Source organism: Pseudoponticoccus marisrubri (genome assembly GCF_001482405.1).
Lineage (GTDB): Bacteria > Pseudomonadota > Alphaproteobacteria > Rhodobacterales > Rhodobacteraceae > Pseudoponticoccus > Pseudoponticoccus marisrubri.
On record NZ_LPXO01000006.1, the window covers coordinates 55,288 to 165,366 of the forward strand.

The 110,079-nt window shown below is 69.4% G+C and carries 106 protein-coding genes, 1 tRNA gene and 1 riboswitch (2 of these 108 cut by a window edge); of the genes, 51 read left to right on the plus strand and 56 right to left on the minus strand.

The annotated features are described in order from the left end of the window. The 3 genes from gltB to AVJ23_RS11375 all read right to left on the minus strand — a co-directional run. Window positions 1-231: the start of a glutamate synthase large subunit gene (gene gltB, locus AVJ23_RS11365; RefSeq protein WP_058862317.1), read on the minus strand. The gene continues 4,305 nt to the left of window position 1, outside the view; the window shows 231 of its 4,536 coding nt (coding positions 1-231); the start codon lies at window positions 229-231; its stop codon lies off the left edge, out of view. Between the two features lie 130 nt (window positions 232-361). Then, window positions 362-829, minus strand: coding sequence for a GFA family protein (locus AVJ23_RS11370; RefSeq protein WP_240484623.1), 468 nt, complete (start codon window positions 827-829; stop codon window positions 362-364). 145 nt (window positions 830-974) lie between these two features. Further along, the gene (locus AVJ23_RS11375; RefSeq protein ID WP_058862319.1) at window positions 975-2,414 is read right to left on the minus strand and encodes an NAD(P)-dependent oxidoreductase; all 1,440 of its coding nucleotides are present in this window, start codon (window positions 2,412-2,414) and stop codon (window positions 975-977) included. A 228-nt stretch (window positions 2,415-2,642) separates the two neighbouring features. On the opposite strand from AVJ23_RS11375, the gene AVJ23_RS11380 reads away from it, so the two are divergent. After that, a complete protein-coding gene (locus AVJ23_RS11380) occupies window positions 2,643-3,446 on the plus strand; it encodes an undecaprenyl-diphosphate phosphatase (RefSeq protein WP_058862320.1) in 804 nt (267 codons plus the stop codon). Window positions 3,447-3,451: 5 nt separating this feature from the next. Here the strand turns inward: AVJ23_RS11380 and rlmH are convergent, their stop codons facing one another. The 5 genes from rlmH to deoC form a co-directional block, all read right to left on the minus strand. After that, entirely contained in the window at window positions 3,452-3,922 is a 471-nt protein-coding gene (gene rlmH, locus AVJ23_RS11385; protein ID WP_058862321.1) for a 23S rRNA (pseudouridine(1915)-N(3))-methyltransferase RlmH, read from the minus strand. Between the two features lie 7 nt (window positions 3,923-3,929). Beyond that, entirely contained in the window at window positions 3,930-4,298 is a 369-nt protein-coding gene (gene rsfS / locus AVJ23_RS11390) for a ribosome silencing factor (RefSeq protein ID WP_084794513.1), read from the minus strand. A 225-nt stretch (window positions 4,299-4,523) separates the two neighbouring features. Beyond that, entirely contained in the window at window positions 4,524-6,854 is a 2,331-nt protein-coding gene (locus AVJ23_RS11395; RefSeq protein WP_058862322.1) for an aldehyde dehydrogenase family protein, read from the minus strand. Next, complete coding sequence (locus AVJ23_RS11400; RefSeq protein WP_157772668.1) at window positions 6,851-7,141, minus strand: hypothetical protein; 291 nt, start codon at window positions 7,139-7,141, stop codon at window positions 6,851-6,853. The genes AVJ23_RS11395 and AVJ23_RS11400 overlap by 4 nt, the downstream gene beginning before the upstream one ends. 51 nt (window positions 7,142-7,192) lie before the next feature. After that, window positions 7,193-8,191 (minus strand): deoxyribose-phosphate aldolase, encoded by a 999-nt coding sequence (deoC, locus tag AVJ23_RS11405; RefSeq protein ID WP_437176753.1) that lies wholly within the window; start codon window positions 8,189-8,191, stop codon window positions 7,193-7,195. 261 nt (window positions 8,192-8,452) lie between these two features. Between deoC and AVJ23_RS11410 the strand changes: the two genes are divergently transcribed. The 5 genes from AVJ23_RS11410 (at window position 8,453) to AVJ23_RS11430 (ending at window position 15,334) form a co-directional block, all read left to right on the plus strand. Then, the gene (locus AVJ23_RS11410; RefSeq protein WP_058862533.1) at window positions 8,453-9,409 is read left to right on the plus strand and encodes a metal ABC transporter solute-binding protein, Zn/Mn family; all 957 of its coding nucleotides are present in this window, start codon (window positions 8,453-8,455) and stop codon (window positions 9,407-9,409) included. 1 nt (window position 9,410) lies between these two features. Next, entirely contained in the window at window positions 9,411-10,205 is a 795-nt protein-coding gene (locus tag AVJ23_RS11415; protein ID WP_058862324.1) for a metal ABC transporter ATP-binding protein, read from the plus strand. A gap of 1 nt (window position 10,206) precedes the next feature. Further along, on the plus strand, window positions 10,207-11,406 hold the full coding sequence (locus tag AVJ23_RS11420) for a metal ABC transporter permease (protein WP_058862534.1): 1,200 nt from the start codon (window positions 10,207-10,209) through the stop codon (window positions 11,404-11,406). Next, window positions 11,406-12,311 carry a metal ABC transporter permease gene (locus AVJ23_RS11425; RefSeq protein ID WP_058862325.1) on the plus strand — a complete coding sequence of 302 codons (906 nt, stop codon included), beginning with the start codon at window positions 11,406-11,408 and terminating at the stop codon, window positions 12,309-12,311. Before AVJ23_RS11420 ends, AVJ23_RS11425 begins: the two co-directional genes overlap by 1 nt. 83 nt (window positions 12,312-12,394) lie before the next feature. Beyond that, a complete protein-coding gene (locus tag AVJ23_RS11430) occupies window positions 12,395-15,334 on the plus strand; it encodes an error-prone DNA polymerase (protein WP_058862326.1) in 2,940 nt (979 codons plus the stop codon). A 218-nt stretch (window positions 15,335-15,552) separates the two neighbouring features. On the opposite strand, the gene AVJ23_RS11435 is transcribed toward AVJ23_RS11430, so the two are convergent. From AVJ23_RS11435 to AVJ23_RS11450, 4 genes are all read right to left on the minus strand, one after another. Further along, window positions 15,553-16,755, minus strand: a complete 1,203-nt coding sequence (locus AVJ23_RS11435; protein ID WP_058862327.1) for a winged helix-turn-helix domain-containing protein — start codon at window positions 16,753-16,755, stop codon at window positions 15,553-15,555. A gap of 4 nt (window positions 16,756-16,759) precedes the next feature. Continuing rightward, entirely contained in the window at window positions 16,760-17,785 is a 1,026-nt protein-coding gene (locus AVJ23_RS11440) for a LacI family DNA-binding transcriptional regulator (protein WP_058862328.1), read from the minus strand. A 203-nt stretch (window positions 17,786-17,988) separates the two neighbouring features. Next, window positions 17,989-18,693, minus strand: a complete 705-nt coding sequence (locus AVJ23_RS11445; protein WP_058862329.1) for a winged helix-turn-helix domain-containing protein — start codon at window positions 18,691-18,693, stop codon at window positions 17,989-17,991. After that, complete coding sequence (locus AVJ23_RS11450) at window positions 18,665-18,955, minus strand: hypothetical protein (protein WP_058862330.1); 291 nt, start codon at window positions 18,953-18,955, stop codon at window positions 18,665-18,667. Before AVJ23_RS11450 ends, AVJ23_RS11445 begins: the two co-directional genes overlap by 29 nt. A gap of 231 nt (window positions 18,956-19,186) precedes the next feature. Between AVJ23_RS11450 and AVJ23_RS11455 the strand changes: the two genes are divergently transcribed. From AVJ23_RS11455 to AVJ23_RS11490, 8 genes are all read left to right on the plus strand, one after another. Then, window positions 19,187-19,624 (plus strand): hypothetical protein, encoded by a 438-nt coding sequence (locus AVJ23_RS11455; protein WP_058862331.1) that lies wholly within the window; start codon window positions 19,187-19,189, stop codon window positions 19,622-19,624. Between the two features lie 154 nt (window positions 19,625-19,778). Next, window positions 19,779-20,255, plus strand: a complete 477-nt coding sequence (gene smpB / locus AVJ23_RS11460; protein ID WP_058862332.1) for an SsrA-binding protein SmpB — start codon at window positions 19,779-19,781, stop codon at window positions 20,253-20,255. 100 nt (window positions 20,256-20,355) lie between these two features. Continuing rightward, entirely contained in the window at window positions 20,356-20,622 is a 267-nt protein-coding gene (locus tag AVJ23_RS11465) for a hypothetical protein (protein WP_058862333.1), read from the plus strand. A gap of 110 nt (window positions 20,623-20,732) precedes the next feature. Continuing rightward, window positions 20,733-21,590 carry a 3-mercaptopyruvate sulfurtransferase gene (sseA, locus tag AVJ23_RS11470; protein ID WP_058862535.1) on the plus strand — a complete coding sequence of 286 codons (858 nt, stop codon included), beginning with the start codon at window positions 20,733-20,735 and terminating at the stop codon, window positions 21,588-21,590. Further along, on the plus strand, window positions 21,590-22,774 hold the full coding sequence (locus AVJ23_RS11475; RefSeq protein ID WP_058862334.1) for an amino acid aminotransferase: 1,185 nt from the start codon (window positions 21,590-21,592) through the stop codon (window positions 22,772-22,774). Before sseA ends, AVJ23_RS11475 begins: the two co-directional genes overlap by 1 nt. A gap of 149 nt (window positions 22,775-22,923) precedes the next feature. Next, on the plus strand, window positions 22,924-23,613 hold the full coding sequence (locus AVJ23_RS11480) for a DUF1045 domain-containing protein (protein WP_058862335.1): 690 nt from the start codon (window positions 22,924-22,926) through the stop codon (window positions 23,611-23,613). A gap of 81 nt (window positions 23,614-23,694) precedes the next feature. Next, a complete protein-coding gene (locus AVJ23_RS11485) occupies window positions 23,695-24,870 on the plus strand; it encodes an alpha-D-ribose 1-methylphosphonate 5-triphosphate diphosphatase (RefSeq protein ID WP_058862336.1) in 1,176 nt (391 codons plus the stop codon). A 298-nt stretch (window positions 24,871-25,168) separates the two neighbouring features. Further along, window positions 25,169-25,384, plus strand: a complete 216-nt coding sequence (locus AVJ23_RS11490) for a hypothetical protein (RefSeq protein ID WP_058862337.1) — start codon at window positions 25,169-25,171, stop codon at window positions 25,382-25,384. Between the two features lie 156 nt (window positions 25,385-25,540). Here AVJ23_RS11490 and rpsD read toward each other — a convergent pair whose 3' ends face one another. Beyond that, entirely contained in the window at window positions 25,541-26,161 is a 621-nt protein-coding gene (gene rpsD / locus AVJ23_RS11495; RefSeq protein ID WP_058862338.1) for a 30S ribosomal protein S4, read from the minus strand. 236 nt (window positions 26,162-26,397) lie between these two features. Here rpsD and AVJ23_RS11500 point away from each other — a divergent pair, with 236 nt between their 5' ends. The 6 genes from AVJ23_RS11500 to gcvA all read left to right on the plus strand — a co-directional run bounded on the left by AVJ23_RS11500 (window position 26,398) and on the right by gcvA (window position 32,607). Then, a complete protein-coding gene (locus tag AVJ23_RS11500) occupies window positions 26,398-27,237 on the plus strand; it encodes an EAL domain-containing protein (protein ID WP_058862339.1) in 840 nt (279 codons plus the stop codon). 157 nt (window positions 27,238-27,394) lie between these two features. After that, window positions 27,395-28,570, plus strand: a complete 1,176-nt coding sequence (locus AVJ23_RS11505) for an acetyl-CoA C-acetyltransferase (protein WP_058862340.1) — start codon at window positions 27,395-27,397, stop codon at window positions 28,568-28,570. A gap of 39 nt (window positions 28,571-28,609) precedes the next feature. Beyond that, window positions 28,610-29,437 carry a patatin-like phospholipase family protein gene (locus AVJ23_RS11510; protein WP_058862341.1) on the plus strand — a complete coding sequence of 276 codons (828 nt, stop codon included), beginning with the start codon at window positions 28,610-28,612 and terminating at the stop codon, window positions 29,435-29,437. Between the two features lie 72 nt (window positions 29,438-29,509). Further along, a complete protein-coding gene (phbB, locus tag AVJ23_RS11515) occupies window positions 29,510-30,235 on the plus strand; it encodes an acetoacetyl-CoA reductase (RefSeq protein ID WP_058862342.1) in 726 nt (241 codons plus the stop codon). Between the two features lie 161 nt (window positions 30,236-30,396). Continuing rightward, a complete protein-coding gene (locus AVJ23_RS11520) occupies window positions 30,397-31,329 on the plus strand; it encodes a VOC family protein (RefSeq protein ID WP_058862343.1) in 933 nt (310 codons plus the stop codon). Window positions 31,330-31,650: 321 nt separating this feature from the next. After that, the gene (gene gcvA, locus AVJ23_RS11525) at window positions 31,651-32,607 is read left to right on the plus strand and encodes a transcriptional regulator GcvA (RefSeq protein ID WP_058862344.1); all 957 of its coding nucleotides are present in this window, start codon (window positions 31,651-31,653) and stop codon (window positions 32,605-32,607) included. Window positions 32,608-32,634: 27 nt separating this feature from the next. On the opposite strand, the gene AVJ23_RS22260 is transcribed toward gcvA, so the two are convergent. The 3 genes from AVJ23_RS22260 to AVJ23_RS11535 form a co-directional block, all read right to left on the minus strand. Next, the gene (locus AVJ23_RS22260; protein WP_084794516.1) at window positions 32,635-32,811 is read right to left on the minus strand and encodes a YdcH family protein; all 177 of its coding nucleotides are present in this window, start codon (window positions 32,809-32,811) and stop codon (window positions 32,635-32,637) included. A 116-nt stretch (window positions 32,812-32,927) separates the two neighbouring features. Continuing rightward, window positions 32,928-33,701: a tRNA1(Val) (adenine(37)-N6)-methyltransferase gene (locus AVJ23_RS11530; RefSeq protein ID WP_240484625.1), complete on the minus strand. Its 774-nt coding sequence runs from the start codon at window positions 33,699-33,701 to the stop codon at window positions 32,928-32,930. Beyond that, window positions 33,691-33,906 (minus strand): putative signal transducing protein, encoded by a 216-nt coding sequence (locus AVJ23_RS11535; RefSeq protein WP_058862346.1) that lies wholly within the window; start codon window positions 33,904-33,906, stop codon window positions 33,691-33,693. The genes AVJ23_RS11530 and AVJ23_RS11535 overlap by 11 nt, the downstream gene beginning before the upstream one ends. A 54-nt stretch (window positions 33,907-33,960) precedes the next feature. On the opposite strand from AVJ23_RS11535, the gene AVJ23_RS11540 reads away from it, so the two are divergent. Beyond that, a complete protein-coding gene (locus AVJ23_RS11540; protein ID WP_058862347.1) occupies window positions 33,961-34,959 on the plus strand; it encodes a polyprenyl synthetase family protein in 999 nt (332 codons plus the stop codon). 8 nt (window positions 34,960-34,967) lie between these two features. Here the strand turns inward: AVJ23_RS11540 and AVJ23_RS11545 are convergent, their stop codons facing one another. The 6 genes from AVJ23_RS11545 to leuB all read right to left on the minus strand — a co-directional run bounded on the left by AVJ23_RS11545 (window position 34,968) and on the right by leuB (window position 42,251). After that, window positions 34,968-35,429, minus strand: coding sequence for a thiol-disulfide oxidoreductase DCC family protein (locus tag AVJ23_RS11545; protein WP_058862348.1), 462 nt, complete (start codon window positions 35,427-35,429; stop codon window positions 34,968-34,970). A gap of 218 nt (window positions 35,430-35,647) precedes the next feature. Then, the gene (locus AVJ23_RS11550) at window positions 35,648-37,318 is read right to left on the minus strand and encodes a thiamine pyrophosphate-dependent enzyme (protein WP_058862349.1); all 1,671 of its coding nucleotides are present in this window, start codon (window positions 37,316-37,318) and stop codon (window positions 35,648-35,650) included. A 97-nt stretch (window positions 37,319-37,415) separates the two neighbouring features. After that, window positions 37,416-39,737 carry a Tex family protein gene (locus tag AVJ23_RS11555; protein ID WP_058862350.1) on the minus strand — a complete coding sequence of 774 codons (2,322 nt, stop codon included), beginning with the start codon at window positions 39,735-39,737 and terminating at the stop codon, window positions 37,416-37,418. A gap of 227 nt (window positions 39,738-39,964) precedes the next feature. After that, window positions 39,965-40,041, minus strand: a tRNA-Pro gene (locus tag AVJ23_RS11560). A 44-nt stretch (window positions 40,042-40,085) separates the two neighbouring features. Then, the gene (locus tag AVJ23_RS11565) at window positions 40,086-41,051 is read right to left on the minus strand and encodes a DMT family transporter (RefSeq protein WP_058862351.1); all 966 of its coding nucleotides are present in this window, start codon (window positions 41,049-41,051) and stop codon (window positions 40,086-40,088) included. 96 nt (window positions 41,052-41,147) lie between these two features. Further along, a complete protein-coding gene (leuB, locus tag AVJ23_RS11570; RefSeq protein ID WP_058862352.1) occupies window positions 41,148-42,251 on the minus strand; it encodes a 3-isopropylmalate dehydrogenase in 1,104 nt (367 codons plus the stop codon). 92 nt (window positions 42,252-42,343) lie between these two features. Here leuB and AVJ23_RS11575 point away from each other — a divergent pair, with 92 nt between their 5' ends. After that, window positions 42,344-42,928, plus strand: a complete 585-nt coding sequence (locus AVJ23_RS11575; protein WP_084794518.1) for a peroxiredoxin-like family protein — start codon at window positions 42,344-42,346, stop codon at window positions 42,926-42,928. Window positions 42,929-43,314: 386 nt separating this feature from the next. Here the strand turns inward: AVJ23_RS11575 and AVJ23_RS11580 are convergent, their stop codons facing one another. From AVJ23_RS11580 to leuD, 3 genes are all read right to left on the minus strand, one after another. After that, on the minus strand, window positions 43,315-44,277 hold the full coding sequence (locus tag AVJ23_RS11580) for an endonuclease/exonuclease/phosphatase family protein (protein WP_205626854.1): 963 nt from the start codon (window positions 44,275-44,277) through the stop codon (window positions 43,315-43,317). 29 nt (window positions 44,278-44,306) lie between these two features. After that, a complete protein-coding gene (locus AVJ23_RS11585; protein ID WP_058862353.1) occupies window positions 44,307-45,137 on the minus strand; it encodes a hypothetical protein in 831 nt (276 codons plus the stop codon). A 330-nt stretch (window positions 45,138-45,467) separates the two neighbouring features. Continuing rightward, window positions 45,468-46,073, minus strand: coding sequence for a 3-isopropylmalate dehydratase small subunit (gene leuD, locus AVJ23_RS11590; protein ID WP_058862354.1), 606 nt, complete (start codon window positions 46,071-46,073; stop codon window positions 45,468-45,470). Window positions 46,074-46,213: 140 nt separating this feature from the next. Between leuD and AVJ23_RS11595 the strand changes: the two genes are divergently transcribed. Then, window positions 46,214-46,489, plus strand: a complete 276-nt coding sequence (locus tag AVJ23_RS11595; RefSeq protein WP_058862355.1) for a hypothetical protein — start codon at window positions 46,214-46,216, stop codon at window positions 46,487-46,489. A 65-nt stretch (window positions 46,490-46,554) separates the two neighbouring features. Here the strand turns inward: AVJ23_RS11595 and AVJ23_RS11600 are convergent, their stop codons facing one another. The 4 genes from AVJ23_RS11600 to AVJ23_RS11615 form a co-directional block, all read right to left on the minus strand. Then, entirely contained in the window at window positions 46,555-47,082 is a 528-nt protein-coding gene (locus AVJ23_RS11600) for an HdeD family acid-resistance protein (RefSeq protein ID WP_084794519.1), read from the minus strand. A 66-nt stretch (window positions 47,083-47,148) separates the two neighbouring features. Continuing rightward, window positions 47,149-48,555 (minus strand): 3-isopropylmalate dehydratase large subunit, encoded by a 1,407-nt coding sequence (gene leuC, locus AVJ23_RS11605; protein ID WP_058862357.1) that lies wholly within the window; start codon window positions 48,553-48,555, stop codon window positions 47,149-47,151. Window positions 48,556-49,018: 463 nt separating this feature from the next. Further along, window positions 49,019-49,975 carry a PLP-dependent cysteine synthase family protein gene (locus tag AVJ23_RS11610; protein WP_058862358.1) on the minus strand — a complete coding sequence of 319 codons (957 nt, stop codon included), beginning with the start codon at window positions 49,973-49,975 and terminating at the stop codon, window positions 49,019-49,021. A gap of 45 nt (window positions 49,976-50,020) precedes the next feature. After that, window positions 50,021-50,329: an EthD family reductase gene (locus tag AVJ23_RS11615; RefSeq protein ID WP_058862359.1), complete on the minus strand. Its 309-nt coding sequence runs from the start codon at window positions 50,327-50,329 to the stop codon at window positions 50,021-50,023. A 147-nt stretch (window positions 50,330-50,476) separates the two neighbouring features. Here AVJ23_RS11615 and AVJ23_RS11620 point away from each other — a divergent pair, with 147 nt between their 5' ends. Further along, a complete protein-coding gene (locus AVJ23_RS11620) occupies window positions 50,477-51,655 on the plus strand; it encodes an acetyl-CoA C-acyltransferase family protein (RefSeq protein ID WP_058862360.1) in 1,179 nt (392 codons plus the stop codon). Between the two features lie 135 nt (window positions 51,656-51,790). Here the strand turns inward: AVJ23_RS11620 and pbpC are convergent, their stop codons facing one another. The 3 genes from pbpC to AVJ23_RS11635 are packed head-to-tail and all read right to left on the minus strand — an operon-like array spanning window position 51,791 to window position 59,798. Beyond that, window positions 51,791-53,806 carry a penicillin-binding protein 1C gene (gene pbpC, locus AVJ23_RS11625; protein WP_058862361.1) on the minus strand — a complete coding sequence of 672 codons (2,016 nt, stop codon included), beginning with the start codon at window positions 53,804-53,806 and terminating at the stop codon, window positions 51,791-51,793. Further along, window positions 53,803-54,360, minus strand: coding sequence for a putative glycolipid-binding domain-containing protein (locus AVJ23_RS23340; RefSeq protein ID WP_058862362.1), 558 nt, complete (start codon window positions 54,358-54,360; stop codon window positions 53,803-53,805). The genes pbpC and AVJ23_RS23340 overlap by 4 nt, the downstream gene beginning before the upstream one ends. Then, the gene (locus tag AVJ23_RS11635; protein ID WP_058862363.1) at window positions 54,357-59,798 is read right to left on the minus strand and encodes an alpha-2-macroglobulin family protein; all 5,442 of its coding nucleotides are present in this window, start codon (window positions 59,796-59,798) and stop codon (window positions 54,357-54,359) included. Before AVJ23_RS11635 ends, AVJ23_RS23340 begins: the two co-directional genes overlap by 4 nt. Before the next feature lie 126 nt (window positions 59,799-59,924). On the opposite strand from AVJ23_RS11635, the gene AVJ23_RS11640 reads away from it, so the two are divergent. Beyond that, window positions 59,925-62,453 carry a hybrid sensor histidine kinase/response regulator gene (locus AVJ23_RS11640; RefSeq protein ID WP_058862364.1) on the plus strand — a complete coding sequence of 843 codons (2,529 nt, stop codon included), beginning with the start codon at window positions 59,925-59,927 and terminating at the stop codon, window positions 62,451-62,453. On the opposite strand, the gene yaaA is transcribed toward AVJ23_RS11640, so the two are convergent. The 3 genes from yaaA to AVJ23_RS11655 form a co-directional block, all read right to left on the minus strand. Beyond that, window positions 62,448-63,227, minus strand: a complete 780-nt coding sequence (gene yaaA, locus AVJ23_RS11645; RefSeq protein ID WP_058862365.1) for a peroxide stress protein YaaA — start codon at window positions 63,225-63,227, stop codon at window positions 62,448-62,450. The two genes, AVJ23_RS11640 and yaaA, sit on opposite strands and share 6 nt — an antisense overlap. Before the next feature lie 70 nt (window positions 63,228-63,297). Continuing rightward, window positions 63,298-65,352, minus strand: coding sequence for a DNA helicase RecQ (gene recQ / locus AVJ23_RS11650; RefSeq protein ID WP_058862366.1), 2,055 nt, complete (start codon window positions 65,350-65,352; stop codon window positions 63,298-63,300). A gap of 133 nt (window positions 65,353-65,485) precedes the next feature. Next, window positions 65,486-65,773, minus strand: a complete 288-nt coding sequence (locus AVJ23_RS11655) for a YggT family protein (RefSeq protein WP_058862367.1) — start codon at window positions 65,771-65,773, stop codon at window positions 65,486-65,488. 131 nt (window positions 65,774-65,904) lie between these two features. Here AVJ23_RS11655 and AVJ23_RS11660 point away from each other — a divergent pair, with 131 nt between their 5' ends. From AVJ23_RS11660 to arfB, 6 genes are all read left to right on the plus strand, one after another. Beyond that, window positions 65,905-66,450: an acyl-CoA thioesterase gene (locus AVJ23_RS11660; protein ID WP_058862368.1), complete on the plus strand. Its 546-nt coding sequence runs from the start codon at window positions 65,905-65,907 to the stop codon at window positions 66,448-66,450. Window positions 66,451-66,531: 81 nt separating this feature from the next. Continuing rightward, window positions 66,532-67,899: an MFS transporter gene (locus AVJ23_RS11665; protein ID WP_058862369.1), complete on the plus strand. Its 1,368-nt coding sequence runs from the start codon at window positions 66,532-66,534 to the stop codon at window positions 67,897-67,899. Then, window positions 67,899-68,828, plus strand: coding sequence for a penicillin-insensitive murein endopeptidase (mepA, locus tag AVJ23_RS11670; RefSeq protein WP_058862370.1), 930 nt, complete (start codon window positions 67,899-67,901; stop codon window positions 68,826-68,828). Before AVJ23_RS11665 ends, mepA begins: the two co-directional genes overlap by 1 nt. Window positions 68,829-68,846: 18 nt before the next feature. Then, window positions 68,847-69,734, plus strand: coding sequence for an esterase-like activity of phytase family protein (locus tag AVJ23_RS11675; protein ID WP_240484633.1), 888 nt, complete (start codon window positions 68,847-68,849; stop codon window positions 69,732-69,734). A 91-nt stretch (window positions 69,735-69,825) separates the two neighbouring features. Further along, window positions 69,826-70,467, plus strand: coding sequence for a queuosine precursor transporter (locus tag AVJ23_RS11680; RefSeq protein ID WP_058862371.1), 642 nt, complete (start codon window positions 69,826-69,828; stop codon window positions 70,465-70,467). A 242-nt stretch (window positions 70,468-70,709) separates the two neighbouring features. Next, window positions 70,710-71,132 carry an alternative ribosome rescue aminoacyl-tRNA hydrolase ArfB gene (arfB, locus tag AVJ23_RS11685; protein WP_058862372.1) on the plus strand — a complete coding sequence of 141 codons (423 nt, stop codon included), beginning with the start codon at window positions 70,710-70,712 and terminating at the stop codon, window positions 71,130-71,132. 163 nt (window positions 71,133-71,295) lie between these two features. Here the strand turns inward: arfB and AVJ23_RS11690 are convergent, their stop codons facing one another. From AVJ23_RS11690 to argH, 5 genes are all read right to left on the minus strand, one after another. Next, on the minus strand, window positions 71,296-73,866 hold the full coding sequence (locus AVJ23_RS11690; RefSeq protein WP_058862373.1) for a TIGR02302 family protein: 2,571 nt from the start codon (window positions 73,864-73,866) through the stop codon (window positions 71,296-71,298). Window positions 73,867-73,904: 38 nt separating this feature from the next. Beyond that, on the minus strand, window positions 73,905-75,170 hold the full coding sequence (gene lysA / locus AVJ23_RS11695; protein ID WP_058862374.1) for a diaminopimelate decarboxylase: 1,266 nt from the start codon (window positions 75,168-75,170) through the stop codon (window positions 73,905-73,907). A 159-nt stretch (window positions 75,171-75,329) separates the two neighbouring features. Continuing rightward, window positions 75,330-75,641: a DUF2834 domain-containing protein gene (locus tag AVJ23_RS11700; protein WP_058862375.1), complete on the minus strand. Its 312-nt coding sequence runs from the start codon at window positions 75,639-75,641 to the stop codon at window positions 75,330-75,332. Beyond that, window positions 75,638-75,763 (minus strand): hypothetical protein, encoded by a 126-nt coding sequence (locus tag AVJ23_RS23485; RefSeq protein ID WP_276203213.1) that lies wholly within the window; start codon window positions 75,761-75,763, stop codon window positions 75,638-75,640. Before AVJ23_RS23485 ends, AVJ23_RS11700 begins: the two co-directional genes overlap by 4 nt. After that, window positions 75,760-77,151 (minus strand): argininosuccinate lyase, encoded by a 1,392-nt coding sequence (argH, locus tag AVJ23_RS11705; protein WP_058862376.1) that lies wholly within the window; start codon window positions 77,149-77,151, stop codon window positions 75,760-75,762. Before argH ends, AVJ23_RS23485 begins: the two co-directional genes overlap by 4 nt. Window positions 77,152-77,173: 22 nt before the next feature. On the opposite strand from argH, the gene AVJ23_RS11710 reads away from it, so the two are divergent. From AVJ23_RS11710 to AVJ23_RS11725, 4 genes are all read left to right on the plus strand, one after another. Further along, on the plus strand, window positions 77,174-77,734 hold the full coding sequence (locus tag AVJ23_RS11710; protein ID WP_058862538.1) for a TlpA disulfide reductase family protein: 561 nt from the start codon (window positions 77,174-77,176) through the stop codon (window positions 77,732-77,734). Window positions 77,735-77,821: 87 nt separating this feature from the next. Beyond that, window positions 77,822-78,238, plus strand: coding sequence for a VOC family protein (locus tag AVJ23_RS11715; RefSeq protein ID WP_058862377.1), 417 nt, complete (start codon window positions 77,822-77,824; stop codon window positions 78,236-78,238). A 172-nt stretch (window positions 78,239-78,410) separates the two neighbouring features. After that, window positions 78,411-79,157 carry an OB-fold-containig protein gene (locus AVJ23_RS11720; RefSeq protein WP_058862378.1) on the plus strand — a complete coding sequence of 249 codons (747 nt, stop codon included), beginning with the start codon at window positions 78,411-78,413 and terminating at the stop codon, window positions 79,155-79,157. A gap of 27 nt (window positions 79,158-79,184) precedes the next feature. Beyond that, on the plus strand, window positions 79,185-80,849 hold the full coding sequence (locus AVJ23_RS11725) for a flotillin family protein (protein WP_058862379.1): 1,665 nt from the start codon (window positions 79,185-79,187) through the stop codon (window positions 80,847-80,849). 49 nt (window positions 80,850-80,898) lie between these two features. Here AVJ23_RS11725 and AVJ23_RS11730 read toward each other — a convergent pair whose 3' ends face one another. The 3 genes from AVJ23_RS11730 to AVJ23_RS11740 form a co-directional block, all read right to left on the minus strand. Further along, the gene (locus tag AVJ23_RS11730) at window positions 80,899-81,288 is read right to left on the minus strand and encodes a metallopeptidase family protein (protein WP_058862380.1); all 390 of its coding nucleotides are present in this window, start codon (window positions 81,286-81,288) and stop codon (window positions 80,899-80,901) included. A 168-nt stretch (window positions 81,289-81,456) separates the two neighbouring features. Further along, complete coding sequence (gene thpR / locus AVJ23_RS11735; RefSeq protein ID WP_058862381.1) at window positions 81,457-81,981, minus strand: RNA 2',3'-cyclic phosphodiesterase; 525 nt, start codon at window positions 81,979-81,981, stop codon at window positions 81,457-81,459. 6 nt (window positions 81,982-81,987) lie between these two features. Then, window positions 81,988-82,941 carry a 1-phosphofructokinase family hexose kinase gene (locus AVJ23_RS11740; RefSeq protein WP_058862382.1) on the minus strand — a complete coding sequence of 318 codons (954 nt, stop codon included), beginning with the start codon at window positions 82,939-82,941 and terminating at the stop codon, window positions 81,988-81,990. 112 nt (window positions 82,942-83,053) lie between these two features. Here AVJ23_RS11740 and gltX point away from each other — a divergent pair, with 112 nt between their 5' ends. Next, a complete protein-coding gene (gltX, locus tag AVJ23_RS11745; protein WP_058862383.1) occupies window positions 83,054-84,391 on the plus strand; it encodes a glutamate--tRNA ligase in 1,338 nt (445 codons plus the stop codon). A gap of 19 nt (window positions 84,392-84,410) precedes the next feature. Here gltX and AVJ23_RS11750 read toward each other — a convergent pair whose 3' ends face one another. Next, entirely contained in the window at window positions 84,411-84,971 is a 561-nt protein-coding gene (locus AVJ23_RS11750) for a gamma-glutamylcyclotransferase family protein (protein ID WP_058862384.1), read from the minus strand. 94 nt (window positions 84,972-85,065) lie between these two features. Here AVJ23_RS11750 and AVJ23_RS11755 point away from each other — a divergent pair, with 94 nt between their 5' ends. From AVJ23_RS11755 to gcvP, 4 genes are all read left to right on the plus strand, one after another. After that, complete coding sequence (locus tag AVJ23_RS11755; protein WP_058862385.1) at window positions 85,066-85,557, plus strand: RrF2 family transcriptional regulator; 492 nt, start codon at window positions 85,066-85,068, stop codon at window positions 85,555-85,557. A gap of 6 nt (window positions 85,558-85,563) precedes the next feature. Beyond that, window positions 85,564-85,650: riboswitch (glycine riboswitch) on the plus strand. A gap of 145 nt (window positions 85,651-85,795) precedes the next feature. Continuing rightward, on the plus strand, window positions 85,796-86,935 hold the full coding sequence (gene gcvT / locus AVJ23_RS11760; protein ID WP_058862386.1) for a glycine cleavage system aminomethyltransferase GcvT: 1,140 nt from the start codon (window positions 85,796-85,798) through the stop codon (window positions 86,933-86,935). A 16-nt stretch (window positions 86,936-86,951) separates the two neighbouring features. Next, the gene (gcvH, locus tag AVJ23_RS11765) at window positions 86,952-87,311 is read left to right on the plus strand and encodes a glycine cleavage system protein GcvH (RefSeq protein WP_058862387.1); all 360 of its coding nucleotides are present in this window, start codon (window positions 86,952-86,954) and stop codon (window positions 87,309-87,311) included. A 101-nt stretch (window positions 87,312-87,412) separates the two neighbouring features. Beyond that, the gene (gene gcvP / locus AVJ23_RS11770) at window positions 87,413-90,259 is read left to right on the plus strand and encodes an aminomethyl-transferring glycine dehydrogenase (protein WP_058862388.1); all 2,847 of its coding nucleotides are present in this window, start codon (window positions 87,413-87,415) and stop codon (window positions 90,257-90,259) included. Between the two features lie 118 nt (window positions 90,260-90,377). On the opposite strand, the gene AVJ23_RS11775 is transcribed toward gcvP, so the two are convergent. The 3 genes from AVJ23_RS11775 to AVJ23_RS11785 form a co-directional block, all read right to left on the minus strand. Then, window positions 90,378-91,247, minus strand: a complete 870-nt coding sequence (locus tag AVJ23_RS11775) for an inositol monophosphatase family protein (protein ID WP_058862389.1) — start codon at window positions 91,245-91,247, stop codon at window positions 90,378-90,380. Window positions 91,248-91,314: 67 nt separating this feature from the next. After that, entirely contained in the window at window positions 91,315-93,831 is a 2,517-nt protein-coding gene (locus tag AVJ23_RS11780; protein ID WP_058862390.1) for an ABC transporter permease, read from the minus strand. Then, window positions 93,828-94,520, minus strand: coding sequence for an ABC transporter ATP-binding protein (locus tag AVJ23_RS11785; protein WP_058862391.1), 693 nt, complete (start codon window positions 94,518-94,520; stop codon window positions 93,828-93,830). The genes AVJ23_RS11780 and AVJ23_RS11785 overlap by 4 nt, the downstream gene beginning before the upstream one ends. Window positions 94,521-94,535: 15 nt before the next feature. On the opposite strand from AVJ23_RS11785, the gene AVJ23_RS11790 reads away from it, so the two are divergent. Then, entirely contained in the window at window positions 94,536-95,213 is a 678-nt protein-coding gene (locus tag AVJ23_RS11790; protein ID WP_058862392.1) for an arylesterase, read from the plus strand. Window positions 95,214-95,217: 4 nt separating this feature from the next. Here AVJ23_RS11790 and AVJ23_RS11795 read toward each other — a convergent pair whose 3' ends face one another. The 3 genes from AVJ23_RS11795 to AVJ23_RS11805 form a co-directional block, all read right to left on the minus strand. Beyond that, window positions 95,218-95,406: a hypothetical protein gene (locus AVJ23_RS11795; protein WP_157772669.1), complete on the minus strand. Its 189-nt coding sequence runs from the start codon at window positions 95,404-95,406 to the stop codon at window positions 95,218-95,220. Window positions 95,407-95,515: 109 nt separating this feature from the next. Then, window positions 95,516-96,682 (minus strand): geranylgeranyl reductase family protein, encoded by a 1,167-nt coding sequence (locus tag AVJ23_RS11800; protein WP_099045502.1) that lies wholly within the window; start codon window positions 96,680-96,682, stop codon window positions 95,516-95,518. Next, window positions 96,679-97,236 (minus strand): L,D-transpeptidase, encoded by a 558-nt coding sequence (locus AVJ23_RS11805; RefSeq protein WP_058862394.1) that lies wholly within the window; start codon window positions 97,234-97,236, stop codon window positions 96,679-96,681. The genes AVJ23_RS11800 and AVJ23_RS11805 overlap by 4 nt, the downstream gene beginning before the upstream one ends. A 140-nt stretch (window positions 97,237-97,376) precedes the next feature. On the opposite strand from AVJ23_RS11805, the gene trxC reads away from it, so the two are divergent. Then, complete coding sequence (trxC, locus tag AVJ23_RS11810; RefSeq protein WP_099045503.1) at window positions 97,377-97,817, plus strand: thioredoxin TrxC; 441 nt, start codon at window positions 97,377-97,379, stop codon at window positions 97,815-97,817. Between the two features lie 6 nt (window positions 97,818-97,823). On the opposite strand, the gene AVJ23_RS11815 is transcribed toward trxC, so the two are convergent. Genes AVJ23_RS11815 through AVJ23_RS11825 form a run of 3 tightly spaced genes read right to left on the minus strand, consistent with a single transcriptional unit; the run spans window position 97,824 to window position 99,353 of the window. Beyond that, window positions 97,824-98,465, minus strand: a complete 642-nt coding sequence (locus tag AVJ23_RS11815) for a MotE family protein (protein ID WP_058862396.1) — start codon at window positions 98,463-98,465, stop codon at window positions 97,824-97,826. A 9-nt stretch (window positions 98,466-98,474) separates the two neighbouring features. Next, a complete protein-coding gene (locus AVJ23_RS11820; RefSeq protein WP_058862397.1) occupies window positions 98,475-98,837 on the minus strand; it encodes a hypothetical protein in 363 nt (120 codons plus the stop codon). Window positions 98,838-98,849: 12 nt separating this feature from the next. After that, window positions 98,850-99,353 carry a flagellar basal body-associated FliL family protein gene (locus AVJ23_RS11825; protein ID WP_058862398.1) on the minus strand — a complete coding sequence of 168 codons (504 nt, stop codon included), beginning with the start codon at window positions 99,351-99,353 and terminating at the stop codon, window positions 98,850-98,852. Between the two features lie 114 nt (window positions 99,354-99,467). On the opposite strand from AVJ23_RS11825, the gene fliF reads away from it, so the two are divergent. From fliF to fliP, 4 genes are read left to right on the plus strand one after another with little or no spacing between them, the layout of a single operon-like run. Then, window positions 99,468-101,081, plus strand: a complete 1,614-nt coding sequence (gene fliF / locus AVJ23_RS11830; RefSeq protein ID WP_058862399.1) for a flagellar basal-body MS-ring/collar protein FliF — start codon at window positions 99,468-99,470, stop codon at window positions 101,079-101,081. Beyond that, the gene (locus AVJ23_RS11835) at window positions 101,078-101,686 is read left to right on the plus strand and encodes a FliH/SctL family protein (RefSeq protein WP_058862400.1); all 609 of its coding nucleotides are present in this window, start codon (window positions 101,078-101,080) and stop codon (window positions 101,684-101,686) included. Before fliF ends, AVJ23_RS11835 begins: the two co-directional genes overlap by 4 nt. Then, window positions 101,679-101,966, plus strand: coding sequence for a FliM/FliN family flagellar motor switch protein (locus AVJ23_RS11840; RefSeq protein ID WP_058862401.1), 288 nt, complete (start codon window positions 101,679-101,681; stop codon window positions 101,964-101,966). Before AVJ23_RS11835 ends, AVJ23_RS11840 begins: the two co-directional genes overlap by 8 nt. A gap of 2 nt (window positions 101,967-101,968) precedes the next feature. After that, a complete protein-coding gene (gene fliP, locus AVJ23_RS11845; protein WP_058862402.1) occupies window positions 101,969-102,730 on the plus strand; it encodes a flagellar type III secretion system pore protein FliP in 762 nt (253 codons plus the stop codon). Between the two features lie 16 nt (window positions 102,731-102,746). Here fliP and AVJ23_RS11850 read toward each other — a convergent pair whose 3' ends face one another. Beyond that, window positions 102,747-103,703, minus strand: coding sequence for an aldose epimerase family protein (locus AVJ23_RS11850; RefSeq protein ID WP_058862403.1), 957 nt, complete (start codon window positions 103,701-103,703; stop codon window positions 102,747-102,749). Between the two features lie 53 nt (window positions 103,704-103,756). Beyond that, window positions 103,757-104,698, minus strand: a complete 942-nt coding sequence (trhO, locus tag AVJ23_RS11855; protein WP_058862404.1) for an oxygen-dependent tRNA uridine(34) hydroxylase TrhO — start codon at window positions 104,696-104,698, stop codon at window positions 103,757-103,759. A gap of 114 nt (window positions 104,699-104,812) precedes the next feature. Between trhO and pncA the strand changes: the two genes are divergently transcribed. From pncA to AVJ23_RS11880, 5 genes are all read left to right on the plus strand, one after another. Next, on the plus strand, window positions 104,813-105,406 hold the full coding sequence (pncA, locus tag AVJ23_RS11860) for a bifunctional nicotinamidase/pyrazinamidase (RefSeq protein WP_058862405.1): 594 nt from the start codon (window positions 104,813-104,815) through the stop codon (window positions 105,404-105,406). A 105-nt stretch (window positions 105,407-105,511) separates the two neighbouring features. Next, on the plus strand, window positions 105,512-106,804 hold the full coding sequence (gene pncB, locus AVJ23_RS11865; protein ID WP_058862406.1) for a nicotinate phosphoribosyltransferase: 1,293 nt from the start codon (window positions 105,512-105,514) through the stop codon (window positions 106,802-106,804). A 234-nt stretch (window positions 106,805-107,038) separates the two neighbouring features. Continuing rightward, entirely contained in the window at window positions 107,039-108,124 is a 1,086-nt protein-coding gene (hisC, locus tag AVJ23_RS11870; protein ID WP_058862407.1) for a histidinol-phosphate transaminase, read from the plus strand. Next, entirely contained in the window at window positions 108,121-109,047 is a 927-nt protein-coding gene (locus tag AVJ23_RS11875; RefSeq protein WP_058862408.1) for a prephenate/arogenate dehydrogenase family protein, read from the plus strand. Before hisC ends, AVJ23_RS11875 begins: the two co-directional genes overlap by 4 nt. An 11-nt stretch (window positions 109,048-109,058) precedes the next feature. Then, entirely contained in the window at window positions 109,059-109,721 is a 663-nt protein-coding gene (locus AVJ23_RS11880) for an extensin-like domain-containing protein (RefSeq protein ID WP_367576928.1), read from the plus strand. A gap of 104 nt (window positions 109,722-109,825) precedes the next feature. On the opposite strand, the gene AVJ23_RS11885 is transcribed toward AVJ23_RS11880, so the two are convergent. Then, a protein-coding gene (locus AVJ23_RS11885) for a hypothetical protein (protein WP_157772670.1) crosses the window boundary here: on the minus strand, window positions 109,826-110,079 show its 3' portion. It continues 412 nt past the right edge of the window; only the last 254 of its 666 coding nucleotides appear in the window; its start codon lies off the right edge, out of view; its stop codon occupies window positions 109,826-109,828.

The following is a 110,079-nucleotide window of genomic DNA, read 5'->3' on the forward strand; positions in this document are numbered from 1 at the left end:
CGCGCCGTCGCCGGTCATGCCGTCCGCATCCACCGCGCCGCGGTGCCAGATCGCCTTGAGCGCGGTGATCCCCGCCTCCACGACGCTGCGCGACGGCTTGCCGTCCAGGCTGACGGTCAGGCCCACCCCGCAGGAGGAATGCTCCTCGCTTTCATGGTAGAGGCCGTTTTCCGACATCCACTTGCGCTTGGTTTCCTCGGCGCGCGCCCAATCGGTGTCAAACTTCGTCATCGCGGAAACTCCCTTCCTCAGCGACCGTCGCGCCTCTGCGCGGCCCGGCCCGTGTTGCACCGCGCCGCAAGCAGATCCCGCGCCGCGCCTGTGTTGTTCGTCTCATCTAGCCCGTGCATCGCCGCTGCCCTCATCCCACCGGGGCGTCCTCGTCGAGCACAGAAAATTTCGCCACGCACTCGGCCCGGGTCAGCAGCGTGTGCGTCTCCTGACCGGAATAGGCAAAGCTGTCGGGCTTGTGGTCGATAAAGATCTGGTGGGCGATCTCGAACCCGTTCGGATCGTCGAAGACGCCGATGGGCAGTTCGGTGCTGCCGAACCACTCGCCCTCCATCGTCACGCGAAAGAACAGCCCCGTGCCGCAGCGCGTGCAGAAGCCGCGTTCGGCCCAGTGGCTGGAGGCGAAGCGGCCAAGATAGGTCTCGTCCTCCCAGGTCACGTTCTCGGTGGGCACGGACACTTCGATCAGTGCCGAGCCGGTCCAGCGGCGGCACATCTCGCAATGGCAGACGCCGCAGGTGGCCGGCACGTCGCGCGCGGTGAAACGCACCGCGCCGCACATGCAGCCTCCGCTCCGGTCCCGTGTGGTGTCAGACATCCTTAACGCTTCGCTCCCTGCGGGTCAGTGCCGCTGACCCTTCCCGTGCCGCCCGCCTTGGCGGGCGATGGCGGCATGGCCTGCGTGACCGTTTCGTACGAACCGGCAGACTTGCTGCCCGAACCGTACGAAACGGACGGTTCCCTCACTCGGCCGCCACCGCGCTGCCGCGAGTCGCCAGATCACTCAGAACGGCCTCGGCGCAATCGCGCCCGTCGCGGATCGCCCAGACCACGAGGCTCGCGCCGCGCACGATGTCGCCGATCGCATAGACCCCCTCCATGGCGGTGCGGCCCGAGGTGAACTCGGCCTTGATCGTGCCCCAGCGGGTCACTTCCAGCTCGGGCTGGCCCCAGAGCGTCGGCAGCTCCTCGGGCTCGAAGCCCAGCGCCTTGATGACAAGGTCGGCCGGCTCTTCGTAGTCGGAGCCTTCAATGATTTCAGGCGTCTGGCGGCCCGTCGCGTCCGGCGCGCCCAGCCGCATCTTCTGCACGACCACGGCATTGACCGGCTCGCCCTTGAAGCCCTTGGGCGCGGTCAGCCACTCGAAGACGACGCCCTCCTCCTCGGCGTTCTGCACCTCGCGCTGGCTGCCCGGCATGTTGGCGCGGTCGCGGCGATAAAGGCACTTGACGCTCTTCGCGCCCTGCCGGATCGCCGTGCGCACGCAGTCCATCGCCGTATCGCCGCCCCCGATCACCACGACATTCTTGCCCTTGGCGTTCAGCGTGCCGCTTTCGAAGGCCTCGACCGTGTCGCCGAAATTCGACGCCCGGTTCGACGCGGTCAGGTAGTCCAGCGCCTTGACGATACCGTCGGCGCCCGCACCCGGCCCGCCCAGGTCACGCGACTTGTAGACGCCGGTCGCGATGATGACCGCATCATGTTGTGCCCGGATCTCGTCGAAGGACAGGTCCTCGCCCACGTTGCAGTTCAGGCGGAAGCGCACGCCGCCGGCCTCGAGCTGCTCGTTGCGGCGCATGACGATGGGCTTTTCCAGCTTGAAGCCGGGGATGCCGTAGGTCAGCAGCCCGCCCGCGCGGTCATAGCGGTCATAGACCGTGACCTGCACGCCGGCGCGGCGCAGCATGTCGGCCGCCGCCAGCCCGCCCGGGCCGGCACCGATGATGCCCACGCTCTCGCGGCGCTCCTCGACCGGGGCGATGGGCTTGACCCAGCCTTCCTCCCAGGCGGTGTCGGTGATGTATTTCTCGACCGCGCCGATGGTGACCGTGCCGTGGCCCGACTGCTCGATGACGCAATTGCCCTCGCACAGGCGGTCCTGCGGGCAGATCCGGCCACAGATCTCGGGGAAGGTGTTGGTCGCCTGGCTGACCTCGTAGGCTTCCTGAAGCCGCCCCGTCGCGGTCAGGCGCAGCCAGTCGGGGATGTTGTTGTGCAGCGGGCAGTGGCTCTGGCAATAGGGCACGCCGCACTGGCTGCAGCGGGCGGACTGCTCCTTGGCCTTCTGGTCGGCGTACTCTGCGTAAATCTCGCCGAAATCCTTGTTGCGCACGTTGGCGTCGCGCTTCTCGGGCATCTCGCGGTCGACGGACACGAATTTCAGCATCGGCTGTTTGGCCATGGTCACGGTGCCTTTCGGGGAAGTGAGCGTATCGGCGCCTGCTTTACACAAGCCCGCACGCGAATAAAAGTCAGACGTGCTGACCTAAATGCGAGTTTTCGACACTCGGGCGGGATTATTTGCCCGGCTCGCGTCAAATTTTATGGCCAGATCGGACCCAAATCGGGGGCTTTCCTCGTTTCGTCAAATCCGTATACCCGGCGCGACCCCAGCCGCCGGACACGTGACATGCCCCTGACCCAGCTTCTGATCCTCGCGCTGATCCAGGGCGTGACCGAGTTTCTCCCGATTTCCTCCTCCGGTCACCTGATTCTTTTGCCAAGCCTCACGGGGATGGAGGATCAGGGGCAGGTGATCGACGTTGCCGTGCATGTGGGCACACTTTTCGCCGTGATCCTGTTTTTCCGGCAGGACGTGAAGATCGCCGCGGCCGGCCTGCCCCGGCTTCTGCGCGGCAAACGCGACACCCCGGGCGCAAACCTTGCCTTCCTGCTGGTCATCGCCACGATCCCCGTGATCCTGGCGGGGCTCGTGCTCAAGCTGACGGGGCTGGACGATGCGCTGCGCTCGACCGCCGTGATCGGCTGGGCGATGCTGGTCTTCGGGCTGGTGCTCTACTGGGCCGACCGGACCGGCGGGCAGGACAAGACCGACCGCGACTGGACCCTGCGCGACGCCATCGTCATGGGGCTGTGGCAGGCGGTGGCGCTGATCCCGGGCACGTCACGATCGGGCATCACCATCACCGCGGCGCGGCAGCTGGGCTATGCCCGCGCCGACGGCGCCAAGCTGGCCATGCTGATGTCGATCCCCACGATCCTCGCCTCGGGCACGCTTCTGGGGCTGGAAGTGGCAGGCAGCGCCGATGCGCAGGCCGCCCGCGACGGCGCCATCGCCGCCGGGTTCGCCTTTGTCGCCGCGCTGGGGGCGCTCTGGCTGATGATGCGGCTGCTCCGCTCGGTCAGCTTCACGCCCTACGTGCTGTACCGCGTGGTGCTGGGCGGGGTGCTGCTCTGGATCGCCTATAGCTGAGCCGGTCAGACCCGATGATATGGCGCGCCAGCCAGGATCGAGGCCGCGCGATAAAGCTGTTCGGCCAGCATGACCCGCACCAGCATGTGCGGCCAGACCATCGGCCCGAAAGACAGCAGCAGGTCGGCCTCGGCCCGCAGCGCGGGCAGAACCCCGTCCGCCCCGCCGATCACGAAAGCGGCGCGCGGCATTCCCCTGTCACGCCAGGCGGCAAGCTGTGTGGCAAATTCCGGCGAGGGCATCTGGCGGCCGCGCTCGTCCAGGATGCACAGGGCGGCGCCGTCCGGTAGGGCGCGCCGGATCAGCGCGGCCTCGCCCTCCATGCCGCCGCCCTTGCGCTCGTCGATCTCGACAAGGTCCAGCGGACCCAGCCCAAGCCCCCGCCCGGTCCGGTCGAACCGGGTGAGGTAATCATCGACCAGCGCCTTCTCGGGCCCCTTGCGCAGGCGCCCCACGGCGCAGAGCGTCACGCGCATGGCGGGCCTATTGGGGCGTGGCCGCGGTCTCGGCAGGCAGCCACATCTTCTCGAGCTGGTAGAACTCGCGCACTTCCGGGCGGAACACGTGCACGACCACGTCGCCCGCGTCGATCAGAACCCAGTCGCCGGTCTCCTTGCCCTCGGTCTTGCAGGACAGGCCCATCTGCGCCTTGAGTTCCTCGGACACGCGGTCCGAGATCGCGGCCACCTGCCGCGACGACCGCCCCGAGCAGATCACCATGTGATCGCAGACCGAGGACTTGCCGCGCAGATCGACCTGCACGACATCTTCGGCCTTGTTGTCGGAGAGGAGTTCCAGAACGGCCGCGAGGATCGCATCGCTCGTCGGGCCGGATCGGGTCATGGCCGTCATGGCCGGACCCCGCTCAGCGGCTGGCGCCGCACTCGCCATCGAAGACAGGACATCGTCCTCCTTTTCACGTCACGCCGCACAGGCCCCGGCGCAGGGCATGTCTCAAGATAGCATCGGCCCTGTGAAATCTCAATGTCACCAAGGTCGCGACCCGCCATCCTCCGCCGACGCGCCGCTTTGCGCGGCAGCTCCGGCGCAGGAGGACGCGGGCGCATTGGGCCCGCGTCAGGCGCCGTAGGGGATCCAGACCGTCTTGACCTCGGTCGCGGCGTCCAGGAAAGCGCGGCCCGGCGCGGCATGCCAGTCGCGCGCCCGGCCGTCATTGACCCAGCTGCGCTTGAGATTGCCGGCCGCTTCGCGCTCGATCACGCCCGACAGATCGGCCGAGGAGAAGGACCAGACCGCCTCCACGTCCATATGCGCGGCCAGCACCGGGGCCAGCTCGGCATGCGACCCGGTCAGGATGTTGACCACCCCGCCCGGCACGTCCGAGGTCTCGAGCACCTGGTAGAAATCCGTCGCCGCCAGCGGGTGCGGCTCGGAGGCGACCAGCACCACGCGGTTGCCCATGGCGATGGCCGGCGCCATGACCGACACGAAGCCCAGCAGCGGCGCCTCTTCGGGGCAGAGCGCGCCGATCACGCCGCAGGGCGCGCGCATGGCCAGTGCCACGCCGCGCAGCGGGACCGAGCGGACCTGCCCGTCGAACTTGTCCGCCCAGGCGGCATAGGTGAACAGCCGGTCCACCGCCGCATCCACCTCGGCCGCGCCGGTCGCCTCGCCCGACATCCGGTCGAGCCGGGCGGCAAATTCCTCGCGCCGCGCGGCCAGGTTCTCGCCCACGTAATACAGCACCTGCGCGCGCAGATGCGCCGTGGCCGCCGACCAGCCGGCCGCCCCGCGCGCCGCCTCGACGGCGTTGCGCACGTCCTTGCGATTGGCGATGGGTGCCTGCCCCACCAGCCGGCCCTGCGCGTCATGAACGTTGCGGGCATAGCCGCCATCGGGGCGCACCTGCTTGCCACCGATATAGAGCTTGGCGGTCCGGTCCACCGCCTGCGGCTCCACCGCGTCGCCCTGCGGCGCGGCGCGGGGCACCAGCGGCGCGGACGTCTCGGCCGGGCGGGTATAGGCCATCAGCCCCTCCCAGCCGCCCTCGCGGCCGAAACCGCTCTCGCGCAGCCCGCCGAACCCGGCGGCGGCATCGAACATGTTGGTGCCGTTGACCCAGATCACGCCCGCTTCCAGCTTGGGCGCCACGTCCAGCGCGGTGTTGATGTTCTCGGACCACACGCTGGCGGCCAGCCCGTAGCGCGTGTCATTGGCCAGCGCGATCGCCTCGGCGGGCGTGCGGAAGGTCGAGGCCACCAGCACCGGGCCGAAGATCTCCTCCTGCATCAGCGGATCGGCCGGCGACAGGCCCGAGATCAGCGTGGGCGGGTAGAAACAGCCCTCGGGCACCGGGCAATCGGCGCGGTACACCTCGCCGCCCGCGCCCTCGACCAGCGCCGCGATCCGGTCCTTCTGCACCGGGTCCACGATGGCGCCCACGTCGATGCACTTGTCCAGCGGATCACCCAGCCGCAACTTGTCCATCCGCGCGCGCAGGCGGGCCAGGAAACTCTCCGAGATCCCCTCCTGCACCAGCAGGCGCGAGCCGGCGCAGCAGACCTGCCCCTGGTTGAACCAGATCGCGTCCACCAACCCCTCGACCGCGCTGTCCAGGTCGGCATCCTCGAAGACCACGTAAGGCGACTTGCCGCCCAGCTCGAGCGTCAGCGCGATGCCGCGCCCGGCCGTGGCGGTCCGGATCCGCCGGCCCACCTCGGTCGAGCCGGTAAAGGCGATCTTGTCGACCTCGGCCGCCACGATCCGCTCGCCCACCGCGCCGTCCCCGGTGACGATGTTGACCACGCCCGCCGGCAGCCCGGCCTGGCGGCAGAGATCGGCAAAGCACAGCGCGGTCAGCGAGGTCCACTCGGCCGGTTTCAGCACCACCGTGTTGCCCATCGCCAGCGCCGGCGCGATCTTCCAGGCCAGCATCAGCAGCGGAAAGTTCCACGGCACGATCTGGCCGCAGACGCCATGCGCCACGCGGCCGGGCAGCTCTTCCTCCATCAGCTGCGCCATGCCGGCGTGATAGTAGAAATGCCGCTGGGCCAGCGGGATGTCGATGTCGCGGCTCTCGCGGATGGGCTTGCCGTTGTCCAGCGTCTCCAGAACGGCCAGCAGCCGGGCATGTTTCTGCATCAGCCGGGCCAGCGCATAGAGATAGCGCGCCCGTCCCGGCCCGCCCAGCGCCGCCCAGCCCGGCTGCGCCCGGCGCGCCGCGGCCACCGCGCTGTCCACATCGGCCTGGCTCGCCTGCGTCAACTCGGCCAGCACCTCGCCGGTGGCGGGGTTGCGGCTCTCGAACCCCTCGCTCGGCGCGGTGAAGGCGCCGTCGATGAAATGGCCGAAGCGCGCGCCCTGGTCGGTGATCCAGGCCAGCGCATCGCCCGCGCTCTCCGGCGCCGGTCCGTATTCCATGGTCTCGAAGATCTCCTTGACGCTCATGGCGCGGTGCCTCCCGACAGCAGGACGAGAACATAGGCCAGCCACAGCAGGGCCAGCCCCCAGCAAACATGCTGGATGCGTTTGGTGCGCCGGTGCAGCGCCGCGAAGGCCTGCAGGTCCCCGGTCGCCGCCCCGGCGGGCGGCTCGAATTCCGGCTCCGGGCCCAGCTGCCGCCGCGCCGGGGTGGACAGGTCGCGCACCGCGCGGCGCAGGCGCGACCGCCGCCAATGGCTCGACAGGATGACGATCAGCACCGCCACGCCGAACAGCACGTATTCGGGGCTCATCTGCATGGGCGCATCCCGGGCTTCTTCTCTTTCCAAATACTCATGACCCGCTCACCCCATGGCGTGACGCCAGGACGCGGAATAGGCCCCGGTCACGTGGTGCTCCAGCTGCCGCTCGATATCGCCCAGCAGGCTCGAGGCGCCGAAGCGGAACAGGTCCGGGCGCAGCCAGCGGTCGCCCAGCTCCTCCTTGACCAGCGCCAGGTAGGTCACCGCGTCCTTGGCCTTGGAGATGCCGCCCGCCGGCTTGTAGCCCACATGGATGCCGGTACGCTCGTGGTAGTCGCGGATCGCGCGCAGCATCACCAGGCTGACGGGCAGCGTGGCGTTGACGCTTTCCTTGCCGGTCGAGGTCTTGATGAAATCCGCCCCCGCCATCATGCAGACCAGCGAGGCGCGTGCCACGTTCTGCAGCGTGCCCAGCTCGCCCGTGGCAAGGATCGCCTTCACATGCGCCTCGCCGCAGGCGGCGCGGAAGGCGCGCATCTCGTCGTAAAGCCCCTGCCAGTCGCCGGTCAGCACCTTGCGGCGCGAGATCACGATGTCGATCTCGGCGGCGCCCGCCTGCACGCTCTCGCCGATCTCGGCCAGGCGCAGGTGGAAGGGCGACAGCCCGGCCGGGAACCCGGTCGAGACCGCCGCCACGGGGATTCCGGTGCCCTGCAGCGCCGCGACCGCCGGGGCGATCATGTCATGGTAGACGCAGACCGCGCCGACGGTCAGCCCGGGCAGGCCGATCGCGTCCAGCAGGTCGGCGCGCACCGGCTGGCGGGCCTTGGCGCAAAGCCGCGCGACCCGGCCCGGCGTGTCGTCGCCGGCCAGCGTGGTCAGGTCGATGCACGAGATGGCGCGCGCCAGCCAGGCCGCCTGGTGCGCCTTCTTCACGCTGCGCCGCCCGGGCAGCGTCGCGGCCCGGCGTTCGATGGCCGAGCGGTTGGCCCGGGCCGCGCGGACCCAGCCCATGTCGAGCTCCATGCCCGGATTGCGCGGCAGCTCGGTCTGCGGCACCGGCTGCAACCCGGTGGAGCCCTGGGACGTGGTGAGGGTCAAGGCAGTCTCCTCCTGACGCCGGAATTGCGGCGAGCCTGCCCTGCACGCGCCCCGAGTGCAAGACGGACGTCCCGGCAGCCCCTGCCCGGGTCGCCCTGAACCGGCCGCAGCGGCTGCCCGGAAAAGCGGCAGGGCGCGTGACATCGGGGCGCCCCGGGCTGTCTTTATTGCGATCAAGTCGCAACTGCATTGACTTCATGCGAATGACTCTCATATTCATCTGCAATGCACCGACGACCGTAACCAATGCGAGCCGACATGATGCTGACCCGACGACAGACCCTGGCCACCCTGGCCGCCCTGCCCCTGACCGGCACTCGTGCCCTGGCCGACACGCGGCTCGACCTCGTGGCCACGACCGGCATGGTGGCCGATGCCGCCCGCCGCGTGGGCGGTGACGCGGTCGAGGTGCAGGCGCTGATGGGCCCCGGGGTCGATCCGCACAGCTATCGCCAGACCCGCTCGGACATCGTGGCCATGACCCGCGCCGACATGGTGCTGTGGAACGGCCATTACCTCGAGGCGCAGCTCGAGGAGTTCCTGCTGAAGCTCGGCGAGCGCAACGCGGTCCATGCCGTGGCCGAGGCCACCCCGCAGGAGCTCCTCTTGCGCCATGCCGATTATGACGGGCGTGCCGATCCGCACCTGTGGATGGTGCCGGAGCTCTGGCGCCACGCGGTCGAGGGGATCCGGGACGCGCTTATCGAGGCACGCCCCGAGGCGGCGGCCAGCTTTACCGACAATGCCGAGAGCTACCTCGCCGAGATGGCCGAGATCGGCGCCTATGGGCGCCGCGTGCTGGACACCGTGCCGCAACAGGCCCGCGTGCTGGTCACCGCGCATGATGCCTTCGGTTATTTCGGCCGCGAATACGGCTACGAGGTGATGGGAATCCAGGGCATCTCGACCGAATCCGAGGCCGGGCTGCAGCGCATCGGCGCGCTGGTCGATACGCTGGTCTCGCGCGGGATCGGTGCGGTCTTCGTCGAAAGCTCGGTGTCCGACCGCAACGTGCGCGCCCTGATCGAGGGCGCGGCGGCGCAGGGCCACGAGGTGAAGATCGGCGGCGAGCTTTTCTCGGACGCGATGGGCCAGCCCGGCACCTATGAGGGCACCTATCTGGGCATGATCGACCACAACGTGACCACCATCGCGCGCGCGCTGGGGGGCGAGGCCCCGGCGGACGGCATGGTCGGCAAGCTTTCGGCGGGCAGCTGAGATGAGCCCCCTGGACCTTGTCACCGATCACGGCCAGCCGGTCCGCGAGGACCTGGGCCACCTGCCGCTGGCCCTGCGCGGCGTCACCGTCTCCTACGGGGCCGAGCCGGTGGTCTTCTCGGTCGACATGAGCGTCGCCCCCGGCGCCATGACCGCGATCATCGGGCCGAACGGCGCGGGCAAGTCGACGCTGCTCAAGGCGGCGCTGGGCGTGGTCAAGCCGCTGGCCGGCCGCGTCACCGCCTGGGGCGCGCCGCTGGCAAGCCAGCGGGCCCGCATCGCCTATGTGCCCCAGCGCGCCAGCGTCGACTGGGACTTCCCCACGCAGGTGCGCGACGTGGTGCTGATGGGGCTCTACCGCGAGCTGGGACTGCTGCGCCGCGTGCGGGCGCGCCATATGGACAAGGTCATGGCCTGTCTCGACCGCGTCGGCATGGCCGAGTTCGCCGATCGCCAGATCGGCCAGCTGTCGGGCGGCCAGCAGCAGCGCGTCTTCCTCGCACGGGCTTTGGCGCAGGAAGCCGATCTCTACCTGCTGGACGAACCCTTTGCCGGCGTGGACGCGGCGACCGAGGCGGCGATCATCGCCGTGCTGAAATCGCTGCGCGACGAGGGCAAGACCGTGGTCGCCGTGCATCACGACCTGTCCACGGTCGAGGCCTATTTCGACCGTGTCTTCCTGATCAACCGCCGCCGCATGGCCGAGGGCCCGGTGGCCGAGGCCTTCACCGACGAGACGCTGCGCGCCACCTATGGCGGGCGGCTGGGCGACGGGCTGGTGGCCCGCGCGGGCTGAGATGCTGCTCGACGCGCTGACCCTGCAACTGGGCTACAACGCCACGCTGGTTGCCATCGGCGCCACCATGCTGGGCGTGGCCGCCGGGGCGGTCGGCGCCTTCCTCTATCTTCGCAAGCGCGCGCTGGTCTCGGACGCGGTCAGCCACGCCACCCTGCCGGGGCTGGCGCTGGCCTTCCTCGTGCTGGTGGCGCTGGGTGGCGACGGGCGCCTGCTGCCTGTGCTGATGCTGGGCTCGGCGCTGTCCTCCTGGGTGGGGCTGTGGCTGGTCAGCTGGATGGGCCGTGCCACGCGGCTGAGCGAGGACGCGGCAATCGGCGCGGTCCTGTCGGTCTTCTTCGGCTTCGGCATCGTGCTGCTGACGGTGATCCAGACGCTTTCCGCCGGCCGGCAGGCCGGGTTGGAGGGGTTCCTTCTGGGCTCCACCGCCGGGATGCTGAGGGGCGACGCGCTGCTGATCGCGGCGGGCGGTGCGCTGGTGCTGGCCGCCACCTTCGTGCTGCGCCGGCCGCTGCTGATGATCGCCTTCGACGAGGGCCATGCCGAGGTGCAGGGGCTGAACGTGCGCGCGCTGGACCTGATGCTGATGACGCTGGTCATGGCGGTGACCGTGGTCGGGCTCAAGATCGTCGGGCTGATCCTGATCGTCGCGCTGCTGATCATCCCGCCCGTGGCCGCGCGTTTCTGGACCGAGGACGCCACCACGGTGGCGCTGCTCTCGGGGCTGTTCGGCGGCCTGTCCGGCTATGCCGGCGCAGCGCTGTCGGCCACGGCGCCGGACCTGCCCACCGGACCGATCATCGTGCTGATGGCTTTCGCGCTCTTCGCGGCCTCGCTCTTCTTCGCGCCCTCGCGCGGCATCCTGGCGGCCGCGCTGCGGCATCGTCGCCTGCAACACCGCGTCCACCTGCGTCAGGGCCTGCTGGCGCTGGCCCATGGCCAGCCAGTCTATGAAAGGCTGACGCAGCGCATGCTGCGCGATCACGGGCTGGTGCGCGCCGATGGCGTGGCCACCGAGGCCGGTCGCCGGGCCGCGGCCGCCGCCCTGCGCGACGAGGCCCGCTGGCAGGAGCTGCGCCGCGCCGACACCCTGTCCGAACTGGCACCGCGCGATGACGGGCTGACCCGGATCGAAGAGGTGCTGACCCGCGACCAGCTGGCCGAGCTGGACGCGCGCCTGACCCCGCGGGAGGCGCTGTGATGGGGGCGGAATTCGTCACGCTGTCGCTGACGCCGATCCTGATCGGCTGTTTCGCCGCCATGGCCTGTGCCCTGCCGGGGAATTTCCTGCTGTTGCGGCGCCAGTCGCTGATCGGCGACGCGATCAGCCACGTGGTGCTGCCGGGGATCGTGGTCGCCTTCCTCGTCACCGGGACGATCGCGGCGCTGCCGATGATGGCGGGCGCGGCGGGGGCGGCGCTGGTGTCGGTCCTGCTGATCGAGGCGATCCGCCGCTTCGGCAAGGTCGAATCGGGCGCCGCCATGGGCGTGGTCTTCACCGCCATGTTCGCCGGCGGCGTGCTGCTGCTGGAACAGACCGACACCTCGGGCGTGCATATCGACGTGGAACACGCGCTCTACGGCAATCTCGAAAGCCTGATCTGGCTGGACGCCACGGGCTGGGGCTCGCTGCTGGATCCGCTGGCGCTGGCCGGGCTGCCGCCCGAGGCGCTGCGCATGGCCGCGACCTTTGCCGTGGTGGCGGTGCTGACATGGCTGTTCTGGCGGCCGCTGAAACTGGCCACCTTCGACGAGGGCTTTGCCCGCGCGCTGGGCCTGCCCACCGACCTGATCGGGCTGGGAATCGTGGTCATGGCGGCGCTGGCCGCGGTGGCCGCCTTCGACGCGGTGGGCTCGATCATCGTCATCGCCATGTTCATCTGCCCGCCCGCTGCGGCGCGGCTGATGACCAACCGGCTGGAGGCGCAGATCGGGTGGTCCATGCTGTTCGCGCTGCTCTCGGCCATCCTGGGCTACGTGCTGGCCGGCTACGGCCCGCTCTGGCTGGGCGCCACGGCCTCGGTTTCGGCCGCGGGCATGATCGCCACGGTCTCGGGCGTGATCCTCGGCCTCGCCGCGCTCTTCGCCCCGCATCGCCGCGCCTGAGGCCCGGCACCGCCGCCAGATGTGATCGCGGCACGTGGCGGCAGGACTCGAAAAAGAACAAAACATGAACTATCCTGCGACCCATGTTCGCCGAGCTCTGCATCACCTCGAATTTCACCTTCCTCACCGGGGCCTCGCATCCCGAGGAATACATGGAGCGCGCCGCGCTGTCGGGCCTGTCGGCGATCGCCATCGCCGATGTGAACTCGGTCGCGGGAATCGTGCGGGCGCATACCCATGCGCGCGAGATCGCCCGGCAGGTGGCCGAGATCGACGCGCAGATCGCGCGCGAGGGGATCATCGGCCCGCCCTGCCCCGAGGGCCTGTCCGCCCCCGGCCTGCCGACGCGCAATGTGCCGCGGCTGATTCCCGCCACGCGGCTGGTCTTTGCCGAGGGGCTCGAGATGACCGCGCTGGCCGCCACCCGCACCGGCTGGGCGCGGCTCTGCCGGCTGATCTCGGCCGGGCGGCTCAGGACGCGGAAAGGGTCGTGCGAGCTGCACCTCTCCGACCTGCCGGACGACATGGGCGGGCTGCAGCTGATCCTGCACGCCCCGCCACATCCCGTGTCGGATCCGGACGCCTCGGATGGCTGGCTGCAACATGCCGAACGGCTGTCGCGCCGCCTCGCCGGGCAGATGCACCTGGCGCTCAGCCCGGTCTATGACGGGCAGGACCGCGCGCGGTTCGAGCGGCTGACCGCGCTGGCCTGCCACCTGACCCTGCCCACGGTGGCCAGCGCCGCGCCGATCCTGCATCACGGCCGCCGCCGCCGGCTGGCCGACGTGCTGACCGCGATCCGCACCCATCGCACCGTGCCCGAGCTGGGCCGCGACGCGCTGGCCAATGGCGAGCAGCGCCTGCGTTCCGAGGCCGAGATGCGCCGCCTGCTGGGCCCGCACGGGGCGGCGGTGGACCGGGCCGCCGCGCTGGCCGACAAGTGCCGCTTCGACATCGCCACGCTGCGCTACGAGTACCCGTCCGAGATCACCGACCGCGAGACCCCCACCGAACGGCTGGCCCGGCTGGCGCAAGAGGGGCTGGACTGGCGCTATCCGCAGGGCGCCCCCGACAAGGTGCGCGCGATGATGCAGCACGAGCTGACCTTGATCGCCAAGCTGAACTACGAGCCCTATTTCCTGACCGTGCGCGACATCGTGGCCTTTGCCCGGTCGCGCGGCATCCTGTGCCAGGGGCGCGGCTCGGCGGCGAACTCGGTGGTCTGCTACTGCCTCGGCGTGACCTCGGTCAGCCCCGAGATCGGCACCATGGTGTTCGAGCGCTTCGTCTCGGAGGCGCGCGACGAGCCGCCCGATATCGACGTGGATTTCGAGCACGAGCGCCGCGAGGAGGTGATCCAGCACATCTACGAGCGCTACGGCCGCCACCGTGCCGGGCTTTGTGCCACGGTGATTCATTACCGCGGCAAGCGCGCCATCCGCGAGGTCGGCGCCGCCATGGGCCTGTCCCAGGACACGATCGGCGCGCTGTCCAGCCAGCTCTGGGGGTTCTTCTCGACCAACGGGATGGAGACGCAGCGCCTGGCCGAGATCGGGCTCGACCCGGCCGACCGGCGGCTGCGCCAGACCATGGAGCTGATCCACGAGATCATCGGCTTCCCCCGCCACCTGTCCCAGCACGTGGGCGGTTTCGTCATCACCGAGGGCCGGCTGGACGAGCTGGTGCCGGTCGAGAACGCCACCATGGAGGGGCGCACGGTGATCTGCTGGGACAAGGACGATATCGACGCGCTGGGCATCCTCAAGGTCGACGTGCTCAGCCTCGGCATGCTGACCTGCATCCGCAAGGCCTTCGACCTGATCGCGCTGCATGGCGGGCCGCGCCACAGCCTGGCCACGCTGCCGCCCGAGGATCCCAAGGTCTATGACATGCTGTGCCGGGCCGACAGCATCGGCGTCTTCCAGGTGGAGAGCCGGGCGCAGATGAACTTCCTGCCGCGGATGCGGCCGCGCTGTTTCTACGACCTGGTGATCGAGGTGGCGATCATCCGCCCCGGCCCGATCCAGGGCGACATGGTGCACCCCTATATCCGCCGCCGCAACGGCGAGGAGAAGGTCAGCTTCCCCTCGGACGCGCTGGGCGAGGTTCTGGGCAAGACGCTGGGCGTGCCGCTGTTCCAGGAACAGGCGATGCAGATCGCCATCGTCGGCGCGGGCTTCACCCCGGAACAGGCCGACCGGCTGCGCCGCGCGCTGGCCACCTTCAAGAAACACGGCAATGTCAGCGAGTTCCGCACGCTGTTCCTGCGCGGCATGGCACAGAACGGCTATGACGCGGACTTCGCTGAGCGCTGCTTCAGCCAGATCGAGGGGTTCGGCTCCTACGGGTTTCCCGAAAGCCACGCGGCCAGCTTCGCGCTGCTGGTCTATGCCTCGGCCTGGATCAAGCACCACCATCCCGGCATCTTCGCCTGCGCGCTGCTCAATTCGCAGCCCATGGGGTTCTACGCCCCGGCGCAGATCGTGCGCGACGCGCGCGAGCACGGGGTGCGGGTCAAGCCGATCTGTATCAATCACAGCTACTGGGATAACGCGATGGAGCCGGACGAGACCGGCGGGCTGGCGCTGCGGCTGGGGTTCCGCCAGATCAAGGGGCTCTCCGAAGAGGACGCCACCTGGATCGCCAGCGCGCGCGGCAACGGCTATCGCTCGGTGCGCGACGTGTGGCGCCGCGCCGGGTTGGCGCCCGCGGTGCTGGCGCGGCTGGCCGAGGCGGATGTCTTTGCCGAGCTGGGCCTCGCCCGGCGCGAGGCGCTGTGGGAGGCCAAGGCCCTGACCAAGGGGCCCGACCTGCCGCTCTTCGCGCAGGATATCGACGGCGAGGCGATCCACGAGGCCGCCGCACAGCTGCCGCAGATGACCGAAGGCGAGGAGGTGGTCGAGGATTTCGTGGCCATGCGCCTGACCCTGCGCCGCCACCCCGTCGCCCTGCTGCGCCCGCTGCTGACCCCGGGCGCGGCCAGCCCCGACCCGGCGCCCGACGCGGGGCCGCCCGCCGGCTAACACGCGGGCCGGTCCAGGGCAGAGAGGACATCTGTTCCTTATGGCGCGGGCGTCAGCCCGGGCCGCGCCCGACCCTCCCCCCGGGAGGGCGCATTGGCGAAGTCGTATCCCGCACGCCCGACATGTGCGCTTTCGAGCACAGCGCCCCGACCGACCCCCGCAAAGCGCCCACCCAGGCTCGGGCGCGTCCCTTCGCGCCTGCCTCTCCCGTCAGCGCCTCACGGCAGGCGCAGCCAGCCCGGTGCCCAGCGGACCTCTTCCAGCCCGGCAAAGCGCGCCACGCGGGCCAGTTCCGCCTCCAGCCGCGCCTGCCGCCCCTCGCCCCAGCGCACGCCCCGTTCGGGCCAGAGCGCGGTGACATCCAGCGCGCCATCCGCGCGGTTGGCCACCATGTCGATACGCCCGACCAGCCGGTCGCCCTCCAGCAGCGGGAAGACGTAGTAGCCGTAGCGCCGCTTCTCGGCCGGGGTGAAGATCTCGATCCGGTAGTGAAAGCCGAACAGCCGCTCGGCCCGTGCGCGATCGCGCAAGACGGGATCGAAGGGGCTGAGCACGCGCATCCGGCCCGGCGGGCGCGGCGCCGCCTCGGCCCGCTCGCGCAGGAAGGGGAAGGCAAAGGCCCGGCGCAGGCTGCCATCGACCAGTTCGATCTCGACCGGCTCGATGCGCCCCGCCGCCTGCGCCCTCTCGCACCACGCGCGCACCTCGGCCGGGCGCAGCGTGTCCCAGAAGGCCGCGATCTCGCCATGCGTGGCAAAGCCCAGCCGCTCCAGCGCCGCGCGACACAGCCAGTCCACCGCCTCGCCATCCGAGGGACGCTGCGCGCGCAGCGGCTCGGGGATCACCCGCTCGCTCAGGTCATAGACCTTGCGGAACGCCTCGCGCCGGCTGACGGCCAGCCGCCCGGTGCGCCACAGGTATTCCAGCGCGGTCTTGGAGGGGTGCCAGTCCCACCAGCCGCCCGAGCGGCGCTCCTCGCCCTCGCCCACCTCGGCCGAGGAACAGGGCCCCTCGGTCTCGATCTGTGCCAGCACCGCGTCGATCTTCTCGGCAAAGCCCTCGCGGCGCCACTTCTCCCAGCGCGGCTGCAGCCGCGCGCGGTCCCGGTCGAAGCGCAGGTGCCAGTAGGGGTAGAATCCCATCGGGATCACCGCCGCGTCATGGGTCCAGTGCTCGAACAGCGCGCGGTCACGCTCGACCAGCGGGCGCAGGTTGGCGGGGCGGTAACTCTGCCGCCGGGCAAAGAGGATCATGTGATGCGCGCGCTCGACCGTGCGCACGCTGTCCACCTGAACGAAGCCCAGCCGCCCGATCAGCGCCGCCAGCGCATCGCCCCTGGCCGGCCCGGCGGGCGGCTCGCCCAGGGCATGGACGTGCAGGAACAGCCGGCGGGCAAGCGCATTGTCCAGCCGGACCGTCACCCGGTCAGCGGCGCTTGAGCGTGTCGCCGTAGGAAATGCGCGGGGCCAGTTCGATCACGCGCTCGACCTCGGCCTCGGGATCCTCGACCCGGGCCGAGATGATCTGCGCCGCCTTGGTGCCGATCTCGGTCCGGCAGGCATCCATCGTCGCCAGCTGCCGCGGCAGCCCCTGCAGCAGCTCGACCCCGTTGAACCCGGCCAGACCCACCTGCCCGGGGATGTCGACCCCGGCATCCATCAGGTGCAGCAGCCCGCCCGCGGCGATCATGTCATTGGAGTAGTAGAGAAAATCCAGCTCGGGCTCGCGCTCGAGGATCGTCTTGGTCATCTCGCGCCCCTTGGCCAGCGCCGAGCCGCCCGAGTAGAATTCCTGGTCCATCACCTCGACGCCCTCCTTGGCCAGCGCCTCGGTGAACCCCTCGAACCGTTTCCGCGCGCGGTGATCCAGCGGCATCTTGGTGCCCAGGAAGCCGATGTTCTGATACCCCTGCTTGAGGATCGCGCGCGCCATCTCGCGCCCGGCGCGGCGATGGCTGATGCCGACCGCGCAATCCACCGGCGTGCCGTCGGTGTCCATGATCTCGACCACCGGGATGCCGCTGGCCTTCATCATCGCCTTCGAGGCATCCGTGTGCTCCAGCCCCGCGATGATCACCCCCGAGGGCCGCCAGGACAGCATCTCGTAGAGCACGCGCTCTTCCTTCTCGGGCATGTAATCGGTCACGCCCACCACCGGTTGAAGGTCGGTCTCCTCCAGCACGGCCGAGATGCCCGACATGACCTCGGGGAACACCATGTTGCGCAGGCTGGGGATGATCACCGCCACGAGGTTCACCCGCTGGCTGGCCAGCGCGCCCGCGATCTTGTTGGGCACGTAGCCCAGCGCCTTGGCCGCCTCCATGACCTTCTCGCGCGTCGCCTGACTGACATCGCCACGGTTGCGCAGCACGCGGCTGACAGTCATTTCCGAGACGCCAGACGCCTCGGAGACATCGCGAAGGGTCAGCGGGCGGGGATCGTCGGAAGACACGGCGGGCAGCTCCTTTTCGGAAAGTCCCTGCAAGATAGGCGGCTTGCCCCCCGATGCGCAAGGCCACGCAGGCGATGGCGGCCATGTCTTCGGGGCGGGGTGGGGACTGGCTGGCAATTGAGCGTCGCGGGAGGCACCGACAGGTAACACCCATGCGCGCGGTCATTCGAGGCCCGCCGACGCGGGATGGCCAGGCGCCGCCCTCACACCACCTCGATCACCGACTTGTCGATGGCCAGCACGTAGCCGCGGCGGGCGATGTTCTTGACGAGCAGTTCGCTGACGATCTGGTTGCCCAGGCCGTCGCGCAGGCGCTTGATGCGGGTGGCGCCGGCGGCCTCGTCGCAATCGGCCTCGGCGCGGCCCGAGATCACCGCCTCGATCTGGCTGCCCGAGAGCATCTCGTCATCCAGGCGCGCCTCGGCCAGCACCGACAGCGTCTCCATCATCGCGTCGGTCAGCTTGAACCCCATCGTGTTGAGGTAGACCGTGTTCTCGTCGCGCGAGATGATGAGCGAGTTCACCTCGATGCCCGAGCGCTCGATCTGGGCCATGCGGCGGTTCAGCGCCACCAGCATCACCAGGAAGACCAGCGCCGCCACCAGCATCGCGGCCGAGAAGACCAGCAGCACGAAGATCACCATCCGGTAGCCCGACAGCACGTCGGCAAAGGCCGTGCCCGACTGGGCGAGGATCTCGAGCAGCTTGATCTCGGCCTGGCTGGTCAGGCTGGCATTCTCGACGAAGATCCGCTCGACCCGCGCGTTGAACGCGTTGGCATCGGGCAGGGTCAGCATCAGCAGCGCGCCGGCGAGCACCAGGATCGCCACGATGGCGGCGATGCCCAGCGCGACGATGCGGGTGCCGGAGCGGCGGCTTTCAGAAGCGGAGATAGTAGGGACCGGCATTGGCAATCATCTGGCTGGAGGGGGGCGTGGTGGACAGGCCGGTCACCGTCAGAAGCGTCCACCCCCCGGCGGCCACGCGGTCGGCGGCGATCTGCTGCGCGGCATTGGCCGAGGGGCAGCTGCCCCCGATCGCGAGGATGCCGTAATGCAGCCGCAGGGGGCTGTCCTGCTTGGCCTTGTACTCGACATAGCAGTCAGCCGCGGCCGCACCGGGCTGAGCCAGCGCCAGCGCGAGGAGGAGGGAGAAGAGGATCTGTTTCATGCGGCCAATCTGGTGGGGTCTTTCCGGAAAGACAATAACGGCAGGCAGTTGCGCGGCTGTTATCGGATAGCGGCACGACAGGCCGGGTCGCTATCCGATGACCTCGGGCGGATATTGCCCGATTCCGCGCCCGGCGGACAGTCTGGTTTCACCGACCCCGGGACGGCCCCGAAGACAGGCCCGGCCCGCGACCCGACCGCACGCCCACCCGCGTCCGAAAGGAGACCGATCATGTTGCGACACCCGCTCGCCCGCCTGCTGGCCGCCACGACCGTGGCCGCCACGCTCGCCGCCGCCCCGGCCCGCGCCGAAGACGACACGCTGAGGACGCTGGCCGGCGTCGCGGCCACCGCGCTCGTGCTGGGGGCGATCCTCGATCATGTGCAGGACGGCACGGTCGAGGCGCATCACACCGGCCGCAAGCACCACCATTACGGCGCCCGGAAGGGGTGGCACCGGCCCGCCCTGCCCCGCCATTGCATCCGCGCCGTGGGCCGGCACAAGACATGGCACGTGCTGGGCGGGCGCTGCCTGAAGCGGCACTACCCTGCCGCGCACCTGCTGCCCAAACGTTGCGCCCTGCGCGCCTGGCACAAGGGCCGGCACCGCACGGTCTACCGGATCGGCTGCCTGCGCCATAGCGGCTTTGTCCTGACCCGCCGGCACTGAGCCCCCTTCGCCTTCGAGCAGTCCGGCGGTCAACGCCGGCCCGGGGGATGCCCCGCCCCCGACCGCAGGGGTCCCGGCAACGGGGCCCCTGCGCGCCGTCCGAATGGCCCGGGGGCATGGACAGGCGGCCCCGGCGTGACTATCTACAGCGGCCATGGCCAAGACACCCAAGACAAACCCGAACTACAAGGTGATCGCCGAGAACCGGCGCGCGCGCTTCGATTACGCGATCGAAGACGATCTGGAATGCGGGATCGTGCTGGAAGGGTCCGAGGTGAAGTCGCTGCGCCAGAACACCTCGAACATCGCCGAGAGCTATGCCGCGGTCGAGAATGGCGAGCTGTGGCTGGTCAATGCCTATATCGCGCCTTACGAGCAGGCCATGTTCGGCCATGACGACCGGCGGCGGCGCAAGCTGCTCTGCTCCAAGCGCGAGCTGGCCCGGCTGTGGAACGAGACCCAGCGCAAGGGCATGACGCTTGTCCCGCTGGTGCTCTATTTCAACCACAAGGGCATCGCCAAGATCAAGATCGGCATCGCCAAGGGCAAGAAGACGGTGGACAAGCGCGCCACCGAGGCCAAGCGCGACTGGAACCGCCAGAAACAGCGCCTGCTGAAAGAGCGCGGCTGAGGGGAAACCGCCGCGCGGCTTCCCGTTACGTGGCCCGGCCAAGCCCGCTATCCCTGACCGCGTGCCGGCACGGACCGGCGCGTCATGCGGGGGACGCGGTTTGGACATTCTGCCCTTGATCATCCAGTTCATCGCGGGGCTGCTGGCCGGCGGGCTGGCCAGCCGGCATGTGGACCCCGTGGGCGGCGATCTGCTGCTGGGCGCGGCCTTCGGTGCGGCGGGTGGCGTCTGCGCCGGTGTCCTTCCCGGGCTGGGCGGGGGCGCGGTGTCGCTGCTCGGCGCGGTTGCCACGGTGCTCTGGGCCGGGCTGGGCGGCGCGCTGCTGGGTGCCGCGGGCGCGCGGCTGCGGATCCTCGTGACCCGCTAGCCGCGGGCGATCAAGGCCCGTTTGCGGCCGCCAGGATGCGCCTTGGCTTGCAAGCCGCCGTCCCGGCGCATAAGCACATGGCATCCATGAGCGACGACCGGGGTGAGAGCATGGCCGCAGACGATCCGAAAACGCTGGTTTCGACCGGGTGGCTGGCGCAGCATCTCAAGGACCCCGACCTGCGCATCCTCGATGCCAGCTGGTACCTGCCCGAGGCCGCGCGCGACCCCAAGGCCGAATACGCGGCGGCGCATATCCCCGGGGCCCGGTTCTTCGACATCGACGAGATCGCCGATCTGCGCTCGGACCTGCCGCACATGGCGCCGCCGGTCGAGAAGTTCATGTCGCGCATGCGCGCCATGGGCGTGGGCGACGGCCACCAGGTCGTGGTCTATGACGGGGCCGGGCTGATGTCGGCGGCGCGCGTCTGGTGGACCTTCAAGCTGATGGGCCATGACGACGTGGCGGTGCTGGATGGCGGCTTTCCCAAGTGGCAGGCCGAGGGCCGCCCGGTCGAGGACATGGCCCCCATGGTGCGCGACCGCCACATGACGGTGCGCCGGCAGAACCACCTGGTCCGGGATGTCACGCAGGTCTCGGCCGCCGCCAAGCTGCGCGATGTCGAGATCCTCGATGCCCGCAGTGCCCCGCGCTTCCGCGGCGAGGCGCCCGAGCCGCGCGAGGGGTTGCGCAGCGGGCACATTCCCGGCTCGCGCAACGTGCCCTTCCGCACCCTGCTGGAGGAGGACGGCACGATGAAGACGGCCGAGGATCTGCGCGCCGCCTTTGCCGCCGCCGGGGTCGATCTGGACCGGCCCGCGATCACCACCTGCGGCTCGGGCGTGACCGCCGCGATCCTGAACCTCGCGCTCGAACGGCTCGGCAAGACGGATCATTCCCTTTATGACGGGTCCTGGGCGGAATGGGGCGCCTTCCCGACCCTGCCCATCGCAACCGGAGACGACTGATGTTCGAACATCTCAAGGAACAGCCCGCCGACAAGATCCTCGCGCTGATGGAGGCCTTCAAGGCCGACCCGCGTGACAACAAGATCGACCTCGGCGTCGGCGTCTACAAGGATGCCGACGGCAACACGCCGATCATGGCCGCCATCAAGCAGGCCGAAAAGCAGCTCTGGGAGGCCGAGACCACCAAGTCCTATACCGGGCTGGCCGGCGATCCCGGCTTTGCCGACGCCATGGTGTCGCTGATCCTGGGCGAGGCGGTGCCGCGCGACACGGTGGCCGCGGCCGCGACGCCCGGCGGCACGGGCGCGGTGCGGCAGGCCTTCGACCTGGTGCGCATGGCCAACCCCAAGGCGCGCATCTTCGTCAGCGACCCGACCTGGCCCAACCACCTGTCGATCCTCAAGCACATGGGCATCGAGACCGTGGCCTACCGCTATTTCGACAACGAGACGCGGGCGGTGGATTTCGACGGCATGATGGCCGATCTGGCGCAGGTGACCGGCGATGACGTGGTGCTGCTGCATGGCTGCTGCCACAACCCCACCGGCGCGAACCTGAACCTGTCGCAATGGCGCGAGGTCGTGGCGCTGCTGAACGACAAGGGCGCGCTGCCCATGATCGACATCGCGTACCAGGGCTTCGGCGACGGGCTGGAAGAGGATGCGGCCGGCGTGCGGCTGGTCGCCTCGGAGACGCCGGAATGCCTGATCGCGGCCTCCTGCTCGAAGAATTTCGGCATCTACCGCGAACGCACCGGGCTGCTGATGGCGGTGGCGCGAGACGCGGACGGGCGCAAGCTCAACCAGGGCACGCTGAACTATCTCAACCGGCAGAACTATTCCTTCCCGCCCGATCACGGCGCGCGGCTGGTGACCATGGTGCTGAGCGATGCCGAGCTGCGCGCCAGCTGGCAAGCCGAGCTGGAAGAGATGCGCACCGGCATGCTGGCCCTGCGCGAGCAGCTGGCCACCGAGCTGCAGCGCCTGTCGGGATCGGACCGGTTCGGTTTCCTCGCCCAGCATCGCGGCATGTTCTCGCGGCTGGGGGCAACGCCCGAGCAGGTGGCGCGGATGCGTGAGGATCACGGCGTGTACATGGTGGGCGATTCCCGGCTGAACATCGCCGGTCTGAACCGCAACTCGGTCCCGATCCTGGCCGAGGCGATCGTGAAGACCGGGATCTGATCCAAAGGGGCGGGCCGTGCCGGCCCGCTCTGCTTGCCTCGTCCTCGGCCCTGCGGCCTCGGCCTCGCGCCCGTGGGACCGTGACGCACCGGATGCGCGGCGGGGCCGGTGGCACGGGTCGGATCCGCCAATGTCCGGAGCGCCGTGCCATGCGCGATTTCACCCGCTACGCCATCTACTACACCTTCCCGCCCGGCCCTCTGGCAGAGTTCGGCGCGGCCTGGCTGGGCTGGGACGCGGCACGCGGGCAGGAAGTGACCCCGCCCGAGATCGGCCCGCTGCCGCGGCCCGTCACGGAGCTGACCGCGACCCCGCGCAAATACGGGCTGCACGGCACGATCAAGCCGCCCTTTCAACTGGCCGAGGGCGCGCGGGCGGCCGATCTGCAGGCGGCCTTCCGGGCTTTCTGCGATACCCGTGCGCCCGTGATGCTGGACGGGCTGCGCCTGGCACGGATGGGCAGCTTCCTCGCGCTGATGCCCGAGGGTGAGACCGGGCCGCTGTCCGATCTCGCCGCGGCGGTCGTGGCCGGGCTGGACGCCTTTCGTTCGCCGCTGACCCCGGACGCGCTGGCCCGCCGGCGCCAAGCCCGGCTGACCGAGCGGCAGGAGGCGCTCTTGCTGCGCTGGGGCTACCCCCACGTGATGGAGGCGTTCCGCTTTCACGTCACGCTGACCGGCCGGCTGTCCCGCGCCGAGGCCGAGCAGACCCGCACCACCCTTGAGCCCGTCCTCGCCCCGCTGCTGCCCCGCCCCTTTGCCGTGGAGGCGCTGACCCTTTGCGGCGAGGATGGGACCGGCCGCTTTCACGAGATCGACCGGCGCAGTCTGGCCGGCTGATCCCCCCGCCCTGTCATTGGCGCGATACATTCCTTGGCTAGAGGGGACGGACCCGAAGCCTTCACGATGTCGAGCAGTCCAATGGCAAGCGCCCCCGCCTCCCTGCGCCTGACCGGCGCGACCGTCCTGCGGGACGGCGCGCTGCAGAAGCGCTCTGTCGCGATCGAGGACGGGCGCATCAGCAAGGGTCCCCTGCCCGAGGTCGACCTGCGCGGCTATTTCGTGATGCCGGGGCTGATCGACCTGCAGGGCACCGGGTTCGAACGGCATCTGCGCCTTGTGCCCGGCACGCCCCCCGGGCTGCGCCACGCCCTGCGCGCCACCGATCGCGAGGCTGCCGCCCATGGCATCACCACCGGCTGGCTGGCCCATCGCTGGAGCTGGGAGGACGGGCTGCACGGGCCGGTGCGGGCCGAGGCCTTTGCCCGCGCGCTGGACAGCTATCGGGGTGAGGCGCTGACCGATCTGCGCCTGCATATCCGCTGCGAGACGCACACCACCGCGACGGCCGACCGGCTGCTGGCCCTGGTGCGGCGCCACCCGGTGGGCTTTGTCACCTTCACCGACACGCTGCGCCGGGTCCGCGACCTGCTGCATGGCGATGCCGCGCCGCTGGCGCTGCTTGCGGCCGAGGCCGGCTGCGAGGTGACCGCCTATCGCGATGCCGCCCGCGAAGCGCTGCGGCAGAGACCCGAGGTGCCGCGCTATCTTTGCCGGCTGGCCGAGGCCTTCGACCTGCTGGGCGTCGCCTATGGCAGCCATGACGACGCCGATGGGGAGACGCGCGAGATGTACGCGATGATCGGTGCCAAGATCTGCGCCCTGCCCGCCCACCGATCGGCCGCCGCGCTGGCCCGCGCCGTGGGCGATCCGATCGTGCTGGGCGCGCCGGGCGTGGTCCACCCGCCGCTGGGCGCACCCTCGCCGCTGGACCTGGTCGAATCGCGGCTGGGCGATGCGCTGGTCTCGGCCCAGTCCTACCCGTCGCTGCCGCAGGCGGTCTTCGCGCTGGTCGATGCCGGGGTGCTGGACCTTGTGCGCGGCTGGCAGATGGTCTCCTCCACCCCGGCTGAGATCCTGCGCCTGTCCGATCGCGGGGTGATCGATTACGGCCGCCGCGCCGACCTGGCCATCGTGAATGCCCGAACCCGGTCGATCGAGGCGACAATCTGCGGCGGGCGGATCACGCATCTCGTGGGCGAGGCGGCGCAGCGTTTCCTCGGGGCCCGCGAAGCGGTGCGCCTTGCCGCGGAATGACCACAGGGTTTTTACGCCGGCTTAACACCGCTGTTACGAAACCCTTCTATGCATGCATTGTGAGTGTGACCGCACCCCGCGCCAGCCCAATTCATGGCCGGGACATATTCTTCGGTAGTTTCACGAGGCATTTCAGCACCAAACCGGGCGGTCTTCGGACCGCCCTTTTTCGTTTCCCGCCCTGAACCGCCATGCACCGCACGCGACGCGGCTATGCAGGATGCGGCCTTTTCGCCTCGTTCGGGCAGGCCTAATTTTGGGTCAGGGAGGATGACCTGTTCACAGAAAGAGGTATCCGATGGCACTTGCAGACACACATCACGAACCGCGCGGCAATCTCCTTGCGTCGTTCTTCGACCGCATCCTGAACGGAATGGCCTGGCTCGCCGAGCATGACAGCCGCCTGCGCCGCGCCGAGCGCCTGAACGCCATGTCCGACGAACAGCTGGCCAAGCTGGGCCTGAAGCGCCAGGACATCGTGCGCCACGTCTTTGGCGGCGCCTATTTCGTCTGACACCGAACGGCCCGGGCGCTGACGCCCAACCGATGCCGGACAACAAGACCGCATGCCCCAACGGGCGCGCGGTCTTTTTTTGTGCACCCCAAGGGCCAAGCAAAAAAAGGGCCGCCCCGGCTGGACGGCCCTTCTGTCTGCGGCGCAGGACCGTGATCAGTTCTGCGCGTAGAATTCGATGACGAGGTTCGGTTCCATGACGACCGGGTAGGGCACGTCGGACAGGCCGGGCATGCGCACGAAGGTTGCGGTCATCTTGGAGTGGTCGGCCTCGATATAGTCGGGCACGTCGCGTTCGGGCAGCTGGGTCGCCTCGATCAGCGCGGCCATCTGGCGCGACTTCTCGCGGACCTCGATGACGTCGCCTTCCTTGACGCGGTAGCTGGGGATGTTCACGCGCTTGCCGTTGACCAGCACATGGCCGTGGTTCACGAACTGGCGGGCGGCAAAGATGGTCGGCACGAACTTGGCGCGATAGACCACGGCGTCCAGGCGACGCTCCAGCAGGCCGATCAGCAGCTCACCGGTGTCGCCGCGCAGGCGCTCGGCCTCGGAATAGATACGGCGGAACTGCTTTTCGGTCAGGTCGCCGTAATAGCCCTTCAGCTTCTGCTTGGCGCGCAGCTGCAGGCCGAAATCGGACATCTTCTGCTTGCGGCGTTGACCGTGCTGGCCGGGGCCGTATTCGCGGCGGTTGACCGGCGACTTGGGGCGGCCCCAGATGTTTTCGCCCATGCGGCGGTCGATCTTGTACTTGGCAGTCGTGCGTTTGGTCACGGCTGATCTCCTTCGGTCATGGTTTCGAAGGGCGTTGTCCTCTCTCCGGAGTTTGCCGAAGCGACAGGGCATCCCCTTGCGGGGGCCACCAACACCAATGAGCGCGCGCTTATACAGGGCCCCGGGAGCGTGTCAAGCGGCGCGATCCGGGGCGCCGGGATCCGCCGCATTTTCCGAAAATGCGGAACATTAAGTGAACTTTAAACCTGCGCACGGCAGAGTGAGCGCATTCGTGGATGGAGGCTGACTTGACACGGAATCAACTGGAGCTGCCCGGCGGCGCACGCAATGCGCTCGAACACGCGGTCATGGCGCGCGATGCGACCGTGAAGGACATGGTGCGGCGCGCGATCCAGCACCGACAGGTCATGCTGGCCTTCCAGCCCGTGGTGCAGGCGCAGGCGCAGGACCGCATCGCCTTTCACGAGGGGCTGATCCGCGTGCTGGACGAAACCGGTCGAATCATCCCCGCGCGCGAGTTCATCACCACTGTCGAAGAGACCGAGCAGGGCCGCCTGCTGGACTGCATCGCCTTGGAAAAGGGGCTGGCCGAGCTGGCCCGCGTGCCCGAGTTGCGCTTGTCGATCAACATGTCGGCGCGCTCCATCGGCTACCGCAAGTGGATGCGCACGCTGACGCGCGGCATCACGCAGGACCCCACGATCGCCGAGCGGCTGATCCTCGAGATCACCGAAAGCTCGGCCATCACCGTGCCCGAGCTGGTCGTCTCCTTCATGAACGAGCTGCAGAAGAAGGGCATCACCTTCGCCATCGACGATTTCGGGGCCGGCTACACGGCGCTGCGCTACTTCAAGGAGTTCCGCTTCGACATCCTCAAGATCGACGGCACCTTCTCGCGCGGGATCGCCCGCGACGCCGACAACCAGGTGCTGGTGGCGGCCTTTGCCTCGGTGGCTGAGCAGTTCGACATGTTCACCGTGGCCGAATCCGTCGAGACGCCCGAGGATGCCGCGACGCTGGCGGCGCTGGGGCTCGACTGCCTGCAGGGCTATCTCTTCGCGGCGCCCACGGTGCGCCCGCCCTGGCGCGAGAGCGCGGAACGCAAGCAGGCCTGAGCCGACCATCCCCCGCGTCATGACTGAGACACCCTGTCCGGTTTGACTTAGCAGTCGAATGGCCTAGGACAGCGCCGACCCGCGCAGAGGAGTGGTTTCGCACGCTGTGGAATCGCGGTATGCCTTTGCGCACACGCATGGGCCTGGAGGACCACACATGACCAATGTCGTTATCGCAAGCGCTGCCCGCACCGCCGTCGGCAGCTTTGGCGGCTCGTTCGCAAACACGCCTGCCCATGACCTGGGTGCCGCGGTGCTGGAGGCGCTGGTCGCGCGCGCCGGCATCGAGAAGGGTGAGGTGTCCGAGACCATCCTGGGCCAGGTGCTGACCGCCGCGCAAGGTCAGAACCCCGCACGCCAGGCGCATATCAATGCCGGCCTGCCCAAGGAAAGCGCTGCCTGGGGCATCAACCAGGTCTGCGGCTCGGGCCTGCGGGCCGTGGCGCTTGGCGCGCAGCACATCATGCTGGGCGATGCCGCCATCGTCTGCGCCGGCGGGCAGGAGAACATGACCTTGTCGCCCCATGCCGCGCATCTGCGCGCCGGCCACAAGATGGGCGACATGAAATACATCGACACGATGATCCGCGACGGGCTGTGGGACGCGTTCAACGGCTACCACATGGGCAACACCGCCGAGAACGTAGCCGAGCAGTGGCAGATCAGCCGCGACCAGCAGGACGAGTTCGCGCTGGCCAGCCAGAACAAGGCCGAGGCCGCGCAGAAGGCCGGCCGCTTCGATGACGAGGTCGTGGCCTTCACCGTCAAGACCCGCAAGGGCGACATCGTGGTCGACAAGGACGAGTATATCCGCCACGGCGCCACGATCGAGGGCATGCAGAAGCTGCGCCCGGCCTTCGCCAAGGACGGCTCGGTCACCGCGGCCAACGCCTCGGGCCTGAACGACGGCGCCGCCGGCGCATTGCTGATGTCGGCCGACGAGGCCGAGAAGCGCGGGATCGAGCCACTGGCCCGCATCGCCTCCTACGCGACCGCCGGGCTCGACCCGTCGATCATGGGCGTGGGCCCGATCCATGCCAGCCGCAAGGCGCTCGACAAGGCCGGCTGGAAGGTCGAGGATCTCGACCTCGTCGAGGCGAACGAAGCCTTCGCCGCGCAGGCCTGCGCCGTGAACAAGGACATGGGCTGGGATCCGGCCATCGTGAACGTGAATGGCGGTGCCATCGCCATCGGCCACCCGATCGGCGCCTCGGGCGCCCGCGTCCTGAACACGCTGCTCTTCGAGATGAAGCGCCGCGACGCCAAGAAGGGCCTCGCCACGCTCTGCATCGGCGGCGGCATGGGCGTCGCGCTCTGCGTCGAACGTCCCTGACACGGCATGAGACGGGCCCTTCGGGGCCCGTTTTCGATCATGGCGACGATACCACGGGATCCAGACCAGCTGGTGTTTTCCGGCGGCGGGCTGCGCTGCTTCTGGCAGGGCGGGTTTCTGACCGGCCTCGGCAAACGCTATAGCTTTGCGCCGAAACGCGTGACCGGCGTTTCGGGCGGCGCGCTGGCCGGGGCGGCCTGGCTGTCGGGGACCGAGCATCGCCTGCTGGAGGAGATGTGCGCCGCCTTCGAGCAGCGCGACCACAATCTCGATCTCTTCGCGGCGGACGAGGACGGGATCACCCCGCATCAGCGGCTCTATTGCGACGTGGTCGCGCGGGTGCTGGATGACGCGGCCTGCCGCAAGGTGGCGGACGGGCCGCAGTTCCAGATCCAGATCGCGCACCCGCCCGGCACCGGCCACCCGACGCTGACCGGCACCGCGCTGGCCGCCGCCTACGAGGCGGAGCTGCACCTCGTCGGCTCGCCGCATTTCAACTGGGCCGAGAAGATGGGCCTGACCGCGCAGCTGGTCGACGCGAACCAGGCGGCGCGCGACGGGCGGCTGGTCGATCTCGTGAACGCCGCCGCGGTCATCCCGCCGGTCTTCGAGCCGCCGCTCTGGGACGGTCGCCGCGTGGTCGATGGCGGCATGGCCGACCAGGCGCCGATGCCTGACCCCGACCGGGGCGAGACGCTGATCCTGCTGACGCGGGACTACAAGCGCCTGCCCCGGATCCCGGGCCGCAGCTACATTTGCCCGGGCGAGGAGACGCCGGCCGACAAGATCGACTTCACCGATCCGCAGAAACTGCGGGACACCTGGGCGCTGGGTGAAGAGGATGCGCAACGATATCTGGAGGGGTGAGCGCAACTTTGTTGCGCTCAGGCGCCCAACGTGACTACAAACTTACCCAACAATGCCAGAACGGAGGACATCATGGCGAGAGTAGCACTTGTGACCGGCGGAAGCCGGGGGATCGGCGAGGCCATTTCCAAGGCCCTGAAAGCCGAAGGCTACGAGGTTGCCGCGACCTATGCCGGCAATGACGAGAAGGCCGCCAAATTCACCGAAGAGACCGGCATCAAGACCTACAAGTGGAATGTCGGCGACTATGCCGCCTCCAAGGCCGGGATCGAACAGGTCGAGGCCGATCTGGGCCCGATCGACGTGGTGGTCGCCAATGCCGGCATCACCCGCGACGCGGCCTTCCACAAGATGACCCCCGAGATGTGGAACGAGGTCATCGCCACCAACCTCACCGGCGTGTTCAACACGGTGCACCCGTGCTGGCCCGGCATGCGTGAGCGCGGCTTCGGCCGGATCATCGTGATCTCGTCGATCAACGGCCAGAAGGGCCAGGCCGGCCAGGTCAACTATGCCGCCACCAAGGCAGGCGACCTCGGCATCATCAAGAGCCTCGCGCAGGAAGGCGCGCGCAAGGGCATCACCGCCAATGCCGTCTGCCCGGGCTATATCGGCACCGAGATGGTGCGCGCGATCCCCGAGAAGGTCCTCAACGAGGTCATCATCCCGCAGATCCCCACCGGCCGCCTGGGCGAACCCGAAGAGATCGCGCGCTGCGTGACCTTCCTGGCCTCGGACGATGCGGGCTTCATCAACGGCTCGACCATCTCGGCCAACGGCGCGCAGTTCTTCTCCTGACCGCCGCGACCTGACGCTCTGGCAGCGCCCCGCCCTCTGCGCGGGGCGCTTTCGTATCCGGCGCCATCTGTGCACAGGCGCACCAAACCGCCGCGCGCATGCGGCTATCCTTGCAGGCACGAACATCCTACCTCTGCCGCGACAGCAAGAGGAGAGATGCCATGCTGACCCAGATCAACGGATTGCACCACGTGACCTCGCTGGCCAGCGGGGCGCGCAGCAACAATGACTTCTTCACCCGCGTGCTCGGCCTGCGCCGCGTCAAGAAAACGGTGAATTTCGACGCGCCGGATGTCTACCACCTGTATTACGGCGACGAGACGGGCTCGCCCGGCTCGGTCATGACCTATTTCCCCTTCCCCGGCGCGCGGCGCGGCCGGGCGGGAACCGGAGAGGTGGCGACCACGGGCTTTGCCGTGCCGCGCGACGCCCTGCCCTACTGGGAGACGCGGCTGGCCGAACACGGCGTCGCCGGGCTGGAGCGGCAGACGGTCCTGGGCGAATCGCGCCTGGCGTTTCGCGGACCCGATGGCGACGGTTTCGCGCTGGTGGCGGTCGAGGACGGGCGCGCGCCCTGGACCGGGACGGAGGTGCCCGAAGAGGTGGCGATTCGCGGTTTCCACTCGGTCGACATGCGGCTGTCCCCGCGCGGCGCGGGCGCCAGCGCCGAACTGCTGCGCTTCATGGGATATGAGGAGGGTGAGACACAGGGCGCGACGACGCGCTTCCGGGTGCCCGGTGCGGACGTGGCAGACGTGATCGACATCACGCAGACCGACGCGCCAGCGGCCGATCAGGGCGCCGGGAGCGTGCATCACGTCGCCTTTTCGGTGGCCGATCGCGCCGCGCAGCTGGAGGTGCGCAAGGCGCTGCTCGACACGGGCTACCAGGTCACCCCGGTGATCGACCGCGACTATTTCTGGGCGATCTATTTCCGCTCGCCCGGCGGCGTGTTGTTCGAAGTCGCCACGAACGAGCCCGGCTTCGACCGCGACGAGGATCTGGCGACTCTGGGCGCGGCGCTGAAGCTGCCCCGCCAGCACGCCCATCTGCGCGACCGGCTGGAACAGCTGCTGGAGCCGATCGAGGCGTGAGGATCCACGGCGCCCCCGCAGCCGCAATGGTTCGGGGGCGCCGCCGCGGGCCGACGGGCCCCGCACGGGGCCTGCGGCCTTGCGCGCCGGGCTCAGCCCCTGCGCGTGAAGAGGGCGGACCAGAACCCCGCCACGGCCGCGCCGCGGGCGGCGTGGGCGGCACGGATGGCTTCACGGTGGCGGCGGTCCATGGCGGCTTCGAGCACGGGTCTTCTCCTGGAACAGTTTTCCTTGACTGCCCCCTAGGTATGGCCGATCAGGTATTCAAACAAACGAGACTTCTGCAACGCCCGGTTAAGAATAACTGATCCGAGACCCGCCATGGCCGACCGCCTGCCGCCGCTGACCGCCCTGCGCGCCTTCGAGGCCGCGGCGCGCCACATGTCCTTTGCCAAGGCGGCGGAGGAGCTGAACGTGACGCCGGCCGCGCTGTCCTTCCAGATCAAGAACCTTGAGGAACAGCTGGGCCAGCCGGTCTTCCGCCGCCTGAACCGCGCGGTGGAGCTGACCGAGGCCGGGCGCGTGCTGGCCCCCGAGACGACCGAGGGGTTCGAGCGGCTGACCCGGGCCTGGCGCGCGGCCCGCCGGCTGCAACAGGCCCGCAGCCTTGCCGTGACGGCGGGGCCGGCCTTCACCGCCAAGTGCCTTGCGCCGCGGCTCTACAATTTCGCGCAGGCCCATCCCGAGATCGAGCTGCGCTTCGTCGCCGGGCTGCACATGATGGATTTCGACCGCGACGAGATCGACGTGGCCATCCGCTACGGCTATGGCGCCGACGAGGGGATGTACAGCCTGCACCTGATCGACGAGGGGATCACCCCGGTCATGCGGCCCGAGCTGGCCGAGCGCTTCCCGACACCCGCCAGCCTGGCCGAGGCGCCGCTGATCCAGGACGGCTCGCATGATTTCATGGATCCGCCGGCCGGCTGGGATGTCTGGTTCCGTGCCAACGGGCTGGGCGCGCCGCCCGTGCCCTCGACCCGGTTCTCGCAGGCCGATCACGCGCTGGATGCCACGCTGACCGGCAGCGGCATCGTGCTGACCCGCACCTCTCTGGCGCAGAGCTACCTCGCGACCGGCCAGCTGGTCGCGCCCTACGAGATCGCGCTGACCACGCGGGCGCGGTTCCGGTTCCTGTGCAAGCTGGGGGTGGAAAAGCGCCCGCAGGTCGCGGCCTTCCGCGACTGGCTGCTCTCTGAAATCCGGGCCTTGCCCACCGGGCTCGAGGGCAAGACGCTGGTGTCGGTATCGGATGTTCCGACGGCGGACCTGCCCTGACGGACAGGCCCGGGAGTGCGGCGCGGCCTAGTGGACCGGCTGCGCCTGGATACGCTCGATCTCCTCCTTGATCCTCAGCTTGCGCTTTTTCAGGTCCGCGATGTGCAGGTCGTCCACGCCGGGGGCGCGCTGCGCTTCCTCGACGGCGTCCGAGAGGGAACGATGCTTCTTCTTCAGTTCCTGCAAGTGCGAACTCAAGCTCATGGGGACCTCCTTTGCATGGGTGAGACCTGCAGTGCAGCACAGGATTCGCAACCTGTCACGCTGCAGCTGCACAATAATCTGACGAGTTTGTAACAAACCGGGCCGGTGCGGCGAAATTATGCCGGAAAGGGCAGGCCCGCCCCCTCCTGCATCACCGCGGCAAGGGGCGGCGTGTAGCGGCTGCCCGGTTCCTCGTGCCGGTCGCCCGCATGCAGCACGACAGGCGCGTGAAAGCGGAATGCGGCCCGCCCGTCCTTGCGCGCCCGCACCAGCACCAGCCGCGGCGGGCGGCCTTCGCGCGGCGCCAGCGGCAGCAGCTCCAGCGCGCCCAGATGCGCGGCGCAGGCCTCGAGCAGTTCGGGCAGGCGTTCGGCGCGCTGGATGAAGGTGGCAAAGCCGCGCGGCTTGAGCCGTTTCGCCGCCACCTGCACCCAGAGGGCCAGCGGCGTCTGCCCGGCCAGCGCGATCTCGCGGTCGGCGGCCTCGGCCCCGATGCGGCGGGCGGCCTCGAAATAAGGTGGGTTGGCGATCACGTGGTCAAAGCTCTCGGCCCGCAGCGCGCGCGGCAGGCAGGCGAGGTCGCCGGTCAGGATCTCGCCCTCCAGCCCGTTCTGGGCCAGGTTGCGCCGCGCCAATTCGGCATAGCCCGGTTGCAGCTCCAGCCCGACCAGCCGCAGATCCGGCACCCGTGTGCCCAGGCAGCACAGCGCCGGTGCCGCGCCGCAGCCCAGCTCCAGCACGCTCTGCCCCGGTCTGGCGGCGGTCGAGGCGGCCAGAAGCACCGGGTCGGTGCCCGCGCGATAGCCGCGGATCGGCTGCCACAGGCGCACCCGCCCGCCCAGCATCGCGTCGCAGCCCAGTTCGTCAGGGCCGAAAGGCTCAGTCCTCAAACCGCACCCCGTTCTCGCGCAGCACCCGGCGCGCCGCGTCGATCTCGGCACTGCGCACCATCAGTCGCCGCGGCAAGATGCCTATGGAGCCTTCCAGCACGCTCATGTTTACGTCCAACTCAAAGCTGTCTATACCCGCGTCGTCCAGAAGGGTCCGGGCCAGCGGGATCAGGGTGATGTCGTTGGTGCGCAGCAACTCTTCCATGGGAGCGATGTAAGGACAAGGCCGGCCGGATGTCGAGCCTTGCACGGGAGTGTGATGAGCTTGGACGAACCGCGCAGGAAGCCGCATGAACGCCTCGCCGAGATGCTGTCCGATGATCTGGGCCGCGTCGACGCGCTGATCCGCGAGCGCATGGCCTCGGAACACGCGCCGCGCATCCCCGAGGTGACCGCCCACCTGGTCGAGGCCGGGGGTAAGCGGCTGCGGCCGATGCTGACGCTCGCCTCGGCGCGGATGTGCGGCTATGACGGGCCCTACCACGTGCATCTCGCCGCGACGGTGGAGTTCATCCACACCGCGACCCTGCTGCATGACGACGTGGTGGACGAAAGCCGCAAGCGCCGCGGCCGGCCCACCGCGAACCTGCTCTGGGACAACAAGTCCAGCGTGTTGGTGGGCGACTACCTTTTCGCCCGTGCCTTCCAGCTGATGACCGAGACGGGCAATCTGCGCGTGCTGCGCATCCTGTCCGATGCCGCGGCCACCATTGCCGAGGGCGAGGTGCTGCAACTGACCGTGGCGCAGAACCTCTCCACCACCGAGGACACCTACCTGAAGGTGGTGCGCGGCAAGACGGCGGCGCTGTTCTCGGCCGCGACCGAGGTCGGCGGCGTGATCGCCGGGCGTCCCGATGACGAGGTGCGCGCCCTGTTCGACTATGGCGACGCGCTGGGGATCGCCTTCCAGATCGTCGACGACCTGCTGGATTACTGGGGCTCCGACGCGACCGGCAAGAATGTGGGCGACGATTTCCGCGAGCGCAAGCTGACCCTGCCGCTGATCAAGGCCGTGGCTGCGGGCGATGCCGAGGAGCGTACCTTCTGGACCCGCGTCATCGCCAAGGGCGACCAGCAGGAGGGCGATCTCGACCATGCGCTGACGCTGATGAACCGCCACGGCGCGCTGGAGGCGACGCGGCAGGACGCGCTGGCCTGGGCCGGCAAGGCCAAGAGCGCCATGACCAGCCTGCCGCCGTCCGAGATGCGCGACCTGCTGATCGACCTCAACGATTACGTCGTGGCCCGCGTCAGCTAGGCGCGGGGTCAGCCGATCAGCCGGCGGCGCAGTTCCGGGTCGGGCAGCGCGCACATGTCCGCCCGGCCCCACAGCCGGTAGCGGTTGCGCGCGATCCGCGCATAAAGTGCGTCACGCAACGGGGCGGGCACGACTGACAGCAGCCGCAGCGACTGCCACCGGCGCGAGAGGCGGGGAAACAGTCTCAGCACCGCGTCGAACCCGCCAAAGGCCCGGCCGTCGGAGAGCAGGATCCACGTGTCGGGATCGTCGGGATCAAGCCCCAGATGGGTCGCAAGGGCGCGCCCCAAGTCCGACTGGATCGTGGCAATACGCACCTCGTCCCGCCGGTCCAGCCGCGCGATCCGCCGCGCCGTGGCCGAGCAAAGCGCGCAGTCGCCATCCATGATGACCAGCATTCGCGCATCGTCGAATTCCGGCACTGCCGGATCCTGCTGCCATGAGAACGGGGTCGTTTGGCCGATACGCATGTGCCGTCTCCTTTCAGGCCATGAACTGCGCGCCGGCACCCGCTGGACAAGCCCTGCGACACGATGCCCACCCGGCGATACGGCCCCTATTCGGGCCTCCGCCCGTGCCGAACCCGTGAATTCCGACGGTCAGAAACCCTTCCTTCAGCGACTCGCCCCAAGATGAAGGGCGGTAGGGAGGGGGCAAACGTGAACCGGGCGTGACAGGCGCGCGCGGCCTAATTGCCTGCGCCGGTCGCCTTGCGGCCCGCCGCGCGGATCTGGCTGAGCGTCGCGCGCGGCGTCAGCGCCTCGGGCGAGATGTCCAGTTCCAGCAGCGCGCCGGTCTGCGACTCCATGGCCCGCGCAAAAGCCGCGGCGAAATCCTCCGTCCGCGCCACGTGCTCGGCATGGAACCCGTAAGAGCGCGCCAGCGCCACGAAATCGGGATTCTCCATCGAGGTGCCGGACACCCTGTCGGGATACTGGCGTTCCTGGTGGGCCCGGATCGTGCCGTAGATCCCGTTGTTCAGCACCAGCACGATGGGCTGCGCGCCGGCCTGCATGGCGCTGGCCATCTCGGGGCAGTTCATCTGGAAATCCCCGTCGCCCGCGAAACAGACGACACAGCGCTTCGGATCGGCGACCTTGGCCGCGATGGCCGCCGGCAGACCATAGCCCATGGCCCCCGACTGTGGCGCCAACAGCCGCGCCTGCGGGCCGAAGCGGAAGAACTTGTTGGGCCAGACCGCGAAATTCCCCGCTCCGTTGGTCAGCACGGCGTCCTCGGGCAGCACCTCCTGCAGATGTGCCATCACCGCCACCATGTCGACGGGCGAGGGCTGGGCCGGCGCGTCGAACCCCGCCTCGAAGGCAGCGCGCGCCTCGGCCCGCCACGCGGCCCAGGGGCCCTGCACCGGGCGGAGCGCCGCGGCAAAGGCGTTGGGCCCGGCCAACAGGCCAAGCGTCGGGCTGTAGATCTTGCCGATCTCGTTGTCCGAGGGGTGCACGTGCAGGATCTTCTGCCGCGCCACCGGCACGTCGAACAGCGTGTAGGCCCCGGTCGTCATCTCGCCGAAGCGGATATTCACCGCCAGGATCGTGTCCGCCTCGGCGATCAGCTTGCGCACATTGGGCGGCATGCCCACCCCGGCTTCGCCAGCATAGACGGGCGCATGGTTGTCGATCAGGTCGTTGTAGCGGAAGGCCGCGACGACGGGGATGTCCGAGGCCTCGGCAAAACCCTGCAGCGCCTGGCGCCCCGCCGCGCTCCAGTTGCAGCCGCCCAGGAGGATCAGCGGCCGTTCCGCGGCGGACAGCTCGGCCTGCAGCGCCTCCATGGCCTGCGGATGCGGCGCGGCCTCCCAGATCGGGGCGGGCGCGGTCAGGGGCGGCGTCTCGGTGTGCGACGACAGCATGTCCTCGGGCAAAGCCACGACCACCGGGCCCGGCCGCCCGGTCAGCGCGGTCTTCCACGCCCGGGCCAGCAGTTCGGGGATCCGCTCCACCTGGTCGATCTCGACCACCCATTTGGCCAGCGGGCCAAACATGGCGCGGTAATCGACCTCCTGGAAGGCCTCGCGCCCGCGCTGGTCGGTGCCCACCTGCCCGATGAAGAGCAGCATGGGCGCGCTGTCCTGCAGCGCCGTGTGCACCCCGATCGAGGCATTGGTGGCCCCCGGCCCGCGCGTGACCATGCAGATCCCCGGCGTACCGGTCAGCTTGCCCCAAGCCGCGGCCATGAAGGCCGCACCGCCTTCGTTGCGGCAGAGCACGTAATCCAGCTGGCCCGCCGTGTCGTGCAGCGCGTCCAGCACGGCGAGGTAGCTCTCTCCGGGCACGCCAAAACTCTTGCGTGCGCCGAGCGCGACGAGGCTGTCGACCAGAAGCTGGCCTCCGTGGCGGGTCATAGCGGTCTCCGTCCTTCGTGTCGGTTGACCGCACTAGACACCGGCGCAGGCCTAGACTGCAAGCAAGGCGCGGGGCAGCGGCGGGCCGATGCCCCGCCTAGCGCTTCTTCATCGCCGCCTTCAGCGCGGCCCCCAGCGCGCCGTCGCCCTGTTTGGTCTCCTTGTCGCGGTGTCCCTTGGGCGCGCCACCGCCCTTGCGTGCCGGCCCGCCCCGCGCCGGCCTGTCCGTCGACCCGTTGCCTGACTTGCCGCCACTGTCCTTGCGCATGGACAGGCCGATCCGCTTGCGCGCTACGTCCACTTCGGTCACGCGGACCGAAACCACGTCGCCCGCCTTGACCACCTCGTGCGGGTCCTTGACGAAGCGGTCGGCCAACTGGCTGACATGGACCAGCCCGTCCTGGTGCACGCCCACATCCACGAAGGCCCCGAAAGCCGCCACGTTCGTTACCGTGCCCTCCAGCCGCATGCCGGGCTTGAGATCCTTGATATCCTCGACCCCGTCGGCAAAGCGCGCGGTCTTGAACGAGGGGCGCGGGTCGCGGCCGGGCTTTTCCAGCTCGGCCAGGATGTCGCGCACCGTGGGCAGGCCGAAGCGGTCGTCGACGAAGCGCTCGGCCGACACGCCCTTCAGCGCCTCGGGGTGGCCCATGATCGCGCGGATATCGCGACCGCAGGCCGTCACGATGCGCCGCGCCACGTCATAGGCCTCGGGGTGGACCGAGGAGGCGTCCAGCGGCTCCTTGCCGTCGCGGATGCGCAAAAAGCCCGCGCATTGCTCGAACGCCTTGGGCCCCAGCCCCGGCACCTTGAGCAGCGCCTTGCGCGTCGGAAAGGCGCCGGTCTCGTCGCGATAGGCCACGACCGATTGTGCCAGCGACGGGCCCAGCCCGGCGACATGGGTCAGCAGCGGCGCCGAGGCAGTGTTCAGGTCGACGCCGACGGCGTTCACCGCGTCCTCGACCACCGCCTCCAGCGCCTGGCCCAGGCGCCGCTGGTCCACGTCGTGCTGGTACTGGCCGACGCCGATGCTCTTGGGTTCGATCTTGACCAGCTCGGCCAGCGGATCCTGCAGGCGCCGCGCGATCGACACCGCGCCGCGCAGCGACACGTCGAGATCGGGAAACTCGCGCGCGGCCAGTTCCGAGGCGGAATAGACCGAGGCGCCGGCCTCGGAGACCACCACCTTGGAGGGCGCGGCCACCCCCTGCGGCAGAAGCTTGAGCGTGTCGGCCACGAAACGCTCGGTCTCGCGGCTGGCCGTGCCATTGCCGATGGCGACCAGCGCCACGCCATGGCGGCGCACCAGCTCGATCACCTTGGCCTCGGCCCCGCGCAGGTCGCGCCGGGGCGCGAAGGGATAGAGCGTCGCCGTCTCGAGCAGCTTGCCGGTGGCATCCACCACCGCCGCCTTGACCCCGGTCCGGATGCCGGGATCCAACCCCAGCACCGGCTTGGCGCCCGCCGGCGCGGCCAGCAATAGATCCTTGAGGTTGCGAGCAAAGACCGCGATGGCGTCCTCGTGGGCGCGCTTGCGCAGCTCGCCCAGCAGGTCGACATACATCGACAGCGACAGCTTGATCCGCCAGGTCCAGGCAGCCGCGTCGCGCAGCCAGCGATCGCCCGGCCCGTCGCCCTTGATGCCCACGGCCTGCGCCACCATGCCCACGGCACGGGCCACGCCCTCCTCGGGCTCGGGCGCGATCTCGAGCGAGACGATCTCCTCGTTGGCGGCGCGCAGCAGCGCCAGCGCCCGGTGCGAGGGGATCTTGGACCAGGGCTCGCGATGGTCGAAATAATCCGAGAACTTCGCCCCCGCCTCTTCCTTGCCCGGCAGCACCCGGGCCGAGATCTGCGCCTCGTCGCGCATGAACTGGCGCAGTCGGCCCAGCAGGTCGGCATTCTCGGTCAGCTCTTCCGCCAAGATGTCGCGCGCGCCGTCCAGCGCGACCTTGACCGTCTCGACCTTGCCGCCCGTGTAGGCCGCGGCCAGCGCCTGCGGATCGGCGCCCCGGTCGGCCTGGATGCCGCGCAGCAGCGGCTCCAGCCCGTTCTCGCGCGCGATCATCGCCTTGGTGCGACGCTTGGGCTTGTAGGGCAGGTAGATGTCTTCCAGCGCCGCCTTGGTGTCGGCCTTGGCGATGGCACGGTCGAGCGCCTCGGTCAGCTTGCCCTGCTTGTCGATCTCGGCCCGGATCGTCTTGCGCCGGCTCTCCATCTCGCGGAGATAGCCCAGCCGGTCCGACAGCAGGCGCAGCTGCGTGTCATCCAGCCCGCCGGTCGCCTCCTTGCGGTAACGCGCGACGAAGGGCACCGTGGCGCCCCCGTCCAGCAGCGCAATCGCGGCCTCCACCTGCCGGGGCTTGGCGGCGATGTCCTGCGCGATGGTGCGGGAAATGCGGTCGGCAACCTGATCCAAGGGCGATCTCCTTCAGCTCGGGACCCCGGGTGTACCCCCGCCACCGTTTTCCGCCAAGCCCCAACTGGGGGTTGCGCGATGGCGCGCTTCCAGCGGTCAGACAGACGGGCTTGCAGCCGCGCGTCGCGCAGGTCGAGATTTTGGAAAACAGCACGCCAAGTTCCGCGTGGATCATCTCGAAGGCACGTTGAATGCTGTTTCCAGGACAAGCTATCGCATCGGCGATTTGGTCGGAGTGGCGAGATTCGAACTCACGGCCCCTGCCTCCCGAAGACAGTGCTCTACCAGGCTGAGCTACACTCCGACCGTGTCGCGCGGCTTAGCGGAGGCCGCGCGGTTTGGCAAGGCTCAATCGTCGTTTTTCGACCGCTTGAACAGATCGCGTCCGAAGAACTGCACGCGCGGCACGGTGCCCGTCTCGAAGCGCGAGCGGATCTGCAGCACCGGGGTGGCGGAGCTGGCGCTCTGGCGGCCTTCACGCAGCACGATGTAGACCCCGCTGGCGATGATGATGCCCGCGCCGGCGGCGGTCCAGAGATCGGGAAACTCGCCGAAGAACAGGGTGCCGTAGAGCGTCGCCCAGAGGATCTGGGAATACTGCATCGGCGCCACGATCACCGCCTCGCCGGAGCGATAGGCCATGATCACCAGCGCCGAGGCGATGAAGGCGAGGATCGACATGACGGCCAGCCCGCCCAGATGCAGGATCGGCATCGGCTCGTAGACCAGCGGCAGCGCCGCGCCCATCAGGATGAAATTGGCCAGCATCGGGTAGAGCAGCAGCACAACGCTGCGCTCGTCCTGCCCGATCTTGCGCACGATGACCGAGGCCAGCGCGCTGCCCGCCGCGGCGACCAGTGCGGCCATGTGGCCGAGACCCAGCTCGGTCGTGCCGGGGCGCAGCACCACGATCACCCCCACCAGCCCGACGATCACCGCGATCCAACGGCGCAGGCGCACCGTCTCGCCCAGGATGGGAATCGCGAGGATGGTGATCAGCAGCGGCGCGGCGAAGATGATGGCATAGACCTGCGCCAACGGCAGGACCGAGAAGGCGTAGAAGGCCGACAGCCCGGTCGCGATCGTGGCCACGGTCCGTGCCAGCACCCACCAGGGATGTACCGGGCGCAGGTGGCCCGGCTTGGCATCGCGGATCAGCATCAGCGTGACCAGCGGAAAGCCGAACAGCACGCTGAAGAAGACGATCTGGACCGGGTTGTAGCTTGCACCCAGCGACTTCACGATCACGTCGTGGGTCGAGAAGCTGCCGAACGCCAGAAGCGCCAGCAGCGCGCCGCGTGCATTGGGGGACATGACAGGGACCTGTGTTCACTGATGGCCGCACGCTAGCCACAGCGTGCGACCCGTTGCAAGGGCCGGACGCCCGTGCCCCCCCCCCTGCCCGCAGCCTCAGAGCGAGGCGTCGAGCGCCGCGACGATGGCATCGCCCATCTCGGCGGTCGAGACGGGCTGCGCGCCCTCCTCGCCCAGCAGGTCGGCCGTGCGCAGACCGTCGGCCAGCACTTTCTCGACCGCCTGCTCCAGGCGCGTCGCCTCGTCGCCGGCGTCGAAGCTGTAGCGCAGCGCCATGGCAAAGCTGAGGATGCAGGCGATCGGGTTGGCCTTTCCCTGGCCGGCGATGTCGGGGGCCGAGCCGTGCACCGGCTCGTAGAGCGCCTTGGGCCGGCCATTGGCCATGGGCGCGCCCAGGCTGGCCGAGGGCAGCATGCCCAGGCTGCCGGTCAGCATCGCGGCGGCATCCGACAGCAGGTCGCCGAACAGGTTGTCGGTCACGATCACGTCGAACTGCTTGGGCCAGCGGCACAGCTGCATGGCGCCGGCATCGGCATACATGTGGCTCAGCTCGACCTCGGGGTAGTCCTTGCCCACCTCGGTCACGACCTCGCGCCAGAGCACGCCCGATTCCATGACATTGGCCTTTTCCATCGAGCAGAGCTTGCGGTTGCGGCGCATGGCCAACTCGAAAGCATTGCGGGCGACGCGGTCGATCTCGGATTCGGTATAGCGTTGGGTGTTGATGCCGACGCGCTCGTTGCCGTCCTCGATGATGCCGCGCGGCTCGCCGAAATAGATGCCGCTGGTCAGCTCGCGCACGATGACGATGTCGAGCCCGGCCACCACGTCGCGCTTGAGCGACGAGAAATCGGCCAGCGCGTCAAAGCACTGGGCCGGGCGCAGGTTGGCGAACAGGTCCATCTCCTTGCGCAGGCGCAGCAGGCCGCGCTCGGGCTTCACGCTGAAATCCAGCGCGTCGTATTTCGGCCCGCCCACGGCGCCCAGCAGGACGGCGTCGACCTCTTGCGCCTTGGCCATGGTGGCATCGGTCAGCGGCGTGCCATGCGCGTCGTAGGCGCTGCCGCCCACGAGGTCCTCGCTCACGTCGAAGGCCATGTCCCGCTTGGTGCCGTACCAGTCGATGACCTTGCGCACCTCGGTCATGACCTCGGGGCCGATGCCGTCACCGGGCAGGATGAGAAGCGAGGGGTTGGACATGGGCGGACCTCCTGATTTCGTGATGGAACGGGGTTAGACCGCGGGTGTTGGCAGGTCAATGCGATCCATACGGGACACCAGAGGAGACCTGAATGCTGACCCCCACCCAACCCTTCCCCGCGCTCTCGCTGCCCACGCTGGACGGCAACGGTTTCGACACGTCGCGCGACCTTGGCCCGAACGGCGCGGTCGTGGTCTTCTACCGCGGGCTGCACTGCCCGATCTGCAAGACCCAGCTGGGCGAGATCGAGGGGCTGCTGGACAAAGCGGCCGAGCTGGACATCGCCGTCGTGGCGATCAGCGGCGACACCCGCGACAAGGCCCGGCAGACCGCCGAGGAGGCCGGCGCCAAGCAGTTGCGCATCGCGCATGACCTGTCGATGACAGAGGCGCGCGACTGGGGCCTGCACCTGTCACAGGCCCGCGAGGGTTCGTCCGAACCACCGCTCTTCAACGAGCCGGGCATCTTCTACCTGCTGCCCGACGGCACGGTCTATGCCAGCTGGGTGCAGTCCTTCCCCTTTGCCCGCCCGCCCTTCGAGGATGTGCTGGCCGCGGTCAAGTTCCGCCTGGACAAGGGTTACCCGCCGCGCGGCAGCTATACTGGCGCACTGGCCGAACATGACGGCGGCACCAAGCTCGAGGCGGTCGACGGCCCCAACGCCGCGGCCTACTGAGCCCACGGCATCAGCGGGCCAGCCCCTTGGTGGGCGCGTCCAAGACGCGCCTGCCGAAGGGTTGTGCCGCATCGCCGCCTGCCCAGCCCGCTGGGCAGGGGCATTCCGGGCAGAGGACGCTCGGCACTCACCCCGTCGCACCGGGCCTCCAGCTTGATCTTGCGCATCTCCTGCAATATCAGCCCTGACCGGGCGCGAGATGGCCCCAACTCCCGGCGCTGCGCTGGGGCGCGAGATTCGCGTCAAACGCATGGCGTGGTGGCCGGTGCAGCTCGCCCGTCCAATCTGACCCATGGCGCGGGAAATGCTGGAGATGCGGTATCTCTGGTCGAAACCGCATCATCTGAACGGTGAAACCATAGGCGCACTGCTGCCTGAGACCCCCATCACCCCGGTGGAGGAGGCTCCGGCTCGGGCAATTGGGACGGTTGTTCCGGCAGGACCAAGTCAACCCAGACAAGACCATGGGGCCCGGCCCCCTCTGCCGGCGAAGTGACACCGGCCCCGGCCACCCGCAATTGCCTGTCGGGCAGCACGTAGCTGACCCGCATCGGGCCCGTGCTGTCCCATGTCACCGTGGGCTGTCCGGGCAGCGGATCCTGCAGCCTCGGGTGGACCAGCAACCGCTGCGGGGCCGATCGGATCCCGTCTCCGCGCGCGGGGTCGAGGTTGAGATTGCCGATCACGGCAAAGGGCGCGTCCGGCGGCGTGCCCAGCCGGCCATCGATCACATGCGCCCAAAGCAGCACCTCGTCCCGGTTGCGCCGGCCATTCCGATCCTCGGGCCCGTCGAAGACCGGCGGCGTTGCCGCGAGCGTCAGCAGGTCGAGCGACCCGTCCGGCGTCTCCACCCGCAGATGCCAATGCGCGGCGCTGGACAGGCGCTGGATGTCATGGCCGAGATCGTCCGCGCGCATCGCGCTGTCCGGCAGGTCGCGCCAGAGCAGGCCTGAGAGATCCTGCATGGCGCGCAGCGGGTGGCGCGACAGCACAGCCATGCCGCCCTGTCCGGCAAACCAGCCGAAACCCTGCGCATCCCGCGGCCCGCCGCGCCGCCCGTCACCATCCAGGTCGCGGCCCGTCGCCCTACCGGTGTTGGGCCGCGCGGCGTAAACATGGCTGTATTCCAGCCCGAGCGCGAAAAGCCGGGATTGCAACAGGCCCAGCGCCACATGGCCCGCATCGTAGTCGATCTGTGTGAGCAGAAGGACATCGGCGCCCGTCTCGGCCAGCAGGTCGAGCCCCGGCACCGGATCCTCACCCGCCAGCGCCTTGACCAGCAACCCCGGCCCCTTGCGGCTGAAATCGCCATGCCAGGTGGCCAGCCGCAGCGTGTCGGCCACGGCCATGCAGGTCAGCAGGCCTAGAAGGAGTAGACTCAGGCCGCTTGTACGCGCGCCTGTGCATAGGCGCGGCGGCGCTTTTCCTCGATCAGGTCGGCGATGCGCATCAGGGCGACACCCCGCATGATCAGACTGGCCGGCAGGAAGGCCCATGCGCTCATCATCCAGATCATCGAATGCGGCGCGCCCAGCGAAACGGGCGTGCCATAGCTCGCGGCGAGTTTCAGGATCGCCGGAATCAGGAATGGCAGGAGAAACCCTAAAGCCACGTTAACATTGGCATCCCGCTTGAGCCGGTAGAGCACGTCTCCGCCCGCCGTCGGATCGAACAGCGGCAGGTTGACCCAGAAATTGAACGGGCCGCCCTGCAGCGGCCAGTCCAGCAGGCGCACCAGCGCCACGAAGCACAGAAGCGTCACCAGCGAGATGACATAGGCCAGCCCGGCATGGCTGCGGATCGCGTCGCGCAGCGCCTCGGGCGCGTCCTCGGGGCCGACCAGAACCATCAGCCGCACCGGCGAGAACGGGAAATCCATCGCTGCACCGACCTGCGCGCCGAAGGTGTAGAGCATCTCGGACAGCGCGTCGGCATGCGCCTCGCCGCGATTGATCAGGGTCAGCGCCAGCACCGTCGCGAACAGCGCGATGAACCGCATCCGGTTGAAGGGCGGGGCGTCGCGGAATTCAAGAAGCGATGGAAAATCAGAGACATACTCGACAAAGGTCAGCACGCCCGCGATCAGCGCCAGAAGCGCGACCATCTGTGCCGTGTCCGACGAGGCGCCGGGCAGCAGCACCACAGGCATTGCGATCAGCAATGCCACGAGTAACGCCCGTGCGGCGGCGGCCACGATACGCGTGATCACAGAACTGCCCTTTCGTTCCGGACGGTCGCGATACGATGCCGCGGCCTTGTTCCAGTCCGACACCGCCGATTGTGGCGGCATGCCTCATTATCGCCCAAGTTTTGCCCCTTTTCCCCGGCCGGCTCAACAGTGCGGGGTAGCCTCGGGGGAGATTCGGGCAAAAACGCGGTCGATCTGGTGCCCGAATGCATCGATTGCGAAGAAACTGCGCATCAAATTGTCAGGGCATGCCAATATCTTGTGGTCCGCTCTTCATCCACCACAAGCACAACAGGCGGCCCCGTGGAGCCGCCTGCCATCCTGTAGTTCCCGGGTAACAGGACCGGGCGTCTAGACCCAAGGACGGGCCTGCGAGGCCTGCGCCTCGAACGCGTCGATGGCCGGGGCCTTTTCCAGCGACAGGCCGATATCGTCGAGCCCGTTCATCAGGCAGTGTTTCTTGAACGGGTCGATCTCGAAGGCGAAGGTGTCGCCATCCGAGCTGGTCACCGTCTGCGCCTCGAGATCCACGGTCATCCGCGCGTTGGAGCCCTTCTCGGCGTCCTTCATCAGCACGTCGACCGCCTCTTGCGGCAGGACGATGGGCAGGATGCCGTTCTTGAAGCAGTTGTTGTAGAAGATATCGGCAAAGCTGGTCGAGATGACCGACTTGATGCCGAAATCCTTCAGCGCCCACGGCGCATGCTCGCGCGAGGAACCGCAGCCGAAATTGTCGCCGGCGACAAGGATCTCGGCGTCGCGATATTGCGGCTGGTTCAGCACGAAATCGGGGATCTCGTTGCCCTGCCGGTCATAGCGCATCTCGTCGAACAGGTTCACCCCCAGCCCCGAGCGCTTGATCGTCTTCAGGAATTTCTTGGGGATGATCATGTCGGTGTCGATATTGACCAGCGGCATGGGCGCCGCGATCCCGGTGAGCGTTTCGAACTTTTCCATCAGGTCCTCCTCAGGACAGGGTCATGCAGGGAAAGGCGGCGCGCCTGTGCAGGCACGCGCCGCCCCGGATCGGTATGTCGTCTTCCCGTCACGCGCGCAGGGTAGGGCTGTGCGGGAGTTTTCGGTGAAAGGACCGCGCGATGGCGACCTACAAGGCAGTGTTGATGCATGGCGAGCGTGGCGGCGAAGGGCGCTACAGCTTCGAGGCCGAGGATGGCGTGCTGGAACGCTCCACCCATGCGACGATGACCGCCTTCATGCAGCACCTGCAGGGCAAGCTGGAGCCGGCCCACATGGACTGGCGGCTGGATGGCGTGCTGCGCAATGACGACCTCGGGGTCATCACCGCGGCCGGCACGCTGATCTTCGACGCGGGCGACCGTCAGCCCTTTGTCTGCATGATCAACGAGGCCTGAACACAGCAAAAGACGGCGCCGGACAAAGCCCGGCACCGCCTTGATCGTGCAACGCGCCGCGTGGCTTACGCGGTGCGCGCGTCGTCCATGTTCGTGTCCAGCCGCGGGCGCAGCATCAGGAAGGCCACGCCGGTCGAAATCAGCTCGATCCCGAGCAGAATGCCCGGCACCGCGGCCGAGGCCTGCAGCAGGTTGAACGCGATCAGAAGCGCCAGCGCGACCGAGATCACGCCCGACAGCCCCATCATCCAGACGCTGTCCGCGCCGCGCCGCTGCCATGCGAGGTACAGCTGCATCACGCCCGAGGCGAGAAACAGCGCCCCCAGCACGATGGTCAGCGAGACCATGCCCGATAGCGGGTTGAACACGAAGCTGGCGCCCAGCAGCAGCTCGACCACCCCGAAAACGCCGTTCCATGCCCGGCTGTCCTTGCCCCGGAAGGCCGCGACCACGTGGAAGGCGCCCGCGAACAGAAACGCCCAGCCCACGATCAGCGTCGCGGTCAGCGAGGCCGCGAAGGGCAGCAACAAGGCCAGCACGCCCCCCACGATCAGCAGGATGCCGGATATCACCAATACGGTCCGATGACCCATGTCTCACCTCCGTCAGAAGAGTGTTGCATGGGCAACGCGGATCGGCGGGCCGGGGTTGCATCACGGCTACATCAGGTCCCGCACGTCGGTCAGCTTGCCGGTCACCGCGGCGGCGGCGGCCATGGCGGGCGAGACCAGGTGCGTGCGGCCCTTGTAGCCCTGCCGGCCCTCGAAATTGCGGTTCGAGGTCGACGCGCAGCGCTCGCCCTCGGACAGCTGGTCGGGGTTCATGGCAAGGCACATCGAGCAACCCGCAAGGCGCCATTCGAAGCCGGCCTCGCGGAACACGTCGGCCAGGCCCTCTTCCTCGGCCTGCGCCCGGACAAGGCCCGAACCCGGCACGACCATGGCGCGCATGCCATCCTTGACCTTCTTGCCCTTCAGGATCTGTGCCGCGGCGCGCAGGTCCTCGATCCGGCCATTTGTGCAGGAGCCGATGAACACCGTGTCGATCTCGATATCGCTGAGCTTCTGGCCCGGCTCCAGCCCCATATAGGCCAGCGCGCGCTTGGCCGCCTCGACCTTGCCGCCCGCAAAGCTTTCGGGTGCGGGCACTTCGGCAGTGATCGGCAGCACGTCCTCGGGCGAGGTGCCCCAGGTCACGACAGGCGCGATATCCTCTCCGCGGATGGTCACGACCTTGTCCCAATGCGCGTCGTCATCGGAATAGAGCGTCTTCCACCAGGCCAGCGCGGCCTCCCACTGGGCGCCCTTGGGGGCGTGCGGCCGGCCCTTGACGTAGTCGAAGGTGGTCTCGTCCGGGGCGATCAGCCCGGCGCGCGCGCCGCCCTCGATCGCCATGTTGCAGACGGTCATCCGGCCTTCCATCGACAGCGAGCGGATCGCCTCGCCGCAATACTCGATCACGTAGCCGGTGCCGCCGGCGGTGCCGGTGGCTCCGATCACCGACAAGGTGATGTCCTTGGCGGTCACGCCCGGCGCCAGCTGGCCGGTGATCTCGACCTTCATGTTCTTGGACTTCTTCTGGATCAGCGTCTGCGTGGCCAGCACGTGCTCGACCTCGGAGGTGCCGATGCCATGGGCCAGCGCGCCGAAGGCACCATGTGTGGCGGTGTGGCTGTCACCGCAGACGACCGTCATGCCCGGCAGGGTCCAGCCCTGTTCCGGCCCGACGATGTGCACGATGCCCTGCCGCACGTCCGAGACGGGGTAGTAGTGGATGCCGAATTCCTTGGCATTGGTGTCCAGCGCGGCCACCTGGATGCGGCTGTCCTCGGGCATCTGGTCGGGATTGTCGCGGCCATCCGTGGTGGGCACGTTGTGATCCGGCACGGCGATGGTCTTGTCCGGCGCGCGCACGGTGCGGCCCGCCATGCGCAGCCCTTCGAAGGCCTGCGGGCTGGTCACCTCGTGCACGAGGTGGCGATCGATATAAAGAAGGCTGGTGCCGTCTTCGTCCTCGTGGACGACATGGGCATCCCAGATCTTGTCATAGAGGGTCTTGGGGCACATTGGGGCTCTCCCGGTGCGAATATGTCAAGTTGGAGGCGTGACAGGTCACTGTCTGGCAAGGCCGCGCCTTCGGGGCGGGCGGCACGCAGCGCTTATAGACGGGCAAGCACCGTGAAGGTTGCGCCGTGAAAGCGTTCGCGCAGGCGGGCGCGGTCGCCGACATTGAGGAACTTTGCCATGGGCGGAGTTCATACAGTGCGGCGCCCTCCCGATCAAGCCCGGCGGATCCGGGCGACAGGCTCCGAGCGGGTCCGAAACCCGACCCGCGAAAAGAGTTCCGAAAAAAGTGAACCGGCCAGGGCCCAGCGACGTTTAATCTAAAAAAGGAGGTCGCATGCGAAGCTCGTTGAATGTCGTGAACCTGTGCCTGATGGCCGTCCTGCTGGCCGCTGCGCTGACCGTGCAAGGCGTCGAGCGCGACATTCTCTACGTGCAGGTGCCTTGAGCAGCGCGATCCCGGCGCTCAACCCTTCTCCCAAAGGTCGGTGGACAGGTATTTCAGCCCGCTATCGCAGATGACGATCGCCACCGTGCCGTCCCGTTCCGGGCCGCGCAGCAATTGCAGCGCTCCGGCGAGATTCGCGCCAGCCGAGTAGCCGCCGAAAATCCCCTCCAGCCGAGCCAGCGCCCGCGCCCCCTCGCGCGCCGCGTCGCCGCTGACGGCCAGGTGCCCGGCCAGCGGCACACCCTCCAGATGGGTCAGCGCGCGCATCGCATAGCCGCCGCCCTGGATCGGGTGGTCGGCTTGGACCACTGCCTTGCCGGCCAGAACTTGCGCGCCCTCGGGCTCTACCGCGTAGCAGCGCACCCCGCGCGGCCCCAGCGCCCGCGCCACGCCCGCCAGCGTGCCGCCCGAGCCGGCGAAATCGCAGAACGCCGTGACCGTGCCGCCCGACTGCTCCCAGATCTCTGGGCCGGTGCCGTCCTCATGCGCGGCGGGGTTGCCGGGATGGGCGAACTGGTCGGCACGAAAGGCGCCCCGTTCGACCGTCAGCCGCCGCGCCGCGTCTTCCACCAGTGCAAGGTCCGCACCAGTCACCTGCCCGGGCACGCCGCCCGGGGCCTGTTCGACGATCACCACCTCGGCCCCGAGGCTGCGCATCATGCGCGCCCGCTCGATCGAGTTGCCGGCGCTCATCACCGCGATGAACGGATGCCCCAGCACGCCGCAGACAATGGCCAGCCCGGTGCCCATGTTGCCCGAGGTCAGCTCCACCACCGGCTGACCGGGGGCCAGCGTACCCTTGGCCCGGACGCGCTCGATCATGGTCCGCGCGGCGCGGTCCTTCTTTGAAAAGCCCGGCTGCAGGTGGTCGAGCTTGGCGAGGATACGCCCCTCGACCCCCTCGGCGGCGGCAATGCGGGACAGGTCGACCAGCGGCGTCGCGCCGATGGCCTCGATGACGGAAGACAGGATCATGGCGCGACGCTGCGGCCCCGTCACGTCCCTGTCAAGCCGGGCGCCTCAGCCGACGACCTCACCGATCAGCATCTGCGGCGTGGTGTCGGTGAAATTGGGAATGTCCTTCAGCAGCGGCCCCGCCTTGCCCAGCGCCGCCTGCATCGCAGCCTCGTCAGGAAAGACCATGGTGGCCACCGCGTGATAGCCCGGCGGGGTCTCGGGCCCGCCGGCCACCCCCTTCGTGACCACGATCTGCTGCATCAGGTCGCCCCAAGCCTCCTGAACCATCTTCATGTGGGTGCCGACGTAATAGTCATGGTCGAACGTGCTGCCATCGCTGGCTGGGTAGAGCACCTGGACACTTGCGGACATGGATTCGGCCTTCCTTGATTGACGCCAGGTCAGCCTAGCACGCCCGTTAGCGCAAAGCGTGAAGTTTCGTCACGTCCCCGGCGGCTGACAAGCCCTGCGCGGGCGGCGCATAGTGGCGCCGATCATCGAGTCGAGGAGGACAGTGACATGACAGACGAGATCGTCATTCTGGGCGGGGCACGCACCGCCATCGGTACGTTCGGCGGCCGCCTGGCCGGCACGCCGCCGATCGACCTGGGCGCGGCCGCCGCGAAAGCCGCGCTGGAGCGCGCCGGGGTCGAGGGTGGCCAGATCGGCCATGTCACCTTCGGCCATGTCATCAACACCGAGCCGCGCGACATGTACCTGTCCCGCGTCGCCGCGATGCAGGCCGGCGTGCCCGAGACGACGCCCGCGATGAACGTGAACCGGCTCTGCGGCTCGGGCGCGCAGGCCATCGTCTCGGCGGTCCAGAACCTCGCGCTGGGCGATTGCGATTTCGCGCTGGCCGGTGGCGCCGAGAGCATGTCACGCGCGCCCTTCATCATCCCCGACCAGCGCTGGGGCGCCAAGATGGGCGATGTGCGCACGCTGGACATGATGCTGGGCGCGCTCAACTGCCCGTTCGGCACCGGCCACATGGGGGTCACGGCCGAGAATGTCTCGGATGAGCATGACATCACCCGCGAGGCGCAGGACGCCTTTGCGCTGGAAAGCCAGACCCGCGCCGCCCGCGCCATCGAGGAGGGCCGCTTTGCCGAGCAGATCACGCCGGTCGAGGTGCGCGTGAAGCGCGACATGGTGCCTTTCGAGGTGGACGAACACCCCAAGGCCACCACCGCCGAGGCACTGGCCGGGCTGCGCACCGTCTTCCGCAAGGACGGCACCGTGACGGCAGGCAACGCCTCGGGCATCAATGACGGCGCCGCGGCGCTGGTGCTGGCCCGTGGCGAGGCCGCCGAGAAGGCGGGCCTGACCCCGCGCGCCCGGGTGCTGGGCTATGCCCATGCCGGCGTGCGCCCCGAGGTAATGGGCATCGGCCCGGTCCCGGCGGTCGAGGCGCTGCTCAAGCGCACGGGGCTGGGTGTGGGTGATTTCGACGTGATCGAATCGAACGAGGCCTTCGCCGCGCAGGCGCTTGCGGTCAACAAGGGGCTCGGCCTCGATCCGGCAAAGGTGAACCCCAATGGCGGCGCCATCGCGCTCGGCCACCCCGTCGGCGCCACGGGCGCGATCATCACCGTCAAGGCGCTCTACGAGCTGGAGCGCATCGGCGGACGCAAGGCGCTGATCACCATGTGCATCGGCGGCGGCCAAGGCATCGCGTTGGCAATCGAACGCGTCTGACGCGCCGCTCCGTCCCGTCGCGCGGGATGTCGACGCCTGTGATGAGTATTTGGAGAAAGATGAAAGAGACAGGAACAGTCTTTCATCTTTCCGAAAATACTCACTGCCTCGCGTCCCGCAGGCGCGTCGGTTCGGTCAGCGGAGCTCGATCGACACCCGGCCGGCCTGCCCGGCGGAATCGACCACCGAGAGGGTCGTGAAGCCGCGGCCGGGCAGCGGGGCGAGGAATTCCGGGCGGCGCAGTCCCGTGGCGAGCACCGCCCCATCGGCCAGAAGCGTGTAGGGCGGCGTGCCGCCGCGCAGCTTGACGGGAATGCCCGCACCATCGGCCTGCAGACGGGCGCCTGCGGGCGGGAAGGTCAGCTGCAGGGCCGGGGTCGCGTCCCGCAGGCCGAAGCGCTTCAGCGGCTCGGGCAGCTGCGGGTGGCTGACGATCAGCGTCTCGGGCGGGGGCGGCGGCAGCGGCGCGGGACGCAGCCGGGCACGGCCCAGCGCCTCGAAGAGGAGCGGCGCGGCGAGGTCGCCGCCGAAGGCGCCCGGCACCGGCGTGCCGTCCGGGCGTCCGATCCAGACCCCGGCCACGTGCTGCCCGTCCCAACCCAGCGTCCAGGCATCGCGATGCCCGTAGGAGGTGCCGGTCTTGTAGGCCACGCGGCCGGGTCTTCCTGCGGCGGGCGGTGGGGCCAGGTCGGAGAGGATCTTGCCCACCTGCCAGGACGCGGCCCTGTCGAGAACGCGGGATGGGTGGCCGGCCGGATCGGCTTGGCGCCAGCGCAGGGGCAGGGCCTCGCCGCCGCGGGCCATCATGGCATAGAGCTGCACCATTTCTTCCAGCGTCACGCCAACCCCGCCAAGGCTCAGCGCCAGTCCCGGGGCGCCGCCCTGCAGCCCGGGCTGCACCCCGCTCTCCCGCAGCGCGGCCATCAGGTGCGCCGGGCCCAGCGCCTCGGTCAGGCGGACCACGGGGATGTTCAGCGACAGTTGCAGCGCGCGGCGGACCGGCAGCTCGCCCCGGTAGGTGCCGTCGAAATTGCCCGGCGCGTAGCTGCCGAACTGCACCGGCGTGTCGAGGATCAGCGTTTCGGGATGGGCCAGCCCGCGTTCGAAGGCCAGCGCGTAGACCAGTGGTTTCAGCGTCGATCCGGGCGAGCGCTGCGCCGTCGTCATGTCGACGAAGCCCTGCCCCAGCGTCGCGGTATAGTCGGGCGAGCCGACCGAGGCGAGGATCTCGCCGCTCTGGTGGTCGGCCAGCACGATGGCCATGGAGAGCCGCGGATCGCGCCCCTGCATGGCGCGGCGGGCGAGGTCCTCCATGCTGCGCTGCAGCTCGGCCGAAAGCGTCAGGTCGTGCCGGCCCGGGCCCAGCGCCAGCGCGCGGTCGGCCATGTGGGGGGCCAGCTGCGGCATGGGCTGGCGGCCGAGCGGCGCCGGGTCGAGCTGGTCGGAGCACGCGGCCGAAAGCGGGATCACCCCGTCGCGCGCCATGCGCAGCAGCACCCGGTTGCGCGCTTGCCGCGCGGCCTCGGGGTGGCGGTCGGGGCGGCGGCTCTCAGGCGCCTGCGGCAGGGCGACCAGCAGCGCCGCCTCGGCCGGGGTGAGGCGCGCGGGCTCCTTGCCCAGCCAGACCAGCGCGGCGGCGCGCAGCCCCTCGATATTGCCACCATAGGGTGCCAGCTGCAGGTAGAGGGCGAGGATCTCGTCCTTGTCCAGCCGCCCCTCCAGCGCGAGCGCGAGCCGCATCTGGCGCAGCTTGCCGTCCCAGCGCCCGGTGCTGCCATCCTCGAGCAGGCGCGCCACCTGCATGGTCAGGGTCGAGGCGCCCGAGACGATCCGCCCGTGGCGCAGAGCCTGGAAAGCCGCGCGCAGCGTCGCCACGGGATCGACCCCGGCATGGCTGCGGAAGCGCTTGTCCTCGTAGGCGATCAGCATCTCGTAGAAGAGCGGATCGACCTGGTCGGGCGACAGCGCCATGCGCCAGATCCCGTCCTCGATCGTGTAGGCGCGCAGCAACGTGCCGTCGCGGTCGCGGATCTCGGGCGAGGTGGCGTGGACCAGCACCGGGATCTCGGTCGCGGCGATCCAGTCTTCGGTGCGGTCGCGGACGAATGCCACGCACCACAGCAGCAGCACCAGCGCGACCAGCCGTGTCACGACGCCGCCTCCCAGAGGCCCGGATAGGTGGTGACGAAGCCTTGCGCATCCACGGCGAGATGCGTCCGGTAACCGCTTTCCCGCGCCTCGTAGGCCACTAGCCCGCCGCGCTCGCGCGTGTAGCTCTGGGTCAGGATCCCGACCTGCGGGCCCGGCAGGCGCAGCCAGGCGGCGCGGGTGGACAGGCGGCCGACCTCGGGCAGGCGGCGCAGCGGCATCAGGTTGGTGGCCGGGGTAAAGCCCAGGTCCACGTCCTCGGCCCCGTCCAGCTGAGGCTGGGCCGTGTCGTTCAGCTGCCACGTACCGGTCGGGTCGCGCAGCAGACGCCAGCCCACCGCGCCACCGCCATATTCGCCCGAGATGTCGGCGCTGGTGGTGCGCCAGTCGCCATCCGTGCGCACCACGTAATCGAGCGCGGCCCAGCCCGTCCCGTCGCGGAACCGGGCATGGCCCACCAGCATCCAGCCCGCGCCCAGCCGCGCAAGGCGGCACTTGTCCTCGCCATCGCGGTCCAGCGCGCGCCATTGCATGGTGGCGATCGTCTCGCCACTCATGGGGTGATCGTCACGGATCCCGAGGCCGTGGTGGCGCGGTATTCGGGGCGGTACATGTCCTCGACCAGCGCGGCCGGGTGGTGGAAGGTGCCGGGCGAGACGGCGCGCAGCACATAGGCCAGCCGGATCGGGTCATCGCCAGACTGGTCCACCGCGGCGATGAAGCGGTCGGTGCGGAACTCGGCATGTTCCGCCCGGGCGGGCTCCAGCCAGTCCAGCGCCCGCAGGTCGCCGGCGCGCAGCAGGTTGGGGTTGTCGATCTCGAACCCGGCAGGCAGCGCGTCATCGACGATCAGCCGGGCGCGGGCCTCCTCGGCCGGGCGCACAGTCAGCACCGCGACCAGCCGCGTGCCAGCGGCCACGGGGCCATCGACCGCCTCGCCCTCCATCGTGTAATAGGCCCGCTCCAGCGCGTAGCCATAGCCCGTCGCCTCGATATTGCCCTCGGGCTGGCCCAGCGTGGTCAGCGTGACCGGCGTGGGACCCTGGCCGGTATTGGTCAGGGTCATCGGCTCCAGCCCCGCGGCCTGCAGGCGCCGCACGAAGGGCCCGGTCAGCGCCTCGCCCTCCAGCTCCAGCCCCGAGACCGACGGGTCCTGCACCATGGCATGCGCGGCCAGCAGCGCCCAGGCCTGCTCCTGCGTCGAGAGCGGCCGCGTCGCCGAAGAGATGCGCTGCACCAGCGCCTCGGTCTCGACGGCGTTGGAGCGCGCCTCGACCGCCAGAGACAGTACGCCCGCGGCATCGCGCAGCCGGCTGCCGTAATCGGCGCGGTAGACCTGCGCGTCGGGCGTGCCGCGCGCGGCAAGGCGGTTGGCCGCCTTGCGGAACAGGGCATCGGCGCGCGGCTGGTCGCCATACATGGCCAGTGCCGCGCCCAGCTGCGCCTGCGCCAGCGGGGTCGACAGCGCGTCGGCCTTCTCGTCGGCATAATAGCGCAGATCCCCCATCGCCGCGGCGCCCTCGCGCGCCAGCACCAGCAGCGCATAGGCGATATCCTCGCCCCCCGTGTCGAAATCGGGGGCATAGGCGATGCGGTTCTTCAGGTTGTCCATGGCGTTCTGGAAGGCAGGCCCCGGCACGTCATGCCCGGCGGCGCGCGCGCGGGACAGGAAATCGCTGACATAGGCGTCCAGCCAGAAATCCCCCGAATAGGCGCCCCAGAGCCCGAAGGCCCCGTTCGGCGCCTGCCGCGCGAGGATCTGCGTGATCGACTGCGCGACGCGCAGGTCCATCCGGTCCTTGCCGCCCAGGCCCAGCGGCTCGGTGATCGCGGACATGTAGAGCAGCGGCAGCGCCTGCGAGGTCACCTGCTCGGTGCAGCCATAGGGGTAGCGGTCGAGCGCGGCCAGCAGCCCGGGCGCATCGAACCGCGCCAGCGGCCCGGCCGAGACCAGCGCGCTGGCGCCGCCCTCGCGGAACCCGGCAAAGATCTCGCGATCCAGCGTCAGGCTCTGGCCCGGGGCAAGCGACAGGCGCCGCGTCGTGCCGATGGCGGGATCGTTGGCGCGCACGCCCAGCGTCAGCGACTTGGTCAGGCGCTGCCCGTCCGGCGTGGTCAGCGCGATCTCGATCGCGTGGTCGCCCTCGGCCCCGGCGGTCAGCGGCAGGTCGAAGGCCAGCTTGCCGCCGGCCTCCAGCGTGACCGCCTCGGGCAGCGCGCCGGTGTCGAGCGTCACGCCCGTGGCCGTCACCTCCAGCGGCATCGTCCCGCCCGGTCCCTTGGCATGGGTCAGCTCCAGGTGCAGGCGGCTGTCATCCCCGGGGGCCAGGAATCGCGGCATCGCGGCCGTCAGCACCACCGGGTCGCGCACCAGCACTTCGGCCTCGGCCCCGCCCACGGCGCTGTCGGACCAGGCCACGGCCATCAGCCGCACCGTGCCGTTGAAATCGGGCATGTCGAAGGCCAGCTCGGCCCGGCCGGAGGCATCCACCGTGACCGGCCCCTCGAAGAAGGCGACCAGTTCCTCGGTCGGCGGCGGGCTTTGCAGGCGCATCCCGGCCCCACCATCCCCGCCCGAGCGGATCGTGCCCATCGCGCCGTTCATGCCGTCGATCAGCCGACCATAAATGTCGCGGATCTCGACCCCCAGCCGGCGCTGGCCGAAATAATACCCAGAGGGATCGGGGCTGTCGAAACCGGTCAGGTTGAGGATCCCCAGATCGACCGCGGCCACGGTCACATGGGCCTGATCGCCCTCGCCCAGCCCGTCGATCTGCACCGCGGCGCGCAGCGTCTGGCGCGGGGCGGCCTCGGCGGGCGCATCGAAGCTGACCGAGAGCTTGCGCTCGCCCGGATCCACCGCGGCATGGGCCAGACCCAGCGCGCGGGCCGGGTTCTGGCCCTGCGCCAGGTCCATCGGCCGGATCACCTGCGCGGTGACATAGACGCCCGCGCCCCATTCCTCGGTCACGGGCAGCGCCAAGGTGGTCTCGCCCTCGGGCACCTCGACCGTCTGCATCGAGATCACGCGGTCGGCCATCACCGTCACCAGCGCGCGGCCTGCGTAGCGCGGCACCATGCGCAGCGTGGCGGTGTCGCCCGGCGCATAGGCCTCGGCATCCAGCGACAGCTCCAGCATGTCGGGCGACTCCGTCGCGTCCGCCGGTGCGTACCAGCCGGCCGAGAAGGCGGCCGAGGCGGCGACATAGGCGCCGTCGGTGCGCTCGACCACGATCTCGTAGGCGCCCCAGTCCACGTCGCCCGCGACGCGCAGCGGCGTCTCGCCCAGCGTGCCGGTGCCGCGGGCGACGGTGGTGCGGGTGGTCATCGGCTCCCAGTACCAGCTGCCATATTGCTGGTACCACTGGTAGCGCGTGCGCACCCGGTTGATCTGCCAGCTGACCTCCATCGCCTGCGGCTGCAGGTCCGGGCCCAGCGCGATCAGGTCGAACCCGGCCTCGGCCCCTTCGGGCAGCACGTCTTCAAAGGCCGGGCGGATGCCGATCATCGGCGCCGGCGCGGCGACGGGGCGGGTGATCTCGCGCTCGACCGGGCGGCCCGAGGCCTCGGCCAGACGCAGCGTGACGCGGGCGCGCATCGGGCGGCCCTCGGCGTCGAGATCGGGCATCGGCAGGTCCAGCGCGGCATGCCCCTGCGCATCGGTCACCAGATCGGCAGGAAAGCTCTCCGTCCGCACAGCACGCCGCGCGTCATGCCGCCCGAAGCTGTAACGCGGGAAGCTGTCCAGCGTGGTCTGCGTGGCCAGCTGCAGCTCGCCCTCGATCGACAGGTCGGCCCCCGGCGCGCCGAACAGGTAGCGCGCATCGACCGACAGCGGCGGCGGAGCCAGCGGGTTGATCGGCCCGTCGGGCAGCGACAGGTCGAAATCGATCCGCTCGGGAACGAAATCCTCGACCAGCAGGGTCTGCGAGGCCAGCGCCTCGGCATCGGGATCGGCAAAGACCGCCAGCCGCCAGGTGCCGCGCGGGGCCGACCCCGCCACCGGCAGGGCAAAGACATGCCCGCCCGCGCGCCCGCCATCCGAGACATGGCGCGAATATTCGACCCCGTCGGGGCGCGACAGGATGGCGATCAGCGGCACGTCGGGCACCGCTCGTGCCTTGGCATCGCGCAGCAGGGCGGTGGCGTGGATCACCTCGCCCGCGCGGTAGGCGCCGCGATCGGTGGTCAGGAACGTGTCGAGCGGCCCGGCCGGCGCGCGCCCGGCGACACCGCGATCGGACAGGTCGAAGGCCGGGTCGGTCAGCGACAGGAAGGCCATGTCCGTCTCGCCGCGCTTGGCGATCACCAGCGCGGGGGCCGAGCCGGCATCGCCGCGCAGCAGGCCGGGATCGAACCGCGCCAGCCCCGCGGCATCGGTGGTGGCGGTGCCCAGCACCCGGTTGGCCGAAGCCAGCAGCTCGACCTCGAGCCCCTCGATCGGCGCGGCATCACCCAGGTCGCGGGCGACCACGGTCAGCCCGTCGGTGCCCTGCATCGTGGTCAGGCCGATATCGGAGAGGATGAACCATTGCGTCGCGCGCGCGCGGTCACGCCCCTCGCCCGGCTCGATTGCGGTCAGCGCATAGACCCCGGCGGGCAGATCGCCCAGCGCCTCGCCGATGGGCAGGCGGGTCAGCATGTCGGCGTTCAGCCGGTTCTCGACCTCGCCGGTGCCGCGCCAGACCTCCTCGGCGATGTCCTCGCCGAAATAGCTCTCGTCGTAGCGGTTCAGCGGCCGGCCGAAATAGTTGTCCTGCATGGAGCGGATCAGGTTGCGGTCCGACACGCGGCGCAGGATCAGCTCCACCTCGGACAGGTTCACCGTCTCGATCGGCAGGCCGGCATCGGCGGTGCGCGGCAGCACGTAGGCCCGCCCGGGGAACGAGACCGAGGGCGCGCGGTCGCGCACGTAGGCGGTGATCTCGGTCTCGCGCACCAGTTCTTCGCCGCTCTCGGCCGGCAGGCGCGAGCGGAAGGTCACCGTGTAGCGCCCGCCATGTTCCACGCCCGAGATGCAGATCCGCTGCTCCTCGGCGCTGACGGCCAACCGCGGGTCGGGCAGCCGCACATAGGGCGCGTAATCCTGCCCGGCGCGGATCAGCGGTTCCGAGAACTCGGCACAGATGCGCGGATCGGCACTGTCGGCCTCGACCACGTGCTCGCGGATGCGAAAGCCGTACTTGCCGATGGCCTCGTCCAGCAGCGCGGTCACCTCGGGCGTAGCCGAGATCCGCTCGGCCAGCCGCAGCGCGGGGATCATGTCGCGCCCGCGCCCCTCGGCTTCGAGCATCCGCGCCAGGGTGAAGAGCGCCTCGACCCGCGGCACGTCGCCCTCGGCCCGCAGGTAGGCATTGATCGCGCCAAGAAAGGCCCGCGTGCGGTAGCGGCGTTTCTGGTTCGAGGGCGCGTCCGCGACATAGGCCATGGACCAGTCCGCATATTGCTGCCAATGCGCGCCGTCATCGGTCTGCGCCAGCGCCGCGCCGGTCCAGTGGATGGCGCCGCTCTGGTTGCCGCGGTCGCGGTTCTCGTCGGCGGCGTTCAGCAGCGCCTCGGGCGACCATTGCCCGCCGCCATGCCGCACCGCCAGCGCCGCGGCCTCGTCCCGCGCGCGGCGCAGGTCTCTATCAGACAGGAAGTCCAGCTCGGCGCGCCGGGTCTGCGCCAGCTCCAGCCGCTCGGCCCCGGCCTCGACCACGATGGCCGATATCGCGCCCTCATAAGCCTGCCGGTCCGAGACCGAGGATTTCGGGAAACACGCGGCCGAGCGCTTGTTGAAGGTGAAGGCCCGGCAGGCCGGGTCGTTCAGGCAAACCCTCTGGCAGGCCTCCAGCGTGGTATCGAAGAGCGTTTGCAGATCCGCGCCGTAGAAATCCACGTCGCGCGTGACCACGAGGCGCCGGTCGGGCACGACATCCTGTGCAGGATCCTGTGCGGGGGCCGAGGTCGCCGCGACAAGGCCCGCGACGAGGGCGAGTACAAAACGACGCATCCAAAAGCTCCTTCCGATCAATGGTCTTCATGCTGCCACGCGGTCCCGTGGGTGACAAGGATTCGAACCTTAAACCCTTGTTCACGACAACCGGGCAAAACTGCCGCGGAATCGCGGAGGACCGGCATGGAGCTTGCCGACAAACTGGCCGAGGAGCGGCGCGCGCGGCTTGCCGCGGAACGCCTGCTTGCGCAGAAGCAGGCAGAGCTGTTCGAGGCCAACCGCAAGCTGGGCCAGCACGCGCTGCAACTCAGCCACGAAATCAAGGAGACCCGCAGCCAGGTCGCCGTCGTCCGGGACGAGAACCTGCGCGTGCGCCACCAGCTGGGCCAGGCCACCCAGCAGATCGAGGTGGTCACCGACCAACTGCTCAAGGCGCTGCAGACGATCCGTGACGGCTTTGCCATGTTCGACGCCTTGGGCCGGCTGGAACTGGCCAACCCCGCCTACCTGTCGGTCTTCGACGGGCTCGAGACGATCGGCCCCGGGGCCAGCTATTCGCACGTGCTGCAGATGCTCGTCGAAGAGGGGATCGTGAACCTGCAGGGCGAAGCCGGGCCCGACTGGGCGGCGCGCATGCTGGCGCGTTGGCAGTCGGACCCGATCCCCGACGAGGTGCTGCGCCTGTGGAACGGCCGCTTCGTCAAGCTCCAGGACCGGCACCTGCCCGATGGCGGGGTGGTCTCGCTGGGAATCGACATCACCGAGCTGATGCGCATGTGGTCCGCGGTCGAGGAGCTGCCCGACGGGTTCGTGATCTTCGACGCAGAGGACCGGCTGCTGATGTGCAACGAACCCTACCGCCAGCTCTACAGCCAGAGCGCGCCCGCGATGGTGCCCGGCGCCAGCTTCGAGGAGATCCTGCGCTACGGGCTGGAGCGCGGGCAATATGCCGATGCCATCGGGCGCGAGGAGGAGTGGCTGGAGAAACGGCTGGCGCAGCACCGCATCCCGCGCACCGAGCTGGAGCAGAAGCTGGATGACGGCCGCTGGGTCCGCGTCTTCGAGCGCGAGACCTCGGATGGCGGTCGCGCCGGGCTGCGCATCGACATCACCCAGACCAAGGAGGACCAGGCCCGCCTGAAAGAGGCGATGATCCGGGCCGAGGCGGCCAACCGCGCCAAGTCCGCCTTCCTCGCCAACATGAGCCACGAGATCCGCACCCCCATGAACGGCGTCGTCGGCATGGCCGACCTGATGCGCGAGACAGAGCTGACCGAGGAGCAGGCGCTTTATGTCGACACGATCCGCTCCTCGGGCGAGGCGCTGCTGGTCATCATCAACGACATCCTCGACTACTCCAAGATCGAGGCCGACAAGCTGCAGCTGCATCCCGAACCCTTCGACCTGGAACGCGCGGTGCACGAGGTGGTCATGCTGCTGCAACCCTCGGCGCGCGACAAGGACATCGCGCTGCTGGTGGATTACGACATGTTCCTGCCCACGCGGTTCGTGGGCGATCCCGGACGCATCCGCCAGATCCTGACCAACCTGCTGGGCAACGCGGTCAAGTTCACCGTGGACGGCCATGTCATGGTCCGCGTCACCGGCGTGATGGAACGCGACGGCGGCACCTCGATCCACCTCACCGTCGAGGATACCGGCATCGGCATTCCGGCCGACAAGGTCGATCACGTCTTCGGCGAGTTCAACCAGGTCGAGGATGAGCGCAACCGCCAGTTCGAGGGGACCGGGCTGGGCCTGACCATCACGCGGCGGCTGGTCGAGCTGATGGGGGGCGAGGTCTGGGTCGAGTCCGAGCCCGGCCGCGGCAGCTGTTTCGGTCTGCGCATCCAGCTGCCCGCGGACGAGCCGATCAAGTATGAAAGCGCGCAGTTGCCCGAGGCGCTGAAACAGGTGCTGGTGGTCGACGATCACGGCGCCAACCGGCAGATCCTGTCCAAGCAGCTGGCGATCCTCGGGCTGCAGACCGCCTTCTGCACCACCGGCGCCGAGGCGCTGGACCGCATGCACCCGCCGCCGGACGTGGTGCTGATCGACCAGGACCTGCCCGACATGACGGGCCAGGACCTGGTGGCGCAACTGCGCCAGGCCGGGGCCGCGATCCCGGTCATCCTGCTTTGCGACAATCCCGGCCATCTCGAACGCCGCCCCGGGGCCGAGGTGCAGGCGGTGCTGCAGAAACCCGCGCCGCGGCGCGCGCTGTTCGACGCGCTGGAGGCCGTGGGCCCCGGCCTCTCCCCCGCCGTCCCCGACAGCGCCGCGCCCGACGCGCCCGACCCGCAAGCGGCGGAAGAACCGGCCCGGCTCGACGTGCTGCTGGCCGAGGACAACCGCACCAACCAGCTGGTCTTTCGCAAGATGATCAAGGAATTCGCGATCGAGCTGCGGGTCGCCAATAACGGGATCGAGGCGGTCGAGGCCTTCCGCGACCGCCGTCCCGACCTGATCTTCATGGACATCTCGATGCCGCGCATGGATGGCAAACAGGCCACGCGCGAGATCCGCCGCATCGAGGGCGATGGCCCGCATGTGCCCATCGTGGCGGTGACCGCGCATGCCATGGCCGGCGACCGTGAAGGGGTGCTGACCGCCGGTCTGGACGATTACCTGACCAAGCCGCTGCGCAAGGCCGAGTTGGCCGAGAAGATCACCACCTATGGCGGGCAGCGCATGGCGCAGATGGCCTCATGACACGGGCGCCTCGGCGCGGCGCAGGAAGGCCGGCCGCCCCGGCGCCGACAGGTCCTCGGCATAGCCATAGCCGCCCAGGTCGAAATCCTGCAGCGCCTCGGGATCGTTCAGCCGGTTCTGCACGATGAAGCGCGCCATCGCGCCGCGGGCCCGCTTGGCGTAGAAGCTGACGATGCGCGGCCCCTTGGGGCCGTCCTCGTAGAATTGCGGCGTGATCACGGGCATGGCCAGCGCCTCCTGCGGCACGGCGCCAAAATATTCCTGGCTGGCACAGTTGACCAGCACGCGCGCGCCCACCTCCGCGGCCTGCGCGTTCAGCGCCTTGGCCAGGCTGTCGCCCCAATAGGCATAGAGGTTGGCGCCGCGCCGCGTCTTCAGCCGCGAGCCCATTTCCAGCCGGTAGGCCTGGATCGCGTCGAGCGGGCGCAGCACGCCATACAGCCCCGACAGGATGCGCAGGTGCCCCTGCGCCCAGTCCAGCTCCTCGGGATCGAGCGAGCCCGCCTCGAGCCCTTGGTAGGTGTCGCCGGCAAAGGCCAGCGCCGCGGGGCGCAGGTCCTCGGCGCCGGGCGTGTCCGAGAAGGCGCGGAACCGGTCGCGGTTCAGCTTGGCCAGGTCGTCGCTCAGCGACATCAGCCCCTTGAGATCGCCCAGCGTCAGGTTGCGCATGGTCCGCGCCAGCCGCTGCGCATCCGCCTCGAATTCGGGCTGCGTCATCGCGACATCGCGTTCCTGCCAGTCCAGCTTCTTCGCCGGAGAGATCACAACCAGCATCCCGTGCCCCTTTTTTCGTCTGCGTCTGTCCTGTGGGCGCCCGCTTTGGCGCGCCGCGTTCAGCGGTGACCTAGTCCGCCGCGCGCAGAACGTCCAGAAAAGCCGCGCCGAAGCGTTCGGCGCGCCGCTCTCCCAGGATCCGCTCGACCGTCTCGGGCGAGTCCGGCCGCGTCTCGGCCAGCCGCGCCAGCAGCGCCGCCGAGCAGGAGAGCGGCTTTTCCGTGCCGTCGGCGCCGCGCAGCAGCGCGGCCTGCGCCTGCATCAGCCCGTCATAGACCGAGCCCGCACCGCGCGCCGCCAGCTTGCGGCGCCTTGGGCTGGCCTCGACCCCCTCGCCGGTCAGCACCTCGAGGAAGGCGGTGCCGTAGCGCTCCAGCTTCTTGGCGCCGATGCCGCTGATGCGGGCCATGTCGTCCAGCGAGGCGGGGCGCGTCTCGGCCATCTCGATCAGCGTGCGGTCGGGAAAGATCACGTAGGCCGGCACGCGCGCGGCCTCGGCCAGCGCGCGGCGCTTGGCCTTGAGCGCCGAGAGCATCGGCGCGTTCTCGTCCGAGACCAGCGCGCGCACCGCCGGCCGGCGCTCCGAGGCGCGGGCCAGCACGTCGCGGCGCAGCTCGATGCTTTCCTCGCCGCGCAGGATGGGGCGGGCCCGCTCGGTCATGACCAGCGCGCCGTGACGCTCGGGATCGGGGCGCATCAGGTCGCGGCCCATCATCTGGCGGAACACGGCCTGCCACTGGCCGCGCGAAAGGTCCTTGCCGACGCCGAACGTGGGCAGGCTTTCATGGCCACGCTGCCGCGTCTTGTCGGTCTCGCGGCCGAGCAGGATGTCGATCAGGTGACCGGCGCCAAAGCTCTCGCCCGTGCGCAGTGCCGCCGACAGCGCCTTGCGCACCGCCTCGGTGCCGTCGAACAGCTCGGGCGGGCTGTCGCAGAGATCGCAATTGCCGCAGGGCGGCGCGGCCTCGTCGAAATAGGCCAAGAGGCTCTGGCGGCGGCAGGACAGCGCCTCGGCCAGCCCCAGAAGCGCGTTCAGCCGCCCGTGATCGGCGGCGCGCCGCTCCGGCGGAGCCAGCCCCTCGTCGATCTGGGAGCGGCGCAGGCGGATATCCTCGGGTCCGTAGAGGGTCAGCGTCTCGGCCGGGGCGCCGTCGCGGCCGGCGCGGCCGATCTCCTGGTAATAGGCCTCGATCGACTTGGGCAGATCGGCATGCGCCACCCAGCGGATGTCGGGCTTGTCGACCCCCATGCCGAAGGCCACGGTCGCCACCACGATCAGCCCGTCCTCGTTGGCAAAGCGCTCCTCGACCGCGCGACGATCCTGCGCCTCCATCCCGCCATGATAGTGACAGGCGCTGTGCCCGTCCTCGCGCAGCGCGCGCGCGATCCCCTCGGTCTTGGCGCGGGTGCCGCAATAGACGATGCCCGACTGGCCGCGCCGCGCATCGGCAAAGGCCATGACCTGCTTGCGCGGGCTGTCTTTGGGTTGGAAGGCGAGGTGGATGTTGGGCCGGTCGAAGCCGCGCAGGAAGGTGCGCGGCGCCGCGCCGTCGAACAGGCGGGTGACCATCTCGGCCCGGGTGTCCAGATCGGCCGTGGCCGTGAAGGCGGCCAGCGGTACGTCCAGCGCGCGGCGCAGCTCGCCGATGCGCAGGTAGTCGGGGCGGAAATCATGGCCCCACTGGCTGACGCAATGCGCCTCGTCCACGGCGATCAGCGACACGCCCGCCTGATGCAGCATGCGCTGCGTTCCGCCATTGGCCAGCCGTTCGGGCGCAAGGTAGAGCAGCTTGCAATCGCCCGCGCGCAGCATGTCCCAGACGGCGTCGGTTTCTTCCTGGGTGTTGCCGCTGGTCAATGCGCCGGCGGCGACCCCCGCCTCGCGCAGCCCGCGCACCTGGTCGCGCATCAGCGCGATCAGCGGCGAGATCACCACCGTGACCCCGGGCCGCAGCAGCGCGGGCAGCTGGAAGCACAGTGACTTGCCACCACCGGTGGGCATGATGGCCAGCACGTTCTCGCCCGCGGCCACGGCCTCGACGATCTCGCCCTGGCCCGGGCGGAACGCGTCGAAGCCGAAGATATCCTTGAGAAGCGCCTCGGCCGGCGCGGCATCGCGGGGCATGGGAAACCTGTCGATTTATCTAGATCTGCTCTGATCCGGACAATCACATACCAAGATTCGGTGAATCAAGTCCCATTGCCGGGGAAAACCGCCCCCGGCCCCCGGCTGCGACAGGATGCGCGGTACGGCGCCGTCAGAAGAAGACCGCGGCGTTGTTCTGCAGGATGATCCGCAGCGCAAAGACCACGATCAGCGCGATCAGCGGCGCAAGGTCCAGCCCGCCGGTGGGCGGCAGGATCTGGCGGATCTTGTTGTAGGCCGGCTCGAGGATGCGGCTCAGCCCGTCCCAGATCTGGGCCACGATGGGCTGGCGCAGGTTCAGCACCTGGAAGTTGATCAGCCAGCTCATGATCACGTGGGCGATGATAATGAACCAGACGATGTCGAGGATCAGCATCAGGATCTGGAACAGCGACTGCATCTTGCGGGCCTTTCGATAATGGCGTCGACGCACACCTAAGCGCGGCATGCCCCAAGGGCAAGCCTGCCGCAAGGTTGCGGTTGACGCGGGCGCCGCGGCGCAGCATCGCGGGACGGACAAGGAGGTGGCGAATGTACCCTTTCATCCGGATGTTCCACGCCCTGCGCAAGGCCCGGCGCAGCCCGCCCGCCGGGCTCTTCGACACGCATGTCTCGCATCACTATTGCTGGCCCTGGGATCTGGACCCGTGGGTCGAGCTGAACAATGGCCGCACGCTGACGCTGTATGATCTCGGGCGCATCCCGATGGCCGCGCGCACCGGGCTGGCCGACGTCTTGCGGCGCGAGGGCTGGGGCATGACGGTGGCAGGGCTTGCCATCCGCTATCGCCGCCGGGTGCGCATGTTCGACCGGCTCGAAATCCATTCGCGCCTGATCGGCTGGGACCGGCGGTTCCTCTATGTCGAACACAGCATGTGGAAGTCGAACGGCGAGTGCGCCAACCAGGCGGTGCTGCGCTCCGCCGCGACGGGGCCGGGCGGGATCGTGCCGCCCGAGCGGGTGCTGGAGGCCATGGGCCGCGCGGGCGCCGCGTCGCCCGCCCTGCCCGACTGGGTCGCGGCCTGGAGCGCCGCCGAGGACATGCGCCCCTGGCCGCCCGAACGCGCCGGCACGTGACGCCCGCGTGATAATGCCGGCCCCGCCCTTGCCACAGGGCGGCCCGCGGGGTTCTATCGCGCGAGCAGAAAAGGGGCCGGCATGAGTGAACCGAGCAAGCGGCAACGCGTCTGGGGCTGGATGTTCTTCGACTGGGCCCAGCAGCCCTATGCCACGCTGGGGCTGACCTTCATCTTCGCGCCCTATTTCGCCTCGGTCGCGGCCGAACGCTTTGCCACCGGCCCCGGGGACATGGCGCAGGCCGGCGCGCAGGCGCAAAGCCTGTGGTCGGCGGCGCAGACGGTCGCGGGTCTGGTCATCGCCTTCTCGGCGCCGTTCCTGGGCGCCTATGCCGATGCCTCGGGGCGCAAGAAGCCGTGGTTCATCGTCTTCGTGGCCACCGCCGCGCTCTGTGCGCTGTCGCTCTGGGGGCTGACACCGGACGGCGCCACGCTCTACCCGATGCTGGCGCTGTTCTGGATCGGCTTCGTCGCCTCGGAATCCGCCTTCAACCTGAACAACGCGATCCTGCCCTCGCTTGGCGACCGGAGCGAGGTCGGCAAGATCAGCGGCAGCGCGGCGGCCTTCGGCTATTGGGGCGGGGTGCTGGCGCTGTTCCTGATGCTGCTCTTCTTCGCCGAGAATGACGGCGGCACCACGCTGATCGGGCTCGACCCCGCCTTCGGCCTCGATGCCGAGGCACGCGAGGGCACGCGCTTCGTGGGCCCCTTCATCGCGCTGTGGTTCGTACTGTTTTCGATCCCCTTCTTCGCCTGGACCAAGGATCCGCCCGACACGGGCCGGGCGCGCCCGGCCTTCCCGGTGGTGCTGGCCACGCTCTGGGCCAGCCTGCGCGACGTGGCGGCGCGCCCCTCGGCCCGCGCCTTCCTGCTGGGCTCGATGTTCTACCGCGACGGGCTGACCGCGCTCTATGCCTATGGAGGGATCTATGCCGGCCGCGTGCTTGGCTGGGACATCATCCAGATCGGCGTCTTCGGCATCATCGCCGCGATCACTGCGGCCATCCTCAGTTGGCTGGGCGGCAAGGCCGATGCGCGCTACGGCCCCAAACCGGTGATCCGCCTGTGCATCTGGGTGCTGGTCGCGGTGGGCTGCGTGATCGTGGGCATGTCGCGGCAAAGCCTGTTCGGCGTGCCGCTGCCCGAGGGCTCGGCCCTGCCCGACGTGGTCTTCTTTATCTGCGGCGCGCTGATTGGCGGCATGGGCGGCATCCTCTATTCCGCCTCGCGCTCGTTGATGACGCGGCATTGCCGCACGGGCCGCGAGGCCGAGGATTTCGGCCTCTTCGCCCTGACCGGCCGGGCCACCGCCTTTCTCGCCCCGGCGCTGATCACCCTGTTCACCGTGCTGACCCAGAGCATCCAGCTGGGTTTCCTGCCCGTCATCGCGCTTTTCTTGATCGGGCTGTTTCTGCTACGCTGGGTGCACCCACTCGGAGATCGCGCCTAATGTTCCGTACCCTGTTTCTCTGTGCCCTGATCGGCACCCTTGCGGCCTGCGGCGGCGGCCCGCGTGACATATCCGGCGCCCGCATGCCCGATGCGCGCCCGCTGGACCCGGTGCTGTCCTCGAAGGAGGCCAAGCAGCTCTTCGGCGCGCAGCGCGACGGCTCGCCCCAGCGCGCGGCACCGATCGGCGGCTATGCCAAGGGCTGCCTCGCCGGCGGCGTGCAACTGGCCGAGACCGGGCCCACCTGGCAGGCCATGCGGCTCGGCCGCAACCGCAACTGGGGCCATCCCGAACTGATCGACTACGTGCAGAAGCTCAGCCGCAAGGCCGCGCAGCAGCCCGGCTGGAACGGGCTCTATATCGGCGACATGAGCCAGCCGCGCGGTGGGCCGATGCTGACCGGGCATCGCAGCCACCAGATCGGGCTCGATGTCGATATCTGGATGAAGCCGGCCAATGACCTGACCCTGTCCGAGCGCGCGCGCGAGAACATCTCGTCGATCTCCACGCGCCGCTCCTCGGGTGCCTTCACCAACAACAACTGGACCCGCGCCCATCACGAGATCCTCAAGGCCGCGGCCAGCGATCCGCGCGTGGCCCGCATCTTCGTCTTTCCCGGCGCCAAGGTGCGCATGTGCAAGGACGAGACGGGCGATCGCGCCTGGCTGCGCAAGATCCGGCCCTGGTGGGGACATCACTACCATTTCCACGTCCGGCTGAGCTGTCCGCGGGGGGCTGTCGGCTGCGTCGACCAGGCCGCGCCGCCGCCCGGCGACGGCTGCGCCGATGCGCAGAAATGGGTGGACAACATTCTAAACCCGCCGCCGCCCAAGCCGCGCGACCCCAACGCGCCCGCCCCGCAGCCCCGGCGCGAGCTGCGCCTCGGCGACCTGCCGCGGCAATGCGCCGACGTGCTCGCCGCGAACTGAGGGACCGGATCCGTGCCGATGCTCTGGGGCCGCCTCGCGGCCCTCTGCCTGCTGATGCCCGCCTGCTATGCCGGCCCGGCGCCCGATGCGCTGACGGGCGGGCCGGCCTATGTGGGCAGCTACACCTGGCCCGCCGCGGCGCATGATCTGGGCGGCTTCTCGGGGCTCGAGGTCACCGAGGACGGCACCGGCTTCACCGTGATCAGCGACCGCAGCGGCCGCATCACCGGCCGCTTCCGGCGCGAGAACGGCACCATCACCGGGATCGAAGCCGGCCCGCCGGCCCCGCTGACCCGTCCCGACGGCACGCCCCTGACCGGCTGGCGCGGCGATTCCGAGGGGCTGGCCACCGGCAGCGACGGCACCGCCTATATCTCCTTCGAGGGCGATCACCGGGTTTGGGCCTATCCCGATTTCGACGCCGCCACGCCCTTGGCCCGCCCCGAGGCCTTCACCAGGCTGCAGGGCAATTCCGGCTTCGAGGCACTGGCCATCGACGCGCAGGGCCGGCTCTTTGCCATCCCCGAACGCTCGGGCGCGCTCAGCCGCCCCTTCCCGGTCTGGCGCTACGCAGATGGGCGCTGGGAGCAGCCCTTCACCCTGTCCCGCAGCGGCAATTTCCTGCCCGTGGGCGCCGATTTCGGCCCCGACGGCGCGCTCTACCTGCTGGAGCGGACCTTCACAGGGCTGGGCTTCCGCACCCGCATCCGGCGCTTCACGATTGACGGTGACCGCGTCGCAAAGGAAGAGACCCTGCTCACCACGCCGCTATTGCGGCATGACAATCTCGAAGGGATCGCGGTCTGGCAGGACCCGACCGGCGCGCTGCGCCTGACCCTGGTTTCGGACGACAATTTCCGCGCCCTGCAACGCACCGAGTTCGTCGAGTACCGCCTGCCGCGCTGAGCCTCTTGCGCCGCGCCGCCGCGCCCTGTACCGACACGCCGTCCGGTCGCCACCGGGCCAAGTCCCCGCAACCTTGCAAAAACGGGTCACCATGACACGCACATACCTTCCCGGCATCCTTGCCATGGCCGCCATCGTGCTGGCCTCCAACATCCTCGTCCAGTTCCTCTTCGGCCAATGGCTGACCTGGGGCGCCTTCACCTACCCGCTGGCCTTCCTCGTCACAGACCTGATGAACCGGCTCTACGGGCCACGCGCGGCACGCCGCGTGGTCTTTGCCGGTTTCGTGACCGGCGTGATCTGCTCGCTGATCGGCACGCAGATCATGCTGCAGGGCGACGGCTTCACCTACCCCGCGGTCACGCTGCGCATCGCGCTTGGCTCGGGTCTCGCCTTCCTGACGGCCCAGCTGCTCGACGTGGCGATCTTCGACCGGCTGCGCGCCGGCGCCTGGTGGCGCGCCCCGCTGGCCTCGACGCTGATCGGCTCCTCGCTCGACACCGCGCTGTTCTTCTTCATCGCCTTCTCCGCCACGCTGGGCGGGCTCGAGCCCTCCAACGACGTGTCCTGGGCAAACGAGACCTTGCCGCTGCTCGGCACCGGGCCGCAGGCCCCGCTCTGGATGTCGCTGGCGCTGGCCGACTGGCTGGTCAAGCTCAGCCTCGCCCTGCTCGCGCTGGTCCCGTTCCGGCTGATCGTCAAGCGGGCAGGCGGCGGGCAAATTTTCGCCTGAGTGCAGAAAACGCTTTGTGGTCAGGGCCAGCCGTGGCACCTTGATCTTGCGTTTTCAACAGCTGAAAGGAGGTGATCCAGTGTCGAGAGAAGCATTGGAGAAAGGTGTCGGAACAGTTCGGGAGCATGCGATCTAGGGCAGCCCCAAGGGCGCAGCCCCCGAATTGGCAGAGCCTAACCGGCCCCGCCTCCGAATTCTCGAAGGGCCGCCTGACCGGGCGGCCCTTTTCACGTGAGGACCCCATGCTCAGGATCAATGACCGCATCGCCATCGAGGATTGGGAACTGACCGAGCAGTTCATCCGCGCCTCGGGCCCCGGCGGGCAGAATGTCAACAAGGTCTCCAGCGCCGTCGAGCTGCGCTTCGAGGCCGAGCGCTCACCCAACCTGCCCGGGCCGGTCAAGGCGCGGCTGCGCAAGCTCGCCGGCCGCCGCTGGACCCGCGACGGCGCGCTCGTCCTGCAGGTCGACGAGACCCGCAGCCAGGCCCGCAACCGCGAGATCGCCCGCGACCGCCTGGCCGAGCTGATCACCAGGGCGCTGGAGAAACCCAAGCGCCGCATCCCCACGCGCCCCACGCTCGGCTCCAAGAAACGCCGCCTGAAGGACAAGAAGGTCCGGGGCGAGGTCAAATCCCTGCGCGGCCGCGTCGACCCCGGGGACTGACCGCCCTTTCATCTTTCCCGAAATACTCCCGCCGGAGGCACCCGCCGCTCGCCACGCGCCCAGCCACCCGGCACGTCGCGTCACGCAGGCCACAAGCCCCGCAGCCCCGGCCCGAAGGAAGGGGCGAGAGACCCTGCGCGGCGCAGCCGCACCGCGTGACAGCTCAGAACCGGTCGAGCAGCCGTTCGAGGTAGTCGCGCTCCACCTCGGGGCGGTCGGCCTCGCCCGAGCGCTTGCGCAGCTCGCCCAGAAGCTCCTCGGCCCGGCGATAGACATCCTCGCCCTGCAGCAGCCCCTCGTCGGTGCCGACCCGGCCCGTCGTGCCCGAGTTGCGCCCCAGCGGGTCGCGCTGTTCGCGCGGATCGCCGCCCTCGGCAAAACCCTGCTCGCCGGCGCGCTGCTGTTGCTGCTCGTTCATCGCCTCGCCAAGGTTGCGCATGCCCTCGCGCAACGCCTCCATGGCGCGGCTCTGCTGGTCGATCGCCTCGGCCAGGTCGCCGCCGCGCAGCGCGCGTTCGGCGCCATCCATGGCCTCGTCGGCCCGGCCCAGCGCCTCGCCGGCGCGCTCGCCCGCTTCCGAGCCCTGCCCCGGCAGGTTGCGCCGCTGGCGATTCAGCTCGTCGCGCAGGGCGCGCTGCCGGTCGGCCAGGCTCTCTTCCAGCAACTGGCCGCCGCCCGGCTGTTCGCCGCGCTCGCCGCCCTGCCCCTGTCCGGGCTGCTGGCCCGGCTGGCCCTGCCCGGGCTGGCGCTGGCCCTGTTGCCCCTGCCCTTGCTGGCCGGGGTTGAACTGCTCCTGAAGGTCGCGGAACGCCTCGTCGGACAGGCCCTGCTGCTCGCGCAGCGTATCGGCCAGCCCTTCCATGGCCTGCTCGCCGGGCGATTGCCCGCCCTGGCCCTGGCCTTGCGTGACCTGCATGTTCTCCATCATCTGGCGCAGCTGTTCCAGCGCCTCCATGGCCTCGGCCATGCGCCCCTGCTCCATCAGCTCCTGGATGCGGTCCATCATGCGCTGCAGGTCGTCCTGGGACATCTCCATCATGTCCTGCGGGTTCATCTGCTGCTGCATGTCGGGGTTCTGCTCGGCCTGCTGTTGCTGCTGGCGGCCCAGCTGGCGCAGGTAATCCTGCGTCGCCTCGCGCAGCTCCTGCATCAGCTCGGCGATCTCCTGGTCCGACGCCCCGTTGCGCATCGCCTCCTGCAGCCGGTCCTGCGCCCGTTGCAACCGCTCCAGCGCATCCTGCAGGTCGCCTTCCTCCAGCTCGATGGCAAGGTCCCAGAGCGCTTGCGCCAGCGCCTCCTGCTGCTCATCGGTCAGCCCGTAGCGCGCCAGCCGCTCCATGCGCAGCAACAGGCCGCGCAGGCGCAAGTACTGCACCTCGCTGCGGAACAGGTCGCCCTGCCGGTTGGTCAGGGCGCGCAGCACCTGCCCGATCATCGGCGCATTGTCGCGGTTCCACAGCAGCGCCTGGCGCTGCTCGATCACCGCCGCGGCCAGCGGGTCGAAGAAGCGCCGCCCGGGCAGGTCGAGGATCTCGGGCTCGGACAGTCCGCGCTGGCCGCGCGCATCCTCGACGCTCAGTTCCAGCCGCACCGGCAGGTTGGCCCAGGGATGCTGCGAGAAATTCGCCACCAGCGATTCCTCGAATTCCGCCCGGTCGCCGGTCACCGGCATCGGCAGCGCCACGGTCAGGTCATCGCGCGGCTCGGGCGCAATGGCACGGCCATAACGGCGATCCACCTCGGACAGGGCCAGAACGATGCGCGCCTCGCCGGCGACGACACCATGGTCATCCGCCGCGGTGAAGGGAATCTGCGCCTCGCCCTCGTAGCTTGTCTCGATCCCGCCGCCGCGCGCCACTTCCGGCGCGTCGTCTGGGATCATGGCGATTTGCCAGACCCGCCCGCCGGGCCCATCCACGGCCAGCTGGCCCGAGCGGACCACCTCAAAATCCTGCGCCGTCTCCTGCGCCATCTCGTCCGACATGACGGGCCGGCCCGAGACGCTCTCGTCGACGCTGAGCGCGCCCACCTCGCCATACATGCGCAGCGTGATCTGCGCGCCTTCCGGCACGTCCAGCGCCGGGGCCGTGATGTCGTTGAGATAGACCGAGGGCAGGCCGGTATAGCCCGGCGGCTGCATCCAGCCCTCCCAGGACGGGCCCTGCGCAAGATCCGGCCCCCCGGCCCCCATCGAGGTGACCGAGCCCACCCGCATGAACGAGCCGAAGATCAGCGCCACGGTCAGCACCAGCAGCGCGGCATAGCGCAGCGCAAAGGGATCGGCGCGGGACTGGTCGAGATCGGGCGGCACCGGGCGGGCCGATTCCAGACGTTTCGTCATGCGGGCGCGATGCGCCTCCCACACGGCGGCCGAGGCGGCATCGCCTGCCCCCACCGCCTGCCGGTCGAGCAGCGTCTGGAAAGGCCGGCCCGGCAGGGTCGCGTCCACCCGCTCCACCGCCGCGCGGCGGCGCGGCCAGCGAAAGCGCCGCGCGCCCCGGACGGCAAGGACCAGCGCCGCAACCAGCGCCACGCCACCCACGGCCCAGACCGTCTCGACCGCGACAAGCTCGTGCAGGCCCAGCAGCAGAGCCCCCATCACCACGCAGAGAACCGACCAGAGCGGCCAGAAGGCACGCGCGGCGCGCTCCGCGATCATCCCCACCTGCGTCAGGGTCAGGGTCTCGCCCAGCCTGTCACGCAAACGGGGGGTCAGGGTCGGTCGGTCGGCCATGGCGCGCTCCTATCCGGTCGCTCCGGGCCGCACGCGACCTAGAGCCATTCGGGGATGGTATCGCGGTTGATCATGTCGTCAAAGGTCGGGCGCTTGCGAATGACCGAGAATTGATCGCCCCGCACCAGCACCTCGGGCACCAGCGGCCGGGTGTTGTACTCGCTTGCCATGACCGCGCCATAGGCCCCGGCCGAACGGAAAGCGACCAGGTCCCCGGCCGCCAGGGGCGGCATCGGGCGGCCCTTGGCAAAGGTGTCGCCGCTCTCGCAGACCGGACCCACGATGTCATAGGGCGCCAGCTCCTGCCCGGGCGCGGGTTCGATCACGGGCACGATATCGTGATGCGCCTCGTACATGGCCGGCCGGATCAGGTCGTTCATCGCGCCGTCGAGAATCAGGAAGTCGCGCCCCTCGCCCTGTTTCACGTAGATCACCCGGCTGACCAGCAGCCCGGCATTGCCGACGATCAGACGGCCGGGCTCGATCTCGATCTCGCAACCCAGATGCCCCACGGTCCGACGGATCAACGCGCCGTAATCGGTGGGCAGCGGCGGTGCCTCGTTCGAGCGCGCATAGGGAATGCCCAGCCCGCCGCCCAGGTCCAGCCGCGTGATCTCGTGCCCGTCTGCGCGCAAGGCCTCCGTCAGCTCGGCCACGCGGGTATAGGCCAGCTCGAAAGGCTCCAGCTGCGTCAGCTGGCTGCCGATATGCACATCGATGCCCACCACCTTGATCCCCGGCAGGCGCGCCGCCTCGGCATAGACGTCGCGGGCGCGCGCGATCGGGATGCCGAACTTGTTCTCCGACTTGCCGGTGGCGATCTTGGCATGGGTCTTGGCGTCCACGTCCGGGTTCACCCGCACGGTGATCGGCGCCGTCACGCCCAGCGACGTCGCCACCTGCGAGATCACCCGCAGCTCGGGTTCGCTCTCGACATTGAACTGCCGCAGCCCGCCCTCAAGTGCCGCACGAATTTCCTCGGCCGTCTTGCCGACCCCGGAAAACACGATCCGCTCCCCCGGCACGCCGGCAGCGCGGGCGCGGGCATATTCCCCGCCCGAGACCACGTCCATCCCTGCGCCCTCGGCGGCCAGCGTCTTCAGGATCGCCTGGTTCGAGGCCGCCTTCATCGCGTAGCAGACCAGATGCGGCCCCCAGGACAACGCCTCGTCGAACAGTCGGAAATGGCGCACCAGGGTGGCGGTGGAATAGAGGTAGAATGGTGTGCCCACGGCGACCGCGATCTCGTGCACCGGCACGTCCTCGGCAAACAGCCTGCCGTCACGATAGAGGAAATGATCCATGGCCCGTCTCTCCGGTCGCTCGCCGCGTCGCCCTATCCCAGCTGCGCGCGGCTTGGAAGGTCAGAATTGGGGCTCTGCCCCAAACCCCGGAGTATTTGCAAAGAGAAGAAACCCTGACACGCCCTGCTGCTTCTTCTCTTTCACAAATACTCAAATCCGTCAGACGGGCCGGGAGCGGAACCAGAGATAGAGCGGCAGGCCGCAGCTGACCCCGATGCAGAACGTGGCCGGGATGGCCAGCAGGGCCGGCCAGTTGCGGCGCACCGCGACCTCGGCCAGGATCCACAGTGTGAGCACCACCGCGGTGATGGTCAGGTCCCAGGTCAGGCCGCGCGTGCTGTCATTCACATACCAAGCGTCGATCAGCTGCGACAGGCTCCAGCCATTGGCGGCCATGTAGGACAGGAAGTAGTACATCGGGTGCACCGCGCCCCAGAGCGAGAGCGCGAGCCAGAGATGCCGCAGCCTCATCCGGTGATCCCGAACTCGGCCGTCCCGGTGATCGAGATGCCGGGCTTCTCGGGGCGTTCGGGCTCGCCATCGGCGCCGCAGGCCGCGAGGGCGAGAATGGCAAGCAGGGCGAACGCTCTCATTCCAGGATTTCCTTCCAGCGGGCCACCTGTTGCCGCACGCGGGCCGGGGCGGTGCCGCCGTAGCTGGTGCGCGAGGCGACCGAGTTGTGCACGCCCAGCACGTCGAACACATCGTTCGTGATCGTGTCCTTCACCGATACCATCTCCTCCAGCGTGAGCTCGGACAGGTCGCATCCCTTGCGCTCGGCCATGGCCACGAGGCTGCCGGTCACGTGATGCGCCTCGCGGAAGGGTAGCCCGGTTTCGCGCACGAGCCAGTCTGCCAGATCGGTCGCGGTGGAGAAACCGGCCGCGGCGGCCGCTTCGAGCGCGGAGGTATTGGCCGACATGTCGCGCACCATCCCCTCCATCGCGGCCAGTGCCAGCATCCAGTTGTCGGCGGCGTCGAAGACCTGTTCCTTGTCCTCCTGCATGTCCTTGGAATAGGCCAAGGGCAGACCTTTCATCACCATCATCAGCGCCACGTTGGCGCCGAAAATGCGGCCGATCTTGGCGCGGATCAGCTCGGCCGCGTCGGGGTTCTTCTTCTGCGGCATGATCGAGGAGCCGGTGGAGAAACGGTCCGACAGGGTGACGAAACGGAACTGGGCCGAGGACCAGATCACCAGCTCCTCGGCGAAGCGCGACAGGTGCATGGCGCTGATCGAGGCGACCGAGAGGAATTCCAGCGCGAAATCGCGCGCCGAGACGGCGTCGAGCGAGTTCGCCATGGGCCGGTCGAAGCCCAGCGCCTGAGCTGTCATCTCGCGATCCACGGGAAAGCCGGTGCCGGCCAGCGCCGCGGCACCCAGCGGGCTTTCGTTCATCCGGGCACGCGCGTCGCGCACCCGCGACAGGTCGCGGCCGAACATCTCGACATAGGCCATCATGTGATGGCCCCAGGTCACCGGCTGCGCGGTCTGCAAATGGGTGAAGCCGGGCATCACCCAGTCGGCCCCGGCCTCGGCCTGCGCCAGCAGCGCCCGGATCAGCGCGACCAGCCCGGCATCGGCGGCGTCCAGCTGGTCGCGCACCCAGAGGCGGAAATCGGTGGCCACCTGGTCGTTGCGCGAGCGCCCGGTATGCAGCCGGCCTGCCGCGTCGCCGATCAGCTCCTTCAGGCGCGCCTCGACATTCATGTGGATGTCTTCCAGCGCGGTGGAGAATTCGAAGGACCCGTCCTCGATCTCTGACAAGACCGTGAGCAATCCTTCCCGGATCGCCTTGGCGTCGCTATCACTTAGGATGCCCGTGGCGGCCAGCATGGCGGCATGGGCCCTCGACCCGGCGATGTCCTGCGCCGCCAGCCGCTTGTCGAACCCGATGGAGGCATTGATCGCCTCCATGATCGCATCCGGTCCGGCGGCAAAGCGGCCGCCCCACATCTGGTTCGAGGAAGTGTCCGACATCTGGCTATCCTTCGGAGGGATGATGAAACGTCTTGGTTCCGCGCTGCTCTATACCGCCCTTCTGGCGCTTGCAAATCCGGCGGTCGCCGATGTGGACGCGGCCAGGGCCGCCGCGACCGGGGACATGAAGAAACTCGTCTTCCATGCCGCGCCCAAGCCGGTCTCGGACGCGGGTTTCATCAGCTTCGAGGGCGATCCCCTGACGCTGTCCGAGTGGGAGGGCAAGTGGCTGGTGCTGAACTTCTGGGCAACCTGGTGTGCGCCCTGCCGCAAGGAGATGCCGATGCTGGCCGACCTGCAAGCCGAGCGCGGCGGCGAGGGGTTCGAGGTGCTGACCATCGCCACCTCGCGCAACCCGCCGGCCAAGATGAAGGCCTTCTTCGACGAGATCGGCGTCGAGAACCTGCCGCTGCACCGCGACCCAAACTCGGCCATGGCGCGACAGCTGGGCGTGCTGGGCCTGCCGGTCACGCTGATCATCTCGCCCGAGGGCGAGGAAGTGGCGCGGCTGACCGGCGATGCAGACTGGTCCTCGGACGCGACACGCGCGGTGCTGGACGCGCTGGCCGGCGCCGAGGGGTGAGACCCCGCCCGGCCGGGCTCTGGGCCGGACCGGCGACATGCCCTATCCTTGCGCCACAGCTTCGGCACACGGAGGGAGACGGCTCGCATGATTGCCTATGTTACGGTCGGGGCCGATGACCTGCCCCGCGCGAGGCGGTTCTATGACGCATTTCTGCCTGCGCTGGACTACGGGCTGAGCGAAGGGCCCGAGGGGCTGAGCTATACGCTGCCCATCCCGCCCGGCCAGGCGCCGGTGCTGCCGGATTTCTACGTCAAGCCGACCTTTGACGGGCGCCCGGCCTCGGCCGGCAATGGCGCCATGGTCGCCTTCGAGGCGCGCAACCAGGAACAGGTGTGCGAACTGCACGCGGCCGCGCTGGCCGCGGGCGGCACTGAAGAGGGGCAGCCGGGGTTCCGGGCCGCCTATGGCCCGCGCTTCTTTGTGGGCTACCTGCGCGATCCGCAGGGCAACAAGATCGCGCTGTTCTCCAGCAATCCAGACGACCCGGCACGGGACGGCTAGCGGCGCGCACGGAGCCCGAGGCCGGGTATTCCCAACTTCCCCGGGTGTTCGATTTGGGGCATCCTGTCATCGCGGCGTCGCGGTTTTCGGCCAGTGTTGCATTTGCGCAATTATCACGCGCCCGTGAGCGCCCATATTAATAGTATACAACAGCATACAAAAACAGGACCTGATGATCGAGACATTCCTGAGCCCCGCCTATTTTCCCTTCACCCTGTCACTCGCGCTGCTGTTCGGGCTGCTGGTGCTGGAACTGGTCTTCGCGATCCTGGGCGGGACCTTGCTGGGCGCCGGGGGCGAAGGAATTGAGGGGCCGGACCTGGACGGGCCCGACCTTGGCGATCTCGACATCGACGCGGATCTCGACATCGATTTCGACGGGCTCGACGCCGATCCGGGGGATTTCGAACTGGCCGGTTTCGACGAGCTGGACGCCGAGGCGCCGGCCGCGGCCGGGGGCGGCGGTCTGGCCGCGTGGCTGGGCTTCGGCAAGATGCCGGCGCTGATCTGGCTGGCCTCGGTGCTGATGGGCTTCGGCCTGTCGGGCTATGCGCTGCAATCGGCGCTGTCGGGGCTGCTGGGCGGGCCGCTCACCCCTTGGCTGGTGGGCCCCGTGGCGCTGGCCGCCGGGATCTGGTTCGCCCGCGCCTTCGGCACGCTGTTTGCGCGCATCCTGCCCAAGACCGAGACCGAGGCGCTCTCCGAACGCCACCTTGGCCGCCGCGCCGGGGTGGTCACGCAAGGCACCGCCGCGCGCGGCCGTCCCGCCGAGGTGCGCGTCACCGACCGCTACGGCAACAGCCATTACCTGCGCGCCGAGCCGCTGCGCGACGAGGCACGCATCGCGCAGGGCACCGAGGTTCTGGTGCTGCGCCACCGATTGCAGGGCGGCTATCTTCTGGTGCCCCTGTCTGACTGAATTCATTCACCCATTGCGAGGACCCCCATGGACAATCTGACCGTACTCATCGCCGCCGTCGTGGCCTTCCTGGCATTCCTGCTGCTGATCGGGCTGGTGCTGGCCCGGCTCTACCGCCGCGCCACGCGCGAGGTCACGCTGGTGCGCACCGGCGCTGGCGGCAAGAAGGTGATCATGGATGGCGGCACGCTGGTCGTGCCCCTGCTGCACGAGATCTCGCCGGTGAACATGAAGACCCTGCGGCTCGAGGTGAAGCGCGACAAGGAAGCGGCGCTGATCACCAAGGACCGGATGCGCGTCGACGTGGGCGTCGAATTCTATGTTTCGGTCAGCCCCACCGAGGAGGGCGTCGCCCGCGCCGCCCAGACGCTGGGCAGCCGTACCTTCGATGTCGAGCAGCTGCGCGAGATGATCGAGGGCAAGCTGATCGACGGCCTGCGCGCCGTGGCCGCGCAGATGACCATGGACCAGCTGCACGAGAACCGCGCCGATTTCGTGCAGGAGGTGCAGAACACCGTCTCGGAGGACCTGACCAAGAACGGCCTGTCGCTGGAATCGGTCTCGCTCACCGCGCTGGACCAGACGCCCTTCGAGGACCTGGACGAGAACAACGCCTTCAACGCGGTCGGCATGCGGCGCCTGGCCGAGGTGATCTCGAATTCCAAGAAGGAGCGCGCCCAGATCGACGCAGAGGCCGAGGTCGCCGTGCGCCGCGCCGCCATGGAAGCGCAGCGCCAGAAACTGTCGATCGAGCAGGACGAGCAGCAGGCCGAGATCGAGCAGATCCAGCGCGTTCAGACCATGCGCGCCGCGCAGGAGGCCGAGATCGCCGCCCGCCGCGAGGATGCCCAGCGCGAGACCGAGCGCGCCCGCATCGCCCGCGAAGAGGCCATCCGCAGCGCCGAGATTGCCCGCGAGCGCACCCTGCGCGAATCCGAGATCAGCAAGGAGCGCGATCTCGAGGTGGCCGAGCAGGAGCGCCAGGTGATCATCGCCCAGAAATCCGAGGAGGAGAGCCGCGCGCGCGCCAGCGCCGACCTCGCCCGGGCCGAGGCGACCAAGGCGATGGAGGCAGTCACCACCGCCAAGGAAGTGGCCGAGGCCGAGCGCCTCAAGCAGATCGCCCTGATCGAGGCCGCCCGCGAGGCCGAGCGCGCCGCGACCCGGGTCCGGCTCGAGGCGCAGGCCGAGAAGGAGGCCGCCGCCGACCGTGCCGAGGCCCGCCGCGAGGAGGCGCAGGCCGAGGCCGACGCGATCACCATCCGCGCCGAGGCCAAGAAGCGCGACATGCTGGCCGAAGCCGAGGGCACGCGCGCCATCACCGATGCCGAGAACGCGCTGTCCGATGCGCTGATCGAGATGAAGGTGGCGCTGGCCCGGCTGGAGGCGATGCCCAAAATCATGGCCGAGGCGGTGCGCCCGGCCGAGAAGATCGATTCGATCCGCATCCACCAGGTCTCGGGCCTGAACGGCGCGGGCGGGGCCGGCGGCAACGGTGCCGACAAGGCGCCGGTGAACCAGGCGCTCGACTCGATCATGGGCATGGCAGTGCAGATGCCCGCACTGAAGAAGCTGGGCGACGAGCTGGGCCTGTCCATGGATGGCAGCCTCGCGGGGCTGACCGGCCGCGACGACAGCGCCGAAACCCCGGCCGAGCCCCCGCGCGGCGAGACGCCCGAAGCGCTCAACTGACACGGGCCGGGCGGGCCGGTGCCCGCCCCCTGCCCGACTTGTCAGCGCGTCACAGCCACCATTGGTCGATCTCGGCGATGTCGTCATCCGACCAGCCGAAATGATGCGCGAACTCGTGCACCACCACATGCGCGATCAGCGCGTCCAGGGTCACGTCGCCCCGGGCGCGCCATTCGTCGAGGATCGGCTCGCGGAACAGCCAGACCGTGTCGGGAAAGGGCGCCGGGTCGCTGAAGGATTTCTGCGTCAGCGGCACCCCGTCATAGAGCCCGGTCAGCTCCAGCGGATCCTCCATGCCCAGATCGTCAAGGAAATGCCGGGGCGGCCAGTCCTCGACCCGCAGCAGCACGTCCTGCGCCCCGCGCGCGAAGGGCGCGGGAAAACTCTGCCGGGCCTGTTCGGCCACGGCGTAAAATCGCTCGGCCCCGGTGTTGTCCATGTGGCCAGATATGCCCCCTGCACGCGGCAAGGGGAAGGGGCGAGCCGACGCTTGAGCCATACGCCGTCGGGGCTTCACACGGATCTTGGGGGTTTCTTCACCGACTCGCCCCAGAATGAAGGGCGGTCGGGAGGGGGAAACTTGCCAAAGGCTCAAGGCAGCGCGCGGTCATCCCAGAGGATAGCTTGCCAGCACCTCGTGCTGCGCGCCGTCGCGATGCAGGGTCGAGGCGGTCAGCGCGACCGCGCCGCACGCATAGGGGCCCAGCTTGACCGGGGCGAGGGTCTGCAGCAGCGCGCCGGCATCCGCCCGCCCCGACAGGCGCGCCACGGTGACATGCGGGCGGAACCGGCGCCGCTGCATCGCCACGCCTGCACCGCGCACACGGGCCGCGACACGTGCGTGCAGATCGGCCAGGTCCGGCCCGCCCTCGGCGCCCAGCGCCACCGCCTGCCCGTGCCGGCCGCCGAACACCTCGGCCCCTGCCAGCGCCAGCGCGACCTGCGGCGCGCGCAGGCTGCGCAGCGCCTCGTCCAGCGGCTCCAGTGCGTCCTCGGGCTGGTCGCCCAGGAAGGCCAGCGTCAGGTGCAGGTTCTCGACCGGCACGGCCCGCCCGGCGGGCAGCCGGTCCTGCACGGCGGCCACCGCGTCCAGCGCGGGCTCGGGCAGGGTCAGGGCAATGAACAGGCGCATCGGGCCCTACAGGCGCTCGACCACCGTCTCTTGCAGCAGACGGTCGTAATCGGGCTTGCGGCACAGCTGGGTGCCCTCGCTCATCACCGCGGCCGAGGCGGCAGCCGCCCCGCGGCGCAGCGCCTCTTCCTCGGACAGCCCCGCCGCAAGGCTCATGACAAAGCCGCCGACGAAACTGTCGCCCGCGCCGATGGCGCTGACCACGGTGGCGTTGGCGGCATTCACGAACCACAGCCCCTCGGCATTGGCCATGACCGAGCCGTCGGCGCCACGGGCGATGATCACCAGCTGCCCGGCACCGCGCTGGCGCAACTCCTCGGCGAAGGCGGCGCTTTCGGCCCGGGTCTCCAGTGCGCGGCCCGACAGGGCCTGCGCCTCGTGGCTGTCCATGCGCAGCACGGCGGGCATGGGCGCGGGCCCCTTGGCCTGCGCCTCCAGATGCGTACCGGACGTGTCGACCACCACCTGCCGCCCGGGGCCCAGCCGCTCGCAGACATGCGGGATGAAGCCCGGCCGCGCGCCCGGCGGCATGCTGCCCGACAGCACGATGATCGCGCGTTCCGGCGCCGCCGCGTCCAGCGCGTCCAGCATCGCGTCCAGCTGCGCCTGCGACCATTCCGGCCCGGACAGCACGAAGCGGTACTGCTGCCCGCTCGACTCGTCGGTCACCGCGAAACTGCGCCGCGTCTCGCCCGGGGCGGCCACGCGCACCAGTTCCAGTCCGCGCGCCTCGAGCAGCGCGCCCAGCGACTCGCCCGTGGGCCCGCCCAGCGCCACCAGCGCCCGCGCATGGCCGCCCAGCTGCACCACCGCGCGCGCCACGTTGACCCCGCCGCCGCCGGGCTCGGCCGTCTCGGGCCCGCAGCGCAGCTTGGGCCCGGGCTCGACCCGGGGCGCCGACGTGGCCAGGTCCAGCGCCGGATTCAGGGTGACGGTCAGGATCTCGGAACTTGCGGTCATGGGCACCTCTCTGAGGCCCTCACCATGACAAGCCGGCGCGGCGGGGGAAAGCCCGGAACTGGACAAATCCGCCGCCGTGTGAAAACACGCCGGCCATCCAGGAGGCCTGCCCATGACCGTCACCCGTTTCGCGCCCTCGCCCACCGGCTACATCCACGTGGGCAACCTGCGCACCGCGCTGTTCAACTACCTGATCGCCCGCAAGACCGGCGGCAATTTCGTGCTGCGGATCGACGACACCGATCCCGAGCGCAGCAAGGAGGCCTATGTCGACGCGATCAAGCAGGATCTCGAATGGCTGGGCCTTGGCTGGGACCGGATCGAGCGCCAGTCCCAGCGGCTGGACCGCTACGAGGACGCCGCCCAGCGCCTGCGCGACATGGGCCGCTTCTACGAGGCCTTCGAGACCCCGACCGAGCTGGACCTCAAGCGCAAGAAGCAGCTGAACATGGGCAAGCCGCCGGTCTATGACCGCGCCGCGCTGGCCCTGTCCGAGGCCGAGCGCGAGGCCCTGCGCGCCGAGCGCGGCCCCGGCGTCTGGCGCTTCAAGCTGGACCACGAGCGCATCACCTGGGAGGACGGCATCCTGGGCGAGGTCTCGATCGACGCGGCCAGCGTCAGCGACCCGGTGCTGATCCGCGCCGACGGGCAGTTCCTCTACACGCTGGCCTCGGTGGTGGATGATATCGAGATGGGCATCACCCATGTCGTGCGCGGCAATGACCACGTGACCAACACCGCCACGCAGATCCAGATGATCCGCGCGCTGGGCGGCACGCCGCCCGCCTTCGCGCATCACTCGCTGCTGACCGGCCCGCAGGGCGAGTCGCTGTCCAAGCGGCTGGGCACGCTGGCGCTGCGCGACCTGCGCGAGAACGGGATCGAACCCGAGGCGCTGCTGTCGCTGATGGCGCGGCTGGGCTCCAGCCAGCCGGTCGAGCTGCGCATGAGCCTCGACGAGATCGCCGAGGGGTTCGAGCTGTCGCAGTTCGGCTCGGCGCCGACCAAGTTCGATGTCGACGACCTGTACCCGCTGACCGCGCGCAAGCTGCACGCGCTGCCCTTTGACGCGGTGGCCGACGAGGTGGCCGCGCTGGGCGTGCCCGCCGACAAGGCCGAGCTGTTCTGGAAGGTCTGCCGCGAGAACGTCACCACCCGCAAGGATCTGGCGGCCTGGTGGGCGCTCTTCTCGCAAGGCGCCGAGCCCCTGGTCGCCGAGGAAGACCGCGCCTTCATCGCCGAGGCGATGGCGTTGCTGCCCGAGGCACCCTACGGCCCGGACACCTGGAAGACCTGGACCGACGCGGTGAAGGCGCAGACCGGGCGGAAGGGCAAGGCGCTGTTCATGCCGCTGCGCAAGGCCGTGACCGGGCAGGAGCGCGGCCCCGAGATGGCCGACGTGATGCCGCTGATGCAGCGCATCCCGGCGCGGGACATGGCGCAGGACTGACCCGGAAAGGCCCCCAAGGTCAGGCGGCGAAGCGGCTGCCCAGACGCGCCAGCGCGGCATCGACGATGGCGCGCACCTCGGGCTCGGGCCGGGTGGCGCGCACGTAGCGCGGCGCGGCGCGGTCATCGAGGATCGGCGCCTGCCAACCGGCCGTGGTGTCGAAGAACGCCTCGGCCCCGGCGCGCCCGTATTCCGCAAGATAGCCCTCGATCACCACGTCGAGATAGCTGAGCAGGATCGGGTTGTCCGGCCCCGGTGCGCGACCGCGCGCGGGCGAGACGGCATAGATCGCGATCTGCTCGGCCCGGGCTGCGTGGCGCACGTCGCCGGTGGCCTCGTGCCGCTCATAGGCGGCTTCGCGCAGGTCTAGCGCGGCCCAGCCCTCTTCCGGGACCGGCGCGATCAGCCCGTCGATCTCGCCTGCCGGATCGGCCACGGCGGTCAGGACGCAGAGGTCCCGCTCGGGCACCGCCCGCCAGGCCCGCCGCCAGCCGGACACGCGGGCGCGGTGCACCGGGGTGAAACCATGGGTCATGCGATTGACCAGGCTGCCATAGCCAAAGAAATATGCATGCTGCATGCGCCAAATATCGCTGCCGATTGACCCAAGTCAAACGCCCCGCCTCACGTTCCTGTCATAACACGGGGGTACCGACCCGTAAGGAGTGCGTGCCATGCGCGTGACCAAGAGAACCAATATCGCGATGCGTGTGCTGATGTTCTGTGCGGCCAATACCGGGCGGCTGGTGACCAAGCACGAGATCGCCGGGCGCTGCAACGCGTCCGAGAACCACCTTGCGCAGGTCATCAACCAGCTGGCACAGCTGGGCTACCTGCACACCCAGCGCGGCCGCAATGGCGGGCTGGCCCTGGCGCGGCCGGCCAGCGAGATCGTGATCGGCGACATCTTCCGCGATCTCGAGGCGCCGGTGCCGCTGGCCGAGTGCTTTGCCGACGTGGACAATACCTGCCCCTTGACCGAGGCCTGCCGCCTGCGCACCGCACTGACCGATGCGGCCAATGCCTTCTACGCGACGCTGGACCCGATCACGCTCGACGCGCTGATCTGCGACAATGCCCCCCTGATGACCATTCTCGCGCCACACGGGGCCTGCCGCGGCGGCGCGGCGGACAGCCCGCTTGTCAAGACGCCCGCCATCGACTAGCACTTGGCGGGCAAGACGGGAGAACCGGCCACGGCCGGTGCCGAAGGCGCAACCGCCCCGGAAACGCTCAGGCCCCTGGACCGTCCTGCAGGGAAGAACTCTGGAGAGAGGCGCCCGGCGCGCCCGCCGAAGGGATAACGATCTCAGGCGAAAGGACAGAGGGGGCATCAGGTGGCGCGGACGGTCCGCGCCCGGGATGCCCGGTCACGCGCAGCGCTCCGGGACGGCCGGAGGACGCATGGCAGACGACGCGACGGGCGAAACCGAACTCAAGCAGACCATCCTGAACGGGGTGCATCATGCGCAGGGCGCCAAGATGGTGCCCTTCGCGGGCTATGAAATGCCGGTGCAATACCCGGCGGGCGTGCTCAAGGAACACCTGCACACCCGCGAGGCCGCGGGCCTGTTCGATGTCAGCCACATGGGGCAGGTCGTGCTGCGCGGCCCCGAAATGGCCGCCGCGCTCGAGACGCTGGTGCCCGCCGATATCGTCGGCCTGCCCGAGGGGCGGCAGCGCTACGCGCTGTTCACCAACGAGGACGGCGGGATCGAGGATGACCTGATGGTCGCCAATCGCGGCGATCACCTGTTCTTGGTGGTCAATGCCGCGCGCAAAGCGCCCGACCTGGACCGGCTGCGCGCCGCGCTGGAGCCGCGCCGCATCACCGTCAAGCTGATCGAGACCCGCGCCCTGCTGGCGCTGCAGGGCCCGCAGGCGGTCGAGGTGCTGGCCGAACACTGCCCCGAGATCCGCGAGATGCGCTTCATGGACGTGGCCACGCTGCCGCTGGGCGGCGCGGAATGCTGGGTCTCGCGCTCGGGCTATACCGGCGAGGACGGGTTCGAGATCTCGGTCCCCGAGGCCGCGGCCGAGGACCTGGCCCGCAGCCTGCTGGGCGACGCCCGCGTGCTTCCCATCGGGCTGGGCGCGCGCGACAGCCTGCGGCTGGAGGCCGGGCTCTGCCTCTACGGCAACGATATCGACGCCACGACCACCCCGGTCGAGGCCGGGCTGGCCTGGTCGATCGGCAAGGCCCGCCGTCCCGGTGGCGCGCGCCCGGGCGGCTTTCCGGGGGGCGCGGCGATCCTGGACCAGATGGAGAGCGGCGCACCGCGCCGGCGCGTGGGCCTGCGCCCCGAGGGCCGCGCGCCCATGCGCGAGGGCGTGACGCTGTTTGCCGCCGAGACCGGCGGCACCCCGGTCGGAGAGATCACCTCGGGCGGGTTCGGGCCCAGCCTGGGCGGACCGGTGGCCATGGGCTACGTTCCGGCCGATATGGCCGGACCGGGCCAGCGCCTCTGGGGCGAGATGCGCGGCAAGCGCCGCCCGGTCGAGGTTGTGAAACTGCCCTTCGTGGCACAGGGATTCAAACGGTGAGGACAGGGAGACAGTCATGAGATTCACCGAAGAGCATGAATGGCTGGAGGTCGAGGACGACCTGGTCGTTGTGGGCATCACGCATTACGCGACCGAGCAGCTGGGCGACATCGTCTTTGTCGAGCTGCCCGACGAGGGCCGCGAGGTGACCAAGGATGACGAGGTCGTGGTGATCGAATCGGTCAAGGCCGCCTCGGACATCCTCGCCCCGCTGGATGGCGAGATCGTCGAGGTGAACGAGGCCATCGTCGAGGAGCCCGGCAAGATCAACGAGGACCCCGAGGGCGAGGCCTGGTTCTTCAAGATGAAGATCGCCGACCTGGGCGTGCTCGACGATTTCCTCGACGAGGCGGCCTACAAGAAGCTGATCTCCTGACGCCTGCGCTGGCCCGACCGGCGCGGCAGTCGAGTATTTGGAAAGAGAAGAAGCAGGGCGTTCCGCGATGACGGGGCGCCCGGCCAGATCCGGAGTTTCCGATGACCTACGAGCCCATCGACTACCTGCCCTATGATTTCGCGAACCGGCGCCATATCGGGCCCTCGCCCGACGAGATGGAGGCGATGTTCGACACGCTGGGCGTGCCGGATCTGGACACGCTGATCGACCAGACCGTGCCCGAGGCGATCCGGCAGGAGACGCCGCTCGATTTCGGAAAGGCGCTGTCGGAGCGGGAATTGCTGCACCGGATGCGGCAGGTCGCCGACCAGAACGAGGTGCTGACCTCGCTGATCGGGCAGGGCTATCACGGGACGGTCACGCCGCCGGCGATCCAGCGCAACATCCTCGAGAACCCGGCCTGGTACACGGCCTATACGCCCTACCAGCCCGAGATCAGCCAGGGCCGGCTGGAGGCGCTGCTGAACTACCAGACCATGGTCAGCGACCTGACCGGGCTGGAGATCGCCAATGCCTCGCTGCTGGACGAGGCGACCGCCTGCGCCGAGGCGATGACCATGGCGCAGCGTGTCGCCAAGTCGAAGGCGCGCGCCTTCTTCGTGGACGAGAACTGCCACCCGCAGAACATCGCGGTGATGCGCACCCGGGCCGAGCCGCTGGGCATCGAGCTGATCGTGGGCGCGCCCGACGCGCTGGATCCCGAGGCCGTATTCGGCGCGATCTTCCAGTACCCGGGCACGCATGGCCACCTGCGCGACCTGACCCCGCAGATGGAGGCGCTGCATGGCGCCAAGGCGGTGGGCATCGTCAGTGCCGACCCGATGGCGCTCTGCCTGCTGAAGGAGCCGGGCGCCATGGGGGTTGATATCGCCGTGGGCTCGACCCAGCGCTTCGGCGTGCCGATGGGCTATGGCGGCCCGCATGCGGCCTACATGGCCTGTCGCGACGCGTTCAAGCGCGCCATGCCGGGCCGTATCGTCGGCATCTCGGTGGACAGCCATGGCAACCGCGCCTACCGGCTGGCGCTGCAGACCCGCGAGCAGCATATCCGGCGCGAGAAGGCGACCTCGAATGTCTGCACCGCGCAGGCGCTGCTGGCCGTGATGGCCGGGTTCTACGCCGTGTTCCACGGGCCCAAGGGGCTGCGCGCCATCGCCCAGCGCATCCACCGCAAGACCGTGCGGCTGGCGCGCGGGCTCGAGGCGGCGGGCTTCAAGGTGGAGCCCGAAAGCTATTTCGACACGATCACCGTCAACGTGGGCCTGCTGCAGCGCGGCGTGCTGCAGGCGGCGCGGCGCGAAGGCGTCAACCTGCGCCGCGTGGGCACCGACCGCGTCGGCATCACGCTGGACGAGGTGACCCGCCCCGAGACCATCGAGGCGGTCTGGCGGGCCTTCGGGCTGGTGCGCCGCGACGATGCGCTGGACGCCGAATACCGCCTGCCCGAGGCGCTGATCCGCCAGACGCCCTACCTGCAGCATGACGTGTTCCACATGAACCGTGCCGAGACCGAGATGATGCGCTACATGCGCCGGCTGGCCGATCGCGACCTGGCGCTCGACCGGGCGATGATCCCGCTGGGCTCCTGCACGATGAAGCTCAACGCCGCGGCCGAGATGATGCCGATCTCCTGGCCGGAATTCGCCGCGCTGCACCCCTTCGCGCCGACCGACCAGGCGCGCGGCTATGCCACGCTGATCGAGGATCTCAGCGCCAAGCTCTGCACGATCACCGGCTATGACGCCTTCTCGATGCAGCCCAACTCGGGCGCGCAGGGCGAATATGCCGGGCTGCTGACGATCCGCGACTGGCAGGTCGCGCGCGGACAGGGCCACCGCAATGTCTGCCTGATCCCGGTCAACGCGCATGGCACCAACCCCGCCTCGGCCCACATGGTGGGCTGGACGGTGGTCGCGGTGAAATGCGACGAGATGGGCTCCATCGATCTCGCGGATTTCCGCGCCAAGGCCGAGAAACATGCCGACGCGCTGGCCGCCTGCATGATCACCTATCCCTCGACCCATGGCGTGTTCGAGGAAACCGTGCGCGAGGTCTGCGAGATCACCCATGCGCATGGCGGGCAGGTCTATATCGACGGCGCCAACATGAACGCCATGGTCGGGCTGTCGCGGCCGGGCGATCTCGGCGGCGATGTCAGCCATCTCAACCTCCACAAGACCTTCTGCATCCCGCATGGCGGCGGCGGGCCCGGCATGGGCCCGATCGGGGTCAAGGCGCATCTGGTACCGCACCTGCCCTCGCACCCGCTCGAGCCGGGCGTGGGCTCGGTCTCGGCGGCGCCCTATGGCTCGCCCTCGCTGCTGCCGATCTCCTGGGCCTATGTGCTGATGATGGGCGGCGAGGGCATGACCCAGGCGACCCGCGTGGCGATCCTGAACGCCAATTACATCGCCCGGCGGCTCGAGGGCGCCTATGACGTGCTCTATCGCGGCCATGCCGGACGGGTCGCGCATGAATGCATCCTCGACACGCGGCCCTTCGAGAAATCCGCCGGCATCACCGTCGAGGACATCGCCAAGCGGCTGATGGATGCGGGCTTCCACGCGCCCACGATGAGTTGGCCGGTCGCCGGCACGCTGATGGTCGAGCCCACGGAATCCGAGACCAAGGCCGAACTCGACCGGTTCTGCGATGCCATGCTGGCCATCCGCGAGGAGATCCGCGCCATCGAGGAGGGCCGGATGGACCGCGAGAGCAATCCGCTCAAGCTTGCCCCCCACACGATGGAGGATCTCGTCAAGGACTGGGACCGCCCCTACAGCCGCGAACAGGGCTGCTTCCCCCCGGGCGCCTTCCGGGTCGACAAGTACTGGCCGCCGGTCAACCGCGTCGACAATGTCTATGGCGACCGCAACCTCGTCTGCACCTGCCCGCCGATGAGCGAGCTGCCCGAGGCCGCGGAATAACGCTCCCCCGAACGCAAGACGGGCCGGGATCCACACCCCCGGCCCGCTTCTTCTCTTTCCAAATACTCAAGATCCAGCCGGATCAAGCCGCGCCACGACAGGTCCGGCGCGCGGCCGGTCACTCCGTCTCGATCAGGAAATCGAACACGTCGCGCACCCGGCCCCAGGTCGCCGCGTCGCAGACCGCCAGCAGGTGGCCCGAGCGCCGCTCGGCGCTGTAATCCGAGCCGTCCAGCATGGCCACGTGGCCGCCCGCGCGCTGGGTGATGAGCGCGCCGGCCGGGTGATCCCAGGCGGTCATCTTCGAGGCCAGCACGAAATCCACGTGTCCCTGCGCCAGCATGCGGTACTCGTGGCAGGCGCAGCGCAGCGTGTCGATGCGGCGGAAGCGCGGGAAGGTCGCGGCCATCTGGGCGCGTTTTTCGGCCGGGATCAGCGGCAGCGAGGCATAGCCCAGCAGATCCTCGACCGGACCGCCCTTCGAGGTGGCCAGCTTGCGCCGGACGCGCCGCGGCATCACCATCTCGGCGGCGCTCGCCTCGTCGGCCATGATGAAATCATCGTGGATCGGGTCGTAGAGCATCCCCATCACCGGCTTGCCGAAGCGCAGCATGGCGACCATCACGCCGAAGGTGGACAGCCCGTGCGCGTAGTTCCAGGTCCCGTCCACCGGGTCGATGGTGAAGCACAGCTCGGCCTCGGCGATCTTGTCCAGCACCTTGGGATTGTCCGAGGCATGCTCCTCGCCCACCACCAGCGCATGCGGGAACATGCCCAGGAGGCCGCGGGTGATCATCGCCTCCGCCTGCCGGTCGGCATCGGTGACCAGGTCCTGCGGCCCGGTCTTCTGGTCGATCTGGTGCCGGCCCAGCTGGCGGAAGCGCGGCAGGATCTCGGCCCGCGACGCGCGGCGGATCAGGCTGGTCAGCTGACTCCGCTGGGCATTGCTCAGCGGGGCGGTGATCGTCATCGGCAGGGTCTCGGTCATGGCAGGGTCTCGGCAGCAGCTGCGGTTGGCGCTGCCTTGCCAGCCCTTCCGGCCCAATTCAAGGTGACTATTCGCGCGCGCGAAGCACGGCGGCGGGCCGGGCGGCCAGCGGGCGCCACGCGAACAGCAGCCCCGCCGCCAGCGTGGCCAGCACGCCGCCCGCCACGATGCCCAGCGCCGAGCCCCAGATCACGGTGAAGGTGGTCTCCATGACGAAGGTGCTCACCGCCCAGCCGCCGGCGATCCCGGCGACGATGGCCACCACGCCAGCCGCCGCGCCCAGAAGCGCCGAGCGCAGCGCAAAGCTCTGCAGGATGCGCCCGCGCGCCGCGCCCAGCGTCTTGAGCAGCGCCGATTCGTAGGTCCGCGCCCCCTCGCCGGCCGCGGCGGCCCCGATCAGCACGAGGAACCCGGTCAGCAGCGTCGCTGCGGCCCCCCAGCGCACCGCGCCGGCGATCCCCTCCAGCAGGTCGCTGACCCGGTCGATGGCGTCGCGCACGCGGATCGCGGTGATGTTGGGATAGGCCCCGGCCAGATCGCGCAGGATCTGCGCCTCGGCCGCTTCCTCGGCATAGACGGTCGAGATGAAGGTATGCGGCGCGGCCTCGAGCGCGGCGGGGTTCATCGTCATGACAAAGCCGATCCCCGCGGTCGAGAAATCCACCTCGCGGAACGAGGTGATCGTGGCGGTGATGTCGCGGCCAAGGATGTTCACCGTGATCTCGTCGCCCAGTTGCAGCCCCATCTCGGCGCCTTCCTCGGCGGCAAAGCTGACCTGCGGCGGCCCGTCATAGTCTTTGGGCCACCACGTGCCCGCGGTGACCGTGGTGCGCGCATCGGGCGCGGCGGCATAGGTCACGCCGCGATCGCCGCGCAGCACCCAGTGCGGGCCGGCCACCTCTTCGGCGGGCTGGCCGTTGATGCGCGTGATGATGCCGCGCAGCATGGGCGCGCTGTCGATGCGGCTGACCGCCGGATCGCCTTCCAGCCGCTCGAGGTAGCCAGGCATCTGGTCCTTCTGGATGTCGACGAAGAAATAGGATGGCGCCACCTCGGGCAGGTCGCGCTGGATCGCGCCGCGCAGGTTGCCGTCGATCTGCCCGATCGCGGCCAGCACCGACAGGCCGAGCCCCAGCGACAGCACCACGGCCCCGGCGCTTTCGCCCGGGCCCCCGATGGCCGACAGCGCCCAGCGCCAGACCGGCCGGCCGCGCGCCGCGCGGGTCACGCGCCGGGCCAGCGCCCGGATCAGCCAGGCCGCCCCGGCCAGCACGACCAGCGCGCCGAGGATTCCACCCGCCGTCCAGAAGGTCAGCGCCGCGCTGCCCGACAGCAGCGCCGCAACGCCCACCAGCCCCGCCAGCAGCAGCGCCGTCGCCACCAGGTAACGCGGCGCGGGCAGCAGCCGCGCCCCGCCCAGCGCCTCGCGAAACAGGGTCGCGGCGCGCACATCCTCGGCCCGGGCCAGCGGCCAGAGCGTGAAGAGCAGCGCGGTCAGCACACCGTACAGCGCCGCCTCGGCCAGCGGCGCGGGATGCAGGCTGAACAGGGCCGGCACCGGCAGCGCCGCATTGATCATCGGGCCGAACAGCACCGGCACCAGCGCGCCCAGCACCAGCCCCAGCGCGATCCCCACCAGCGACAGCGCACCGATCTGCAGGAAATAGGTCTGGAAGATCACGTCGCGCGTGGCCCCCAGCGTGCGCAGCGTGGCGATCACGCCGGTCTTGCGCGCAAGGTAGGAGCGCACGGCCGAGGACACGCCGATGCCGCCCACGGCCAGCCCCGACAGGCCCACCAGCACGAGGAAACTGCCCAGCCGCTCGACGAACCGCGCGATGCCCGGGGCGCCGTTGCGCGCATCCCGCCAGCTGAGCCCGGTCTCCTCGAACCGCGCCCGCGCCTCGGCCTCGACCGCGTCAAGGTCGGTGCCCGGCGGCAGGACCATGCGGTACTCGGTCTCGAACAGCGTGCCGGTGGACAACAGCCCCGAGCCCTGCAGGTCCGCCGTCGCCACGATGGTGCGCGGCCCCAGCCCGAACCCGTCGCCCGCATCGTCGGGCTCGGATGTGATCACGGCGCGCAGGGTGAAGTCCTGCGTGCCCAGCCGGAAGCTGTCACCGGGCGCAAGACCCAGACGGTCGGCCAGCACCGGCGCCATCACGCCGCCCTGCCCTGCCAGCGCCTGCGACAGCGGCATCGGCGGGTCCAGCGTGATCTCGCCCAGAAGCGGATAGGCCGCGTCCACCGATTTCACCTGCGTCAGCCCGCGCTCGATCGCATCGCCCTCGCCCACCACGGCCATGGATCGGAAATCGGTGACCTCGGACACCTGCTCGGCCACGCTGTCCATCCAGGCACGCTCGGCCTCGGTGGCGAAGCGGTACGTGAATTCCGCCTGCGCATCGCCGCCCAGCAGGATGGCGCCCTGCTCCTCCAGCCCCGCCTCGATGGCCGAGCGGACCGAGCCGACCCCGGCAATCGCGGCCACGCCCAGCGCGAGGCAGGCCAGGAAGATCCGGAAGCCGCGCAGCCCGCCGCGCAGCTCGCGCCGGGCGAATTTCGCCGCGACCGACAGGCTCATTCCGCGGCCCTCAGCTCGGTTCCGGCCAGCCGCCCGTCATCCAGCCGCACCACGCGGTCGCAGCGCGCGGCCAGGTCGGGCGCGTGGGTGACCAGCACCAGCGTCGCGCCGTGGTCGCGGGTCAGCCCGAAGAGCAGCTCGATGATCGCGTCGCCATTGACCCCGTCAAGGTTGCCCGTCGGCTCGTCCGCCAGCAGGATGCCGGGCCGCGGCGCCAGGGCACGCGCCAGCGCCACGCGCTGCTGCTCGCCCCCCGACATCTGCGAGGGGTAATGATCGGCGCGCCCGCCCAGACCCACGGCCTCCAGCTCGGCCTGCGCGCGCTCGAACGCGTCGCGCTGCCCGGCCAGCTCCAGCGGCGTGGCCACGTTCTCCAGCGCGGTCATGGTCGGGATCAGGTGAAAGGACTGGAAGACCACGCCCATGTGATCGCGGCGGAACCGCGCCAGCGCATCCTCGTCCATCGCGGTCAGGTCCTGGCCCAGCGCATGCACCTGTCCGCCGGTCGCCCGCTCCAGCCCGCCCATCACCATCAGCAGAGAGGATTTGCCCGACCCCGAGGGCCCGACCAGCCCCAGGCTCTCGCCCCGCGCCACATCCAGCGAAATCCCGCGCAGGATCTCGACCATTCCGGCATTGCCCTGCAGGCTGAGCGTGACATCTTTGAGCGAGAGAACGGGATCGGTCATGAGAGGGGTCCGGGCATGTTTCGATGGATCACATATGGGCCGGGGGGCTGGCGCAACAAGGTCGCGGCCGGGCTTCTCTGCGTCGCGGCGGCGGGCGCCAACGCGGCCGAGCTGGACATTCTGGCACTGGGCGACAGCCTGACCCAGGGCTACGGGCTGATCGAGCAGGAGGGGCTGGTGCCGCAACTGCGGGCCTGGCTGGCCGAGCGCGGCCATGACGTGCGCGTCGTCAATGGCGGCGTGTCGGGCGACACCACCGCCGGCGGCCTTGCCCGGGTGGAATGGTCGCTCACCCCCGAGATCGACGCGATGATCGTCGCGCTGGGCGGCAACGACCTCTTGCGCGGCATCGACCCGGGCGTGGCGCGCGACAATCTCGAGGGCATTCTGAAAGTGGCCGAGGCGCAGGATGTCGAGGTCCTGCTCGTCGGCATGCAGGCGCCCGGCAATTACGGCCCCGAGTACAAGGCCGCTTTCGATTCGCTCTACCCCGACCTGGCCGAGCAATATGACACCCTGTATCTCGACAGCTTCTTCGCCGCGTTGGCCGAGGAAGGCGACGAGATGCCCGACATGGGCGCCTTCATGCAGCCCGACGGCATCCACCCCAACGCGCGCGGCGTGGCCCGGATCGTCGAGACGCTGGGCCCCGAGGTCGAGGCCCTGATCGCCCGCGCCGCGCCCGCGGGCTAGTTGGTCACTCCGGCAGCGGCGCGTCGAACCCGCGCCGCGCGATGCGGCTGGCCATGGCCAGCGCGCTGCAGGCAAAGCTGACCGAGAGATAGAGCGAGAACGCCGTCAGCGCGGACATGTCCATGAACAGCCACCCGACAAGCCCGCTGAAGAACCCCAAAACGCTGCCGAACAAGAATGCCATGAGTGCCATGCCCGTCTCCACCTGAACCCACTCTGCCGCGCAAATGCTTCGAAACCGTTAAAGTTGTCAAATCGGGCAAGAATACGTCACTGATCGGGTGAATTGCGGCGCCGGGCGATCAGACCCCGCGCAGCGCACGCCAGCCGAAACCGGGCAGGCGCAGCGCCATCTGCTGCATGATCGCGCCATACTCCGTCTCGCCCGCGAGAAGGCGCAGGTATTCGCCCCGCAGGCTGCGCGAGGCGCGGAAACTGCGGATGAAGGCGGGCCGCAGGTGCTCGCGGAACATGATGTGGCGCAGCAGGCCGGCCTGCCGCAAGCCGCGATGGATCGGCGCGAGCGCCCGGCCATAGCGGCGCAGCGCGCTGTCGGGATCGCCGGCCTCCAGCGCCGCCGTGGCAGCCTCGGCCGCCAGCGCGCCGCTTTTCAACGCATGGGCGATTCCCTCGCCGGTGATCGGGTCGACCAGCCCCGCGGCGTCACCCGCCAGCAGGACACGCCCGCGCCCCGGCACGGCGCGGAAATCGCCGAAAGGCAGGAACTGGCCCTTGACCGGCAGCTCCTCCGAGATGCCCAGCAGGTCCAGGTAGGAGCGCAGCGCGGCCTTCATGTCAGGGTTGCGCGCCATGACACCGCCCACGCCGATCGTGGTTCCGTCCGGTTTCGGGAATTGCCAGCCATAGCCCCAATTTGCGGCCCCGAAATCGATGCGCAGAGGCGCCTCGGGTGCGGCCCCCGGGCGCTCCACCTCGAGCGCGAAGCCGACGCGCGCCCGGTCGAAGGCCTGTCCGAAGAGCACCCGCGCCGTGGGGCTGTTCACGCCGTCGGCACCGATGATCAGGGGCGCACTCAGCAATTTCCCGCCCACGCGCACGCCCGGCGCGTCCAGTGACAACGCGCCCGCATGCCCGGTGCAATCCACCGCACCGGCTCCGATGGCCTCGGCCACCAATGCCGTGTCCAGCGCCCGACGCATGCCAAGATGCAGCGGCGGCGCGTCCTGCACCGTGCCAAGTTCGGCCCCGAAGGCATGAAAGGAGATACAGTCCCGCCGCTCCAGCGGGATGTCCGGCAGGACGCCGCCGAAAATATCGCGGTACTGCGTCAGCGCGCGCCCGGTGATACCGCCACCACAAAGCTTGTCTCGTGGAAAGCGGTGCTTGTCGACAAGCGCCACGCGCAGCCCGGATGTCACCCCGCGCATGGCAGCGGCCGCGCCGGCCGGGCCGGCCCCGATCACGATCAGATCGAAGGATGCCGAACCGGCCCGCGCGCGTTGGTTCACAGCACCGTGACTTTGGTCCCGATCGGGACGCGCTGGTACAGGTCCTTCACGTGCTCGTTCAGCATCCGGATGCACCCGTTCGAGACCGAGCGCCCGATGGATTGCGGGGCGGTCGTCCCGTGGATGCGGAAATACGTGTCGCGCCCGTTCTGGAAAAGATACATCGCGCGCGCCCCCAGCGGATTCTGCGGCCCGCCCGGCTGGACATAATCATTGTCCTTGAACCGCGCATAGGTGTCGGGTTCACGCTCGATCATCTCTTGCGTGGGACGCCAGGTCGGCCATTCCTTCTTGACCTGGATCACCGCTTCGCCGGTGAATTCCAGCCCGGCCTTGCCGACGCCGACGCCGTAGCGCATCGCCTGGCCCGGCGCCTCGACATAGTAGAGGAAATGAGCGCGCGGCAGGATCAGGATCTGGCCCGGGGCCAGGTCGCCCTTGATCTGGACGCGTTGCGGTTTGAATATCGGCTCGACTTCAAAGGCGCGGGCCGGCAGAGCCGCAGACACGGCAGCGGCCGACGCAGCGGCGATAAAGGTACGGCGCGTGAACATCTTGGCCCTCATCATGCAATTGCTCAGGGTCTGGATATCGCCCCGGAGTGTTTGAAAATCAATCCCGGGGGCGGGAGATCCCTTGTCACGACGGCGTGCAGGCCACACATATCGATTCCCATATGTGAATGGAGTCTGCCATGCCCCGCAAGATCACCTGCCTGTCCTGTGCCCGCACAAACCGCCTGCCCGATGACCGGCCCGCGGCGGCCGCGCGCTGCGGGGCCTGCGGGGCTGCGCTCTGGCAAGCCTCGCCGGTCGACATTGATGCCGAGACCCTTGCCAAGGCCGCGCGGGTCGACGAGGTGCCGCTGCTGGTCGATTTCTGGGCACCGTGGTGTGGGCCCTGCCGGATGATGGCGCCCGCGTTCGCCAACGCGGCCACGGACCTGCACGGTCGCGTGCGCTGCGCCAAGGTGGACACGCAGGCGCATCCCGCCGCCGCCACCGCGCAGGGGATTCGCGGCATCCCGACGCTGATCGCCTTTGCCGGCGGGCGCGAGTGCGGCCGCCAGTCCGGCGCGCTGCCCAAGGAGGCGATAACCGCGTTTGCCACCCGGCACCTCGCGTCGACCGGGTAGATCGGCCTATTCATCCGGCACATCCGCATTGCGCCCGGCCAGAACCACGCTGATCGTGTAAGCGGTCTCGGGCGTGAGACCGGCCATGATGTCGGCCGCGGCATTGGCGGGCATCCGCCCCAGGAACCCGGCGGCGAATCGCGGATCCATCTCCTCGAAGAGCGCGGCCGCCTGCTTGGGTTTCATGGTGGCATAGACATCGGTGAGTTGGGCAAGGTCATCTTCGGCGGCGGTCTGCGCCAGTGCCAGCGTGTCGCGCAGCTGCGACTCGGCCTGCGCCAGCGCCTGCATCCGCTCCTCGATTTCCGTCTCGGCGACGGAGAGGGCCTGCAGGCGCATGGCCAGAGCCTCCTCCCGGGCGCGCACCCGCGCCTCGCGCTGATCGAGCGCCTCGATGATGGGCAGGATATCGGCCTCGGCGATGATGCGGGGCGGCGGGGTGCCACTCCCTTCGGGGGCCGCGCCCGCCATGGGAGCGACCTGAGCCGCCGCATCGCCCTCGCCTTCGCGGGCAAAGGCCTCGCCCGCGCCGGTGGCGATTCGCAACACGGCCGAGGCCATGAGCAGCAGCCCGATCGTCGCCAGAGCACCGCGCGTGCGCCGCCTGCGCCGTGTCTTTGGAATCTTTCGATCAGTGGAACCGGCCATGATCGCCCCTCAGTTCCGCGGATGCCGGACAAAAACCGGGTCGGGCGAGTCGGTCTCCTGCCGCGGCGGGGGCGGCGCCGCACCGTTCTGCGGCAGGTCGTGCATCGAGGCCACTAGCAGCTCCAGCCGGCGGGCCACGTCCTCGGCCCGCTCGGTCAGCTCGCTGAGCGACTGTGTCGAATCGTTCGCGCTTTTGCGCGCCTGGCCCAGCGTCTTGGTCAGGTCGTCGACCTGCGCCGACAGCACCGCGACCGCGCCGCCGACCCCGTTCTCGAGATCGGTGAAGCGGGTCAGGCGCCGGGCCAGGATGAAACAGTAGAACCCCGCCCCCAAGGCGCCGGCCACCAGCAGGATATCGGCTATCAATTCCATGATCCTTCCCCCTCAGTTCAGGACGAATTCGAGCACGAGGAGATCGCGGACACGTCCCTCGCCCGCGACCAGCTTGACGCGCCGCAGCATCTGGCCGCGCAGCTTGATCAGCGCGCCCGGCGCCTCCAGGTCGGCGGGTTCCAGCGCGCGCAGGTAGCTGTTGAGCACGTCCTGCACGCGCGGCAGGATGGCCTCGACCTCGCTGCCATGCGCCTTGGGCACCTCGAGGCTGGCGCGGAAGCGCAGGTGGCTGAAGCGCGCCTGCGCGCCCAGCGAGATCACCAGCTGCGGCACCTCGACATAGACCACGTCCGGCAGGGCGATGGTCTCGACCTCGGCCTCGGGCGCGGCAGCGGGCTCCGCCGTCTCCACCGCAGCACCGCCCAGCAGCCCGGACTGCACCGCGAAGAACCCGCCCCCGCCTCCGGCCAGCGCCAGCACGACGCCGATGATCAGCGGCAGCTTCGATGGGCGGGGCGGGGCGGCCTCGCCCTCCGCGACGGTGGTGTCAGACATTCTCAACCTCTTTTCCGACCTGCGACCACTATGGGGGAAAGGGGCTAACCGATTGTTAAGTGGAATGGTCCAATCTCCGGCCAACCGAACAGAAGGTTTGGATCGGAGGACGATTTGCAGCAGATCCTGTCAAGCTGGAACGCATTGGGTGGCCGCCAGCGCATGGTGGTCATCGGCGCGACCCTCGCCATGACCCTTGCGGTCTTCGGCCTGTCGCGCATGGCCACTGCCCCCAACATGGCGCTGCTCTATGCAGGGCTGGAAAACGGCGCCGCGGGCGAGGTGGTGACCGCGCTCGAGGGGCGGAACGTGCCGTTCGACGTGCGCGGCGGCGCGATCTTCGTGCCCGAATCGGAGCGTGACGCGCTGCGCCTGACCCTGGCCAGCGAGGGGCTGCCCGCCAATGGCGGCCAGGGCTACGAGCTGCTTGATTCGCTGTCGGGCTTCGGCACGACCTCGCAGATGTTCGACGCCGCCTACTGGCGCGCCAAGGAGGGCGAGCTGGCGCGCACCATCGTGTCGAACCCGCAGATCGCCAGCGCCCGCGTGCATATCGCCAACAGCAGCGCGAATCCCTTCCAGCGGGATGTCTCGCCCTCGGCCTCGATCTCGGTCTCGACCACGGGCGGGGTGATCTCGGCCCAGCAGGCGCGCGCGTTGCGCTTCCTCGTGGCCTCGGCCGTACCCGGCATGACGCCCGAGGATGTCTCGGTGATCGACGGCAAGGGCGGCCTGATCGGCGCCGATGCCGAGGGCGGCGCCGGGCCCAGCGCCGATGACAAGGCGCTGGCGCTGCGCGACAGGGTGCAGCGGCTGGTCGAGGCGCGCGTCGGCACCGGCAATGCGGTGGTCGAGGTCAGCGTCGACACGGTCACCGAGAGCGAGCTGATCCGCGAGCGCAGTTTCGATCCCGAGGGGCGCGTGGTGGTCTCGACCGATACCGAGGAGATGACCGACCGGTCGCAGAATACCGGCGGCGGCGAGGTCACCGTGGCCTCGAACCTGCCCGATGGCGAGGCGGCCGGGCCCGAAAGCTCGACCTCGCAATCCTCCGAGACGCGCGAGCGGGTGAATTACGAGATCTCCGAGACCACGCGCGAGATCACCCGCGCCCCGGGTGCGATTCGCCGGCTGACCGTCGCGGTGCTGGTCAACGGCACGGTCGAGACCGCCGCCGATGGCAGCCAGTCCTTCGTGCCGCTGCCCGAGACCGAGCAGGCGGCGCTGCGTGATCTCGTGGCCTCGGCCGTGGGGTTCGACGAGGCGCGCGGCGACCAGATCACCATCCGCTCGCTGCCCTTCGAACGGGCCGAGGGGCTGGGCTCGGGCCCTGCCACGCCGGGGCTGTTTGCAGGCGGGATCAACATGATGCGGCTGATCCAGATGGGCGTGCTGGCGCTGGTGGCGCTGATCCTGGGGCTGTTCGTGGTGCGCCCGGTGCTGTCGCGGGCGCCCGACGCGGCGGCGCATGGCGCCCTGCCCGCGCCGGGCCGCGACGCGGCCCCGAGCGCCGCGCTGGATGGCGAGATCGAGCCCGAGGGCGGGTTCGACAACCTGCCCGTGCTGGCCGACCAACCGGATTTCAGTTCCATGGGCATGGCCGATTTCGACGCCCCGGCCGAAGAGGATCCGGTCGAACGGCTGCGCGGCCTGATCGCCGAGCGCAAGGACGAGACGGTCGAGATCCTGCGAAGCTGGCTCGAGGATGAGCGGGAGGAAGCACGATGACCCGCCTTGCCGACCTGCTGGAGGATTTCGCTGCACCGGGCGCCACCGCCCCGGCCGAGGCCGCCGGGCCGACCCTGGACGAGGCCGAAATCGAAGGTCAGAAGCTCGAATCCTTCGAGAACGGCTACCGCGCCGGGTGGGATGATGCGATCAAGTCGCAATCCGAGGACAAGTCGCGCATCTCCAGCGCCTTCGGCCAGCACCTGCAGGATCTCTCCTTCACCTATCACGAGGCCTACAGCCACGTGATGAACGCCATGGCGCCGCTGCTGGACGAGGTGGTCTGCACGATGCTGCCGCAGATCGCCCGCGCCACCCTGGGCGCCCATATCGCCGAGGAACTGCACGGGCTGGCGCGCGAGATCGGACAGCTCAGCGTGGTGGTCGCGGTCTCGCCCGCCAATGTCGAGGCGGTGGCGCCGCTGATCGACGGCCAGTTCGCCTTCCCGATCGAGCTGGTCGCGGATGACACGCTGGCCGAGGAACAGGCCGACATCCGCTTTGCCCATGTCGAGAAACAGATCGACCTCGGCGACCTGCAGCACGCGATCGCCGAAGCGGTGCGCGGCTTCGCCCATGACAACCGGAGGAAGGCGCATGGATAAGCCAGAGACAGAGACCCGCGGCACCGGCCAGACCCCGTTCACCGCCGTCCCGATCGAGATCACCGTCTCGGTCGGCCGCGCCCGCCCGCTGGTGCGCGAATTGCTGCAGCTGGGCGAGGGCTCGGTGCTGACGCTGGACAAGCAGCTGGACGACCCGGTGGAGCTCTACGTGGGCGACAAGCTGATCGGGATCGGCATCCTCGAGGTGGTCGAGGGCGACGGGCCGGGTCGGTTGGCGGTGCGCCTGACCGAGGTGGTCGACCTGCAGAGCCCGTCCTGATCATGGCCCCTCCGCGCCCTGCCGGCCGGCTTGCGCCTCGGCTGTTAACCACGATCCCCGCGCTCGCGCTGCTGCTCGTCGCGGGGCCGGCGGCGGCGCAGTCGGTCTCGATCGACCTTGGCGAGGGCGGCTCGGTCGCGGCGACCTCGGTGCAGCTGATCGCGCTGATCACGCTGCTCAGCCTCGCCCCCGGCATTGCCATCATGGTGACCTGCTTTCCCTTCATGGTCACCGTGCTGGCCATCCTGCGCCAGGCGGTGGGGTTGCAGCAATCGCCACCCAACATGCTGATCGTCAGCCTGGCGCTCTTTCTCACCTATTTCGTCATGGACCCGGTCTTCACCGAGGCCTGGCAGGAGGGGGTGCAGCCGCTCATGGACGAGCAGATCGATGTCGAGACGGCGGCGGTGAACACGCTGGCGCCGTTTCGCGACTTCATGGCCGGGCGCGCCGATCCCAGCACCTATGACGCCATGGCCGAGCTGCGCCCCGACGCCGCCGGCACCCGCCTTGCCCCCGAGGCGCCGCTCTCGGTGCTGGTGCCCAGCTTCATGCTGTCCGAGATCGCCCGCGCCTTCCAGGTAGGCTTCCTGATCTTCCTGCCCTTCCTGATCATCGACCTCGTGGTGGCGGCGGTGCTGATGTCCATGGGAATGATGATGGTGCCGCCGGCGATCGTCTCGCTGCCGTTCAAGCTGGCCTTCTTCGTGATCGCCGATGGCTGGTCGCTGCTCGCCGGCAGCCTCGTGCGCGGCTATTTCTGAGCGACGCGCCGCAGGGCTACGCCCCCGGCGCGATGCGGATCGTCGTGCGCTGGCGATAGGGCGCCTCGGGCCGGCACAGGATCGAGCCGAAACCCGGCGTGTTCAGCGCGTTGGGGAAATCCTGCGCCTCCACGCAGAAGCCGCCGAAGCGCCCATGGCTCTGCCCCGGCCAAGGGGGCGCGGCCTCGTCCAGCCAGTTCGAGCTGTAGAATTGCAGCCCCGGCCGGTCGGTCCAGAGCTCCAGCCGCATCCCGTCCGGGGCCTCAGCCGTCATCTGCGGGCCGGCCCCGGGATCCAGCGCATAGTTCAGGTCATAGCCCTCGCCCGCGGGATCGGCGGCCTCCAGCGTGCGCACCTGCCGGAAATCGAACCGCGTGCCGTCCACGGGCAGACGCTCGCCCGTCGGGATCAGCTTCTCATCATTGGGGGTGACGGCCGAGGCCGCGATGCGGAACGCGTGATCGCGCACCGTCTCGCCGCCCGAGAGGTTGAAATAGAGATGCTGCGCCATGTTCACCGGCGTCTCGCGATCGGGAACGGCGGTCATCTCCCAGGTCAGCGCGCCATCTTCCAGCGCCATGCGCACGGTGAAATCCACCGCGCCGGGATAGCCCATCTCCAGGTGCGGCGAATGCCGGCGCAGCACCACCGCGCGGTCGCCCTCGGGGTCCATCTCCCAATGCGACCAGCCCAGGCCGCCGGGCCCGCCATGGATATGCGTGCCGCCCTCGTTCGCCGGCAGGCGCCAGACCTGCCCGTCCAGCGTGAAGGCCGCGTCCGAGATGCGGTTGACCACGCGCCCCGCGACGATGCCCATGGATTTCGGGTTGGCGCGGTAGATCTCGGGATCGGGATAGCCCAGCACGACGCGCCGCCCCGCGACCTGCCAGTCCTGCACGGCGCAGCCGACGGACAGGACGGTGATGCGCACATCGCCCTCGCTCAGGATGTGGGACTGGATCGGGGGGGTCATGCGCGGCTCCTTCTGGTGTGACGCCCCAGCCCTAGCAGAGCCCGGGGCCTGCGTCACCGCGGACCGGGATCCTCGGGCAGATCGGAGGGTACATCCGCGTGCAGGTGCCGCTCGCCGCGCGCCCGCGCCAGCGCGATCTGCTTCTGCCGCTCGCGGAACCGCGCCTTGTCCTCGGCGCTGGTCTCGTCCACGCAGTGATGGCAGGACACGCCATGCTCGTAGGCCGGGTGGTCGCGATCCTCGGGCAGGATCGGCCGGCGGCAGGCATGGCAGAGCAGGTGCGGCCCCTCGCGCAACCCGTGCCCGACCGAGACGCGCCCGTCGAAGACGAAGCAGTCGCCCTGCCAGGTGCTCTCCGCCTCGGGCACCTCTTCAAGGTATTTCAGGATGCCACCCTTGAGGTGATAGACCTCCTCCACCCCCTGCGAGATCAGCCAGTTGGTCGATTTCTCGCAGCGGATCCCGCCGGTGCAGAACATCGCGATGCGCTTGTTGTGGAAGCGGTGCCGGTTGGCCTCCCACCAGGCGGGGAACTCGCCGAAAGAGGCCGTCTGCGGATCTACCGCGCCCTCGAAGGTGCCGATCGCGGTCTCGTAATCGTTGCGCGTGTCGATCACCGCCACGTCGGGGCTGCGGATCAGGTCGTTCCACTCCGACGGCGCCACGTAATGGCCGACCTGCGCGCGCGGGTCGACATCGGGCTGGCCCATGGTGACGATCTCGCGCTTCAGCCGCACCTTCATCCGGGCGAAGGGCCGGGTGCTGGCGGTGGACAGCTTCCACTCGATCCCGGCACAGCCCGGCAGGCCGCGCACGTGGTCCAGCAGCCGGTCGATCCCGGCGCGGGGGCCGGCCACGGTGCCGTTGATCCCCTCGCGCGCCAGAAGCAGCGTGCCGGTGATCGCCTCGGCCCGGCACAGCTCCAGCAGCGGGCCGCGCAGGGCGGCCGGGTCCTCGAACCGGGTGAAATGATAAAGCGCGCAGACAGTGAACATGTGCCGCAGATAGGCGCAGCCGCCCCCGCTTGCCAAGCCCCCAGGCTGCCGCACCCGGCTTGACCCCCCGGGACGCGCCCCCTACCCAAGGGGCAGACCAGCAGGAGACCCGCCATGCATGCGCTGATTGTGATCGACGTCCAGAACGATTTCTGCCCCGGCGGCGCGCTGGCCGTGGACGAGGGCGACCGGATCGTGCCCGGCATCAACGCCCTGATGGACGAGGCCGAGGCCGTGATCCTGACCCAGGACTGGCACCCGGCGGGGCATTCCTCCTTCGCCTCGCAGCACGAGGGCAAGGCGCCCCTGGAGATGACCGAGATGCCCTACGGCCCGCAGGTGCTCTGGCCCGACCATTGCGTGCAGGGCTCGCACGGGGCGGCCTTCCACGCCGCGCTGAACACCGACCGGGCCGAGATGATCGTGCGCAAGGGCTTCCGCCCCGGCATCGACAGCTATTCCGCCTTCTTCGAGAACGACCACGCCACGCCCACCGGGCTCGAGGGCTACCTGCGCACGCGCGGGATCGAGCGGCTGACCATGGTCGGGCTGGCCACGGATTTCTGCGTCAACTTCTCGGCCGTGGACGCGGCAAAGCTGGGCTTCGACACCACGGTGCGCACCGACCTGTGCCGCGCCATCGACCTCGACGGCTCGCTCAAGGCCGCGACCGAGGGCATGATCCAGGCCGGCGTCACGCTGGTCTGAGCCTTGTCTCACCGCGGCGCTGTCGCATAGCGTGACCGGCGCCGCCCCTGAACCCCTGCCCTCCCGGCGCGCGGCTGCGCCGGTCCCGAACCGGAAAGTCCCGCCATGGTCGACATCGCCACCCGCGTCTGGAATCACAAGTGGAAGATCGACCCGATCGTGCGGTCGCTGATCGACACGGATTTCTACAAGCTGCTGATGTGCCAGTCGGTGTTCCGCAACCACCGCGACACGGACGTGACCTTCAGCCTGATCAACCGCTCCACCCGCGTGCCGCTGGCCCGGCTGATCGACGAGGGCGAGCTGCGCGAACAGCTCGACCACATCCGCTCGCTCTCGCTGTCGCGCGGCGAAAGCACCTGGCTGCGCGGCAACACCTTCTACGGCAAGCGGCAGATGTTCCGCTCCGATTTCATGGAATGGTTCGAGGGGCTGCACCTGCCGGCCTACCATCTCGAACGCGTGGGCGATCAGTACGAGCTGACCTTCGAGGGAAAATGGCCCGAGGTCATGCTGTGGGAGATCCCGGCGCTCGCCACGCTGATGGAACTGCGCGGCCGCGCAGTGCTCAACGACATGGGCAGGTTCGAACTGCAGGTGCTCTATGCCCGCGCCATGACGCAGCTGTGGGAAAAGGTCGAACGGCTGCGCGGCGTGCCCGAGCTGCGCATCGCGGATTTCGGCACGAGGCGCCGGCACTCCTTCCTCTGGCAGGACTGGTGCGTGCAGGCCATGCTGGAAGGGCTGGGCCCCAGCTTCGTGGGCACCTCCAACTGCCTGATCGCAAAGAACCGCGACCTCGAGGCGATCGGCACCAACGCGCATGAACTGCCCATGGTCTATGCCGCGCTCGCCGGCGATGACGCCGCGCTCGCCCGCGCACCCTATGACGTGCTGGCCGACTGGCACGAGGAACATGACGGCAACCTGCGCATCATCCTGCCCGACACCTACGGCACCGAGGGCTTCCTCGCCCATGCGCCCGACTGGCTGGCCGGCTGGACCGGCATCCGCATCGACAGCGGCGACCCCGCCGCCGGCGCCGAGATCGCCATCCGCTGGTGGCAGGACCGCGGCGAGGACCCGCGCCAAAAACTGGTGATCTTCTCCGACGGGTTGGACGAGGAGAAGATCCTCGAACTCTACGCCCAGTTCTCGGACCGCGTGCGGGTCAGCTTCGGCTGGGGCACGCTGCTCACCAACGATTTCCGCGGCCTCGCCCCGAACGACGCGCTGGCCCCGTTCAGCCTCGTCTGCAAGGCCGTCAGCGCCGAGGGTCGCCCCACGGTCAAGCTGTCGGACAACCCCAACAAGGCCATGGGCCCCGAGGAGGAGATCGCCCGCTACAAGCGCGTCTTCGGCGTCGGCCGGCAGGACGCGCTGGAGGTGGTGGTCTGATCCCCCGGCCGGCCCGCGCGTGGCCGAGGCAGAAATGAGTATTTTCGGAAAGATGAAAGACAGGTGCCGCAAGAGCCCTTTCATCTTTCCCCAAATACCTCCGGGGGTGAGGCCGCAGGCCGAGGGGGCAGCGCCCCCTGCCCACCGCAAACACCCCGATCCGTCGGCAGGGGCTGTTTCCCGCTTTTCTTGAGGCCCGGGGCGCAGTAAGCACGGGGCCGCAAGGAGGGTGCCATGACCAGCATCAAACCCCAGCCGGGCCTCATGGATATTGCGCTCTATGTCGGCGGCAAATCCCATATCGACGGCGTGGCCAACGTGATCAAGCTCAGCTCGAACGAGAACCCGTTCGGGCCCAGCCCCGCCGCGCAGGAGGCGGTCAAGCGTTCGGTGCACGAGCTGCATCGCTACCCGTCCACCGACCATGCCGAGCTGCGCACGGCGATTGCCGAGGTGCACGGGCTGGAGGCCGACCGCATCATCTGCGGCGTCGGCTCGGACGAGATCATCACCCTGCTCTGCCAGGCCTATGCCGGGCCGGGCACCGAGGTCATCCATACCGAGCACGGCTTTGCCATGTACCGCATCTCGGCGCTGGCCGCCTCGGCCACCCCGGTCGAGGTGCGCGAACGCGAGCGTGTGACGGATGTCGATTCGATCCTCGATGCCTGCACCGAGGCGACACGGCTGGTCTTCATCGCCAACCCCAACAACCCCACCGGCACGATGATCGGCATGGCCGAGATCGAGCGGCTGGCCGAGGGCATTCCCGAGCAGTGCCTGCTGGTGCTGGACGGCGCCTATGCCGAGTATGTCGAGGGCTATGACGGGGGCGCGAGGCTGGTCGAGATGCGCGACAACGTGGTGATGACGCGCACCTTCTCCAAGCTCTACGGGCTGGGCGGACTGCGCATCGGCTGGGGCTATGCCCCGCGCGAGGTGATCGACGTGCTGATGCGGATCCGCGGGCCGTTCAACCTGTCCACCACCCAGCTGGCCGCGGCCGAGGCGGCGGTGCGCGACCGCGCCTATGCCGAGAAATGCCGCGACGAGAACACCCGCCTGCGGGCCTGGCTGGCCGAGGCGCTGGCCGAGCATGGCGTGCCCTGTGACACCTCGACCGCCAACTTCGTGCTGGCCCGGTTCGGCGACACCGAGGAGGCCGAGGCCTGCGACGCCTATCTCCAGGGCCAGGGGCTGATCGTGCGCAAGGTGGGGGGCTACAAGCTTCCCAACTGTCTGCGCATCTCGGTGGGGGACGAGGCCTCGTGCCGCCGCGTCGCCTATTGCATCGGGCAGTTCAAGGCCGGCGCGCGATGAGCGGCACGCCCCTCTATCCCCGGGTGGCGCTGATCGGGCTGGGGCTGATCGCCTCGTCGATGTTCTGGTCGGCGCGGCGCAGCGGGGCCATCGGCCATGTCGTGGGCTACGCACGCTCGGCCGAGACGCGCGAGACCGCGCGGCGCATCGGGCTCTGCGACAGCGTGGTCGACAGCGTCGCAGCGGCCGTGCGTGATGCCGACCTGGTGGTGCTGGCCACGCCGGTGGGCGCGATGGGCGCGGTCATGCAGGACATCGCGCCGCATCTGAAACCCGGCGCGCTGGTCACCGACGTGGGCTCGGTCAAGCGCCGGGTGATCGAGGACGTGACCCCGCACCTGCCCGCGGGCGTGGATTTCGTGGGCTCGCACCCGATGGCGGGCACCGAACATTCCGGGCCCGAGGCCGGCTTCGCCTCGCTCTTCGACAATCGCTGGTGCCTGATCGTGCCGGTCGAGGGGACGGACCCGGCGGTGATCGACCGGCTGGAGCGCTTCTGGCAGGCGCTGGGGGCCGAGACCGAGCGCATGGATGCCGACCATCACGACATGGTCTGCGCCGTGGTCAGCCATATCCCGCACCTGATCGCCTACACGATGGTGGGGGTGGCCGATGACCTGCGCCGCGTGTCGGACCGCGAGGTCATCAAGTTCTCGGCCGCGGGGTTTCGCGACTTCACCCGAATCGCCGCCAGCGACCCGACCATGTGGCGCGACGTCTTCCTGACCAACCGCGATGCCACGATCGAGGTGCTGGGCCGCTTCACCGAAGAGCTGTTTGCGCTGCAACGCGCCATCCGGACCGGCGATGGTGAGCAGCTTCACGCCTATTTCACCCGCACCCGCGCCATCCGTCGTAGCATTCTGGAGGCCGGACAGGATACGGATAAACCGGATTTCGGACGTGTCCATGTAGACCGGTGAGGTGTGATCCCGTGAGAAAGACCGCCCTTGTGCTCTGTGCCGCGCTTGCGCTGGCCGCCTGTGGAAACCGGGCCGAGCGGCCCGATCTCGGCGAAACCGGCGCCATGTCGCTGCTCAACCGGACGCTGGGCCGCGAGGCGGCGGCGCCCGAGGGCGGCGGGCTTTGCGGCGACCCGATGCTGGTGGGCGAGGTGGCCGGCCCGGTGGACGGGCGCGGCGCCTGCGGGATCGACAGCGCGGTGCGGCTGCGGGCCGTGGGTGACGTGCAGCTCAGCCAGGCGGCGCTGATCGACTGCACCACGGCCAAGGCGCTCAAGACCTGGCTGGACACCGGCGCCAAACCGGCCATCGGTACGCGCGGCGGTGGAATTTCTCGCCTGCGGGTGGCGGCGCATTACGCCTGCCGCACGCGCAACCACCAGAAGGGGGCGAAACTCTCCGAGCACGGGCGCGGCCGCGCGATCGACATCTCGCTGATCCGGCTGGTGGACGGCACCTCGATCTCGGTGCTGGAAGGCTGGAACACCAAGCGCGACGGTCCGGCGCTGCGCAAGATGCACGCGGCCGCCTGCGGCCCCTTCGGCACGGTGCTGGGCCCCGAATCGGACCGGTTCCACAAGGATCATTTCCACTTCGACACCGCGCGCCACCGCGGCGGCAGCTACTGCCGGTAGGGTCTGCGGGAAGGCCCTTCGGAAAACGCGTTCGGAACGCGTTTGCCAAGCGGTTTGCAAACCGCTTGAACCAAGCCGCTTCGAAGCGGCTTCCCCGCGCAGGCTCAGGACTCGGCGCCCGGGCGTTCCGTCCGTCCGGTCTGCTCGAAGGGCAGACGGCCCTGCGGCGCCGCCGGTCTGAACGCCACCGGCTCCACCACCCGGCACTCGGCGCCCGGCGGCGTCGGCGTGGGCACATGCTTGCTGCATTCCGCGAGCGCCCGGCGGGCCGAGGCCTCGAACCCCGCACCGTCCCAGCCCAGCCCCCAGGCCCCGTCCATCGACACGGCCAGCGCCTTGGGCCCGGTCACGGTCTTCA

What these genes read in the sequence shown, in the direction of transcription:
- AVJ23_RS11805 (WP_058862394.1), bottom strand. Translation starts at nt 97,236, where the DNA reads ATGTTCACGCGCCGTACCTTTATCGCCGCTGCGTCGGCCGCTGCCGTG.
- AVJ23_RS11815 (WP_058862396.1), bottom strand. Translation starts at nt 98,465, where the DNA reads ATGGCCGGTTCCACTGATCGAAAGATTCCAAAGACACGGCGCAGGCGG.
- AVJ23_RS11425 (WP_058862325.1), top strand. Translation starts at nt 11,406, where the DNA reads ATGGGGGCGGAATTCGTCACGCTGTCGCTGACGCCGATCCTGATCGGC.
- AVJ23_RS11580 (WP_205626854.1), bottom strand. Translation starts at nt 44,277, where the DNA reads ATGGCCGTGGCCGACACGCTGCGGCTGGCCACCTGGCATGGCGATTTC.
- AVJ23_RS11690 (WP_058862373.1), bottom strand. Translation starts at nt 73,866, where the DNA reads ATGGCCGACCGACCGACCCTGACCCCCCGTTTGCGTGACAGGCTGGGC.
- AVJ23_RS11490 (WP_058862337.1), top strand. Translation starts at nt 25,169, where the DNA reads ATGGCACTTGCAGACACACATCACGAACCGCGCGGCAATCTCCTTGCG.
- sseA (WP_058862535.1), top strand. Translation starts at nt 20,733, where the DNA reads ATGGCCGCAGACGATCCGAAAACGCTGGTTTCGACCGGGTGGCTGGCG.
- gcvA (WP_058862344.1), top strand. Translation starts at nt 31,651, where the DNA reads ATGGCCGACCGCCTGCCGCCGCTGACCGCCCTGCGCGCCTTCGAGGCC.
- AVJ23_RS11500 (WP_058862339.1), top strand. Translation starts at nt 26,398, where the DNA reads ATGGAGGCTGACTTGACACGGAATCAACTGGAGCTGCCCGGCGGCGCA.
- AVJ23_RS11790 (WP_058862392.1), top strand. Translation starts at nt 94,536, where the DNA reads ATGTTTCGATGGATCACATATGGGCCGGGGGGCTGGCGCAACAAGGTC.
- AVJ23_RS11575 (WP_084794518.1), top strand. Translation starts at nt 42,344, where the DNA reads ATGCTGACCCCCACCCAACCCTTCCCCGCGCTCTCGCTGCCCACGCTG.
- AVJ23_RS11655 (WP_058862367.1), bottom strand. Translation starts at nt 65,773, where the DNA reads ATGCAGTCGCTGTTCCAGATCCTGATGCTGATCCTCGACATCGTCTGG.
- AVJ23_RS11520 (WP_058862343.1), top strand. Translation starts at nt 30,397, where the DNA reads ATGCTGACCCAGATCAACGGATTGCACCACGTGACCTCGCTGGCCAGC.
- AVJ23_RS11635 (WP_058862363.1), bottom strand. Translation starts at nt 59,798, where the DNA reads ATGCGTCGTTTTGTACTCGCCCTCGTCGCGGGCCTTGTCGCGGCGACC.
- recQ (WP_058862366.1), bottom strand. Translation starts at nt 65,352, where the DNA reads ATGCCCCGCGATGCCGCGCCGGCCGAGGCGCTTCTCAAGGATATCTTC.
- AVJ23_RS11375 (WP_058862319.1), bottom strand. Translation starts at nt 2,414, where the DNA reads ATGGCCAAACAGCCGATGCTGAAATTCGTGTCCGTCGACCGCGAGATG.
- pncB (WP_058862406.1), top strand. Translation starts at nt 105,512, where the DNA reads ATGGTCGACATCGCCACCCGCGTCTGGAATCACAAGTGGAAGATCGAC.
- trxC (WP_099045503.1), top strand. Translation starts at nt 97,377, where the DNA reads ATGCCCCGCAAGATCACCTGCCTGTCCTGTGCCCGCACAAACCGCCTG.
- smpB (WP_058862332.1), top strand. Translation starts at nt 19,779, where the DNA reads ATGGCCAAGACACCCAAGACAAACCCGAACTACAAGGTGATCGCCGAG.
- rlmH (WP_058862321.1), bottom strand. Translation starts at nt 3,922, where the DNA reads ATGCGCGTGACGCTCTGCGCCGTGGGGCGCCTGCGCAAGGGGCCCGAG.
- AVJ23_RS11715 (WP_058862377.1), top strand. Translation starts at nt 77,822, where the DNA reads ATGATTGCCTATGTTACGGTCGGGGCCGATGACCTGCCCCGCGCGAGG.
- AVJ23_RS11730 (WP_058862380.1), bottom strand. Translation starts at nt 81,288, where the DNA reads ATGGACAACACCGGGGCCGAGCGATTTTACGCCGTGGCCGAACAGGCC.
- AVJ23_RS11875 (WP_058862408.1), top strand. Translation starts at nt 108,121, where the DNA reads ATGAGCGGCACGCCCCTCTATCCCCGGGTGGCGCTGATCGGGCTGGGG.
- phbB (WP_058862342.1), top strand. Translation starts at nt 29,510, where the DNA reads ATGGCGAGAGTAGCACTTGTGACCGGCGGAAGCCGGGGGATCGGCGAG.
- AVJ23_RS11415 (WP_058862324.1), top strand. Translation starts at nt 9,411, where the DNA reads ATGAGCCCCCTGGACCTTGTCACCGATCACGGCCAGCCGGTCCGCGAG.
- AVJ23_RS11835 (WP_058862400.1), top strand. Translation starts at nt 101,078, where the DNA reads ATGACCCGCCTTGCCGACCTGCTGGAGGATTTCGCTGCACCGGGCGCC.
- AVJ23_RS22260 (WP_084794516.1), bottom strand. Translation starts at nt 32,811, where the DNA reads ATGAGCTTGAGTTCGCACTTGCAGGAACTGAAGAAGAAGCATCGTTCC.
- AVJ23_RS11780 (WP_058862390.1), bottom strand. Translation starts at nt 93,831, where the DNA reads ATGAGCCTGTCGGTCGCGGCGAAATTCGCCCGGCGCGAGCTGCGCGGC.
- gltX (WP_058862383.1), top strand. Translation starts at nt 83,054, where the DNA reads ATGACCGTCACCCGTTTCGCGCCCTCGCCCACCGGCTACATCCACGTG.
- fliP (WP_058862402.1), top strand. Translation starts at nt 101,969, where the DNA reads ATGGCCCCTCCGCGCCCTGCCGGCCGGCTTGCGCCTCGGCTGTTAACC.
- AVJ23_RS11850 (WP_058862403.1), bottom strand. Translation starts at nt 103,703, where the DNA reads ATGACCCCCCCGATCCAGTCCCACATCCTGAGCGAGGGCGATGTGCGC.
- argH (WP_058862376.1), bottom strand. Translation starts at nt 77,151, where the DNA reads ATGTCGGACACTTCCTCGAACCAGATGTGGGGCGGCCGCTTTGCCGCC.
- gcvT (WP_058862386.1), top strand. Translation starts at nt 85,796, where the DNA reads ATGGCAGACGACGCGACGGGCGAAACCGAACTCAAGCAGACCATCCTG.
- mepA (WP_058862370.1), top strand. Translation starts at nt 67,899, where the DNA reads ATGTTCCGTACCCTGTTTCTCTGTGCCCTGATCGGCACCCTTGCGGCC.
- AVJ23_RS11485 (WP_058862336.1), top strand. Translation starts at nt 23,695, where the DNA reads ATGGCAAGCGCCCCCGCCTCCCTGCGCCTGACCGGCGCGACCGTCCTG.
- AVJ23_RS11700 (WP_058862375.1), bottom strand. Translation starts at nt 75,641, where the DNA reads ATGAGGCTGCGGCATCTCTGGCTCGCGCTCTCGCTCTGGGGCGCGGTG.
- AVJ23_RS11400 (WP_157772668.1), bottom strand. Translation starts at nt 7,141, where the DNA reads ATGAGCCCCGAATACGTGCTGTTCGGCGTGGCGGTGCTGATCGTCATC.
- AVJ23_RS11620 (WP_058862360.1), top strand. Translation starts at nt 50,477, where the DNA reads ATGACAGACGAGATCGTCATTCTGGGCGGGGCACGCACCGCCATCGGT.
- AVJ23_RS11545 (WP_058862348.1), bottom strand. Translation starts at nt 35,429, where the DNA reads ATGCGTATCGGCCAAACGACCCCGTTCTCATGGCAGCAGGATCCGGCA.
- AVJ23_RS11665 (WP_058862369.1), top strand. Translation starts at nt 66,532, where the DNA reads ATGAGTGAACCGAGCAAGCGGCAACGCGTCTGGGGCTGGATGTTCTTC.
- AVJ23_RS11370 (WP_240484623.1), bottom strand. Translation starts at nt 829, where the DNA reads ATGTCTGACACCACACGGGACCGGAGCGGAGGCTGCATGTGCGGCGCG.
- AVJ23_RS11445 (WP_058862329.1), bottom strand. Translation starts at nt 18,693, where the DNA reads ATGCCGGTCCCTACTATCTCCGCTTCTGAAAGCCGCCGCTCCGGCACC.
- AVJ23_RS11475 (WP_058862334.1), top strand. Translation starts at nt 21,590, where the DNA reads ATGTTCGAACATCTCAAGGAACAGCCCGCCGACAAGATCCTCGCGCTG.
- leuD (WP_058862354.1), bottom strand. Translation starts at nt 46,073, where the DNA reads ATGGAAAAGTTCGAAACGCTCACCGGGATCGCGGCGCCCATGCCGCTG.
- gcvP (WP_058862388.1), top strand. Translation starts at nt 87,413, where the DNA reads ATGACCTACGAGCCCATCGACTACCTGCCCTATGATTTCGCGAACCGG.
- AVJ23_RS23340 (WP_058862362.1), bottom strand. Translation starts at nt 54,360, where the DNA reads ATGAGTGGCGAGACGATCGCCACCATGCAATGGCGCGCGCTGGACCGC.
- AVJ23_RS11540 (WP_058862347.1), top strand. Translation starts at nt 33,961, where the DNA reads ATGAGCTTGGACGAACCGCGCAGGAAGCCGCATGAACGCCTCGCCGAG.
- AVJ23_RS11825 (WP_058862398.1), bottom strand. Translation starts at nt 99,353, where the DNA reads ATGTCTGACACCACCGTCGCGGAGGGCGAGGCCGCCCCGCCCCGCCCA.
- rsfS (WP_084794513.1), bottom strand. Translation starts at nt 4,298, where the DNA reads ATGACGGCCATGACCCGATCCGGCCCGACGAGCGATGCGATCCTCGCG.
- AVJ23_RS11535 (WP_058862346.1), bottom strand. Translation starts at nt 33,906, where the DNA reads ATGGAAGAGTTGCTGCGCACCAACGACATCACCCTGATCCCGCTGGCC.
- AVJ23_RS11785 (WP_058862391.1), bottom strand. Translation starts at nt 94,520, where the DNA reads ATGACCGATCCCGTTCTCTCGCTCAAAGATGTCACGCTCAGCCTGCAG.
- AVJ23_RS11600 (WP_084794519.1), bottom strand. Translation starts at nt 47,082, where the DNA reads ATGGGTCATCGGACCGTATTGGTGATATCCGGCATCCTGCTGATCGTG.
- AVJ23_RS11430 (WP_058862326.1), top strand. Translation starts at nt 12,395, where the DNA reads ATGTTCGCCGAGCTCTGCATCACCTCGAATTTCACCTTCCTCACCGGG.
- AVJ23_RS11660 (WP_058862368.1), top strand. Translation starts at nt 65,905, where the DNA reads ATGTACCCTTTCATCCGGATGTTCCACGCCCTGCGCAAGGCCCGGCGC.
- lysA (WP_058862374.1), bottom strand. Translation starts at nt 75,170, where the DNA reads ATGGATCATTTCCTCTATCGTGACGGCAGGCTGTTTGCCGAGGACGTG.
- gcvH (WP_058862387.1), top strand. Translation starts at nt 86,952, where the DNA reads ATGAGATTCACCGAAGAGCATGAATGGCTGGAGGTCGAGGACGACCTG.
- AVJ23_RS11775 (WP_058862389.1), bottom strand. Translation starts at nt 91,247, where the DNA reads ATGACCGAGACCCTGCCGATGACGATCACCGCCCCGCTGAGCAATGCC.
- AVJ23_RS11755 (WP_058862385.1), top strand. Translation starts at nt 85,066, where the DNA reads ATGCGCGTGACCAAGAGAACCAATATCGCGATGCGTGTGCTGATGTTC.
- AVJ23_RS11505 (WP_058862340.1), top strand. Translation starts at nt 27,395, where the DNA reads ATGACCAATGTCGTTATCGCAAGCGCTGCCCGCACCGCCGTCGGCAGC.
- AVJ23_RS11380 (WP_058862320.1), top strand. Translation starts at nt 2,643, where the DNA reads ATGCCCCTGACCCAGCTTCTGATCCTCGCGCTGATCCAGGGCGTGACC.
- AVJ23_RS11510 (WP_058862341.1), top strand. Translation starts at nt 28,610, where the DNA reads ATGGCGACGATACCACGGGATCCAGACCAGCTGGTGTTTTCCGGCGGC.
- AVJ23_RS11550 (WP_058862349.1), bottom strand. Translation starts at nt 37,318, where the DNA reads ATGACCCGCCACGGAGGCCAGCTTCTGGTCGACAGCCTCGTCGCGCTC.
- AVJ23_RS11565 (WP_058862351.1), bottom strand. Translation starts at nt 41,051, where the DNA reads ATGTCCCCCAATGCACGCGGCGCGCTGCTGGCGCTTCTGGCGTTCGGC.
- AVJ23_RS11610 (WP_058862358.1), bottom strand. Translation starts at nt 49,975, where the DNA reads ATGATCCTGTCTTCCGTCATCGAGGCCATCGGCGCGACGCCGCTGGTC.
- AVJ23_RS11480 (WP_058862335.1), top strand. Translation starts at nt 22,924, where the DNA reads ATGCGCGATTTCACCCGCTACGCCATCTACTACACCTTCCCGCCCGGC.
- yaaA (WP_058862365.1), bottom strand. Translation starts at nt 63,227, where the DNA reads ATGCTGGTTGTGATCTCTCCGGCGAAGAAGCTGGACTGGCAGGAACGC.
- arfB (WP_058862372.1), top strand. Translation starts at nt 70,710, where the DNA reads ATGCTCAGGATCAATGACCGCATCGCCATCGAGGATTGGGAACTGACC.
- AVJ23_RS11410 (WP_058862533.1), top strand. Translation starts at nt 8,453, where the DNA reads ATGCTGACCCGACGACAGACCCTGGCCACCCTGGCCGCCCTGCCCCTG.
- AVJ23_RS11840 (WP_058862401.1), top strand. Translation starts at nt 101,679, where the DNA reads ATGGATAAGCCAGAGACAGAGACCCGCGGCACCGGCCAGACCCCGTTC.
- AVJ23_RS11675 (WP_240484633.1), top strand. Translation starts at nt 68,847, where the DNA reads ATGCTCTGGGGCCGCCTCGCGGCCCTCTGCCTGCTGATGCCCGCCTGC.
- AVJ23_RS11595 (WP_058862355.1), top strand. Translation starts at nt 46,214, where the DNA reads ATGGCGACCTACAAGGCAGTGTTGATGCATGGCGAGCGTGGCGGCGAA.
- trhO (WP_058862404.1), bottom strand. Translation starts at nt 104,698, where the DNA reads ATGTTCACTGTCTGCGCGCTTTATCATTTCACCCGGTTCGAGGACCCG.
- AVJ23_RS11720 (WP_058862378.1), top strand. Translation starts at nt 78,411, where the DNA reads ATGATCGAGACATTCCTGAGCCCCGCCTATTTTCCCTTCACCCTGTCA.
- AVJ23_RS11820 (WP_058862397.1), bottom strand. Translation starts at nt 98,837, where the DNA reads ATGGAATTGATAGCCGATATCCTGCTGGTGGCCGGCGCCTTGGGGGCG.
- hisC (WP_058862407.1), top strand. Translation starts at nt 107,039, where the DNA reads ATGACCAGCATCAAACCCCAGCCGGGCCTCATGGATATTGCGCTCTAT.
- AVJ23_RS11680 (WP_058862371.1), top strand. Translation starts at nt 69,826, where the DNA reads ATGACACGCACATACCTTCCCGGCATCCTTGCCATGGCCGCCATCGTG.
- AVJ23_RS11395 (WP_058862322.1), bottom strand. Translation starts at nt 6,854, where the DNA reads ATGAGCGTCAAGGAGATCTTCGAGACCATGGAATACGGACCGGCGCCG.
- AVJ23_RS11420 (WP_058862534.1), top strand. Translation starts at nt 10,207, where the DNA reads ATGCTGCTCGACGCGCTGACCCTGCAACTGGGCTACAACGCCACGCTG.
- AVJ23_RS11450 (WP_058862330.1), bottom strand. Translation starts at nt 18,955, where the DNA reads ATGAAACAGATCCTCTTCTCCCTCCTCCTCGCGCTGGCGCTGGCTCAG.
- AVJ23_RS11750 (WP_058862384.1), bottom strand. Translation starts at nt 84,971, where the DNA reads ATGCAGCATGCATATTTCTTTGGCTATGGCAGCCTGGTCAATCGCATG.
- thpR (WP_058862381.1), bottom strand. Translation starts at nt 81,981, where the DNA reads ATGCGCCTGTTCATTGCCCTGACCCTGCCCGAGCCCGCGCTGGACGCG.
- AVJ23_RS11615 (WP_058862359.1), bottom strand. Translation starts at nt 50,329, where the DNA reads ATGTCCGCAAGTGTCCAGGTGCTCTACCCAGCCAGCGATGGCAGCACG.
- AVJ23_RS11725 (WP_058862379.1), top strand. Translation starts at nt 79,185, where the DNA reads ATGGACAATCTGACCGTACTCATCGCCGCCGTCGTGGCCTTCCTGGCA.
- AVJ23_RS23485 (WP_276203213.1), bottom strand. Translation starts at nt 75,763, where the DNA reads ATGAGAGCGTTCGCCCTGCTTGCCATTCTCGCCCTCGCGGCCTGCGGC.
- AVJ23_RS11710 (WP_058862538.1), top strand. Translation starts at nt 77,174, where the DNA reads ATGAAACGTCTTGGTTCCGCGCTGCTCTATACCGCCCTTCTGGCGCTT.
- AVJ23_RS11740 (WP_058862382.1), bottom strand. Translation starts at nt 82,941, where the DNA reads ATGACCGCAAGTTCCGAGATCCTGACCGTCACCCTGAATCCGGCGCTG.
- leuC (WP_058862357.1), bottom strand. Translation starts at nt 48,555, where the DNA reads ATGTGCCCCAAGACCCTCTATGACAAGATCTGGGATGCCCATGTCGTC.
- leuB (WP_058862352.1), bottom strand. Translation starts at nt 42,251, where the DNA reads ATGTCCAACCCCTCGCTTCTCATCCTGCCCGGTGACGGCATCGGCCCC.
- AVJ23_RS11455 (WP_058862331.1), top strand. Translation starts at nt 19,187, where the DNA reads ATGTTGCGACACCCGCTCGCCCGCCTGCTGGCCGCCACGACCGTGGCC.
- AVJ23_RS11795 (WP_157772669.1), bottom strand. Translation starts at nt 95,406, where the DNA reads ATGGCACTCATGGCATTCTTGTTCGGCAGCGTTTTGGGGTTCTTCAGC.
- pncA (WP_058862405.1), top strand. Translation starts at nt 104,813, where the DNA reads ATGCATGCGCTGATTGTGATCGACGTCCAGAACGATTTCTGCCCCGGC.
- AVJ23_RS11640 (WP_058862364.1), top strand. Translation starts at nt 59,925, where the DNA reads ATGGAGCTTGCCGACAAACTGGCCGAGGAGCGGCGCGCGCGGCTTGCC.